We start from the raw sequence: 92,827 nt of genomic DNA, 5'->3' as shown, positions 1-92,827 counted from the left end.
AAGTCGCACCTCCGGTGCTCCTGCTCCGGCCGCTCGCTACGCTCCCGCCCATCGCAAGTCGCACCTCCGGTGCTCCTGCTCCGGCCGCTCGCTACGCTCCCGCCCATCGCACCCGGCAACGTGCGCCTTCGCATTACCGTGCACTCATTCCCCCCAATATGGAAAACACCGAACTGGTTTTTATATTATAGTATAACATAACTGCAAATTTTCGACACTACTATATACCGACAGCGTGATGATTACTCATTATACAACTACCCATACAGATGGAGATACACACATGAAGCGACTTACCGCAATTATTCTGGCCGTGGCCCTGGTCGCGGCGTTCACGTTTGTAAGCGGATGCACCGGCACCGACACCGGCGATGCAACGCATCTGCGGATCGGCTACCAGCCGAGCACCCACCAGACCGCCCACATGACCGCGATGGAGAAGGGATGGTGGCAGGAAGACCTCGCGCCCCTCGGTGTTGAGCAGATAACCGACTACAACTTCCCCACCGGCGCGCCCGAGATGCAGACGATGCTTGCCGGAGACCTGGACATCGCCTACGTCGGCTCCGCCCCGTTCATCGCGGCCGTCAGCACCGGACTCGACGCCAAGATCGTTGCCGCAGTGCAGACACAGGGCTCCGACCTGGTGATCAGGAACGGGGTCGCGTACTCGACCCCCGCTGACCTCGTGGGCAAGACGATCGCCACCTTCCCGCCGGGAACGATCCAGGACACCATTCTGCGGACCTGGCTTGAGGAGAACGGCGTCGATCCAGCGAGCGTCAACATCAAGGCTATGGACCCCGGTGCCGCCACCACCGCCCTCTCCGCAGGCCAGGTCGACGGCGTCTTCCTGCCCCACCCGTCCCCGTCCGTCATCGCAGCCGAGGGCACGGGGAGGACCGTCGTGCAGTCGGGCGAGATGATGAAAGACCACGCCTGCTGCGTCCTCGTCGCCAGCGGCTCGCTGATCCGCGAGCACCCCGAGATCGTCGAGCAGGTTGTCCGGACCCACATCAGGGCAACGGAGTACAACCTCGAAAACCCCGACGAAGCCGCATCCATCTACTCGAAGAAGACCGGGCAGAACGTCGAGACCGTGAAGGCCTCCTTCAGGGACTGGGACGGCACCTGGACCGCCGACCCGAACGTCATCACGGCCTCGGTGGTCGACTACACAAACCTCCAGTACGAACTCGGTTACATCGACAAACCCCTTACCCAGGACGACCTCTTCGACCTCTCGTTCTACGAGAAGGCCCGGGCATAACCCCGGGAACCTCATTTTCTTCCCAAAAGTATCTTTTAGATAAGTGCCGATGAAATAAGGAAGAGCCTTCCGGAGCGAACCCGGCAACTCTATCCCGGAAGAACCAGGCGAACAGAACCATGAACCAGCAGACACAGAAACGACTCCTCGGCATCGTAGCAGTCGCCGTCGTGGCGATTATCTGGCAGATCATCGCCGAGTACGTGGTGGGGCGACCCTTCATCCTCCCGAGCGTCACCGACGTCGCCAGCGCATTCATAACCCTCCTCGGGTCCGGCACACTCCTCGCCGACCTTCTGGTGAGCCTTGAGCATTTCGGGATCGGGATCATCGCGGCGTTCCTCCTCGGCGTCCCCATCGGGATCCTGATGGGGTGGTTCCGGGTTGCGGACTACCTCCTCGACCCCATCATCGAGACCCTCCGTCCCATCCCGCCGCTCGCCTGGATCCCGTTCGCCATCATCTGGTTCGGGCTCACCACCCAGGCAGCGGGCTTCGTCATCTTTGCAGGAGCGTTCTTCCCGATCCTGACCGCGACCTACGCAGCATTCCGCGACGTCCCGAAGGTCTTCGTCGAGGCGGGCAAGGTGCTCGGGTGCGACACCTCGTTTGAGCTGATCCGCTACGTCGCCCTGCCCGCCGCCATCCCGGCGATAGCCTCCGGCGTCAGGATCGCCATGGGCGTTGGCTGGATGTGTCTTGTCGCTGCCGAGATGTTCGGTGTCTCCACCTACGGCCTCGGCTACCAGCTCTGGCACAACTACTACCTCCACCAGATGCCCAACGTCGTCGTCTACATGCTGATCCTCGGCTTTACGGGGCTCATCATCGACCGCATCTTCAGGAACTACGTGGACAAACAACTCCTGCGGTGGCGGGCGGGCGAGGTGGCCTAGGATGGGCGGAGTTTCTATCAAGAACGTCGGCAAGGCCTTCCCGAAGGAGGACGGCACGGCGACAGAGGCACTCCGCGGCGTCAACCTGGAGATCGGCGACACGGAGTTCGTCTGCCTGGTCGGGCCGTCGGGGTGCGGGAAGACGACGCTTCTCCGGATCATCGCCGGGCTTGAGACCCCGACCACCGGAAGCGTGACCGTCGACGGCCACGCCGTCACCGGCCCGGACCCGAAGCGGGGGATGGTCTTCCAGGAGTACTCCCTCTTCCCCTGGCTGAAGGTGGTCGACAACGTCGCGTTCGGCCAGGAGATGAAAGGCATCGGAAAGGAAGAGCGCCGGAAGACGGCAGATCACTACCTGGAGATGGTCGGCCTCTCCCAGTTCCGGGACGCCTACCCCTACGAACTCTCCGGCGGGATGCGGCAGCGGGTGGCGATCGCCCGGGCGCTTGCAAACAACCCCGACGTCCTTCTCATGGACGAACCGTTCGGGGCGCTGGACGCCCAGACCCGGAACCACATGCAGAAAGAGCTGCTCTCCCTCTGGGAGCAGACACAGAAGACGATCGTCTTCGTCACCCACAGCGTCGACGAGGCGGTCTATCTCTCCGACCAGATCGTCGTCCTCACACCAAGGCCGGGATCGGTCCGGGAGGTCATCACCATCCCCTGGGACCGGCCGCGGGACCGGACCAGCGCCGAGTTCGCAGAGGTCCGGCGACGGGTGCTCCGGATGATCGACGAGAGCGAAAGCACCCAGTAAGGTTTATTAGAGAAAATCTCCATTTTATAACGGTCTCATTGATCGGCAGGAGTTTTTAGAGATGGTACGAAAACCAGCGAAGATGTATAGGAATCTCGCAAAGAAGGCATATACACGCAGAGAATACATGGGCGGCGTGCCGGGTAGCAAGATTGTGCAGTTTGATATGGGCAACCTCAGCCAGGACTTCCCGGTCGAGCTCTCCATCGTCGCCGAGGAGACATGCCAGATACGCCACACGGCCCTTGAGGCCGCCCGTATCGGCATCAACCGGCAGCTCCAGAAAGAGGTCGGGAGGGCGAACTTCCACCTGAAGATCCGGACCTTCCCGCACCATGTTCTCCGCGAGAACAAGCAGGCGACCGGCGCAGGAGCAGACCGTGTCTCGGAAGGCATGCGTCTCGCCTTCGGGAAGGCCGTCGGCACCGCGGCGCGGGTTTCAGAGGGTCAGAAGGTCTTCTCCGTCTGGACTACACCCCAGTACGCCGAGAAGGCAAAAGTCGCACTCAGGCGCGGAATCTACAAGATCCCGACCCCCGCACGGATCGTCGAAGAACAGGTACCGGTAGCGTAAACCCGCATCCCGCCCCACCCTTTTTCAGGAAATGCCCCGCGCACAGGAGAGCCGGTACCGGCGGGAATATAGATATTTATAGTCGCTTCCCACCAGTATAAATGATGGTTAATCCGGCAGATCCGACGCTTTCGGGTGCACTGGCAGACGCCACAGAGAGGGCGCTCGCCGAGGCCGAGATCCGGCTCCCTCCTGACGTGCTTGCTCTGCTCCAGGCGGCGGCGGCGGCCGAGAGGAACGGAATCGCACGGCAGGAACTCGAGAATATCCTTGAGAACATCGCGCTCGCCGGAGAGCGGCAGGTCCCGATCTGCCAGGACACCGGCGTGCCGGTGGTCTACCTCACCCTGCCCCCCGATATCGGGCTCTCGCCCGACCTCTTCTCCGGGGTGCGGGAAGGGGTGCGCCGGGCGACGGCGAGCATCCCCCTCCGACCGAACGTCGTCGACCCGATCACCCGTGAGAACACCGGCGACAACACCGGCGTCGGTATGCCGGCAGTCCACGTGATGCCCGGGGACCGGCTCACGGTGACGGTGCTCCCGAAGGGCGCAGGCTCCGAGAACGTCTCACGCATCGGGATGCTCCTCCCCTCGCAGGCAGCGGAGATCCCGAAGTTCGTCGCGGAGACGGTGCTTCTATCGGGTGGCAAACCCTGCCCGCCGGTGATCCTCGGCGTCGGGATCGGCGGGACCTTCGATATGGCCGCTACGCTTGCAAAGGAAGCCCTGCTCCTCCCGGTCGATACCATGGACGATTACGAGCAGGAGATCTGCGACGCGGTCAACACCCTTGGTATCGGGCCGATGGGGCTCGGCGGGGACACGACCGCCCTTGCGGTGAAGGTGAAGCGGGCGGACTGCCACACGGCGTCCCTCCCGGTGGCGGTGAACGTGCAGTGCTGGGCCTGCCGCCGGGCGACCGTGGAGGTAGAACGTTGACGGACCTTACCACGCCGCTCGGCGATGATATCCTCTCGCTCCGGGCCGGCGACCGGGTCACCCTCTCCGGGACGATCTACACCGCGCGGGACGAGGCCCATCTCCGCATGATGGAGGAGGGCATCCCCTTTGACCCGAAAGGCGCCGCGGTCTACCACTGCGGGCCGGTGGTGCAGGATGGCCGGCTCGTCGTCGCCGGACCCACCACATCCGCCCGGATGAACGCGCTCACGGGATTCCTCATCGATGCGGGCGTCCGCGCCCTCATCGGGAAAGGGGGGATGGGGCCTGAAGTGGTCGAGCAACTCCGGGGGCGGGCGGTCTATCTCGCGCTCACGGGCGGGTGCGCCGCGCTTGCCGCCGACCGTATGAGCCTCTCAGGCGTCTATTTCGAAGACCTGGGCATGGCCGAAGCGGTATGGGTCATCGAGGCCGATCGCCTGCCCCTCACGGTCGGAATCGACGCCCATGGCGGCGATCTCTTCCGCGCAGTCCGCGAGAAAGCGAAAGCACAATTTCACCAGCGATTCAACATAAGATAGGATACTGTCCCATGAAACTCGTCATCGATGAAAGCCGTTGCAAGGGGTGCAACCTCTGCGTGCTGGTCTGCCCCTACGGGATCTTTACCGAGGGGACGGAACTCAACACCCGCGGGATCGTCACCCCGGTCCTCGACCGCCCCGAACGGTGTACAAACTGCAGGCTGCAGGCCCTCTACGGCAGGACACTCTGCGGAGTCTGCCGGATGATCTGCCCCGACCAGGCGATAGCCTGGGTCGAAGAGAAGCCGTTTGAACCGCACCGGGTGGAGGTGGAGTTTTGAGCAGGGTTGAGTTCATGCAGGGAAATGCCGCCTGTGCGGAGGGCGCACTCGCGGCCGGGTGCCGGTTCTTCGGCGGCTACCCGATCACGCCGTCGACCGAGATTGCCGAGACGATGGCCCGGAGACTCCCGAAGGCCGGCGGGGTCTTCATCTCGATGGAGGACGAGATCGCAAGCATCGCCTCGGTCATCGGCGCCGCCTGGACCGGGGTCCGGGCCATGACCGCGACGAGCGGGCCGGGGTTCTCACTGATGATGGAGAACATCGGCTATGCAGCGATGACCGAGACGCCGTGCGTCATAGCGAACGTCCAGCGGGGCGGCCCGAGCACCGGCCAGCCGACGCGGGCGGCGCAGGGGGATATGCTCCAGTGCCGGTTCGGGTCGCACGGCGACTACAGCATCATCGCGCTCTCCCCGAACTCCGTCCAGGAGATGTTCGACCTGACCGCAAAAGCGTTCGACCTCGCCGACCGGTTCAGGGTCCCGACCTTCCTGATGGCCGACGAAACCATCGGGCACATGCGGGAGCGGGTGACCATCCCAGATTCGGTCGAGGCCACGCCTCCGCGCCCGCTCGCGGAAGGCTCGCTCCCCTTTGCGGCCGGCGACGACGGCATCCCGGGGTTCGCACCCTTCGGCTCGGGGAGGGCGGTCCACGTGACCGGCCTCACCCACGACGAACGGGGCTACCCGGACACCACCGACCCGGAGGCGCATGACCGGCTGGTGCGGCGCCTGGTCGAGAAGGTCGAGTCGGCCCGGCGCGCAATCGCCGACTACGAGGTCGTAAACCCCGACGCCGAGACGGTCTTCGTCACCTACGGTGCGCCGTCAAGGACGGTCGAGCAGGTGATCCACGACCGCCCCGGCGGCTCGATCGGGCACCTGCGCCTGCGGCTCGTCTGGCCGTTCCCGGAGTTTGCCCTCCAGGAGTTCCCGAACGCAAAGGTCTTCCTGATGCCGGAACTGAACCTGGGCCAGATGGTCCGGGAGGTCCAGCGCCACGTGGACCAGCCGGTCGTAGCGATCCCAAAGATCGGGGGAGAACTCCACACCCCTGCCGAACTCGTCCGGGCACTGGAGGCGCACCGATGAGCGCGTCCGAGTGGTTCCGGGAGGACCGCCTCCCGCACATCTACTGCACCGGGTGCGGCAACGGGACGGTCATCAACTGCACCCTCGCGGCCGTGGAGGAGATGGGCTGGAACCGGAACGAGACGGTCTTCGTCTCCGGGATCGGGTGCTCCTCCCGCGCTCCCGGCTACATCCTCACCGACTCGCTCCACACCACCCACGGGCGGGCGCTCGCGTTCGCCACGGGCGTGAAGATGGCGCGGCCGGAGTTCAAGGTCGTCGTCTTCACCGGCGACGGGGACCTTGCCGCCATCGGCGGGAACCACTTCATCCACGCCTGCCGCCGGAACGTGGACATGACCGTGGTCTGCATGAACAACCAGATCTACGGCATGACCGGCGGGCAGGGGAGCCCGACGACGCCGCCCGGAGCCATATCGTCGACGACGCCGTATGGAGCGACCGAACCGGCCTTCGACCTTGCCGAGATCGCCGTCGCCGCCGGTGCAAACTACGTCGCCCGCTGGACGTCCTACCACGTCAAAGAGCTCACGAAGGCCATCACCACCGGGATGCAGACGCCGGGGCTCGCCTTCATCGAGGTGCGGACCCAGTGCCCGACGAACTACGGCCGCCACAATAAGCTCCGGACTGTCCCGGCGATGATCGATTACCTTCGAGGCAACGCAATGCTTCTCGCGAAGTACAACCGCCTCGTCGCGGAAGGAAAGTCGATCCCTGACGGCACCTTCACCGTCGGGGAACTGGTCCGACGAAACCGGCCGGCGATGGGGGTGGTGAAGCGATGAGACACGAAGTCAGGTTCTCGGGATACGGCGGGCAGGGGATCATCCTCTCCGCGGTCATCCTCGGGCGGGCGGCGGCGCTCTACGACAACAAGTACGCCGTCCAGACGCAGGTCTACGGCCCGGAGGCCCGGGGCGGGGCCTCGATGGGGCAGGTGGTCATCGACGATGCGCCGATCCTCTACCCCGAGGTGGTCGACCCCGACATCTACGTCATCATGTCCCAGCAGGGGTTTGAGAAGTACGGGAGCCGTGCCGGGAAGGACGCGGTCATGCTCCTTGATACCGACCTGGTCCGGTCCCGGCCGATCTCGCGCTACTACGAGATCCCGGCGACGACGGAGGCGAAAGGCACCCTCGGTAAGGAGATCGTCGCAAACATCGTCATGATCGGCGCCCTCTCAGCCGCAACCGGGGTCGTGAGCAGGGAGGCGATCGAACGTGCGGTCCTCGACAGCGTCCCGAAAGGCACCGAAAACCTGAATCTCAAGGCACTGAAACGCGGATTTGAACTCGGAGAGCGAGCGTGTGAACCATGAAACTACTGGAGTACGAGGCAAAACGAATCTTTTCTGAGTATGGCATCCCGGTCCCGAAGGGAGCCCTCATTCGGGCGCCCGAAGAGGTCGCGACACACCTGCCGGAGATCGGCGATACGGTTGTGCTGAAGGCGCAGGTGGACGTCGGCGGGCGCGGAAAGGCCGGTGGCGTCCTGATGGCCGATGGTGCGACGGCGGAGAGCACCGCACAGGAACTCTTCTCCCGGGAGATCAAGGGGGTCCCGGTACGGGAGGTCCTCGTAGAGGAGCGCCTCGCGATCGAGCACGAATATTACGTCAGCATCGCCATCGACCGGTCGAGCAGGCAGCCGGTGGTCCTCTTTGCCGACGCCGGCGGGGTGGAGATCGAGAACGCAGCACAGGAGGACGAGTCCGCCGTGCGGAGGGTCATCGTATCCCCTCTCCTGTGTGACATTCCGCCGTTTCTGATGCGGGAACTCCTCGGCGGGGCACCGAAGGCACTCGCGCCCGTCATCAACGCCCTCTACCATGCGTTCCAGGAGAAGGACGCCATGCTCGCGGAGGTGAACCCGCTCGTGACGACGCCGCAGGGGGTCTACGCGGCGGACGCGAAACTGATCGTCGACGACAACGCCCTCGCCCGCCAGGGGATAACGGTCAACCGCGACCTCTCCGAGCGTGAGCGTGAGGCCGAGAAGCACGGGTTCTCCTACGTGGAACTGGACGGGACCATCGGCGTCATCGGGAACGGCGCCGGGCTCACGATGTCGACGCTCGATCTCATCGAGTACTATAACGGCCGGGCGGCAAACTTCCTCGACGTCGGGGGCGGCGCCGACCAGGAGCGCGTGACGCACGCCGTCCGGCTCGTCGCGAGCATGCCCGGCATCTCGGTGATCGTGGTCAACCTCCTCGGGGGGATCACCCGGTGCGACGAGGTGGCGAAGGGGATCATCGCCGCCGGCGTCGCACCGACGGTCATCGTCCGGATGGCCGGGACGAACGAGGAGGAGGGACGGCGGCTGCTCGCCGAATGCGGCTACCGGATGCTCGAGAGCATGGATGCAGCCGTGAAGGCAGCGATGGAGGTCGCAGAATGATCTACGGCGATAAGAATCTCGGCGTGATCGTCCAGAACATCACCGGCAGGCAGGGCACGTTCCACACGGAACTGATGAACGCCTACGCCCGCGAGGTAGGCGGGCGGGGCGTCGTCGCCGGGACCGCGCCCGGCAAGGGAGGACGGGAGGTCCACGGGGTCCCGGTCTACAACACCGTCAAGGAAGCACTCCGCGAGCATGACGCGACCGCAAGCGTCATCTTCGTGCCCGGAGGTGCTGCTGGCGACGCGATCATGGAGGCGGCGCACGCGGGGATCGACCTTGCCGTCGTCATCACCGAGCACATCCCGGTCCATGACGCTATGTCGGCGATCGCCTACGCGAAGCTGCACGACTGTACGGTCATCGGCCCGAACTGCCCGGGGCTCCTCTCCCCGGGGGAGTGCAAACTCGGGATCATGCCGGCCCATCTCGCCCGCCGCGGCAACGTCGGCGTCGTCTCCCGGAGCGGCACCCTCACCTACGAGGTGGTCGACGAGCTCACCCGTGCCGGCATCGGCCAGAGCACGGTGGTCGGGATCGGCGGCGACCCGGTGATCGGCCAGACGTTCGTCGACGTCCTCGCCCGGTTCGAAGAGGACCCGCAGACGAAGGCAGTCGTCGTCATCGGCGAGGTGGGGGGGAATCTCGAGGAGGAAGGGGTCCGGTCGACCAGCCTCCCGGTCGTCACCTACATCGCCGGCGTGAGCGCCCCCCCGGAGAAACGGATGGGCCACGCGGGAGCGATCATCGAGGGTGGCGAAGGCGACGCGCGCTCCAAAGTTCGAAGGCTCTCCGCCCTCAACGTTCCGGTCGCGTCCCGCCCCTCAGAGATACCGGGGTTGATCCGCGAGGTGTTATGAACGGCGACCTGATGCTTGCCACTGCCTGCGAAGTGGCAGTGAAGATCAACGCACGGGCGGTCGTCTCATTCGTCGACCAGACCCCGATCCCCCCGGGAGTACCCGAGGTCCCGATCATCTGGGTGCAGGAGCTGCAACTCGACGTCCTAAAAGACCTCACCATGCACGACATCCTGGAGGTGAGCGAACGGCACATGCTCGATGCTGCCGTCCACCTCTACCTCCGGCGGAACCTGGAGAGCGGCCTCGTCGTCGGTGTCTTTCCTTACGCCGTCATCATCTACGACATCGAGGAGGGGAAGAACTTCATCAACCTCAAGGACTTCTCCGACATCGTCCCCCGCGAGGTGCTTCACGCCGCTCTCTCGCTTGCCCTTGAGATCGCGGTCGAAGGCAGGGAAGGACGGTCTATCGGCACCGCGTTCATCATAGGAGACCCGGAAGAGATCTTCAAACATTCCCACCAGGCGATCCTCAACCCCTACCAGGGGCAGCCCGCAGCGCTACGGGACATCAAGAACAAGGATACCTGGGAGAGCGTCAAAGAGTTCGCCCAGCTCGACGGCGTCTTCGTCATCGACAAGACCGGGGAGGTGCGGGCGGCGGGGCGCTACCTCGACGTCACCGGGCGGGGTATCTCTCTTCCCGGCGGCCTTGGGGGGAGGCACCGCGCAACCGCGTCCATCACCTATGAGATCCCGGTCATCGGCATCACGGTCTCCGAGAGCGGAGGCATGGTGCGCATCTTCAGGGGCGGCAATTGTAAGATCGGCATCCGTGCAGACATCCGCGTCCGTAGTGATGGTTAGAAACGGTTATATGAATTGCAATCATTTCTTCTATTATACTTTAGAACCACGGTGGATTTAATGACCAGGAACATCAGCGTTGAAGGGCTTGACCAGATCCCGATCGAGAGGCAACGAATTGAACTGGTGGAGAGAAAGTGCCTGGGGCACCCGGACAGCCTTGCTGACGGCATCGCGGAGTCGATCAGCCGGGCACTCAGCAGGTCGTATCTTGAGGAGTGCGGCCACGTCCTGCACCACAACACCGACCAGGGCGAGGTCGTGGCGGGGGAGTCGCTTCCGAAGTTCGGCGGCGGCCGGATCACCCGGCCGATCTACTTCCTGATCTCAGGCCGGGCCACAAAGACCTTCAACGGTGTAAACATCCCCGCTGACGCGATCGCCGTCGAAGCGGCACGGGAGTATATCAAGACGATCCTTCCCATCATCAACATGGACCGCGACGTCATCGTCGACTGCCGGATGGGGAAGGGCTCGACCGACCTGCAGGACGTCTTCCGATCCTGCGAAGGAAGGCTCCCGCGGGCGAACGACACCTCGTTCGGTGTCGGGCACGCACCGTTCAGCGAGGCGGAGAGCATCGTCCGGGGCGTTGCCGCATACATCGACGACACGCTCCGCCCGAAGTACCCCGTCATCGGCCAGGACTGCAAGATCATGTGCCTGCGTGATGGCGACACCGTCACCCTGACGATCGCGATGGCGTTCGTGGACCGCTACTGCTCGGGTATCGCCGAGTACATCGAGCAGAAGAACTTCCTGACGGAGCAGATCGCTTTAGTCGCGAAGCAGTTCACGAGCAGGAAGGTCAACGTCGCCATCAACACCGCCGACGACCTCGATGCCGGCAGCGTCTTCCTGACGGTCTCGGGCACCTCGGCCGAGATGGGCGACGACGGGTCCGTCGGCCGCGGCAACCGCGCGAACGGGCTGATCACCCCGAACCGCCCCATGAGCATGGAGGCGACGAGCGGCAAGAACCCGATCAACCACATCGGTAAGATCTATAACCTCCTCGCAACGCAGATTGCACAGGACTGTGTCAGGGAGGTCGACGGCATCGAGGAGATGTACGTCCGCATCCTCTCCCAGATCGGCTACCCCATCGACCAGCCGCATGTAGCAAGCGCCCAGGTTCTCACGAAGCCGGGCGTGGCCATCGAGTCCGTCAAGCCCGATATCGAGGCGATCATCGACGGGTGGCTGGCGGAGATCACCACCGTCACCGAGAAGGTCATCAGGGGCGAACTCGCCACCTTCTGACCTCCCCGGTCTGGAGTTGTCGTAATTTATGAATAAACCAGCATCCCGAAGAACCGATCCCGGACTCGTCCGTCTCGCCATCCCGAACAAAGGGAGAATTGCCGGGCCCATCAACGACCTGATCGAGAAGAGCGGCCTGCACCTGGTCGACGGGGGCGAGCGGCGGCTCATCACCCGGACACGCGACCCGAACGTGGAGATCCTCTTCGCCCGCCCGATCGATATCCCGGAGTACGTGGCAAGCGGCGTCGCCGACCTTGGTATCACCGGGAGAGATATGGTGATGGAGCGGGGCTCCGCGGTCGAGCAGGTCCTCGACCTGCAGACCGGCAGGGCAACGCTCGTCGTCGCCGTGCCGGAGGAGTCTGAGATCGAGACCGTCGCCGACCTCGCGGGGGCGAAGGTGGCGACCGAGTTCCCGGCGATCACCCGTTCGTTCTTTGCGGAGCGCGGGGTCGCCGTGACGTTGGTGACCGTGGGCGGGGCATGCGAGGCGACGCCGCACCTCGGGATCGCCGACGCCATCGTCGACCTCTCCTCCTCGGGGACGACGCTCCGGACGAACCATCTCCGGGTCATCGAGGAGGTCCTCACCTCCACGACGGTCCTGGTGGCAAACCCCGCTGCTCTCACGGCGAAGCAGGAGAAGATCGACGAACTCGTCCTCGCCCTTGAGAGCGTCATCCGGGCAAAGGGACAGTGCTACCTGATGATGAACGTCCACCGGAGCGCTCTCGCGGACGTCAAGCAGGTGCTGCCCGGCCTCTCCGGTCCGACGGTGATGGATGTGGCATCCGACGAGAACCTGGTCGCCGTTCACGCCGTCGTCAAAGAGGAGCGGGTCTACCAGTTGATCAACCAGTTGAAGCGGGCCGGCGCAAAAGACATATTAGTCATGCCCATTGAACGGATCATACGCTGAATCACATGGAGATCTATCCTGCAGTCGATATCCTGGACGGGCGGTGCGTACAGCTCGTGCAGGGGCGGCCGGAGGCGGCGACGGTCTATGGCGAGCCGGCCGCCTGGGCACGCCGGTGGCTCGATCTCGGGGCGGACGGCCTGCACATCGTCAACCTGGATGGAGCGTTCGGCCGGGCGCAGAAGAACGCCGACCTGATCCGCGCCTTCATTGAAGAGACCAGCGCTTTTGTCGAACTCGGCGGCGGGATCCGGAGCGTGGAGGATGCCGCCGGGTGGCTTGATCTCGGTGTCGGCCGGGTGATCCTCTCGACGCTTGCCGTCCGGGAGCCGGAGACGATCCGGCTCCTCGCCGACGAGTTCGGGAGCGAGCGGGTCATGCCCGGGATCGATGCCCGGGGGGGCGAGGTGATGATCGAGGGGTGGGAGCGCCCGGCAGGGAGTTACCTCACCTGGGCGGAGCGGTTCGAAGACCTCGGCGCAGGATCGCTCCTCTACACGAACGTGGACGTGGAAGGGCTCCAGCAGGGGATCGCGCTCGGCCCCGTGACGGATCTCCTCGCGAGAGCGAGGGTCCCGGTCGTGGTCTCGGGGGGGATATCGAGCGTCCGCGACGTTTTCGCGCTCCGGGAAGCCGGAGCAGCCGGTGCGGTCCTCGGTTCGGCCCTCTATGCCGGGAAGGTGCAACTCCCCGAGGTCCTGGAGGCGGCGCATGCGAACAGGTGAGATCCACCGGAAGACGAAGGAGACCGATATCACCCTTTCCCTTGACCTCGACGGCACCGGGACCGGGACGATCGAGACCGGCATACCGTTCTTCGACCACATGCTGACGTCGTTTGCCCGCCACGGCCGGCTGGATCTCACTGTCCAGGCGACCGGCGACCTCGCGGTGGACGCTCACCACACCATCGAGGACATCGGGATCGTCCTCGGCACGGCCATTGCCGAAGCGGTCGGCGAGGGAAGGGGGATAACCCGGTTCGCCGACGCCGCCGTCCCGATGGACGAAGCGCTTGCCCGGGCGGCACTCGATATCGGCGGGCGGGGATACCTCGTCTTCGAGGCCCCCTTCTCGCCGGCGGGCCCGGGCGGGATCCCCGGCGACCTCATCGAGCATTTCTTCTCCAGCCTCTGCACCAGGGCCGGGATCACCGCCCACATCACGGTCACGGGCAGGAACGACCACCACATGTGTGAGGCGGCGTTCAAGGCGTTTGCACGGGCATTCCGGGTGGCCGTGGCAATCGACCCCGCGGTAGGTGGCGATGTCCCGAGCACCAAGGGAACACTCTGATCCGGAAAGGATCACGACAATTTTTCAGGCTCACCACGATAGCGGGCAGCAGGCATGCCACGAGAGCGACGTGGCCGTGTGCAGGGCCAATGTTGCGAAGGGATCGCCCCCCAACATCGACCCGCGACAGAGGCGGGTCAGAATCGCAGGGAGAGGCGTTATGCGAGCAACCAGTGTGGCGGCCGGGCGTCTGACGACCGGGGGACAGAAAAGATCCGGATCCTCATGCTCCCACGCTTGAGCGTGGCAATCCATATCCTGGTACAGAGAACTGCGCCAGACAGAGACCTGAGAAGGGGGTCCGAGAGACCCCCGGTAAAGAGAAGAGAGAACGACCGGGTTACGCGGACTTAACCGCGAGCTCGACGTCTTCTGCCTTGATCGTCTTGCGTCCTGCGTGCTGGGCAAGCCTGTTGGCTTCCTTGGTCAGCTCGGCGATATACGCCTCAGCCTTCGTTACCAGTGCAGCAGCGGCGTCGCTGCCGACTCTCTCAGCACCATTCTTCTTTGCGATGCGGACAACCGCAGCAATAGGTAGATCTGCCATAATCAAATTCACCTCTAAAAAGAAGTGTATCAGTTAATATTTAAACATTTCGGGATTATCTCGAAGATTTACGTTTCCCTCCTTCATCGGGGGTGCATATGAAGAGTGCATTCCGATACCGGGCAGAGAATTGGGGCGATTGAAAAGAGGCAGGAAATGAGCCCGCTTAGGGAATCGCCCCACGAGCTATGCTTTCCGAGATTTCACCAACGATTTCGCGAGCATTACTGCATTCGTATAATCTGCTGAGGCGCGCGATGTATCCACGAAAATTTTATCGATATTTACCACCGGAGCACCATGCCCGGCTCCGGCCCCGAGAAACGTGAGCGTACGGAAGATCAGGTTCCCGGAGATCCCATCGGGGGCGACGACCATCCCGTACCGCCTTACTGCATCTTCAATCAGGATCTCCGTGTGCTCCGCACCGGTCAGGCGCGCAACGAGTTCGGCGTCCGCCATCGTCCGGTCGACAGCCGGGTGCCGCCCGAGATCCCCGAGCCGCCCTCCCGAGAGGACCGCCACCTCCCCGGAAAGCCCGAAACCGCGGGCGATATCCCGGCCGCGTTCGACGAAGCGGACCTTCTCGGCGACCGTCCAGCCCTCGTCGACCCCGACCGGGGCAAGGAGGAAGAGACGCCCATAGGCGGTCTCAAGGAGGGCGATCCGTTCCAGGTGGTCGACACCTGTTGCCAGCTTGAGGGCCGCGAGCGTGGTGGACGCAGGCAGGGTGCCCCTGACGGCGGCATCGATCCTCCCGGTGACGAGGGCATCGATGAGAGCTGCCTCCGGCTCTTCCGCCTCGACGACCGTTACACCTTCCCCGAACGAACCGGCAGTCCCGGGGCGGGAAAAAAGAATAAGGTCAACCTCGCGACCGACTGCCCGGATGGTCGCGAGGATCTTCTCGTCCGGAGATGTTGCACCGAGCCCGACCGTTACCGGCATGCCTCTCCTTCAGCGAAGATCTGCATGATGCCGTTATGGTCCAGGTCGAAGACCTGTGTCTCCCGGCCCAGGTATCTGATGGTCAGCCTCCCGGTCCCGTCAACCTCACCGATTGGGGCTGCGGCAATACCGACATCGGTAAATCGGCGGCAGACCTCCTCCACGTTTTCCTCCTTCACGGTCAGGATGAACCCCATGCCGGGATACATACGCACCCACTGCTCGAAGGGAAGGCCGAACGCCGCGAGGTCCGGACGGGGTATCGCCTCAAGGTCGATCACCGCACCCTTCCCGCTCACCTCAAGGAGCATACCAAGGGTCCCGATGACCCCGGGGTTGCTGATGTCTTTGCCCGCTGTCACCAGGTGCTCTCTTCCCAGGTCCTCCATCACCCGGATCTGGGCCCGCACCTCCTCTGCCGACTTCATCGTGACCGAGTCCCAGTTGAAACTGCACGATGGGTGTACCCGGCCGTCGAGGTCTATTGCTGCGACCACCCGGTCGCCTTCCTCTGCAGTATCCGAGAAGATGAGCTGGTCCATACGGGCCGTCCCGAGGATCGCCACGTCCACAACGCTGTACGGCGTCTCCGGGTGCAGGTGCCCGCCCACGATCGGGACGCCGAACTGGGTGGATGCAGTGACCATGCCCCGGGTCACCTCGTCGCGGATCTCGTCGTTCGTGACGGAGAGGATATCAACCATCGCAACAGGTCTTCCACCCATGGCCGCGATATCATGGACGTTCACGAGCACAGCACAGTAGCCTGCCCAGAACGGGTCCGCCTCCATGAGCTTGCTCCAGATACCGTCTGCCGCAAGCAGTAGCGCGTCCTCCGCATTATGCCGGATGACCGCGGCATCCTCACCGAACGAGGCGACGACATCAGGGCTCTCGATCCGGAGCGACCGTACCATCTCCCCGATCACTCTCTTCCGGGTAACACCCTCGTATTCCCTGACGGCACGTGCTACCGTATCGGTGGAGCAATCCTTCACCACAAGAACACCAACACTCCACTTTTCTTAATGGTATTCTGCCTCATCAGAGATAATGTATTTGATTCACCGGTATTATGCACTCGGTTCTGAGGGCAGAACCGAGCGAGGGAGAGCCGGCCGGCTCCGCCCCGGGAGAGGGGGCGGAGCGCCCCGCCGGGGCGAGCGCGGCCCGGGTCCAGGGCGCCCCGGGACCCCGGGTCTCCTATCGGGGTGGTATTTTTGATGCACCGCGTCGAATAGATCGGTATGGACTGGGTGGAGAAGTACAGGCCGCAGCATCTCAAGGACGTTGTGGGAAACTCCGGCGCCGTCAGGCAGATGTACGAGTGGGCGCAGGACTGGTCGCGGCAGAAGAAACCGTTGATCCTGTACGGAAAACCCGGTATCGGCAAGACTTCGAGCGCCTACGCCCTTGCAAACGATATGAACTGGGAGGTGGTGGAGTTGAACGCCTCCGACCAGCGGACCAAATCAGCCCTTGAACGGGTGGCGGGCTCGGGCTCCACCACGGCCAGCCTCTCCGGCGCGAGCCGCAAACTGATCCTGCTCGACGAGGCCGACAACCTGCACGGGCAGGCGGACCGGGGCGGGGTGAAGGCGATCGTGGAGATCATCGCAGCGTCGCAGCAGCCGATCCTCCTGATCGCAAACGACTACTACTCCCTCTCACGGGAGCTCAAGGCAGTCACGGAGCCGGTGCAGTTCCGGGCGCTCCAGGCTCGCTCAATCGTCCCCCGTCTCCGCCAGATCTGTGTTGCAGAGGGGGTGACATGCGATCCCGCGGCGCTCGACGAGATTGCAACCCGCGCCGGCGGCGATATGCGGGCCGCAGTGAACATGCTCTATGCCGCGGCTATCGGGAAGGAGCATATCGTGGCAGGCGACGTCCACACCTCCGCAAAGGACGAGCGGTCCACCATCTTTGAGCTCGTCGGCGCGGCCTTTTCGGGGCGGCGGGACGCCGACCTGCTCCGCATGGCGGTGGAGGTCGAGGACACCCCCGATGCCGTCGAACAGTGGCTCGAAGGGAGTATCGACCAGATGCCCGATCATGCCTCCCGGACGAAGGGGTATGCCTGCCTCGCAAGGGCAGACGAGTACATCGGCCGGACCTACCGGCGGCAGTACTACACCCTCTGGCGCTACGCGAACGCGGTCATGCTCATCGGCGTCGCCGACGCCGCCGGGGGGCACGGCATCCATGGCCGCATCATGCCGCCGTCACGCTGGCAGAAGATGGGGGCGTCGAAGAAGCAGAAGGCAGTCAGGGCCGGGCTCTCCCGGAAGCTCAGCGAGATGACCCATATCCCCGAAGACGCACTGCGTGAAGACTTCTTTACCGCGATCAGCATCCTCGTCGAGCAGGACCCCGCGGGGTACGTCCGCGAGTTCCAGCTGGATGTAGACGAGCTCGCCCTCTTCATCCACGACAGAGCCCGGGCCACGAAGATCGTCAAGGACGTGGCAAAAGAGGAGAAGGCAAAGGAGAAGAAGGCTTCAAGCAAGGAGAAAGCGCCAAAGGGTAAGGCATCCGGCAAAGGCAAGAGATCCGGAGACGACGACCCTCCCGGCGAAGCCGGAGAGGGACGGCAGGATATCTCCCCGGGCCAGGCGACGCTCTTCTAAGGACGGCGGCGGTGGTAGCGGTGAAGGAGCACCGGGCCGCAGTCCAGAACCTCACCGCCGTCCCCGTAGATCTCGCAGCCCAGGTGGTAGACCAGGAGATCGCTGTTGATCCGGGCGGCAAGCGCGATCAGCGGCGGGACCATCTCCACACCGGGACGCACGGCGTAGATCAGGTCCGCACCCGCATACAGCCGGAGGTCGGGCTCGAAGACGTCGTCGGTCACCACGATGAGACCGTCGTGCCGGATGCCGGGCCGGATGTCGGTGCAGAGGGCAAGAGCGCCGGCAGCCGCGACCGGCCGTGCGGCGTCGGGGTTGTTGCCGATGCCCACTTCAACGGCCCGGCGGTATCGACCGGCGATATATTCACCGATACTCCGTTCAATACGTTTATAGTGACACATTACCCAGAGATTAGGTAATGGGCGTCAATATTCTTTGGGACCAGCAGGCACCGGAAGGTATCGAGCTCCCGGTCGCCCGGAGGATCGCGATGATCCTCGGGCGAGAGACCGGGCTCGTCGACTATCCGCTCCTCATCGACGGCTACGACCGGGACCGCAACCAGCACGATGCTCAAAAAATTCTGGACCGCCTGCAGGATACCCTCACCCGCAGATACGCGATCGACGGCCCCCTGCTGCTCGTCACCTCACGGGACCTGTATACCGGCGCGTGCGACTTCGTCTTCGGCCTTGCGAGGCCTGCGAGCGGTGTCGCCGTCGTTTCGACCGCCCGTTTCGGCAACAGCTACTACGGCAGGGTGCCGGACGATGCCGACCTGATCGACCGGACCGCAAAAGAGGGGGCGCACGAACTCGGGCACCTCCTCGGGCTCGGGCACTGCGAAGACCCTGAATGTGTCATGTTCCGGCCGCGGACGCTGGACGAACTGGACCGGAAGAGAAAGATGCTCTGTCCGGCCTGCCAGAAGGCGCTCGCGTCGCGGGAAGAGGGATAACAGCAAATTCCTGCCATCTCCTCCCATGAGCCCCCGGCGGTCACCCCCCATGAGGGCAGCGGATACCTTCCGCCTGAAGCATCTTCAGGCGCTCCGGGAGAAGGAGCGTGCGGAATCGCCGAAACAAAAGTATTAAACGAAACCTCCGGGAAACTTAGGAGTGATTTACCATGGGATACTCTTCTTCCTTGATCCAGCGAAAGTTCAAAGACATCGTTGGGAAACGCTATGAGTCGGTTCTCAAGGAGTATAGTGAGTTTCTGCTGACCGACGAGGAGATGCTCGTCCCGGAGGTCCGGTCAATCCTGGTGCCGCTCGACCCCTTCGTAGATGAGATCACCGATGAAGCCATCGACGTCCTCTCTGCCTATAACGCCACCATCTCGCTCGCCTACATCACCGATGCCGGGGTGCTCGGCCTCCTCGAACAGACGCTCGACCGGCAATCGGCAGAAGAGTTCCGGGCAAAAAAAGAAGCAGACGGCCGGGAACTCCTCGAGCGGATCACCGAGAGGCTCAAAGAACACGGCTTCCCAACGCAGACACGGATGTTTGTCGGGCAGACGGGGGACGATGTCGTCCGCATGGCAAAGAATTACGACATGATCGCGCTCAGCCGGTGGTATGCCGATGGAGAAGCGACCGATCTCTCGATCAGCCCGACTGTCCTGCGGATCTGCCAGCGGGTGGAGACCCCCGCGCTCATCTACTGAACGGTGACCGATGGAAACTGTCGCGCTGATCGCGGTAGCGGTCTTTCTCTTCACCTACGCGCTCATCATCGACGAGCGGATCCACCGGGCGGTTGCCGCCATGCTCGGGGCAGCGATCGTCGTCTTCATCGGGATCGTCCCCTGGGAGGCGCTCCTCGAGCATGTCGACTTCGGGACGATCTTCCTGCTCCTCGGAATGATGATCATCGTCAACACCGCCCGCGGCAGCGGTCTCTTTGAGTACATCGCGATACGAACGGCAAAACTCGCGAAAGGAAACCCTATCCGGGTCCTCGTCCTCTTTGCGATCGTGACCGCGGTGGTGAGCGCGTTCCTCGACAACGTCACCACGGTCCTCCTCCTCACCCCGATGCTCCTCTACGTCGCGAGGGTGATGAAACTCAACCCCATCCCGTTCCTGATCACGGAGATCTTCGCCTCCAACATCGGCGGAGCGGCGACGCTCATCGGCGACCCGCCAAACATCATGATCGGTTCGGCCGCCGGCCTCTCCTTCAACGAGTTCCTGATCCACCTCGGCCCCATCATGGCGATCAACATGGTGATCCTCATCGGGATGATGTATCTCATCTACGGCCGATCCTTGCGGGTGAGCCCCGGCGAGCAGAAGGAGATGGTCCGGACGCTCAACGGCCTCGACGAGCGGGCGGCGATCGTCGACCGGTCGCTCTTCAACAAATCGGTGGCGGTCATCCTCTTCGTGGTTCTCCTCTTCTTCGTCCACGACCAGGTGGGAGCAATCCTGCACACTGTCCTGCCGTTCGTCGACCCGGGCATGGGACTTGAGCCTGCAGAGGTGGCCCTCATCGGCGCGGCGATCCTCCTCTTCTGGAGCAGGCAGTCCCCGGAGGAGATCTTTGAGAAGATCGAGTGGCCGGCCCTCTTCTTCTTCGGGGGGCTCTTTGTCATCGTCGGTGCTCTCGTCGAGACCGGCGTCATTGCAGCCATCGCCTCGGTCATGATCGAGAACATCAACTCGACCGGGGAGGCGATGTTCATCGTGACCTGGTTTGCCGCCATCGCCTCGGCGATCGTGGACAACATCCCCCTGACCGCGGCGATGATACCGCTCATCCAGAACCTGGGAACGACGATGGACGTCTACCCGCTCTGGTGGGCGCTCGCCCTCGGAGCATGTCTCGGCGGGAACGGGACCGCCATCGGGGCGTCGGCAAACGTGGTTGTCATCGGTATTGCCGAACGCGAGGGGTTCGGCATCTCCTTCATCGACTTCCTGAAGGTGGGGATGCTCGTGCTCTTCGTGACGACCGCGGTAGGGTTTGGATTACTCTGGCTAAAATTTGTGGTGTAATCATGAAGATACTCGTGCTTATGGATGGTTCGAAGTGGAGCCAGAAAGCGGCTCTGCATGCGATTGAACTGGCAAAGCGGAAGAACGCCGAGGTAGTCCTCTTCTCGGTGCTGGATATTGCGGAGGCCAAAGCGATGGCGTTCAACTTCTGCACCCAGAGCGGCATCTGCGCCCAGCTGAAGGATTATGAAGGCCGGATCTGGGAGGATATGCACAAGAACATCCAGGATGAGCAGAGCAGCATTCTTGCCCGTGCATCGGGCGAGAAGCTCCGGTGCTCCTCAAAGATCGTGGAAGGCCGCGCCGGGGACGAGATCGTCAGGGAAGCGAACGCCGGCACATACAGTCTGGTCGTCATGGGCGCGTTCGGCAAGAGCGGGAAGGCCCGGATCAGCGCCCTGCTCGAAGAGATCGGTGGTGCGGTCAGACCGCCGCTGCTCGTCGTCCGGTGAATCACTTTTTTTCTGGTCCAATCACCTGGGGTAGCAGGGTCTTATATTGCTGGAGTAGTTCACCTGGCTGTTGCCTCTCGCGTTGTCGCGAAGGCCGGGCGGGGTGCGATGCCCGAAAGAGCGGAGCAGGAGCACCAAAGGTGCGAGGTGCGGCGGCCCGTAGGATGCGACTACCGGAACGGCAGGAGTTTGAGAAGCCATCAGGCTTCGAGTCCGGAGTATGAGAAGACTGGAGGTCTTCGAGTGGGGGCCACGGGTATCCCTATGCAATAGAGACAGGGGAGGGGGGATACTCCCCCCTCCCCGTCAGCCCCACTTCGCACCTCCGGTGCTCGAACTCCGCTCCTGCGGAGCGTCGTTCCCCCAATGGCGATACCCCCACGGTCCACTGCACGGGGAGATGCTGGAGATGGGGTGGAGCCCCGACTCGCTCTGGAGGATACGGCTTTCCATAGGGTATCGCCATGGCTGCCCTGCCCCTCAGGAAGGGTGCGATGCTCCGAAGGAACGGAGTTCGAGCACCGGAGGTGCGAATGAGGAGGCCGAAGGCCAGGTGGGGTGCGACCGGAGGGAGCATGAGAAAACTGGAGGTCTACGAGTGGGGATTCCAGATACCCCGGATTGGTAGGGACAGGAGAAGGGGTTTCCGCCTTCCACCAGGATGTATCAGACGGGCTTCGCCATCAATATCGCACGCGAGGCCGCGGAAGATAGCAAAAGCGCACCATAAAATAAGGGGTTCGTCCCGAACCTACTCGACCTCTTCAAGGTCTTCCGAGAGATCGCCGGAGAGGTCGACCGTCCAGAAGTCACCGCCGGACGGGAACGCCATGGTGAAGTTCGTCGTGGTGTCAACCTGCACCGTGCCCTCCGCCAGGGTCATATCAAGCACATGGCCGCCGGCGGCGCGGTCGCTGGTGATGAAGTGAAGGTGGTAGCCGGGGACGTTGACCCCTTCCGCCAGTGCCGGCGTCCAGAACCCGACGGCGGTTCCGGTGATGTTCTCGAACGTAAAGACCGTCTGGTTTGCCGTCACATCGACGAGCCGCGGATAAGGCTTCTCCTGGGCGGGCACACTCCGGGTCACCACGTGCGAGAAGGTGCCGTCCATCCTGATCCCGTAGAAGAGGTTCTCTGAAGGGAACTCCGATCTCACGCGGTTCTGGAGAGCGGTCAGGTTCATCGGCGCCTCAATCGTGGTCGTCAGGTCCGGATCGAAGAAGGTCGCGGCCGCAAACGGCGTCGTCGCGCTCCCGTCGACCGGGTAGGCCCGGCCGTCGACCCGGACCAGGTACCACTCGCCGTCGACACCGACGAGTTCCCCGTCGAGCCGGTCGCCGCACCCGATCCCGAAGTCCCCGTGCCTCGCGAGTTCATCGAACGTCATGCTGCCGTCGTAGGTGCCCTGCAGGAGCGCGTCGATCGTCGAGACCTGAAAGAGCGTATCCCTATCGGTGCTCTCCCCGTATGGGGGAATTGTCAGGAGAGACGCGACTGCAAGACCGATGCCGGCTCCGATGAGGAGGCAGGCGACGGCAACAATGCCGTAACGGAGCAATCTGTTCTCAGCCATGAACCGCCTCACAACTCCCCGATGTCCTCGTACCAGAGGTCGGGGTGCTCCTCGATGAACCTGCTCATCATCTCCTTGCAGACGTCGAGATCGAGATCGAGCACTTCAATCCCGTGCGACTCAAGAAACTCCCGCGCTCCGGGGAAGTTTGCCGACTCCCCGACCACGACCTTCCCGATCCCGAACTGAACGGCTGCTCCCGCACAGAGATAACAGGGCATCAGCGTAGAGTAGAGCGTGCACTCCGCATAGTTCTGGATCCTCCCGGCGTTCCTCAAACAGTCGATCTCGGCATGGAGCACGGGATCGTTATCCTGGACACGGCGGTTCCTCCCCCGGCCGACGATCCTGCCATCACGGACCAGCACCGACCCTATGGGTATTCCACCCTCCTGCAGGCCTGCTTCGGCCTCTTCTATGGCGCATTTCATGAACAGATCCATCTGACCTCCTCCCGGAGCGCTCAGTCTGGCATATAAACTGATCGCAACTCCCAATCAGATAAGAGAAGTCGTTACTCTATAATAAACCCCTACGAGAGAGCGACGGCAACGTCGGACTCAGACAGAAACCCGTTCCGGGCCCTGAGGTGATTTCCGGGAAGAACGACCAGATTCGTAGCAGCCCCGAGGCTCCGTCAGACGCTCGGGATCTCCCGCTCGGTCCCGATCTCGTCGAGCGCCTGCCGGGCAGCAAGCCTGACGTCGCGGTCGGCATCGCCGAGGAGGCGCACCAGAGGTTCCCTGGCCCGCATGTTCCCTATCCGGCCGAGCGCACGTGCCGCCGTCCTCCGAACCCGGGGTTTTGCGTCGTCGAGCACCCGGATCAGGGGCTCGACAGCCCGGGGGTCGCCGATGTTTCCGAGCGCCCACGCCGCCCCCGACCGGACCCAGGAACTCTCGTCCTCCAGGCTCCGTATCAGCGGAAGCACAGGTTCGCGGTCGTCGAGGATCCCGAGCGCTCTCGCCGCTTTCCACCGGACATCGACATGCTCGTCCTCCAGCGCCCGGATCAGGGGCTGCACCGCGCGGCGGTCCCCGAGCTCCCCGAGAGCATCCGCGGCCCGCCACCGGGCATTGAGGTCTCCGGACTCCAGCATCGAGAGGTATCGGTGGAGTCTCTCCTCCCTGCTGAGGACGCTGATCTCTCCTTCGGGCAGCAGCGAATCCTTCCCTGCCATCGGCCACCTCGCGGTCATATCGAACCGCCGGAGTATAAGGTTTTGCCCCGATAGAGGAGGTGCTCCCGTGAGGTGCATTTTTCTACTATCCCCACCCTTACCATACCATGGAGAGTCCGACCGGTGCACCGGAGGGTACGGCGTTCCCGCCGGACCTGGAACGCCTCGGTATCGTCACGGGAGCAAAGATCGATATCAGAGAACTCGACAGGCTGGGAAAGCGCAACAACTTCCAGGTCTTCCTCTACTTTGAAGAGGCCCTCGCCAGATCGTCCACGCTTCCAGAGGACCTGCAGGAGTACGGCGACGTCCCGGACCTTGAGCGCCCGTTCATCAGGCTGGATGCGTTCCTCCGGTTCGCCGCCGAGTCGGACCCGCTCTTCACCCGGCGCCTGGACGAACTCCCGCTGGTCATCGAGGTCGTCGCCTATGGGCAGATCAAGATACAGGGAAGACCTGTCCCCTACGTCAAAGGGGTGATGCCGTTCCTCGACGAGCTCACGATGGAGGAGACCCCCGGGGTCTCCTGAGATCCACTCTTCTCCCCGGGGTTGCCCGCGCCGGTCAGGGGAGCCTGACCGTGCCCGCTCCCGCCAGGATGTCCAGGCTCACATCGAAGTTCCTGACGGTATGGGTGAGTGCACCCATGCTGATGATCTCGATCCCGGTCGCGGCATACCCGACGAGGTTCTCAGCGTCAACACCACCCGAGACCTCGAGGGTCACGCGCTCGCGGAGACCCCGCCCGGTGAGCGCCCGGACCGTCCCGGCGACCGCGTCCGGGGTCATGTTGTCAAGCAGAATAAGGTCAGCACCGGCCTCTGCGGCCGTGATGGCGTCCTCGATGGTCTCGACCTCCACCTCGACCATCCGGTAGCGGCTCTGCTGCTTCGCCCTCCGAACAGCCTCGGGGAGCGGCACCAGCGCGAGGTGGTTATCCTTGATCAGGACCATATCCGAGAGCGTATAGCGGTGCGGGTCGCCCCCGCCGAGCACCACCGCTTTCTTGTCCAGCATCCGCAGCCCCGGGGCGGTCTTCCGGGTCGCGGCAACCCGCACGTCCGGTGAGGCGGCCCGAACGGCATCGACCGCCTCCCGGGTCCGGGTCGCAATCCCGCTCATGCGCCCGATGATGTTGAGCGCCGTCCGCTCCACGAGGAGGATCGCCCTCGCCGGTCCGTCGAGCTCGAGGAGGGTCGCTCCGGGAGCGACCGGTTTGCCGTCGAGAGAACGCGCGCGAACCGTGACCCCGAAGTGCTCAAAGAGCGCCTGCGCCTCCGCAAGGCCCGCGACGGTCCCGGAGTCCTTTGCCCGGACCACCGCCCGGCAGGCAACGTCGGGGACGACCGCTTCAGAGGTGACGTCACCCCACGGCGCATCCTCCCGGACGAACCGGAGCAGGTCCTCGATAGGGATCATGCGCACTCACGCCCCGACGGCGATCATCCGCTCGATCGCCTGCCGTGCCCGTTCCATGACCCCCGGGGAGAGGACGATCTCATATTCCTCGCGCTCGAGCGCCCGCCGGAGGTCGGCGAGGGACGTCATCTTCATATCCGCACAGACTGCCTCCGGTTTCTCGTAAAAGACCCTGCCCGGATAGAGCACCCGGAGGCGGGAGACCATCTCCCGCTCGGTGAAGACCGACCAGGGCCCTTCCCCCGCGGCAGCCTCCCGGACCATGCCCCCCGTGGAGGCGATCCGGTCGGCCTGCTCCTGGATCTCCGGGGGGCACTCGGGGTGACAGACTATCGTGGCACCCCTCTTCCGGGCCGCTTCGATGTCGGCAAGGGTAAACCCGGCGTGGACGTAGCAGTGGCCGCCGGGCGGCACCGGGATGATCGTCTTCTCGGGGAGGTGCCGCTGGACATATGCTGCAAGGTTTGCATCCGGTCCGAAGAGGATCGTATCGTTCGGAAGCGACGCCACGACACGAACGGCGTTTGCAGAGGTGCAGGTGATATCCGCGAGCGCCTTGACCTCTGCCGTGCTGTTGACGTAGACCACGACAGCCGCATCCGGGTAGCGCTCTTTCGCCTCCCGGATCAGGTCCGGGGTCAGGAAGTCGGCAAGGGGGCATCCCGCATCCTTCACCGGGAGGATCACCTTTCGCTCGGGATTGAGGATCTTGGCCGTCTCAGCCATAAACCGGACACCACAGATGACGATCAGGTCTGCCCGGGCTTCCTTTGCCTTCACCGCGATCTCAAGGCTGTCACCCACGACGTCGGCGAGTCTCTGGATCTCCAGGGGCTGATAGTTATGCGCCATGACGACTGCGTTCTTCCTGGCTTTGAGCGCGCGAATCTCCTCTTCCATCGTTACGTCCCCACCACCAGAGGATTCTCGAGGTTCTTCAAGAGCGTCAGGATGGAGAGAGCCGCCATATAACTCGTGGCGGGATTGCCAGGGCTCGGAACGTTCCTGACCCGGATATAGATGTCTCCGAAATCACCCTCGACAAACAACTCGTGGATGTTCCTCTCCGTTGCGGGATCGGCCCAGAGCTCCACATCAGCGTCCCTGCCGGCAGCGAGTTCCAGCGCTATCGCGACGTTGATGTTCTTCGGGTATTGCTTGATGCAGTCGTTCGCCAGTCCCTTGAATATCTCCGTCCGGCCCGTGAGGGAGAGCCCGAGCGATGCGGGGGGTTTTGTCGTCCGCAGGAGCAGTTTGCTCGGCGGCGAGATCTGACCGATCTTGAGGTTATCGAGCCCGACGATGGCACCGCTTGGAATGCGGATCTTCTTCCCTGATTCGCGTGCAATATTGATGAGGTGCTCGCGAAACTTCTCGTCCGCGAGAGCCCCCCCGGAGAGGATGACGATGTCCTTCCCCGACTGGAGGACTGCCTCCGCGTAGCACCTGACAGCGCCGACCGAGGCAGCTTCCACGACGAGCGAGAAGTCTTCCTGTATGAAAGCGTCGAAGTCCGTGTATGGCCGGGCATGGCAGAGCGCTGCCAGTTCCTCAGCGCGCCCGGGGATGATATCGAAGACAGCGACGATCTGGATGCTCTCGGCGTGCGTGGCAATGATGCGCCCGACGTTGCCGCATCCCAGCAACCCTATTTTTATCATCGAATACAGAAATTGTAATGCCAGCGGATAAGCATTGTGCTGCGCGCAAAACCGGCCGGAACCGGATAGAGCATCCTCCAGACGGCGGGAAGATCCACCGCGAGAGGTTGAACCGGTTACCGGCTGCGCGAAGGGGGTCAAAAACCATCACTCTGGAAGACCTGCGAGGAAGACGGATCTACATCGAGAGTTACGGGTGCACCTACAACCACGCCGACACCCGGAGACTGGAAGCGATCCTGGAAGATCTCGGCTGCACGTTGACCGGGCCGGATGAGGCGGAGACCGTGATCGTCAACACCTGCACGGTGATCGAGGCGACCGAACGGAAGATGCTCCGGCGCCTGGCAGCCTTCGCCGACCGCGACCTCTACGTGACCGGGTGCATGCCGCTCGTCCAGATGGAAAAGATCAGGACGGTCTGCACGCCGCAGGTCATCCACCCGGACGAGATTCACAAGCGATCCGACGGTGTCGGCACCCCGGGAGCAGGAGCAATCGGCGTGGTGCAGATCGCAAGCGGGTGCGTCGGCCGGTGCAGTTACTGCATCACCCGGCTCGCACGGGGGCGGCTTGCGAGCGCGCCTAAAGAGGCAATCCTCGATGCCGTCCGGCGCCTTGTCGCGTCGGGGGCATACGAGATCCAGTTGACCGGGCAGGACGTGGCTGCCTGGGGGCTCGACCGGGGGGAGTCGCTTCCCGATCTCCTGCAGGCTATCGGGGAGATTCCCGGGCAGTTTGCGGTCAGGCCGGGGATGATGCACCCCGCCTCGGTCCTTGCGATCCTCGAGGACCTCGTCGAGGCCTACGCGAGCGATAAGGTCTTCCGGTTCCTCCACCTCCCCGTCCAGTCGGGCTCCGATACCGTCCTCGAGCGGATGCAGCGCGGCTACCACGCGGCCGACGTTCTCCGGATCGTCGATGCGTTCCGTGAGCGCTATCCGGATATGATGATCTCGTCCGACTTCATCACCGGTTTCCCCGGGGAGACGGACGAGGAGTTCGGCGAGACGCTCGAACTTCTCAAACGAGCGGCGTTCGTGAAGGTGAACATCACCCGCTACTCCCGGCGGCCGGGCACGCCCGCCGCCGCCTTAAAGGACCTCCCCGAGCGGATACGAAAAGATCGGTCCCGGGCGCTGCTCGCTGAAGCGAACCGGATCTACGACCGCTACAACGAGCGCTGGATCGGGAGGGAGACACCGATTGTTGCGACCGAGAAGAACACACCCGGGTCGACCGTCTGCCGTAACCCCTGCTATCTCAACGTCATCATAGAAGAGGACCTGCCGCTCGCATTCTCCGGGAGGGCGGTGATCAGGGAGAACCGGCGGCATTACGTCACCGGCGAACGGATCCCGGGCGGGGCCTGCCACAAGGTTTAGCCCCACCGAAACTTTTTCTCCAGGAAGAACGTATCCTCCTCCCATGCGGGGGATCACCGGATACGAGCTCTCCTCAAAGAAGGCCGAGTACCTCAAATACATCTATATGCAGGGCGACGTCGTGAAGACGAACGAGATCGCCGCACAGTTCTCGGTCGCGCCCTCGACGGTGACAAAGGCGCTCACCGAGATTGCCAGAGCAGGATACATCGAGCATTCGCCTTATCGCGGGGTGAGACTCACCAGTCTCGGATCTAAATACGCCCGGTTCCTGATCCGGCGCCACCGGATCGTTGCCCTGGTCCTCAGCCGCTACGGCCTTGAGCCCGAGGAAGCCTGCAGTGAAGCAAAGAAGGTCGAGCAGTGCTTCTCAAAAGACCTCATCAACAGGATGTGCACATCGCTCGGACACCCGATAATGAGCGGCTGCGGGGAGATCGAGCACGATCGCTGCTGCTGTTGCCCCTCCGGCGAGCACCAGGAGTGACGGCAGAGTGATCACTTCTCTCACAGTGCATAATTTAGGTAAGTACCAAATTCAGGATGGAAGAGCATGAGATCGCAGAAGAGAGGGAATAACAGGCCGACCTCGGTCGTTGCAGCCGCATTCATCCTCCTCCTGCTGGCCGCGGCCACGGCAGGATGCACCGGGACCGAGCGGCAGCAGGACGGACGGGTCGTCGTCGCGGTCACCATACCGCCGGAGCAGGAGTTCGTCGAACGGGTGGGGGGCGATCACGTCCTGGTGGTCCTCCTGGTGCCGCAGGGGGCTGACCCGCATACCTACGAACCGCCGCCGGGTGTCCTCGCCGATGTTGCGGAGGCGGAGATGTATGCCGCGGTGGGGTCGGGGATAGAGTTCGAACTCGCCTGGAAGGATAAGATCGCCGCCCTGAACCCCGGGATGCTGGTCGTCAACTGTTCGCGCGGCATCGACCCGATAGCGACCGGGGAGAACGGCCGCACGGGGACCGACCCGCACACCTGGACCTCTCCGCGAAATGCGAAGGTCATGGTCGAGGAGATCTGCGAGGGGCTCATCGAGGTCGACCCGGAGAACGCCGGCGACTACCGCCGGAACGCCGATGCCTACCTGGAGGCACTTGACACCCTGGACGCGGAGACGGGCGTTCTGCTCGCCGGGTCAGGGGTGACGACCGTCATGGTCGACCACTCGGCATGGGCCTATCTTGCCCGGGACTATGGCCTTACCGAGATCGCGATCGAGGATGAGGGGAAGGAGCCCTCCCCGCAGAGGCTGGAGCACCTCATCATGCAGGCAAAGGAGGAGAGAATCCGGGTGATATTCGCCTCGCCCGAACACTCCACCCGGAGCGCCGAGGTCATCGCAGACGAGATCGGCGGTAGCGTGGTGACGATAAGCCCGCTTGAGAAGGATTACCTCGCGAACACGCGGTACGTGGCTTCGGCATTTGCAGGGAGCGGCAGTCCATGAACAGCCCGGTGATCGAGGTCGACGACGTCTGGGTCCGGCTGCGTGGTCAGACCGTGCTCGAGGGGGTGAGCCTCACCGTCCGCCAGGACGACGTCTACGCGATCATCGGGCCGAACGGCGGCGGGAAGACGACACTCCTCCGGGTGATCCTCGGCCTCCTCGCCCCCGCCGCGGGCGAGGTCCGGATCCTCGGCGGCACGGGGATGGAGATGCGCAAACACCTCGGTTACGTCCCCCAGTTCCGGACGTTTGACTTTGAATACCCCATCACCGTGCGGGAGATGGTCCTCTCCGGCCGCCTCGGCCACATCACCCGCCGCCCACGGCGCTATGGCGAAGAAGACCATGCCCGCGCTGAGGAGGCGCTCGATACCCTGCAGATCGGCCATCTTGGTGACCGGCAGATCCGTGACCTCTCGGGCGGGGAGCAGCAGCGGGTGATCATCGCCCGGGCGCTCGTCGGCGACCCGAAGGTGCTCCTCCTCGATGAGCCGACAGTCTACGTGGACGCCCCCACGGAGGCGCAGTTTTACGGGATCCTTGACCGGCTCCGCGACCGGATGGCGATCGTCCTCGTGACCCACGACATCGGGGTGCTCCCGGAGCACGTGACCCGGGTCGCCTGCCTGAATCGGCGCCTCTACACGCACGACACGAACGAGATCACGCCGGATATGCTCGAGGCTGCCTACCACTGCCCGGTGGACCTGATCGCCCACGGCGTCCCGCACCGGGTCCTTTCGGAACACTCGCGGGAGGATTAAGCATGTTCGAGGTGCTCGGGTTTGAGTTCTTCAGGAACGCCCTGCTCGCCGGGGTGCTTGCGAGCATCGCCTGCGGCATCATCGGCACCTACGTTGTGGTGCGGCGAATGGTCTCGGTCAGCGGCGGCATCTCCCACGCGGCCTTCGGCGGGATCGGGCTCGGGTACTTCCTCGGGATAGACCCGCTCCTCGGCGCCGCCGGGTTCACCGTGGCGACGGCGCTCGGGATGGGCGCTCTCGAGATCCGCGCCAGGCAGCAGATGGACACGCTCATCGGTGCGGTCTGGGCGTTCGGGATGGCCATCGGGATCCTCTTCGTCTACCTGACACCGGGATTCGCTCCCGACCTCTTCTCCTACCTCTTCGGGAACATCCTCCTCGTGCCGCGGGGGGATATCCTGCTGATGGCTGCCCTCGTGGTCATCATCATCGCCGTCGTAGCCTGCCTCTACCGGGAGCTCCAGGCGGTCACGTTCGACCCGGACTACGCGACAGTCATGAACCTGCCGGTCGAGCGGCTTTCCCTCCTCCTTCTCGTGCTGATCGCGCTCACGGTGGTGATGCTGATCCGGGTGGTGGGGATCATCCTGGTGATCGCGCTCCTCACCCTCCCGGCGGCGATCAGCCGCCTCTATACCACCCGGATCTGGAGCATGATGCTCCTCGCCGTCGTCCTCGGCATCGTCTTCACGCTGACGGGGATAGGGCTATCTTACCTCCTGAACGTCCCGTCGGGGGCGACGATCATCCTGGTGAGCACCTTCGCGTATGCAGGCGCCCTCGGGGTCAAACGCCTCCGGCAGGGCAAGTAGCGGGACGAACCGGTGCGCTTATGCCGGCGCACGCGAGAGTTAGGTGAGCAATGGATCCGATCATCGAAGAGGGATATACCCGGCTCCTCGAGACCCTCGGGGACCTGCAGGCGAAGAAGGAGACTTCGGCATCCGAACTCCGGGAGAGCGGAGAAGCACTCCTTGCGAAGATGGCCGCCGATACGGCACCGGTCGTCAGCAAAGTCGGCCTTGAGATGCTCCGGCGCGCAAAGCGGGAGGCGTCCGGAGAGCTCTACGACCAGGAGTTCCACGAGAAGAAGATGATCGTTCTCGGGAAGACCGACCCGCTGCCGTACCGCCCCGACGACCCGAACATGCCTGTCGACGCCCAGATATGTGTTCTCGGTGAGGACGGGGCCTTTTATGAGGTGATGTACACCAACACCGAGATCAGGATCGACTCCTACCTCGCCCCGCTCACGCCGGAGGAGGCGTTCGACGTCTACGGCTACGACCTCGTCTTCATGCTCTACCGGGCGATGTTTGAATATGCACAGAAAGAAGAGGAACTGACGGCCGCGCTTGCACGGACACTCGAGTACCTCGCCGAATAAGATTCGTCGAGACTCCCGGGTGCCGGCGGGGAGACGGCCCGCCCCCCCGGAGGCGCTGTATCCGGGCCTTTCAGAGACCCCTCAAAAAAGGCCCTTATGGGAGGGGACTCCGCCCGCCGTCTCCGTTCACCGGCTCCCGAAGATCGGGAAGAGCGGTTCGGTGGGGTCGCGCCCGGCCCTGAGCGCCGAGAGTGGGTAGGAACGCTTAAACGCCTCTCCGCGGGGGTTTTCGTAGGTGACGACCGCTTTTGCTTCAGAGATCATGGTGTCCAGAGCGAACCGGGAGATCTCGTCCGGGTCGAGCGAGGCGATATCGAACTCGATGTTGAGCGGGACGAGGTCGACGTGAATCTTCTGCGCCCTCGTGGTTCCCGTATTGGTGACGACGACCTCCCGGGCATTCTCCGAGAGGTCTGCAGTGACGAGCGGGTAGTCGGTGGTATCCCCCATGATCCGGAGACTCATCAGGAGGACCAACACGCAGACCAGCGCGATGAGGGCAAAGAAGGGCTCGACGAAGAAGAGCGCGAGCGTGATGAGACCGCCCCCAACCAGGACAATTCTCTGGTTCTTATCCATACTAATGGGTTGGTTCGCCGGAAATGATAAGAGTAGGTGTCAGGTGCGAGCGGCATGATCGAGCCCGCTCAATCTGTCCCGGAGTCCCCCGGCACCCATCATGCCGGGAGGGCAACATGAATCATATACCGTCATCGCGAAAGTATGAGAGAGGCAGCATGCTTGATCTGAAGTTCGTTCGTGCGCACCCCGATGTCATCAGGGCAGATCTCACCAAGAGGGGAGATACCGAGAAACTGGCCTGGGTCGACGAGGTGCTGGAGATGGACCGGAGGGTACGGGAACTCACCGTGGCGATCGGGGACCTGCGGAACCGGAAAAACGTCATATCCCGCGAGATCAGCCAGGCGAGGAAGGCAGGGAGAGATATCGCGGACCTCCTCGCCGAGACGGCGGGCCTGCCCGAACGGGTCAAGGCTGCGGAAGCGGAGCGCGATACGCTCAGTGAGGCGGTGCGATACCGCCTGATGCGGCTCCCGAACATCCTCCATGAGAGCGTCCCCATCGGCAAGGACGACACCGAGAACGTCGAGGTCCGGCGGTGGGGCGAACCGCTGGTCCCTGCGTTCGACCTGAAGAACCACGGCGCGCTCGCCGTCGAGCACGACTGGGCAGACTTCGAACGCGCGGCAAAGATCTCCGGGGCCGGGTTCTACTTCCTGAAAGGGAGGCTCGCTCTGCTCGATATGGCGCTCCAGCGGTTTACGATGGACCTCCTTGTCGAGCGCGGCTACACCCCGATCATCCCCCCCTACATGATGAACCGGGCCGCATACGAGGGTGTGACCGACCTCGCCGACTTCGAGAACGTCATGTACAAGATCGAGAGCGAGGACGAGTACCTGATCGCGACGAGCGAGCACCCGATGGCCGCGATGTACAGCGACGAGATCTTCGAGGAGAAGGACCTGCCGCTCCGGCTTGCGGGACTGAGCCCGTGCTTCCGGCGGGAGATCGGGGCGCACGGACTCGATACGAAAGGGCTCTTCCGCGTCCACCAGTTCCACAAGGTGGAGCAGTTCATCTACGCGACGCCGGAGCAGTCCTGGCCTCTCCACGAGGAGCTGCTCGCAAACGCCGAGGCGGTCTTCCAGAAACTCGGACTCCCCTACCGGATAGTCCTGATCTGCACGGGGGATATCGGGACGGTCGCTGCGAAGAAGTATGACCTCGAGGTCTGGATGCCGCGCGAGGGCTGCTATCGCGAAGCGGTCTCCTGTTCGAACTGCACCGCCTACCAGTCGGTCAGGCTGAACATCAAGGTGCGCGATCCAACCGAGTTCACCGAGAAGCGCTACCTGCACACCTTAAACAGCACCGCGATCGCGACGTCGCGCGCAATCAGGGCGATCCTCGAGAACTACCAGAACGAGGACGGTTCGGTCACGATCCCCGAGGTCCTCAGGCCCTACCTCTACGGCAGCGAGACGCTGTAGACACTGGATCTCTGAGAGAACGACAACACCTTTTTTTCACTGGACCCGGGCATCCACCGGCCTCTCCTCCGCTCACACGATCAGGCGGTACCCGGTGAGAAGAGGCTTCAGGCACTCTTTCGGAAGAATGAGATGATATATAAGCGGAAAATTTCATAGGGGAGATTATGGCCCCCTCTTTGCATACGAAGTTTCACATACTCCTTCTCATCAGTATCGTCATAACGGCGGCCGCCCTCTCCTCCGGGTGCATGCAGAGCGCCGGACCCGTACAGGAAGCGGGCGACCTCAGCCAGAGCGCCCCGCCCACGGCGGTAGCCTCCGATCTTGAGTCGATTGTCTCGACCGGGGTTTTGAGCGCCGGCGTTCCCGGTACCCTGATCGAGATCTCGACGCCGGAATGGACCTGGAACTATGCGGCCGGCAACGCCTCGCTCTCCCCCGTGGTCCCGGCGAGACCGGAGATGCGGTTCATCATCGCGAGCGTGACGAAGACGTTCACCAGCGTCGCAGTCCTGCAGCTCGCCGAGGACGGAAGACTCGCGCTCGACGATCCGATCGACCGCCGGCTCCCGGCGGACGTGGTGAAGGCGATCCCGGAGAGCAGCACGATCACCGTCCGCCAACTCCTCGACCACACGAGCGGGATCGCGGACTACGATGAGGACGCGATCGTCCTCGAAGAGTACATGAACCCCGATACCCCGGTCCCCTACCAGGAGGGGATGCGGCAGGGCCTCGATGCAGGCCCCCTCTACCCGCCGGGAACGAACTACACCTACTCGAACGTGAACTACATCCTCCTGACATTGATCATCGACGAGACGGCCGGCGTCCCCTACGAGGACTACGTCACCCGCAAGATCCTCGTCCCGGCGGGGATGAACGATACGTTCGTCCACCGGACCAACCACATCCCCGGTCCGCACATGCGGGCCCAGGAGAGCGATGAAGACGGGACCGTCATGGACTTCAGCGACCTGTATCTCCAGTTCGACCGGGGCGCCGGGGATATCGTGAGCACGACGGCCGACCTCAACAGGTTCCACTGCGCACTCCGTTCAGGGGCGCTGATCAGCCCGGCGTCGCTTGCGGCGATGGAGAACGTCTCCCCGCAGTCCAGAAAGACCGGAGAGGTGGCCGGTCTTGGGGAGATGAACGTCGGATGCGGTTATGGATACTTTACGCAACAGAACGCAACGGAGGGCCTGACCCTCTATGGCCATACCGGCGGGTACTACGGCTCGTACACAACACTCTACTACTGGGCCGAGAAAGATACCTACATCGCCATGAACAGCAACTCGGCGGCAAAAGCGGGTGCGGTAAACGAGGAGATCCTCGCCCCGGTCCTCAGGTACCTCAAGGGAGGAACGGCGGCCGGGCAGTAAGCTCCCTTCCTGCCCGGTCTGCTCTGGAACCGGGCTCTGCAATCTCACCCGTTTTTCCAGGGCATCTTCACCACGAGAGTAACAGCAAAACCGGGAAATACTCAGGAATATCCTGGCGATCCCTCATGGCAAACCGGGCCGCATGCAGCGATCTGATCGATCCTCCCGGCACCCTACTTCCGCCGCAACCCCGCTATCTCACCCACCAGCATCCTGTAGACCCGGCGTTCTCCGGTGACGTCCTCGCAGGTGACATACTGCGTCCCATCGGAGAGTTCGACCGGCCGAAAGAGGATCACCTTCTCAGCTCCGTCCCTGCACCGGACGGGAAACGTCCGCGGGCGTGGCCGACCGGGGCCGCCCTGCTCACGGTCAGATTTCCAGGCGGCAATCGCTTCACGGCGACGGACGGGATCGGGGAACGCCAGCCGGAACCAGTCCTTCCCGGTTGGGATATCCGCAAGGGTATACCCGAAGAGGTCGGTGAACGCCCGGTTAACGTAGGTGTAGCGGCCGTCGCTCTCGATGACCGCGGCCGCGACGGGCGAGGAGTCGACCAGGTCCCGGAACCGGGACTCGCTCCGGCGGAGCCGCTCCTCGGTCTGGCGCCGGGCGATGGCGATCGAAGCCTGGCGGATGAAGGACTCGATCGCTCGCCTATTTTCCAGTTCTCTCTCCAGGGGAAGATAAATACCGAGATTGCCGTAGAGGTGCTCCCCCCAGACGAGGAAGAGGAGATAGACCTTTCCGAGGTTCAGAGCCTGGAGGATCTCCTCACAGCACTCTTCCGGGATCTGCCCGAAGCAGACGTCGTAGAGGGACATCCCAACCTGCCCATCCTCCGGCTTGAAGTATAACTCCTGGATCCCCCCATGCAGCAGGCTTGCAGGGTCCCCTCCACGGGGATGCGATGTGATATAGTCCAGCGGGAATACCATCCCGACCGGGGCCCGCCCGAGGATCTGTATTAGTGCGCTTTGAGCAGCCTGATCGCGAATGGCACGCATGAAGAACTGCCGGTTGCTTTCGTCGTAGGACAGAACATGGATGAGCGTTCCCGGCACCAGCTCGGAGATGCGATCCGCGACGTACTCGTAGATATCCGCCTCCGGCGGCAGGTCGACGAGTTCCATCGCCGTCCGGGCAAGAAACTCCATGTTCCGGGTATACCGCTTCCGCTCGGTGATCTCCTCGAGGACGAGGGTGCACCCCTTCTCCCCGTCCTCAAACGTCGTCGGGATCGCCTGCATCTGGTAGAAGAGGTCTCCCCCCTCGTCCCGCTGATACCGGAGATCGGTCATCACCTGCTCGCGTTCCAGGCCTTCGATGACGGCAATCGCCTCCGGAGAGGAGACGACGGGGAGCGCAGCCTCCGCGAGCGTCAGACCGATCAGCTCGTCCTTCGAGCGTTTAAGGGCTCTCTGGCACTGGTCGTTGACCTGGACGATCCGCTGGTCGGCATCGAGGATGATGATCAGGTTCTTCGTGAAGCAGAGGAAGGCGGAGATCGGGACGCGCTGGGCGAGGGAGAAGAGTTTCGCGTTCCCGATCTGCCTGACGTCGACTTTGCCGGCGATCTGGAGGATCTCGAGGTGTTTTGAGACCGAATTCCGGGTGACGCCGAGCTGTTTCGCCACCTCGGTGATGGTCATGCCCTTCGGCCGGAACCGGAGAGCACGAAGGATACGGTTTTGGAGATCGTGCTCCTCCTGTGTCATGGGTGCATCCTTGCTGCACCGGTATATCTTACTTATGTCAGGGCGAGGGCGGGAAGATGCGTCCTCAGGGGTATCCTCCGCTCCTCACCTCACGGTATCGTCCGGACGATCCGCTCCTTCGTCACCTTCCCGGCGATGAAGCGGGCGAGGGCAAGCAGCGCCAGGCCCACAACCGCGAGGACCGCCTCCGCTGTCGCCGAGATTCCCGACCCGCCGGATATGACGGCCTGGAGCCCGCCGATCAGGAAGATGAACCCGAATATGAAGGCGAACCCGAGGATCTGGTTCTCCCGCATCCCGAGCGCGAGCTGGGCCGCACCGATGAGCCCGGCCGCGGCCGCGATCCAGACCGGAACGACGGCCGCGAGGTGGAGGAGGAGCAGGGGTTCGGCGGCGATGGGAGCGTCCGCCAGAGCAGAGGCTGCCCCCATGCTCACCGCGGCCGCGAGGAGGGTCGTCAGGTACGCCGGGACGACGACCCCTAGGGCTTTCCCCTCCCAGAGACGCTGGAGGGAGACCGGGGCGCAGAGGAGGGTCTCGATGGTGCCGTCCCGCTTCTCGCGGAGGAAGGCGTCGGAGCAGAAGATATAGCCCATGAAGACACCGACCGGGAGGGTGATCGCGGCGATGCCGCCCGCAACAGCCGCGGCGTCCCCCCCGGCTGCCGCGGCGATGCCGACGGCGGTCATGACCGGGAACCAGATAGCGAAGATGAACGCGGTGATGAGGACGCCCCGGTTCCGGAGGGCGAGCCTTATCTCCCGGCGGGCGATGACGGAGAGCGTGCTCATGGACCGCCCTCCGTCCGGCCGACGTGTTCGAGGTAGATCTCCTCAAGCGACCGCGACGACCGGCGGACCTCCTCGATACGGAACCCTGCCCCGACAAGGGCCGCGACGAGGTCCGGGGTCGCGCCGGGATCGGTGAGGGTGCATCGGAGGCGGCCGCCGTCCACGCCGCACTCCGTGACGTACGGCAGGTTCCCGACTGTCTCGCACGCGCGGTCGCCGGCACCGGCGAGGGCGATCGTCACGGCCGGACGGCTGGATGCCGCGGTGAGGTTTGCCACCGTATCAAAGGCCCGGATCCTGCCCCCGGCGAGGATCGCGACCGTGGAGCAGATGCGCTCGACCTCGTCGAGGTGGTGGGAGTTCAAGAAGACGGTCATCTCCTCCCGCCGGGAGAGTTCGACGATGAGGTCGCGGACCATCCTCTGCGCGCCGGGGTCGAGGCCGGAGGAGGGTTCGTCGAGGAAGACGACCTCGGGGCGGTGGAGGATGGCCCGGGCGATCCCGAGTTTCCGCTTCATGCCGGTCGAGAACGTCCCGACGGGATCGTCGCGCCGGTCGGTGAGGTCGACGAGGGCGAGGAGTTCATCGATCCTCCCCGCGGGATCGTCGGCGCCGTAGAGTCCTGCGTAGTAGGCCAGGTTGTCCGCGGCGCTCATCCGGTCGGCAAGGCCGTTGTTCTCGAAGAGCACCCCGACTCGCACCCGCGCCTCGTCGTCGACGGCGAGGTCGCGGCCGAGGACCCGGACCTCGCCCGTGCCTGGCGCGAGGAGGCCGAGCAGGATCCGGATGGTCGTGGTCTTCCCGGCGCCGTTCGGGCCGAGATAGCCGAAGACCTCACCGTGACCGACGGTGAACGAGACGTCGCGAAGGATCTCCCGGCCGTCGAAGGACCGCGAGAGGCCCCGGACCTCGATTGCGTTCATACCCACGGCCTCCTCCGGCACCGCGCGGAGTAGGCACCGGGGGTTCTCCGGATCTCCCCGGCTGCATGACCGGTAGAATACATAAGGAGAGATCTCCTCCTAAAGACGTAAAGGGGCCGGATTCATGTGCAGGACGGGGTGGGATGGTCGTGTCCCGGGCTCAATGGGAAACGCTATCCCGCTGCAAAGAGATCCTCCATTATCACGCTGGAAGCCTCGCTACCCTTCCGACACCCCAACCAGGAGCCTTTACGATGGAGTTCACCTACGGTATCGACGACAGGCCGGGATCGGCATCCCTCCTCATCTTCGGCCTGCAGTGGCTCGCGGTGAGTGTCCCCCTCGTCCTCATCATCGGCAAGGTGGTGGCCGGCCTCTATGGCGGACCGGCCATCCCCTATCTTCAGAAACTCTTCCTCCTCGTCAGCCTGGTGCTGCTCGCGCAGATCTATCTCGGCCACACACTCCCCCTGGTGCTCGGCCCGGCGACGGTGCTCCTGGTCGGCATCCTTGCAAGCCTTGAAAACGGTTTTGCGGCGATCAACGCATCAATCCTGATCTGCGGGCTCCTCCTTGCAGGGATAGCGGCAGCCGGCCTCTTTGAGCATCTCAAACGCCTCTTCACGCCCCGGGTGATCGCGGTCGTCCTCATGCTGATCGCGTTCACCCTCGCACCCACCATCCTCAACCTGATCACGGATGGGGGCGGCACGGTTCCGGCGACGCAGACCTTCCTCTTTGCCCTCGCATTCGCCCTCATTCTCTTCGCTTTAAACGGGCGCCTGAAGGGAATATGGAGGTCGACCCTGGCGCTCTGGGCGATCATCTTCGGGACGCTCTCCTACATCGTCCTCTTTGGTCCGGTTCCCCTGCCGCCAGAAGGCACGGCGCTGCTTGCGCTCCCTCCCAACCTGCTCGCGCCGCTCGCCCTGCCCGATGCAGGAGTCCTTGCAGCGTTCCTGATCTGCTACCTCGCGCTCGCCGTAAACGATCTCGGATCCATCCAGTCGGTGGGCGGCCTTCTCGGGGCAGATACGATGGGCGAGCGCACAAACCGCGGGGTGACCATCACCGGCCTCGGCAACGCCGCAGCAGGCCTCATCGGGGTGATTGGCCCGGTGAACTTCTCGCTCTCCCCCGGCGTCATCGCCGCCACCGGCTGCGCGTCCCGGTTCGCTCTGGTCCCGGCAGGCATCGCGCTCGCGCTGATGGCTCTCTCCCCCCTCGCCATCGGCGGCCTTGCGAGCATCCCCGGGCCGGTCATCGGCGTCGTCCTCGCCTACGTCATGGCCTCCCAGATAGCGGCAGGGCTGATGCTCGGGCAGGAGAGCGGGGCGACCAGGACGTTCGATGAGGGATTGATCATCGGTATCCCCCTCATCCTCGGGACCGTGGTGGCGTTCCTGCCTGCAGAGGTCGCCGCGGGGTTCCCGGAACTCATCCGCCCGCTGATCACGAACGGCTTCGTTGTGGGTATCGTAGCGGTCCTGATGCTTGAGCATCTTGTCTACCGCCGGACAAGGAGATAGGGGTGCTTTCCTGAATCCAGAAGGAGTGGGTTACAAAACGAAGGTTCAGGACGTGTAGAAGAACAGAAGCAGAAAGGAATGGGCCCGGTGCGATTCGAACGCACGACCTCCCGGTTATCAGCCGGGTGCACCACCGGCTATGCTACGGGCCCGGATACACTCATAGTAGTGCCTATAAATGTTGTATAATCTTCGATTTAAAGGTTGTGCAAGGACCTCGTTTCGCCCGTTTCCCTGCGCGAGGCGATCCACCACGGAGGCGCCGTTTCCGTGACCGCCAATGCCGGGGTCTGCCCGGGTAGCCTGCGGGAGAGGACGGGGAGGAGAGGCCCGGCGGTGCTGAACCGCGGGACTACCCTCTACCATCGTTTTAGCACCAGATCGTTCTGGATTCGCATCCAAAGCGCTATGTTCGAAACCGACAATAGATGTACAGTTGAGTGGAACAATGGCAGTACGATACCTACTCGGGAATGAGGGCATTGCACACGCATGCCTGGAGGCAAACATCGATTTTGCCAGCGGCTACCCCGGGACACCGTCTTCGGAAGTGATCGACGTCCTCCGGGTGCAGGAGGAACGCCCCTTCACCGTGGAATGGTCCACGAACGAGAAGGTCGCCTTTGAGAACGCGCTCGCCGCCGCCTGGTGCGGGCAGCGCGCACTCTGCACCATGAAGCACGTCGGGCTGAACGTGGCGGCCGACCCCCTGATGACGAGCGCATACACCGGGGTGACCGGCGGGTTCGTCATCCTCTCCGCAGACGACCCCTTCGCGCACAGCTCCCAGAACGAGCAGGATACCCGGCGATACGCGCACTTTGCCCGGCTCCCCTGCCTGGACCCCTCGTCGGTCCAGGAGGCGCACGACATGCTGCGAGACGCCTTCGCTCTCTCCGAGGAGTTCGGTCTCCCCGTGATCTTCCGCCCCACCACCCGGATCTGCCACTCAAAGAGCGACGTCGACCTCGGCCCTATCGGCACCGAGCACCGGGCCGCCGTCTTTTGCCGCGACCCGAAGCAGTACGTGGTCATCCCCGCGCACACGCGGATATTACATAAGAAGCTGAACGAGAAGCAGCCGGCCTTGAAGGAGCGGCTGGTCGAACTCGGCTACAACCGCCACACCGTCAGAGGCTCGACCGCCGTCGTCGCGAGTGGGGACGCCGCCGCCTACGTCCAGGAGGTGCTCCCTGACGATGTCTCGCTCGCGATCGTCGGCGCCCACCCGATCGACGAGGAGTGGCTCCGGGCCTTCGTCGACCGGCATGAGAAGGTCCTCGTCGTCGAGGAACTCGACCCGGTCGTCGAAGAGGCCGTCCGCCGGGTGGCGACGAAGACCGAGGTCTTTGGCAAGATGACCGGCACGGTTCCGTACGAGGGTGAGTTCACCCCGGCAACCGTCGCTGCCGCCCTCGATAAAGCAGGAATTACCCCCACGGTGAGATTCCCGGCGGCCGCTCCGGTCCAGGGAGTCCCGCCCCGTCCGCCGATCCTCTGCGCCGGGTGCATGCACCGGCCGACGTTCTACGCGATGAAGAAGGTCTTCCGCGACGGCATCTTCCCGAGCGACATCGGGTGCTACACCCTCGGCCTCCAGCTCGGTGCGGTGGACACTACCATCTGTATGGGCGCCTCGATAACCATCGGGAGCGGCATCGCCCGGTCGGGGGAGGAGCACCCCGTGGTCGCGACCATCGGCGACTCAACGTTCCTGCACACGGGAATACCGGGACTCTTAAACGCCGTTTACAATGGCGCCGACATGGTCGTCGTCATCCTTGACAACCGGATCACCGCCATGACCGGCCACCAGCCAAACCCCAACACGGGAGTGACGGCCACGGGCGTCGAGAGCACCCCGATATCGCTCGATGCAATCTGCCGGGCATGCGGGGTCTCCTGGGTCGAGACGGTCGACCCCTACGACCTCCCGGTGCTCCTCGACACCTTCCGCCGGGCAAAGGAGAGGAGGGGTGTCCGGGTCATCATATCAAAGCAGCCCTGCGTCATCACCGCACGACGGAACGGGATCCGGCGCAAGGTCTACGAGGTTGACCTTGACCGGTGCACCAGATGCGGCGTCTGTCGGTCGTTCGGCTGCCCGGCGATCGCGTTTTCCGGAGAGAATGCAACGATCACCGACCTCTGTGCCGGATGCGGCGTCTGCGCATACATCTGTCCATCGGGAGCCATCGGTATGGAGGGACGGCGATGAAACCCTCGTTTGATATCCTGATCGTCGGAATCGGCGGCCAGGGAACGGTGCTCGCCTCGAACGTCCTGGGCGAGGCGTGCATCATCGAGAACCGGACCGTCCGGAGCGCCGAGACCCATGGAATGGCGCAGCGTGGCGGGTCGGTGGAGAGCCATGTCCGCATCGGCGGAGAGTTCGGCTCCCTGATCGTGCCGGGGACGGCCGACCTCCTGATCGCCTTCGACCTCCTCGAGGCGCTCCGCTACCGCCACTACCTCCCGACCGGGGGAAGGCTCGTGGTGAACCGGCACCTGGTCGTCCCGACATCGGTCTACCAGCAGACACTCGACGTGCCCGAGACCGAGAGCATCCTTGCCGCGCTCGGCGATCTCGACGTCACCTGTATCGATGCCGCGGCCCTCGCGGAAGAAGCGGGGAACGTCCTCTCGCAGAACATCGTTATGCTCGGGGCCGCGTCGGGTGACATCCCGCTCGGGCCCGATGCCCTCGAAGAGGCGGTGCGGCGGTGCGTCCCCAAAAAGACCGTCGAGGTCAACACCCGGGCCTTCCACCTTGGACGCGAGGCGAGAGAGAAGGGCGCTGGCAGACCCTGAGCGGGGCTGCCGGGGCTCCCCCGGCCCGCAACCAATTTTCTGCCCGGAACCTGTATTACCCATCCTGCCGACCTGATACGCCATGAGCGAGCGGGATATCGTTGCGGCACTCAGACGCCGTGCAGGGGAAAAACCGGAGTTCCGGCTCTCGGAACTACAGAATGACCTGGAGGCCGGGCCGTCGCTCGAACGCCTCGCCGATGCGATCCGGCCGCACCTCGCCAGCCTCGACCTCGCCATCAGGTCGACCGGCGACGACTACGTTGTCGGCCGACGCACGGAGGGGGTGCTCACGGTCGACGATGCCGGGCGCGAGCGCCAGATCGCATTCTTTCAAAACCCCGAGGTGCCGGAGTACCTCCAGCGCCTGGTCGAGGGGTATATCGAGAGAAAGACCGGGAAATCGTGGGACGATCCGGTCGTGCTCGACCGGATGGCGAACGCCATCCTCGCCCAGAAGAACCAGTACTGGAAAGAACGGCAGGTGAGTTACCGGAAGGCCTACCCGGTCCTCGGCTACCTGGCCTACCATGCGCCGGTCTACCTGGTGCAGTTCGAGCACATCTTCTGGCAGCTCATTACCCGGGGGCTCGCAAAACCGCACATGCGCATCCTCGATCTCGGCACCGGGCCGGGGGTTGTGCCGCTCGCCGTCATCGACCTTCTCGGGAGGATAGGAAGCGGAACAGCTGAGGTTTACGCCGTCGAGCGGTCGGAAGAGAACTTTGAGGCTTACAACGCCCTCGTCCCGGCTGCTGCAAGAGCACTGGGAGACAGGGTGCGGGTGGAGAAACCCATCCGCGGCGATATCGGGGCCCTCAAGGCCGGGGATCTGCCCGACCGGATAGACCTCATGGTCTTCTCAAACGTCTTAAACGAACTGCGCCACCTGGAGATCGAGGGCCGTGCCGACCTTGTCGCCGCTCTCGCCGAGCGGCTTTCGCCCGACGGGACGATCGTCGTCGTGGAGCCTGCCGACCTCGCCAACGCGACCACGATGCGCCAGACCGTGCGCGCCATCGCGGACCGGGGCCTTGCCGTCCACAGCCCCTGCTCGTTCATCTGGGGCACCGCCTGCAACCCCGCCCGGTGCTGGACCTTTGAGCAGAAGGGAAACATCCGGCCCACCCGGCTGATGGAGCGCCTCGCAGAGGGGAAAGGCGGCTACCGGTTCGTCAACGTCGACATCAAGTACTCCTCCGCGCTCCTGCGTAAGGATGCAAAGACAGGGCAAACTTACCGGGTCCCGCCGGGAGCGAAGTTCGCCCGCCTCTCCCACCTCCACCGGCACCGTGACAAGAAGATCAACGTTGTGGCCGCGCTGATGTCAGGGAACCTCGGGGATAACCGGACGAAGGTCTACAAGGTCTGCGATGGAACACCCGCAGATCCAGCCTACACCGTGGTGCCGGTGACCCTCCGCGGCGCGAACCGCGACGTGCTCGAGGGTGTCCCCTACGGGGCTATCGTTCAGCTCTACGGGGTCCTCGTCCGCTTCAACAAGGACCACAACGCCTACAACCTGGTCGTCCTGCCGGGGACCCGGGTCGAGAGGATCGGGTGCCCCGCGGGAGAGGAGAGCGGGGCAGGGACAACGGAGGTCCCTCGCCCCCAAAATCCTCCTAAGAAAGAGGTCAGGTCGCCCCGGGACCCGCGCCGGGCGCGCGGGCGCCCCTGAGTGCGTAGAGGATCCCGCCGAAACCGAGGCTGACTGCGATGACCTGGACGAGCGCCCCGAGCAGCGGGATGAGGAAGAGGATCTCCAGGATCACGAACCCGAGAATGAAGATCCCCAGGGGTCCCGGTTTCCACCCCGCCCGGGAGACGATGACGTCTCCGAGGGCGTAGGCGATAAAAAGCGACGAGAGCATCAGGGCAACGATGAAGAGCAGCCCGCCGACGAGCGCTATCGGGAGCCCGATGATGGTGATCGCAACGATGAGGAGGATGATCGCTATCGCAATGATCGCAACGAATCCGATGACCGTGAGAAGGATCGGGCTCTCCTCGACCTCTCTGACGACTGCCTTGAACGGGCCGGGGAGGAACCGCACAAGGATGAGGCCGAGGATCAGGAACCCGATCGCGGTAAGAATCGTAAAGAGGCCGGGCAGCGCTGACTCCGGCTCCTCCTGCTCGAAAGTCACATTCCCGGCCGTACCGGTATTGGTGAAGGTCTCGCCCGATACCGTCAGGTTGCGCAGGACCGATCCTTCGTTCGTGACCTCGCCCGCACTGATCACCGCGTCCCGTTCTATGACGGCATCTCTCCCGATCCGGACCGCGCCGCCCGTGACAAGAGCGTTCGTCGCGTTCCCGTTCAACTCAATCTCGCCGCCGGCGGCGAGCACCTTCCCGCCGACGTCGCCGTTGACGATCAGGCTGCCTCCCGCGGCGATGATATCGCCGGCGACCGGCCCGTCCACCCTCACCGTTCCTCCGGCGACCGTCAGGCTGTCAACAGGAGCGCTGACGGTCACGGTCCCGCCGGATACGACCACATCATCGGGGATAGGGGTATCAATCAGGGTCTCGTCCCCGCCAAGAAAGGTGAGGGCCTCTGCTCCGGACGGGATGAGCAGCAGAGCAAGGATGACGACTGCCAGATATTTCATGGGCGAGGATGATTTTATCCCCTCAAAAAGGTTAGGGTCGGGAGAGGCAACGAAGAGACGCCGCTCTACAGACACTACAAGCGCCTGCAAGAAGGGGGATCGCCCCAGGAATGCTCCCCGGTCCACGAACCTGAAAACCCGTATCGGATTGAGCGCTGAGCAGGCCTCCGGCTCTACATCACAACCTCAAGGCGGCGCTTGAGTTCGGCGATCGCGTCGTCCTTCCCGGCAACGTCTGAGTCCTGGACAGAACGGATATTCTCCTCGATCGATGTCGCGAGCCACTCGTTCGGGACGCCGGATGCAGGGAAGAGTTCCTGCCACTCATCGGAGCCGAATGGGATGACCTTGACCAGTTTCCCGAGGATGTTCCAGTCGACGACCGTATAGTCCTCGCCGGTGCTGGTATCGGCAACCCGGATCGAACGGTCATCGTTGCACTGGATGACCCGTCCATGGATGACGTAGACGCTTACTTCATCCTTATCGGTGAAGGAGATCTGGACCACGTCGCCCGGTTGAGGGCTCTCGGGCACCATGTAGAGGACGATGTCGCCCGGATACATCAGGTCGGGTTCATACCGGTCTGCGATGCCGATGTACCCGGTATCGGAGACGTAGAGCCGGAGGTACTCCTGGTAGAACTTCCGGACGATCCAGTAGACTGCTCCCGGATGGGTCTCCGCCAGTTTCAGGAGGAGATTGTGGATAGCGCTCGGGATGCTCTCCGGCCGCTCCAGCACCTCGCGCGCAAGTCTCTCATACGCTTCTACAACCCCGGCATCCGTCTGCGTTGCTTCTGCCATACTAACAAACCCCGCCGGATAGTAACGGTGGTAGCATAAAAGTGTTCCTTCGGATCTTCCGATGCTGCACCTATGTCGACCACCGCTTTCGCTCCGCAAACGGCGCGGGAGAAAAGAGATCAATGACGAGAGATAACGGGGTTTGAGGGAGGCAAGCCCCGAGATTGGGCCTGGGGAGAGTGCCAACCCCACCGGTTATCTGCTACGACATAGGGAAGGTAGAAACTATAATGCTTATATTCGACCGTGACCATACAGTTAAACAGAGGATATTGATATGGGTGGCATAAAGGATTCTACACACCTGGACGTCAAGAAGACCCTTTCCCGGCGGTTCTCTTCCCGGGAGGGGTGGCAGTACGCAGGGTCTCCCGCCGGCAGTGTGCAGCCGGAATACGTGCTCTCCCGCCGGGTCGCCGGCAGGACGGAGCGGGTGCTCGTGAACGTGAATATGGCCCCTGTGGTTCAGGCCGGCGCCGTCGAGGCGCTTCAGGCCGCCGCAAGCGCCGGGAAAGTCGATAAGGCAGTTCTGGTCGTACCCGGCGGTGCGAACGTCGCCGGGATCCCGGCAGGGATCGACGTCCTCGAGATGGACACCTGGCAGGTCGTCGACGGCCGCATCGCCTGGTCGAAGAATATCGAGCGCAGCGCGGTCCTCGAAGAAGAGCGCGCAAAAAGGGGCATCGCGTAACGCGCCCCTCAACACTTTTCTTATAATCCGAAGTCAAAGAGCGTCGTCCGCGATGGGTCGACGTCGTGCCAGTCCCATCCGAGCGGCTCGATGATCCGTGAGATGGGGCCTTTGAGCGTCTTCTCAAGCATCGTCTCCCAGTCGACGACGAACTCCGGCGGCACCTGGTCGGCGTACTCGAAGCAGACCACGTCCGTCCTGGGGTACTTTGCCGTGACGGCCTTGATGTAGACTCGCTTGGGTTTGCTGCCTCGCTTGAAGTCGGTCCCGAGGTATTCGTTCGAGTACTTGGCGCCCCGGATATGGGCATCGTCGTTCTCGTAACTGTCCAGGTTCTTCCCGATCCCGCCGGGGATGCCAGCCTCATCGAGGGAGTACTCCCCGCGGCGATACTTCCTGATGACGTCGCGGAGATACGGCTGCACATCGCTGAATGCGTCCCCGCGGAGGATCATCTCGATGACGGTGCGCTGGACCTCCCGGGTGATCTGCGGCGAGTCGCTCCGCCGGATCTCGAACCCGACGACATCGATCTCATCGACATCCTTGCCCTCTTTCCAGACCAGGTGCCCGGCGTAGCGCTTCTTCTTGCCCGCCTGGAAGAAACGGCGGTAGACCTTCTCGAACTTGATGGAGAAGAAGTGGGTGTCGGCGTTCAGTTCGGCCTTCGCGAAATCGCTGTAACTCGCGTTCAACCGGGCCTCGATCGCCCTCGCCCGTGCGATGGTCTCCTCAAGGCCTCCCGGCGGGACCTGCACCATACAGGAGTCGGTGTCCCCGTAGAGGACCGTGTAGCCGAGGTCGGTGATGATATCGCGGGTGTGCCTGATGATCGCCCGGCCGACCGACGTGACGGCCGACCCGATCTCACGGTCATAGAGTCTGAACCGGGTGTAGCCCGAGACCCCGTAGTAGGAGTTCATGATCACCTTCAGGACGTTCTGCTGAAGATCGTAGAGGACGTACTCCGGCGACCCGAAGGGGTAGAGGTTTCGCAGGCGCTTGCGCTCGTCCCGCTCCCCGAGGAGCTCCGAGATGATGCTCCTGGTTAGCCCGTCCGGCTCGCGAGAGAACCGGACGCCGTTTGGCGCCCGCAGTTCGCCGTCGGGATTTTTTGTCTCGGGAGACGCGTTTATCGTCATCATCGCCATCGGGTAGAGCGATTTCAGGTCGAGGACCACCACGTTCTCCCGGAGGCCGGTGGCGGGCTCAAAGACGGTCGCCCCCTCAAACTCGTCCCCGGCGGCGAGCCCCTTCGAGGGGAGGACGAACGTGCCCGATGCCTTCCGGAGGACATAGATATCGATGACGTTCGACGAGTTCAGCGTCCGGTCGAGCGGGCACCCGACGTACCGGGAGATCTCCCGGTAAAACTCGACGATGTTGTTCTTCTTATCGATCCCGACGCAGAGCTCGACGTCGCGGCAGTTGTACGCCACGAGCCGTGCGGGGTCGGACTGCCAGAGCGCCGTGACCGTCCCGCTGTAGCGGATCTTCGTCACCCCGAGCTCATCCTCGGCGATCGCATCGAGCCGATAGGACTCCTTCTGGGCCTGGTGCATCTTCCGGTAGGCGGCAAGGAGGTCGAAGATCGCCCGTCCCCGGACGGCGTCTCGCTCGGTCTGCCCGGGAAGGCGCGCGAGGTCCTCGGTCCGGAGGCCGAGCACTGCCATCCTTTTGAGAATATAAGGGATGTCGAACTCCACAAAGTTCCAGCCCGAGAGGATGTCCGGGTCGCGCTCCCTGATGTAGGCGACAAGCCCGCGGAGCATCGAGACCTCGTCGGGGTAACGGACGACCCGGTGCTGCTCGTTGACACGAAGGTCGGGCGCGTCGCCCGCCGCCGCCCCGGACTGCCAGAGGAGGGTCGTGTAGTCCTCGTCAAAGGAGTCCCAGCAGGTGACGCAGATGATCGGGTCCCGTTCGGGTTCGGGGAACCCCTGCTCGTCCACGCACTCGATATCCATGATGCAGGTGCGCGCAGGAACTGCGACATCGGACGGCGCGAGTTCCCGGTAGTCGACCGGAGAGGTGTCTTGCGGGAGTTCCACGCCGGCGGAGAGGCCACAGTCTATCATGAACCGGGTGGCAAACGGAATGTCGGCCTCGTAATGCTCGCCAAACTGGTTGCGGGCGTCACGGACATCGCCGGGCCGCCGGGTGTAGAGGCGCCGGAGCGGCTCGCCGCGGATGGAGCGGTAGGTCGTGCCGGGCTCCAGTTCGACCTCGCGCGGGAGAGGGGCAGCGTCCGCCAGGCTCGCCGGCACGTAGAAGTAAGGCCGAAAACCGGTCACATCGACCCGGAAAGCTTGACCGGAGGCGTCACGGCCGAATATGTGGATGATCGGGATCTCGGGCCCGACGCTGTACTCCACCTGGTGGATACCGATCCGGACCTTCCCGAAGTCATCCAGGGTAGCCGGGACGCTCATGCACGACTCCTGCACGCGATCAGTCATCAAATCTCCTGCAGAGGCCCTGCACGAACGCCCCGGCCTCTGCCATCTTCGTATCCTCCCACGGATCGAGGTCCCACTCCTCGATGCCGAGGATCCCCTCCCGACCGATCCGGGCAGGGACACCGAGCGAGCAGCCGGAGAGGCCGTACTCGCCGTCAAGCACGCACGAGCAGGGGAGCACTTCCCGCCGGTCTCCGAGGACCGCGCGTATCAGCATGGTTATGTGGTATGCGGGGCCGAAGATCGTGCCGCCCTTCCCGCGGATCACCTCCATGCTCGCCCCCCGCATCCGGGAGAGGAACGCTTCCCGGTCCTCAATGTCGACAGATGCGCCGGTCCTGGAGAAGAGCGGCACCTGGCGCTCGCCGTGCTCGCCGAGCACCCAGGCAGGCCCCGGAATTCCCGCGTCCCTGAGGAAACAGGCAAAGCGAGTGCTGTCGAGCTGGCTCCCAAACCCGATGCACCGCCGCCGGTCGAGACCCATCATCTTCCAGAGGCCGTAGTTGTTTGCGTCCATGGGGTTCGTGACGGTGATGACGATCCCGTCAAACCCCCGCAGAGATTCGCTGCAGCGCTTCACCACCGGGACGTTGGCCTCGAGGAGGTCGGCCCGGGTCTTGATATCGGGCGTCCTCGGCGTGCCTGCCGCAAAGACGAAGATATCGGCCTCCCGCATCGCCGTCGTATCGGTGGAGAACGCGACGTCGATACCTGTATGCTGCAGGTCGAGCACCTGTGCCCGGAGGATGGGTTCGTATACATCATGGATGATGATCTCATCGGCGAGGCCGAGCGCGGCGGAGAGAAACGCCGTCTCGCCCCCCACCTTTCCGGCACCAAGGATTGCAAGCGAGGTCATGGTAAATCGCTCCTTATTGAATAACAGCAAGATTGTGCGCACGAAGGGGCCTCACCTGCGCGGAGAATAATAATCCTGCAGGGAAAACGACCGCCTTACCGCCTCCCGCACCGGCATCCGGGCTCCAGAGAGCGGAGCACATAGTTCTTCCTGAATATACTTGGCGCGAGAGTATAATAATACCCTGCTCCCACCTTTTTTCAATGGTTGCGCTTTATCCTGGCCCTATCGAGGTCGGCGGCATCCGGTTGAAGAATCATCTTCTGCTGGCGGCCGGCATCCTCGGAACTACCGGGGCGTCTCTCGCCCGTCTCCTCGCGAACGGTGCAGGCGGAGTGGTCACGAAATCCATCGGCCCGAGCCCGAAAGAGGGCCACCCCGGACCCTGTCTGATCGTCGTCGACGGCGGTATCATCAACGCCATGGGCCTGCCGAACCCCTCGGCCGCATTCGCAGAAGAACTCGCCGTCCTGCAGGGCGAGCCGGTGATCGTCAGCATCTTCGGGGGAACTCCTGAAGAGTTCCGGACAGTCGCCGGGTGGTTTGCCGGGAAGGCGTCCGGGCTCGAGCTGAACCTCTCCTGCCCTCACGCGGAGGGGTATGGAGCGGCTATCGGGAGCGACCCCGCTCTCGTGGAGGAGTGCACGAGGGCGGCAGCCTCCCTCGGGGTCCCGACCTGGGTGAAGCTCACCCCGAACGTCGCCGATATCGGGGAGATCGGGGCGGCCGCGGAGCGCGGTGGGGCGGATGCGATCGTCGCGGTCAACACGGTGAAGGCGATGCGGATCTCGACGGCTCTCCGCCGGCCGGTACTCGGGAACCGCTTCGGCGGGCTCTCCGGGAGAGCCATCTTCCCCGTCGCCGTCCGGTGTGTCTACGACCTCTATGAGGCGTGCTCCATCCCGATCATCGGGTGCGGCGGGGTCGCCACCGCCGACAACGTCGTCGAGATGATGATGGCAGGCGCAAGCGCCGTGGAGATCGGAAGCGCGGTCATCGACGACATCGGCATCTTTGCTGCGATCGCAGAAGACCTCTACAGCCCGGACGGCGTCGACGCACGCGAGATCGTGGGGTGTGCTCATGCGTGAGCAGATGCCCGTCGGGGTGACGATCCAGGAGATCGTGGAGGAGACGCCGTCGATCAGGACGTTCGTCTTCGACCGGGAGATCGCCGCCCGTCCGGGCCAGTTCGTGATGGTCTGGGTGCCGGGCGTGGACGAGATCCCGATGGCCCTCTCCTCCCCGTCCTCGATCACCGTACAGGAGGTAGGGGACGCAACCGCTGCCCTCTTTGCGATGCACGCGGGCGACCGGATCGGGATCCGCGGCCCCTACGGGAACGGGTTTACCGTCTCCGGGAGGACGCTTGCCATCGGCGGAGGCGTCGGCGCCTCCCCGCTGCTGCCGCTTGTCACGGCCGGGCAGGTGGACACCTTCCTCCTCGGCGCACGGACGGCCACCGAGCTCCTCTTCGCCGACCGGATACGTGAATCTGCGACACTGATGGTCGCGACCGACGACGGCACCGCCGGTCACCACGGGTTCGTGACAGGGCTCATGCCAAGAGTGGACCTCGCCGACTACAACCACATCTGCGTCTGCGGGCCCGAGGTCATGATGGCGGCGGTGCTCGCCGTCCTCGACCGGGAAGGGTGCGCGGAGCGGGGGCAGTTCTCCCTGCACCGTTACATGAAGTGCGGGGTCGGCCTCTGCGGGTCGTGCTGCACAGACCCGCACGGCCTGCGGGTCTGCAAGGACGGCCCTGTCTTTACCGGGGACACCCTGATCGAGAGCAGTGAGTTCGGGCATTACATGCGCGACGCGAGCGGGAGCAGGCACAGGGTCTAGTGTCCAAAAAAAAGGTCAGGCAAGGAAGCCGTCCTGAGGTTTGAAGAGGAGATTCAAGACGTTCTCCACCCACCCGAGCACGAGCGCGGGGAGTGAGGTTTCCTCGTTCTGCGTGTCCGGTTCCGCCGCTGCACCCGTCCGGTCATCTGCAGGGGGTGGGGTCACGTCGGCCGGTAGCAGGTCCAGGGGTTCAGTCTCGTTCACCGCGGCCCCCGTCAGGTCCTCGCTCTCGATAAGGGTCGCATCGTCGGTGAAGAGACGAAGGGACCGGTCACCGTCACCTGCCCCGACGACAAGGAACGAACCGTCGGGGGTCACGGCAACGGACTCAGCGCGGCCGCCGAGGGTGATCTCCTGGAGCACGACCCCCGCCCGGTCGAGAACGAGGACGGTCCTGCCGGATGCAGCGAAGATCTCTTCTGCCTCGTCTGTCATGGCCATTGAACGGATGGCATCTTCCGTTGGGTACTTCCAGAGGTGCTCCCCCTCCCCCGTCGAGAGGTAGACGCACCGATCAAGCGACCCGGCCGCCACGAATCGTGCATCGGGGGTGAGGGCAATGCCCTCCACACGCTTGCCGGTGCCGTAACTCCAGGACTCCCCATCCCTGCTGTTGAGAGAGTAGACCCCGCCGTTCTCGCAGCCAATCGCAATCTTACGGCCGTTCTTCGATATCGCGATCGCGTAACTGTCGGTTCCCATATCATAGTCCCAGAGCTGCTTATGGTTCCGATCGAAGAGATAGATCGCACCGTTGTCGCATGCGGCAGCGATATATCGGCCGTCCGACGAGAGTGCCACATCGCGGTAAACAAAGGTCGTCTTCTCGGTCCAGAGCAGTTCCCCGTCCCGGTCAAAGAGGTAGAGTTTGTCCGCAGCGACACCGATGTACGACCCTTCTGGCGATATTCCGACGCCGTTCACACTGGAACCGGCAACGGTCTGCCAGAGGACGTTGCCCTCCCGGTCCAGGACGTATACCAACGAGCCTGCACCGGCGACGATCGTGGAGCCGTCCTGCGCAATCGCCACAGAACTGACGACGTCGCTTGCTCCCACCTCCCAGACGGCGAGGTACTCCCCCTCGGCAGCAGAAGCAGGCCCACACATGAGTGCGATGAGACAGCAGAGCAGAAGAAGCGATGGCATGAACCGGCCGGCCCGAGAGCGGCGGCGCCTGCACCAGGAAGGCGGTGCTTGCACGCTCCCGCGCTCGCCCGGGCCTGCGGTGATAGAGCTGGTAGAAGACATTTCCCCCGACGACATCAGGCCCTGAGTTCTCAGAGAGGATATATAACGTTTGCGGGGATCGTACCGCCCCTGTCCTCCAGGAAGGCTCGCCGGCTCCCGGCCGATCCCTCTCCGGGGCGGCACGGGACTGCCGGGCCACGGATACCCGTTGTGTGACTTTCGGGGAAGCCAGGGTTCTTCTTCCGGACTAGGACGACTCCTGACCGGGCCTATGCGTACCATCCTGGCCGAGGTCTGCCTGCGGGTCGATCGATTCGAGGTCCTGTAAGTTGTTGATATTCGTGAACGTCAGAAGGCCCGGATCGATCTCCCGGATCCTCTCGACGCAGACGTAGTGGGTGTTGAAACTCCTCACCATCGGGCGGAGCGAGAGCGACTCGTGCTCCTTCAGGTAGTCGAGCAGCGCCCCCCGCCGGTAGACCGCGTGGAGCGGCTCGAGCATATCAGCGTTCCAGCAGGGGATGGCGGCATCGTACCCGGCTGCGGCGTCAAAGAGCAGCCGGACCACCCCGGGGTGAATGCAAGGCATATCGCAGGCAGCAACGAAGAGGTAGTCGCCATGCACCTCGAGGGCTCCCGCGTGCAGGCCGCCGATGGGCCCAAGGTCCCTCCTGATATCCGATATGCACCGGATCTCCCCGAGGTGGCCGAACCGCTCGCACTGGCCCGGATCTCGGGCGACCACCACGATCTCGTCTGTCACCTCCTGGAGGGTATCGATGAGACGGTCGATGAACGTCTTTCCCTGGAAGGTGAAGAAGTACTTCTCTCGCCCGCCGGCACGCCGCGCCGCGCCGCCCACAAGGATAACCGCCGACCGCATACCTCTCTTTCGGCTGTCAGAGCCGCTCCCGGAAATGGATCAGTTCAGTGATGCAGGCGTTGTACGGCGCGTCGATACCGTGCTTCCTGGCGAGCGCCGCGACAGCACCGTTCATGAAGTCGATCTCGGTCTTTCTTCCTGCAGTGAGGTCCTGGAGCATCGACGAGTGGTGGGCGGCCGTTGCCGGAAGCTGGGCGGTGCGGAGATACTCCAGGTATGCCTCCGGCGTCTCCCGGGGGAGGATGATGCCCTCGGCCTCCACCACCCGGTAAGCCTCCCGGACGATCGTGGTGACGACCGCCCAGGCATGCGGGTCGGTGAGGGCACCGTAGGGGACGTTCATGAGGGCGCCGAGCGGGTTTAACGCACAGTTGTAGAGGGTCTTTCCCCAGAGATAGGTCTGGATCGCATCGGTCATCTCCGCCCGGATACCGGCAGTCTCGAGAAGATTCACGAGAACTTTGACTGCATCGTCAGCACCGGATGGAAACCGCCCCACTCTCATGGGCGACGCCTCCACCGAGACGTTGACCGACGCATCGCCCCGCCACTCGAACCCGGTGATGATCATAGCGCCGATGACGCGGTCGGTGAACCGCCCGATGATCTCCTCGTTGCCGATGCCGTTCTGGAGACTTATCACCTCGTGACCCCGGATATGGTCGGCGAACTGGCGGCAGACGGCCTCCGTGTCGGTGGATTTTGCAGCGATGATGTAGTAGTCGGCGTCCCACCATTCGTGGGGGATCCCTTCGGAGCAGCTGAAACGGTACGCTCCTTCACCCCATATACCGGTCATAAGGAAACCCCGTTCCCGCACGGCGTCCACATGCCGCGTCCTCGCAACGGCATGAACATCCGCGACGCGGGACAACTTTGCGGCGATGGTCAGGCCGACCGCTCCCGCACCCAGGACCACGATCTTCATTAAACTCAGGTATAATGTATGACAGAGTTACCTGTTAACTTCTCCCATCTCTGGGCAGGGCCCGGGCGTCCGGCCTTCCATGGCGAGGAGGTCCTTCTTGATCGCCAGGTCCGGGGTGAACCCGCCCATACCGGTCTTTGCGACGACCCGGTGGCAGGGTACCACGATCGGGGTCGGGTTCCGCGCCATCGCCGAGCCGACTACCCGGGGTGCGGTCCCGACCCCGAGAGCGATCTCGCCGTAGGTGACGGTCTCCCCGCAGGGAATTGCCCGGACCGCGCGGTAGATCCGGGCAGAGACCGAGTCCCCCTCGGTTGCGATACTCTGTAGGGTTGAGAGGTCGGCCGGCCGGCCGGCACAGTAGCGCAGGATCTCATCCGGGACCGGACCGTTGAGGCCCTCCCGGGCGAACCGCACCCGGTAGACGAGGTCGTCCTGCCATGCCACGTGGACGTGCCAGAGGCCGAACCGGCACGACCCGTTCACAATCGCCATCGTCCGGCCTCCTTCCGGAACTCATCAATGGTAGAGGCGGTCATCTCCTTTCGCATCCACGGCGGCAGCCCGGCATGGACCCGGGACTCGAGGAACCGCTTATCCCCGAGAATGAGCATCCCCCGGTCTTCAGGTGTCCGGAGTACCCTCCCTAACGCCTGCAGGGCGCGGTTGATCGCCGGGAGAGTGTAACTGATGAACTCCCCCTCCTCGCCGAACTTCATCCGGAAGTAGTCGATGACCATCTTCCTGACGCGGTTGAACGGCGCGAGCGGGAGACCGATGACCAGCGCTCCCGAGAGCATCTCGCCCCGGTAGTCGAGGCCCTCGCTCCACTTGCCGCCACAGACTGCAAAGAGGATGCCGGAGCGGCCCGTCCCGGGGAGGGCCATGAACTCCCGGAGCATCGCGGCCGAGGCTGAGGTGTCCTTGGACTCGATGTAGATCTGCTTCTTCCGGATACGGGGGCTACATCGCTCAGCGAAGGTGTTCAAGAGGTCGTAGGAGGGGAAGTAGATAGCAAGGTTCCCGGGGAGGGCGGCAAACGTGGTGATGTAGTCCTCCGTTCGCGCAAGGTTCCGGGGGTCCCGGCGCATCGAGTAGGCGGTGGTGATGTCGTTTGCACAGAAGAGTCGACGGTTCTCCGGCGGGAAGGAGTTCGGGAGCGATACCGTGGTGACGTCAAGATCGCCGAAGTAGTAGCGGCGGTAACTCTCGATGGGGGAGAGTGTCCCGGAGATCAAGACGCAGCAGGCGTGCGCCCGGGCGATATCCTGGAGTTTAGTGCTCGGGTCGATGTTCCTCACCTCGAGCGCCACCGTGCCGTCGTCTCCCTTCCGGTAGACGGTCAGGAACGCCGGGTCGGCCGCAGACCGGAAGATCCGGTAGAAGAACTCAGTCAACCGCTCGATCGCGCTCTCCCGGAACTCACCCGCCTGCATGTTCTTCTCGCGGATCCCCTCGCTTATCTTGAGGAGATCGTCCACGACCCCTTCCAGGTTCTGGTAGAGCGTGCCGGCAAGGATCATCCGCTGGAAGATACCGGGGTCGAACCAGTCCTCAACCTCGTGCGAGGCCTTGAGCGCCTCCATGAACCGGGTGATCTGCGGCAGGATCTGGGTGATGGCGTCCGCCTGCTGCTGCGACCGCCGACGCCCGGCTAGTTCGTGCCCGGCCTGCACGATGTCGCGCTCCTCGATCGTCACGCTCTCGATGCTCTGGACGACGTCGCCGCAGTTGTGAGCCTCGTCGATGAGCAGCAGGGCGTCGTGCCCCTCGATCCCGAGAGACTGGTAAAGCTGCTCCCGGATGATATCGTCGAAGAGATGGTAGAAGTTCACGAGGATCACGTCGGCGTCCCGCGCAGCGTGCATCATCGTGTCGTAGGGGCAGATGTCGCCGCAGAACCCGGCAAGCTGGTCGGGCCAGATCATCTCGGTGCTCACCCGTTCCGCCCTGACGCGCAGGGCCGCCGACGGGATCATCTTCAGCCCCGCATCCTCGGGCTCCACAAAAGACTTGCCGTGGATGAAGTAGGGGCAGATGAGCGGGTGGTCCGGGTCCATCTTCCGGATCTGTTGCTTGATCTGGCGGTCGTTTGCCGGGACGAGCGACCCTTTCTGCGCCCGCTCCCGCATCAGCGCCGTCGAGAAGGCCTTGACGCCTTCACACCGCCGGTAGACGTCCCCCTCGCCGCCAAGCGGACACATGCTGGACTTGCCGATGAGGTAGGCGAACTTCAGCCTGCCGCGCTTCTTCCGGACAAGCTCGAGTTCCCGCATGAATGTGGCAAGCTGGCTGATGGTGCGGACGGCGACGAGCACTTTGCGTCCCCGGCTCTCCGCGAGGAGCGCGGAGACCACGCTCGACTTGCCGCTCCCGGTCGGCGCATCGATCATGGCGATACCGCCGTCGCGTGCGACGGATGCGGCCAGTTCAAGCATCTCACGCTGGTGAGGCCGGTACTCCCGGTAAGGGAACCAGTCGTCGAGGGTATCCATTGTATACAGGTTGACGGCTGACGTCAATGTAGTTTGGGTGCCCGGGGCGAAAGTGGAGGGGGCTTCTGCCTCCATCTATGGCCATCAAATCGCCTGATTCTGCCCCATACGGGATGACACTCACCCATATACCTTCCTCTCTCGTAATGACGATCCTCAGACACCCTCTTCGTATTCAGCGCCCCCCGGGAGTGTCCTTGCGCAAAAGAGAGCACCAGAATGAATTTCAGAAACCTTTATAAGTTGCCCGACATACCGCTCAACGGTGAGATCGGTATGTCACTCAAGACTGAGGTCATTGAGAAGATAGCGGCCCTTGTCACGGCCGCATTTGGCCTGGTCGCCGCTCTTGCGTGGAACGGCGCTATTCAGGAGATTTTCGCACTCGTCTTCGGAGAGCAGAGCACACTCCTCGCAATGCTGGCATATGCCATTATCGTGACGATCATCGCGGTGATCGCGGTCATCCTGATCGGCCGCGCGGCAGCGAAGGCGAAAGGTGAGGACGAGGCGGCAAAGCAGTGAACTCAACAAATCTCCCCCGTTTTTGGCTCATTCATCCAGACCAGAATCAATCTGATCTCCAATGAACCGACATGACAGCCGGGCAGAGGATCTCATCTACACCGATACTGCCCGCGCACGGTCGGTCACCGTCACGGTCATCGACTACGATAGAGACCGTCTCGACGAGCGGATCTGCACCCGGGCAGGAGACCTCCGGAACCTCATCACCCGCCCGACGGTCACCTGGATCAATGTCGACGGCGTCCACGACGCCGGGGTTATCCGGGATGTCGGGGAAGCCGCCGGAATTCACCCGCTGACCCTGGAGGACATCGCGAACATTCGCCAGCGGCCGAAGATCGAGGACTATGGCGACTACCTCTACGTGGCGATCAGGATGCTCTCCCCCGACGGCGACGGTGAGTTCCAGACCGAGCAGGTCAGCCTCGTGCTCGGGAACGGCTACGTCGTCTCGTTCCAGGAGCAGCCGGTAGATCTCTTCGAGCGCATCCGGGAACGGCTGCGTGCAGGAGCGGGAAGGATCCGGAGCGAGGGGGCGGACTACCTCTTTTACTCCCTGCTGGACGCGATCGTCGACGGCTACTTCGCCGTGATCGAGGAGTTCGGGGAGCGTATCGAGGCGGTTGAAGAGGAGGTTGTGGCAGAACCCGATCGTGAGACCCTGCAGGCGATCTACGCCCTGAAGCGGTCCCTGGTTGCGCTCCGGCGGTCGGTCTGGCCGCTCCGTGACGTGGTGGCGGAACTCGAGCGGGGCGAATCCCCCCTGATTCGTGAGCCGACATTCGTCTATCTCCGTGACGTCTACGATCACACCATAGAGGTCGCCGAGACCGTGGAGACCTACCGGGACATGATGACCGGGACCCTCGACGTCTACCTCTCGAGCCAGAGCAGCAAGATGAACGAGATCATGAAGGTCCTCACGATCATCGCTACCATCTTCATCCCGCTCACCTTCATCGCCGGGCTCTACGGCATGAACTTCGCACACATGCCCGAACTCAGGCATCCCTGGGGGTATCCCGCGGCCCTTGCCTCGATGGCGGTCGTCGCGGGGGTGATGCTCCTCTACTTCAGGAAGAAGGGGTGGATATGACCAACGGGAGCGGCAGGCCGGGAAAGTTGCCATAGCCCCGGGACAGTGATGTTTTATACCCGGTTGAGGCACCCCGGAGAGGGCACCCATGGATCTCACCGAGCGGGGCCTTATACGCGGGGGCACCGGTCTTTGCACGAATGTAAAGACCCCTTCCAGGCGGCGTCCCGGTAAGATGCTTCCATCCCGTCGCGGGGGGCGGCAACCAGGAGGCGGAGATGCAACAGGAGAAGACCTGTCCACAACTCTCGATCCGGGTCATCGACTACACGAAAGATCGCCTTGAGGAGCGCGAATGCATCGAACTCACTGAGGCCTGGTCCTGGATCGGCCGGGAGACGGTCACCTGGATCGACGTCGTCGGGGTGCCGGAGCGCGACGAACTCGTGGTGCTCGGAAGACAGGCGGGCATCCATCCGCTCACGATGGAGGATATAACAGCCCCGGACCAGCGGCCGAAGGTGGAGGAGTTCGGGAGTTACATCGCCGTCATGGTGAGGATGCTCTCGGTCAAGCATGGCAGGGTTGCAAGCGAGCAGGTCAGCCTGGTTCTCGGGGAGAATTACGTCATAACGTTCCGGGAGCAGCCGTTCCACGTCTTCGATCGTGTCAGGGAGTTGCTCAAGAACGAGCAGAGCACCCTCAGGAATACTGGGCCGGATTACCTGGCCTACACGCTCCTCGACGCCATCGTGGGCATATATCTTTCCATCCTCGATTCGGTCGACGACCGGGTGAAAGACCTTCAGGGCAGAGTTCTGGCCTCCACGGACCCGCTCGCCCTGAAGCAGATCTACGAACTCAAAGAAGATCTCCTGACCATCCGGAGAGCGGCCATGCCGGCACGTGAGGTGCTCGGATCGCTCGCAAGCCGTGAGTTGAGCCTTGTCCGGAAGGAGACGATCCCGTACTTCCGGGATGTATACGACCGGTGCATCCAGGCGGCCGAGGTTGCGGAATACACCAGGGATACCCTCTCCGGCGTGATGGATCTCCATACCTCGAACCAGAACAACAGGCTCGCCGAGATCACAACCATTCTCACCATCGTTGCAAGCATCTTCATCCCGTTAAGTTTCATCACGGGGTTTTACGGGATGGATCTCATGAACATACCGCTCGAAGACTCGCCCTGGGGATATCTTTTCGTCCTTCTTCTCATGATAGGCGTCGCGCTCGTGATGCTCCTCTACTTTCGGAAAAAAGAGTGGATATGACGGCGAGCCCCGCGGCGCGGGGAGAGGGGCGGCAACCCTTTTTTGTAGCGAGAATACCAACACTTCTCTACTATGGCAATCCATCCCATCGACTACCGCTACGGCACCCCCGAGATGCGTGCCGTCTGGAATGAGGAGAACCGGTTCCGGGCGATCGTCACGACCGAAGTGGCTCTGGCCCGCGCGGAGGCGGCGCACGGGATGATCCCCCGCGAGGATGCGGAGACGATCGCGGCCCGCGCGCCGGAGGCCCGCCTTGAGCGGGCGAAGGAGATCGAGGCCGAGATCAACCACGATATGATGGCGGTCGTCAAGGCCGTCACCGAGGTCTGCGGGGACGCGGGCAGATGGATCCACTACGGCGCGACCTCAAACGACATCCTGGATACGGCGACGGCCCTCCAGCTCCGTGAGAGCCTGGCGCTCATCGAGGAAAAACTGGGGAGACTCCTCAGTATTCTCCTCTTCCGGAGCGCCGAGACGAAGACCCTCGTCTGCGCCGGCCGCACCCACGGGCAGATCGGTGTTCCCACCACCTACGGCCTCCGGTTCGCGATCTGGGCAAGCGAGGTTGGACGCCATATCGAGCGGCTCCGCCAGATGCGCCCCCGCGTCGTCGTCGGGCAGCTCACCGGTGCCGTAGGCACCCAGGCAGCCCTTGGAGATCCTGGTATTGAGATCCAGGAGACGATGATGGAGTTCCTCGGGATCCAGTCAGTCGATGTCTCTAACCAGATCATAGCGCGGGACCGCTACGCGGAGTACTTCATGCTCCTCGCCAACGTCGCGACCACGCTCGACAAGATCGGGCTTGAGGTCCGCCTGATGCAACGCTCCGAGATCGGGGAACTCGCGGAGGCGTTCGGGAAGAAACAGGTGGGTTCAAGCACCATGCCCCACAAGCGAAACCCGATCAAGAGCGAGCAGGTCTGCGGCCTTTCCCGGATCGTCCGGTCCGCGGTCGAGCCGGCGCTGCAAAACAACGTCCTCTGGGACGAGCGCGACCTCACAAACTCCTCTCCCGAGCGGGTGCTCTTCCCGGAGGCCTCGGTGCTTGCCGACCACATCCTCAAAGTGATGATCGACGTGATGGAGGGGCTTGAGTTCAACCGGAAGAACATCCGGAAGAACCTGATGCTGCTCCGGGGCGTGAACCTCGCTGAATCGGTGATGATCGACCTCACCAGGCGGGGCATGAACCGGCAGGAGGCCCACGAGGTGATGCGGACCGCGAGTATGCAGGCCCTCGCTGAAGACCGGGACCTCAGCCAGGTGCTCAGCGAACGGCCCGAGGTCACGGCGTTCGTCTCCCGTGCCGAACTCGATGCGCTCCTCGACCCGGACGCCTACATCGGGACGGCGGTCCGGCAGGTGGACCGCCTGGTCGAGAAGCTCCGGCCGCTCTGCCCGTGAAGCGGCGACCGGGACAACGCGCCTCACTGTTGGAGCACCGGGCCCGGGTGCGCACCCCCCTGAGGGAGTGCGCGCCCCATTCTGTTCGCCAGAGAGACAAATCTGCTAGATATCTCCAAAAAATGCGTATTGTGAGCCCGGGCGTTGTACATATATTTATGATTCACCAGTGCAAACACTGAAGCGGATCCGTTTTTTGAGGCGAGCGTGTATCGTGCTCACCTCATGGCAACAACCTGCCGGATTACAGAATATGCCGACTATGAACCTGAAGGGCTGGATAGAACATGACGGTGTGCGGCTTTCACCGACTGACGTGGAGCGGATGCTCCGCGAGGAGCCGCAGTCTCTTGCCCGGTGCGGCGGCGAGTTCCTGCTCGCCCGGGGCGACTGCACCGCCCGGGACGCCTTCGGGATCATGCCCGGCCCGGTCCCGCCGGGGACTGTCTCCTCTAGCGGCCGGGAGGTGGCCCGGGTGGCCCCCGACCCTCTGCCCTGCACCCTCGAGGAGGCGATCGTCACCGCGATCGGTCTCCGGAGCGACGAGGGCGTGGTAGCGTTCTCCGGCGGCGTCGACTCAGGCCTCATCGCCGGGCTCGCCCGCCTCCCCTGCGTGACGGTGGGGCTCCGCGGCTCGCACGACGTCGCGTGGGCGGAGAAGGCCGCAAGGATGATGGAACTTGACCTCGCGATCGTCAACCCGACTGAGGAAGAGGTCGAAGAGGCGCTTGCCCGGGTCGTCCGGGTCATCCCCGACCCGACGAACCCGGTCGATGCCGCGATAGGAACGACCCTCTTCTTTGTCGCCGCATGGGCAGGCGAGCACGGGCATACCCGCATCCTCGCCGGGCAGGGGGCCGACGAGCTCTTCGGTGGCTACGCGCGCTACCTCTCCTCCCCGGACCTCGCAGCGGAACTCGAACGAGATTTCGGGGACCATGAGCGCCAGAGGGCGCGAGACCAGGCGGTGGCGGCGCTGCACGGGGTATACTTCTCGATGCCCTACCTCGACGTCCGGGTGGTGCGCGCTGCGAGGTCGATCCCGGCTGCCGAGAGGGTGCGCGGCGGGGTGAGAAAGTACCCCCTCCGGGAGGTTGCAGAACGGCACATCCCGACCGAGATTGCGCGAGCCGAGAAGAAAGCGATGCAATACGGGAGCGGGATCTGGCTGACGATACAGCGACTCGCACGTACAAACGGTTATAAAAAGTCGGTACAAGGGTACTTAACGGAGATCAGTAGGGCGGAACATGGTATCTGAAAGAGATATTGAACATATAGCAGAACTCGCGGATATCGGTATATCAAAAGATGAGGTGCCGGAGTTCACCACCCAGTTCAACGCAATCATCGACTACTTTGAGGTTCTTGACACCGTCGAGGGGGAAAGCGCTCCGGCAACCGTGATCACGAACGTCTTCCGGGAAGACGAGCCCCGGCCCTGCCTCTCCCAGGAAGAGGCTCTTGTTAACGCGGGTTCGACCGAGAACGGGTTTATACGAGCGCCAAGGGTGATGTGAGTGGCAGGGACCCTGGACTTCTCGCCGGACGACCGGTATAACGCATTCATCACCACCTGCAGTACAGCGCCGTTCGGTGATGGCACGCTCGCCGGCACCGCCGTCGCGGTCAAGGATAACATATCCACAGCAGGGATACAGACCACCTGCGGGTCGAGGATCCTCGAGGGCTACGTCCCGCCGTATGACGCCCACGTCGTGGGGCTCCTCAGGCAAGCAGGGGCCGCCATCGTCGGCAAGACCAACATGGATGAGTTCGGCATGGGCTCAACCACCGAGACGAGCGCGTTCGGCCCCACCAGGAACCCGGTGGACCCATCACGGGTGCCCGGCGGGTCGTCCGGCGGGAGCGCGGCCGCAGTTGCCGCAGGCCTCGTCCCGATGGCGCTCGGCACCGACACCGGCGGCTCGATCCGGTGCCCTGCAGCATTCTGCGGGATCGTGGGGCTCAAACCCACCTACGGCCGGGTCTCTCGCTACGGCCTCATCGCCTATGCAAACTCTCTCGAGCAGATCGGGCCGATGGCGCAGACGGTGGAGGGGGTATCAAGGCTGATGTCGGTGATCGCCCGGTACGACCCCCACGACTCGACGATGTTCGATCGGCCCTACAACCACCAGCCGGCGGCTGAGATCAAGGGCCTCCGCATCGGCGTACCGGAGGAGTACTTCAGCGAGGGCGTGGACCCCCGCATCGCGGAGACGGTCCGGGATGCTATCGGCGCCCTTGAGGGGCTCGGGGCCATCACCGTCCCGGTGAGCATCCCCGGGATGCGGCACGCGCTTGCCGCTTACTACGTCATCTGCACGAGCGAAGCCTCCTCGAACCTCGCCCGGTTCGACGGCGTCCGCTACGGTCCGGCGGTCGACACCAGGAAGACCTGGCACGAGGCCTACCAGGACCTCCGGCAGGAGTTGTTCGGGACCGAGGTCAGGCGCCGGGTCATGCTCGGTACCTTCGCCCTCTCGGCGGGCTACGCCGGCAGGTACTACGCGAAGGCGCAGGTGGCACGCCGGAACATACAGCAGGACTTCGAACGAGCGTTCTGTGACGTAGACATCATCGCCGGCCCGACGATGCCGACCGTGGCCTTCCGCATCGGCGAGAAGACCGACCCGCTCTCGATGTACCTCTCCGACATCCTCACGGTGCCGGCGAATCTCGCCGGAATCCCGGCGATATCGGTCCCGTGCGGCAGGGTGGACGGCCTCCCCGTGGGCCTCCAGCTGATGGGAAGACAGTTCGAGGACGAGCGCGTCGTCGACGCTGCCTTTGCCTATGAGCAGGAGGTGAAGAAATGAAGACGATCGTCGGCCTTGAGATCCACGTCCAGCTCGCGACGGCGACGAAGCTCTTCTGCGGGTGCTCGACGGACTACCGCGACGACGAGCCGAACACCCACTGCTGTCCGGTCTGCCTCGGCCTGCCCGGGGCGCTCCCGCGCCTGAACCGAAAGGCGGTCGAGTACGGCCTCCGGGTTGCAAAAGCCCTCGATATGAAAGTCCCGGAGGAGTCCGAGTTCGCCCGGAAGAACTACTTCTACCCCGACCTCCCGAAGGCCTACCAGATCACCCAGTACGACAAACCGCTCGCGATCGAGGGGACCGTCGAGATCGAGGACGACGAAGGGCACGAGAAGATCGTCCGGATCACCCGGGTGCACCTCGAAGAGGACCCGGGAAGGCTCATCCACATCGCCGGCGGGTCGAAGTACTCGCTCGTCGACTATAACCGATCCGGCATACCGCTTCTCGAGATCGTCACCGAACCGGACATGCGCTCCCCCCAGGAGGCCCGCCGGTTCCTCAACAAACTCAGGACGATCCTCGAGTACCTCGGGGTCTTCGACGGCGACCGGGAGGGCTCCCTCCGTGTGGATGCAAACATATCGCTTGAGGGCTCGGAGCGCGTCGAGGTCAAGAACATCTCCTCCTACAAGGGCGTCGAGAAGGCTCTCACCTTCGAGGTGACCCGGCAGAAGAACCTGCTCCGGCGCGGGCAGAAGGTGACAAGGGAGACCCGGCACTTCATGGAAGGGCGGGGGATCACCACCTCCGCGCGCAGCAAGGAGGAGGAGCATGACTACCGCTACTTCCCTGAGCCCGACCTCCGGCCGCTCCGTGTCGCGGGATGGGTTGCGGGGATCGATCTCCCCGAACTGCCGGTCGCCCGGAAGAACCGGTTCACGACACAGTACGGCATATCGCTCAACCACGCCCGGACCCTGACCGGCGACCCGAAGCTTGCCGACTTCTATGAAGAGGTCGCTCATGTCGACCCGGCCCTCGCCGCGACCTGGGTGGCCGATACCCTGCTCGGGGAGCTCAACTACCGCGACATGAGCATCGCCGCTGTCCCGCCCGACCGTATCGCAGAACTCCTCGCGCTCCTCCGGTCGGAGACTGTCACTGATAAGGCCGGGGTCCAGGTACTCAGGGAGATGCTTGATACCTGTGCCGCGGGCCGGCCCTGCGAGACACCTGCCGCGATCGTAGAACGTGCAGGGCTCGGCAAGGCTGCCGGTGACGAGTTCACCCCGATCGTTCAGGCCGTGATCACCGCAAACCCACAGGCGGTCGAGGATTACCGGGCCGGCAAGAAGGGTGCCTTAAACTTCCTCGTTGGGCAGGTGATGAAGGAGACCCGGGGCAGAGCGGACCCGCGTGAACTCGGACGAATCGTATCCGAATGTATCGAGAGTAACGGGGTGTAATCCGCAGTGCATCTGATCATCGCAGAGAAGAACATATCGGCAAACCGCATCGCACAGATCCTCGCGGGCAACGAGAAGGTGAAGGCAACAAAGGATGGGAACGTATCCACCTACTCCTTTAACACGAAGACGGTGGTGGGCCTCAAAGGGCACGTGGTGGAGGTGGACTTCGAGCCCGGCTACACGAACTGGAGGAGCGAGGTCCACACCCCGCGGAGCCTCATCGATGCGGGGACCGTCAAGAAGCCGACCGAGAAGAAGATCGTCAATATCATACAGAAACTCTCGAAGAAGGCCGACCTCGTCACGATTGCCACTGACTACGACACCGAAGGAGAACTGATCGGGAAGGAGGCCTACGAGCTCGTCCGCGCGGTGAACCCTACGGTCAGGATCAACCGGGCCCGGTTCTCCGCGATAACGCCGGCGGAGATACGGTCGGCCTTTGAGAACCTGACCGACCTCGACTTCGCACTTGCGGCTGCCGGCGAGGCCCGCCAGCTGGTCGACCTGATGTGGGGCGCGTCGCTGACCCGGTTCATCAGCCTCGCCGCTCGCCGGGGCGGCACGAACATCCTCTCCGTCGGCCGGGTCCAGAGCCCGACGCTCGCCATGATCGTTGAGCGGGAGCGCGAGATCGAGAACTTCGTCCCCCAGACCTACTGGATGCTCTCGCTTGCGACCGAGAAGGACGGCGTGCCAGTGGAGGCCCGGCATACCGCCGGGCGGTTCACCGATCATGAGGCAGCCCTCGCCGCCGAGGCGGGGACGAAGGAGCCGCTCGTGGTCACGGACGTGAAAGAGGGGCAGAAGACCGACCGGGCGCCGACGCCGTTCGACACAACAACCTTCATCGTCGCGGCGAGCCGCCTGGGCCTCTCGGCGGCGAACGCGATGCGGATCGCTGAAGACCTCTACATGAACGGGTACATCTCCTACCCAAGGACCGACAACACGGTCTACCCGAAGTCCCTGAACCTGAACGGGATCCTCGATACGCTCAAGGGAGGGGTGTTCGACGCGGACGTCGCCTGGGTGCAACAAAACCGGCGACCGGTCCCGACCCGGGGCAAGAAGGAGAGCACCGATCACCCGCCGATCCACCCTGCGGGGGCAGCGACCCGCGAGGCCCTTGGCCAGGACCGGTGGAAGGTCTACGAACTCGTCGTCCGGCGGTTCCTTGCAACCCTCTCCCCCGACGCAACATGGGCGACCACCAAGTGCCTCTTCGACGCTTCGGGAGAGCCTTACACAGCCACGGGTGGCAGGCTCCTCTATGCGGGATGGCGCCGTGTCTACCCCTACTCGGAGGCGAAGGAGAACCTCCTCCCGGTCTTTGCCCCGGGTGAACGGCTGCCGATCAAGGCGGTGAACCTCGAAGAGAAGCAGACGCAACCGCCGGCGCGATTCTCCCAGAGCCGTCTCATCCAGGTGATGGAGGAACTCGGTCTCGGCACGAAGAGCACCCGGCACGAGGTGATCGGTAAACTCGTCTCCCGCCGCTACGTGGAGGGGAACCCGCTCCGCCCGACGCTCGTCGGGAGAGCCGTCATAGATGCGCTCGACAACCATGCGGAGACGATCACGGAGCCCGAGATGACCCGGACGCTTGAAGAGCATATGCAGCTCATCAAGGAGAGCCAGCGCTCCCGCGAAGATGTCGTCACCGAGTCGCGGGAGATGCTGCATAGGGTCTTTGACAAACTCGAGGAGAACGAGAAGGAGATCGGCACCGAGATCATGGAACAGACCGCGGAGGAGCACACCGTCGGGCCCTGCCCCGCCTGCGGCCACGACCTCCGGATCCGGCATATCGGCGTCTCCCAGTTCATCGGATGCACCGGCTACCCGGAGTGCCGGTTCAACATCAGCCTGCCCGGCAGCACCTGGGGCAAGGCGATCCGGATCGATGAGGTCTGCGAGAAGCATGGACTCAGCCATGTCCGCCTGATCAGGAAGGGGGCTCGCCCGTGGGACATAGGCTGTCCACTCTGCAGCCATATCGCCTCGAACGTCGAGGCGCTCCAGATGATGCCCTCGATGAACGACGACCTCATGCACCGCCTGCATGCGCACCACATCTACACGGTCTCCGAGATCGCAGGCATGCAGCCTGAAGATCTCGCGAACGCCATCGGTGCCGGGACAGACGAGGCCACAGAGCTCGCAAGAGAGGCAGAGGATGCCCTCGAGGTCCTCCGGCGCCGCTCGGAGCTCAGGAAGTTCATTAGAAAGATCGTTCCCCCGAGGAAAGGCCGGAGCCACGCAAAGATCATCAAGAGCCTCCTTGAGCAGGGGATCGGGGATATCCACGCCCTTTCGCTGGCCGAACCTGCGGCCGTGAAGAAAGCCGGGATCCCGGAGGCTACCGGGACCGAGCTCCTGGAAGCGGCTCGCGGCCTCTGCAACGAGCGCGCCCTCCGGGAGGCCGGGGTTCCCGCGGTCAGCCTGAAGAAGTACCAGGCAGGCGGCGTCGCGAGCCCCGACGACTTCTGTTACCTTCCCATCCCTTACCTCGCAAGCAAAACCGGCATTAATCCCGAGACCGTATATAAACATGTGGATATGGTCTGCGGGCACCTCGGGCGCCCCGCCCCGGCGAAGATCTCGAAGGCGAGCTTTGAACGCGGACGAAAAGAACTCCTGGAGGTCCCCGGCATCGGGGAGGCGACCGTGGACAGGCTCTACCTCGCGGGCATCTATGACGCTCGGACGCTTCGTACGGCCGACCCGGAAGAGGTCTCCTCGATCACCGGCATCCCGAAGACCAGGCTCCACGACTACATCACCCACCTGAAGTGACACCATGCACGCGAACTGGAAGACCTGGGCACACGTGACGAAACTGGACCCCGACAAACGTCTCCCGCCGGAACTCGTCGAAGATATCGTGACAAGCGGAACCGATGCCCTGATGCTCTCGGGCACGCTGAACGTGACGCAGGAGAACCTCCATGAACTCCTGGATATGGTCTCCTCCTACGGGTTACCGCTGGTCGTGGAGCCGGCAAGTCCCGACTGCGCCATATTCGACGAGATGATCGATCACCTCTTCGTGCCGAGCGTGATGAACGCAAACGACGTTCGCTGGATCGTCGGGAAGCACTACACGTGGCTCCGCCACGCGAGAAGCATCGACTGGGAGATGGTGGTGCCCGAGGCCTACATCGTCCTCAATCCGAACTCCGCCGTCGGGCGGGTGACGGGGGCGAACTGCGCGCTCTCCGGCGAGGATGTGGCCGCGTTCGTGGAAGTGGCGGACCGCTACTTCCGGTTCCCGATCGTCTACATCGAGTACAGCGGAACCTATGGCAATCCCGCGATCGTGCAGGCAGCGTCCGATGCGGTCGAGAACGCCACCCTCTACTACGGCGGCGGGATCCGCTCGGCGGAACAGGCGATGGAGATGGGCCGCATCGCCGATACAATCGTCGTGGGCAATGCGGTTTACGAGGAAGGGATCGACGTGCTCCGGGCGACGGTCCGGGCGGTACAGTGAGGCATGCCTGATGTCTCAATCGTCCTGGTAGAACCTCTCTACGATGGGAATATCGGGTTTACCGCCCGGGTGATGAAGAACTTCGGGTTCACCCAACTGGTGCTGGTCAACCCCTGCGCGCTCGGCGACGACGCTACCATGCGCGCCTCCCATGCCCGGGACGTCCTTGAGGGCGCCCGCCGGATGACGATCGAGGAGGTCTACCGGGAGTTTGACTTTATTATCGCGACGACCGGCGAGGTGAGCAAGTCGGTCTGTACCCCGATGCGAATGCCCTACTACGCGCCGGCGGAGGTCCGCGAGATCGTCGCCGATATCGACGGGACGGTCGCGGTCCTCTTCGGGCGGGAGAACTGGGGGCTTGCAAACACCGAACTCGCGCGGGCAAACCTCATCTGCACCATCCCGACCTCGGAGGTCTATCCCATCCTGAACCTCTCCCACGCGGTCGGCATCCTCTGCTACGAGCTTGCGAACCTGCCCCGCGGGACCTATCCGCTTGCGAACCCCGTCGAGATGGATTCGCTCTACCGGCACATCAGTGCCTTCCTCGACCGGATCGACCACCCGGACTTCAAGCGGGAGAACACGATGACCCTCATCCGCCGGGTGCTCGGGAGGACGAAACTGACCATCCGCGAGGCAAGCACACTTCACGGGCTGATGCGCCGGACGGAGTGGCACCTCGAAAACAAAGAATAAACTGGCTTAAAGGAGAGATCTAAGAGAATGATTCTTGTCGACTGGCAGATAGAAGATCGCATCAGGCACGGGTATATCAAGGTAGACCCCTTTGAGCCCGGCCTTATCCAGCCCAACTCCCTGGATATCAGGCTCGGTTCCCACTTTGTCTGGTACGTTCCGGGAGATACCGTGATCGACCCCTACGAAAGGGGGAGCGTCTGTTCGGAAGTTGAGGAGACGGTGGCCGACTCGATCGTTCTTGCTCCGGGGCAGTTCATCCTTGCCGAGACCCTGGAGTCGATCGCGCTTCCCGACGACGTCGTGGCAAGCATCGAGGGGAAGAGCAGCATCGCACGCCTGGGGGTCGAACTCCACCAGACGGGCGGCTGGATCGACGCAGGGTTCCGGGGGACGATAACGCTTGAGATGTGCAACGTGAACTCCCGGCCGGTCCGGGTCTATGCGGGGATGCCGATCGGGCAGCTGGTCTTCTACCGGACGGATCGTGCCGCGCGCCCCTACAACATGAAGCAGGACGCGAAGTACATGGACCAGCGGCAGGCGACCCTCTCCCGTTACCATGAGAACGCGCGCCGCGCGTGACCTCGGCCGCCGGCGGTCGGGCAAAACCACACTTCCCGCCGCCTCTCCAGAAGAGCATTATGCACTATATAGCAGGAAAACAGATATTGAACGATTCAACTGGGGATACCAATGCGACTTCTTCTAATCCACTCTGATCATATCGAATACGAAGCCCGGAAGAAGACAAAGGTCGCCGAAGAGGACGCCGTCCAGAAAGACGCCCTCGATGAGGCGCTCGCCGTCTTCTGCGCGGTCGAGTCTGTCGACGAGGAGAACATCGAGGATGCCGTCAGGCAGGCGGCAGAGGAGATCGTCACCACGGCGCGGCAGCTCGGCACTACCAATATCATGATCTACCCCTATGCCCACCTCTCCTCCGACCTTGCATCGCCGGAGTCGGCAGTGATCGCTCTGAAGGGCATCGAAGAGACCCTCACCGGGGAGGGTGGCTTTGTGGTGAAACGGGCGCCGTTCGGCTGGTACAAGGCCTTCTCGCTCTCCTGCAAGGGCCACCCCCTCTCGGAACTCTCCCGGACGATCGTGCCGGGCGATGGAGCAGCAGCCACACCGAAGAAGGAGATCCAGCACGAGTTCTTCGTCTTCACCCCTGAAGGGGAGCGTAAAGACGCGGCCGACTACGTGAAGGAGAATACGCCCTTCGCCTCCCTGATCAAGAAAGAGCTCGGGTATCCGGGGCAGGAAGGAGTCGAGCCGATCCACGTGGACCTGATGCGCGCAAAGGAACTCGTGGAATACGAGCCGCGCTCGGACGTCGGGAACCTCCGCTGGATGCCCCGGGGCAAACTCATCCGGGACCTCCTCGGGGATTATGTCCTTGCACGGGTGCTCGACTACGGCGGGATGCCGGTGGAGACCCCGGTGATGTACGACCTCGCCGATGCGTCGATCTCGGAACACGCCGCCAAGTTCGGGGAACGGCAGTACCGGTTCAAGAGCGGCAACCGCGATATGATGCTCCGGTTCGCGGCGTGTTTCGGCATGTTCTGCACCATGCATGATATGCACATCTCGCCGAACACCCTCCCGCTGAAACTCTACGAGCTCTCGACCTACTCGTTCCGGCACGAGCAGAAGGGCGAGGTGATCGGGTTGAAGCGCCTCCGCGCCTTCACGATGCCCGATATGCACACCCTCTGCCGTGACGTTGACGATGCGCTTGCGTCGTTCGAGGAGCAACTTGCGATGGGCTGGAAGAGCGGCGAGGACCTCGAGACCCCGCTCGTAGGGGTCTTCCGGTGCACCCGGGACTTCTTTGACCAGTACGAACCCTGGGTGAAGCAGCTTGTTGCGAAGTCGGGCGTCCCGATGCTGATCGAGATCCTCTCGGAGCGGACGCACTACTGGATAGCAAAGGCCGACCTCGCGGCGATCGATGCACAGGGAAGACCGATCGAGAACCCGACGGTCCAGATCGACGTCGAGAGCGCGGACCGGTTCGACATCAAGTATTACACCCCGGAGGGGACGGAGATCCACCCCCCGATCCTCCATTGCTCGCCAACGGGCTCGATCGAGCGGGTGATCTGTGCGATGCTCGAGGGGACCGCGGCAATGGAGGTCCCCTCGTTCCCGACCTGGCTCGCCCCGACCCAGGTCAGGCTTGTGCCGGTGGCAGAGCGACACGTCTGCTTCGGCGAGGAGATCGGTGCTCGCCTGAAGGCAGCCGGGATCCGGGTGGATCTCGATGACCGGGACGAGAGCGTGAACAAGAAGGTCCGCGAGGCCGGGATGGACTGGGTGCCCTACGTCGCGGTGATCGGCGACCAGGAGGCCGAGACCGGCCGGCTCACGGTCACCGTCAGGAGACTCTCGGAGAAGAAGAAGCCGTACAAGGAGACGATGAGCGAGAGCGAACTCATCCAGGCAGTGAAGATCGAGACCGCCGGGAAACCCTTCCGCCCGCTCTACACCCCGAGGCTCCTCTCGAAGAAGCCACGGTTCATCTAATCTTTTTTTCATGCGGCGGCTCCGGACCCTCGAACCCGGCAAAGTCCCCGCCGGTTATGTGATCTCCCGATCCTTTGCCTTGAGCAAGAAGAAGTGCGGGATCCAGCCGGCGCAATACCCGGGTCCGGCCCAGCAAGGTTTAAGAGCACCGGGTGCTACTCCCCATCGGTGCATGAAGCCATGGACATCGAAGAGTACCGCTCTATCATATTAAACGCCATCGAGAAGGAGATCGAATCCTACACCTTCTACCGCACGGTCAGGGAGAAGGTCAAGGATGAGAACTTAAAGAGCCTCTTCAACGAACTTGCCGGGGAAGAGAGCAACCACAGAAGGACCCTGGAGGGCTTTCTTACAAAAGAGCCCGGGAAACTCGGGTTCGACACGAAGCGCGACTACAAGGTCACCGATACCCTGGAGGTCCCACCGCTCTCGGCCGACTTAAAGCCGCTCGACGGCCTTGTTATCGCGATCAGGAATGAACTCGACGCGATGCAGATGTATACCCAGCTTGCGGGCCTGAGCGTTGACCCGGAGCAGATAGAACTGTTCGAGAGCCTCGCCTCGATGGAGCGCGGCCACAAGGCGCGCCTCGAGGACATCTATACCAACATGGCGTTTCCGGAAGCCTGGTGAGGACCAGGTGCGCCGGGAGGCGAGAAGACTATTTTAAAAGGGTGCGGGGGATCTTCCCCCGCATCACTCCGGGGTGCAGTATGCGCCCTTGAAGAACCAGTTCCGGTAGACGATCGGGGTGATGAGGGTGGTCAGCAGACTCATCAGGATACAGGCCACAAAGATGCCCTGGTCGATGAATCCGGCATTCAGCCCGATCAGCGCGATGATCATCGTCACCTCTCCCCGCGCCGCCATCCCGAACCCGACGATGAGGGAGTCCTCTCGGCACATCCCCATCAACCGGGCAGGGAGACCGCATCCGACGATCTTGGTGACGAGAGCGACCACAGTCAGCGCCGCAACGAAGAGAGCGATCTCAGCGGTGAGTGCGCGGATGTCGACCAGGACACCAAGCGATATGAAGAAGATCGAGGCGAAGACGACCTCGAAGTATTCGGCGCCCAGTTTGACGCTCCTGCTCTGCCGAAGTTCGACATCGCTGAAGGCAATTCCAGCAAGGAACGCCCCGATGATCCCCGATAGACCGATGAGATCGGCGACCAATGCGTAGAGGAACGCCAGCATCAGGGCAAAGATGAAGACAAACCCGGGGTACTGCCGCGCCAGGGGAGACGCATCCATCCGCTGGATGAGCTTTCGTACGAAGAGGACCCCGACCGTACCGGCCACGGCGACAAAGGCCAGAGCTATGGCGACCGTCTGGGCGGCCCCTCCTATCGAGACATCTCCGGCCACCAGATCCAGGGTGAGGGAGAGTGCGAGTAAGGAGAGGATATCGTCGATGACCGCTGCGCCGATGATCGCCTTCGCTGCCTCGGTCTGGAGCATGCCGATCTCCTTGAGGACATTCGCGGTGATGGCGGTGCTCGTCGCGGTCAGCGCCGTGCCGACGAAGACTGCGGTGGCAAAGTCGAACCCGAAGAGGATGGTGACGGCGTAACCGCCTACCCACGGAACGACCACGCCAAAGAACGATATGACGCCGTTACGAAGTGTGAGGATATCCTTGAGATTAAACTCGAACCCGATGGCAAAGAGGAGGATGATCGCCCCCATGTGGGCCAGAGCTGCGACAAAGTCCGTGTAGGTGATCAGACCGAGCACGCTCGGTCCGACCAGAATCCCCACAAGGATGGCCCCGACCGTCGCCGACTGGTTGATCCTGGATGCCAGGAGGTAGCCGGCGAGCGCCAGGAAGAGGAGGAGGCTCACCTGGAGTTCGATAGATAGTGCACTTTCCATTGTTACCTATGATCTGGAGAGAAGGCTTTAAGAAATGTGTGCAACGCGCGGGAGTTGCAGGGCGGCAGCGGGAGAACAACGGCAGCATCCCGCCGGGGTTGTTCACCCTCACCGCTTCAGGAATGCACTCCATACTGCAAAAATAACCTGCTTTCAAGAGCCATCATGAATACGCCACCTTCAAGACCTCTCACCGCAAACCTCCACCACAGATGGAACAGCAGGTACAGGTGACCATCCAGAGCGATCCGGCTTTCATCGGTGTTGTTCGGTTGGCAGTCTCCCGAATGGCATCCCTTGCCGGTCTTCCCGCCGGCACGATCGAGCAACTCACCCTCGGCGTCGAGGAGGCGGTGCTCTGGATCATCGACCACGCCTTTCCGCCGGATATGGAGGGCGAGATCACGCTCACCTGCTCGATCGCCGCCGACCGGTTCGAGGCACGGATCGTCGAACACGGGATCCCCTTCGACCCGGAGATATCTCCAGTGGTACTGCCCCGGTGTCGTGCGGTCATGGATGAGATCGTCTTTACCAACAGGGGCTGGGCCGGGAAGGAGACCCTGCTGGCGAAGGATTGTAGAGCGCTCCCGCATTCCTCCCGCTCCCCGGTGCCGCCCGCATCCCCTGGATCCGTGCTGATCCGCCCGACCCTGCCCGATGAGGCGGTTGAGATCTCACGGTGCGCTTACTTCAGCTACGGCTACTCCTACGGCTACGAGCAGGTCTACCATCCGGACGTGCTCAAAGCCCTGATCCGATCGGGTGACCTCATCTCGTTCGTCGCGGTCGACGGGAATACCGTGGTCGGCCATGCCGGGCTCCTCTTCTACGATGACCCCGGCGTAGCCGAGATCGCGCTCGGGTTCGTGAACCCGCCCTATCGGAGCCGGCGGGTCTTCTCGGACCTGATGGCAACCGTCGTTACCGAGGCCAAACGCCGGCACCAGACAGCACTCTCCGGACAGGCGGTCTGTACTCACCTTTACTCGCAGCGGTCGGCCCGGGCCTTTGGGATGGGCGAGTGCGCCCTCCTCCTCTCGCGTTACACCCCGCTCCGGTTCACCGGGATAGCGGGCGAAAACCAGGTCAGGGAGAGCATCCTTGGGGTCTTCCGCTACCTCTCACCGCCGGAGCATCCGGTTCTCTACCCACCAGAGCAGCATGCCGGCATAATACAAGAGATCTACGATGACCTGGGCGTGCACCCGCCCTTCGGCATCGGCGATGCGCCGGCCAACCAGCCGGAGAAGAGCGAATACTCTATCACCATCGAAGAGGTCTACCGGACGGCTCAGATTCGTATCCGGTTTATCGGCACCGATCTCATCCCCCGGCTCAGGCGCGAACTCGGCCGCCTCCGTGCCGGACGTCTCGAGGCCGTCTACATCCACCTCCCGCTCACCGCTCCGGCAACCGCTGCTGTAGTGGGCGCGATCGAGACCCTCGGCTTCTTCTTTGCCGGACTGCACCTCACCTCCACCGGCGAGGATCTCCTCACCCTCCAGTACCTGAACAACCAGATCCTGGACTACGACACAATCATGGTGGCATCCCCCAACGCCGACCGGCTGAAGGGGTATATCAGGGAGCGGGACCCCTGGCAGGAGTGAAGGATGCCTCCCGGCACACCCCCTGCCACCGGCAAGAGCGGCAGCAGAGGACGGTCTCAGTACGAAGACTCCTCTTCCCGAAGGGGGTGATTCGCGCGTAGCGGGTCAGTTCCGCCCCGTGAGCCACGGAGCCATACGTCCCCCCGGTTTACGATCCGACCGACGCCATCCTACCGGACAAACCCGCTCCTCCCGGCATACCGGGCCGTATCTCCGGCCGCCTCCTCGATCCTGATGAGTTGATTGTACTTCTCCACCCGCTCCCCCCGGGCCGGGGCCCCGGTCTTGAGGTGGCCCGTCTGCATGGCGACAGTGAAATCGGCGATGAACGTATCGACGGTCTCGCCGCTCCGGTGGGAGACCATCGCACCCCAGTTTTGCTGCTGTGCCAGGCGCACCGCGGCGATCGTCTCGGTCACCGTCCCGATCTGGTTGGGCTTGATCAGGACGGCGTTGGCAACTCCCTTCCGGATACCCTGATCGATTCGATCGACGTTCGTGACGAAGAGGTCGTCGCCGACGAGTTCCACCTTATCACCAAGCGCCCCGGTCAACAGGCGCCAGCCGTCCCAGTCGTCCTCGGCAAGGCCATCCTCGATGACGATGATCGGGTATGCCATGGCAAGGTCGCGGTACCGGTCCACCATCTCGGCAGCGGTCAGGGTCAGCCCCTCGGTCCGGAGGTTGTAGACGCCGCCCGAGTAAAACGCGCTCGATGCCGGGTCGAGGGCGATCCCGATCTCTCTCTCGGGCGCATACCCGGCACGCTCGATCGCCTCCACGATCAGGTCGAGCGGCTCGGTGTTCGTGGAGACTGCGGGGGCAAACCCGCCTTCGTCGCCGACACCGGTCGTGTAACCCTGCGCTTTGAGAATATCTTTGAGCGCATGGTAGGTCTCGCTCCCCCATCGGACCGCTTCCGCAATGCTCGGAGCGCCGTAGGGAGCGATCATGTACTCCTGGAAATCCGGCCCCTGCCAGCCGGCATGAACTCCACCGTTGAGGATGTTCATCATCGGTACGGGAAGGAGCGGCTTTAACGGGTCTCCCAGGTACTCCCAGAGCCAGAGACCCTCCGCGGCGGCGGCCGCACGAGCGACGGCCATAGAGACCGCAAGCGTGGCGTTGGCGCCGAGGTTGCGCTTGTTCGGGGTTCCGTCCAGCAGGGAGAGAGACTCGTCCACCGCCGCCTGATCGCGGGCGTCCATGCCCTGCAGGGTAACAGCGATCTCGCCGTTGATTCGGGCGACGGGTCGCTGCACCCCTTTTCCGCCGTAACGGTCCTTTACGCCGTCCCGGAGCTCGATGGCTTCGTGCTTCCCGGTCGATGCGCCGGAGGGAGTCGCGGCACGCCCGGACGCCCCGCAGGCGAGCGTGACATCCGCTTCGATGGTCGGGTTCCCCCTTGAATCCAGTATCTCGCGGGCATGGATGGATTGTATCCTCGTATCGGTCATGTTCGGTGGCACCGGAGGGCGGATGATATCGAGCGCAAAAAAGGTATCGATGGCACCGGGCTCATCCGGGCAGCGGTGCGGGTGATGCTCCCTCATCACCATGTCAGACCACAATACAGGCAGCGATCCCTGTGCATGCTGAGGATATGTCCGCACTGCGGGCACGTCCAGCGGACCTTCTCCTGTTCGACGAACTCCACGGCTCCCCGATCCCGTATCCTGCACAGGTTGTCGAGCACGCTCGTTCGGTATTTTGCGTAGCGCCTGTCCAGGCGTTTCAGCCGCGTGCAGGGATACCCGGCACAGTCGTAGCAGTACTCACCCTTACGATCTTCGCACTGCCGGATCCTGCACCGGGCGCAATACGCGTTCAGGCTGCCGGCATCATCCGTCCGGCAGCCCGGGCATCTGTTCCTCTCCCGGAGGTAGCCGATGCAGAGCCCGCAGTTTATGCCGCAGGGGGCGATCAGGAGAGGAGAGAGAGGGGTCATTCTCGTATGCTCGCCGTGGGCCGAAAAGTCCTTTCCGGTTTCGCCGCCGAACAAGATGAGGGCGACTGCGAGGTACTCATGTGTATCATCTTATGTGAATGGACAACAATCCCGGGTAGAACATAGCGAAGTGGCGTGGGTATCGAACTCCACGTCCTGATACCCCCGGGCGGATTCGAACCGCCGTCGCCGGATCCAAAGTCCTGCATGATTGACCACTACACTACGGGGGTACGAGAAACAAGTCTAAACCACCGATGCCTCCGGTATCGGCTCCTATATTCTATGTATCGCGGGATTATATCGGTTTGGTCGCGGGCAGACGGGGGGAAGGAGGGGCCTCCGGCCGCTCACGCCCGCTCGAAGTCGTCCTCGAACCGGACGATGTCGTCCTCGCCGGTATACTCCCCGATCTGCACCTCGATCAGTTCGAGGGGGAGGAGGCCGGGATTCGCGAGCCGGTGGACCGTTCCTGCCGGCACAAACGTGGACTCACCGTTCCGGAGGAGGGAGGTTGCGTCGCCGATCGTCACCTCGGCGCACCCGGTGACGACCACCCAGTGCTCGGAGCGGTGGTGGTGCATCTGCAGCGAGAGGCGGCGCTTCGGGGGGACGGTGACCCGCTTGATCTTGTAGGCCCGTCCCTCCTCGAGGTTCGTGTAGGAGCCCCAGGGCCGGTGGACCTGCGTGTGGAAGAGCGCACGGGAGTCCCCTTTCTCACGGAGAAGTTTGGCTATATCACCGACCCGCTGGGCCCCGTCCCGTGCGGCGACGAGGATCGCGTCCTTCGTCTCGACGATGGCAAGATCGTGAACGCCGACGGTGGCGACCAATCGGTCGGCGATGATCAGGTTCTCGGAGGAGTCAATCCCGATATGCTCGCCCTTGACCGCGTTGCCGTTTTCGTTCTTTGGCAGGGCGGCATAGAGAGCATCGAAGTTCCCCACATCGTTCCAGTCAGCCTCAAGCGGCACGACCGCCGCCCTCCTGGTCCTCTCCATGATCCCGTAGTCGATGGAGAGGGCAGGGACTGCCCCATAGGCCTCCCCGAGGGGGTGCTCGAACGCCCGGGCTACCTCAGGTGCGCACGTCTCGCATTCGGAGAGAAAGAGGCCTGCATCAAAGCAGAACATCCCGGAGTTCCAGAGGTAGCCTTCGGCGACATACTTTTCGGCGGTTGCAAGGTCAGGCTTCTCCACGAAGGCGTCAACGAGCGAACCATCCGGCAGGGGCTCGCCCGGGCAGATGTAGCCGTAGCCGGTATGGGGCGAGGTCGGCCGCACCCCGAAGACCACCAGGTAGTCCTTTGCCAGCTGCTCCGCCCGGCGGAAGGCCTCATGGAACGCCCCGGTCGCGGCGATCAGGTGATCCGAGGGCAGCACCGCGATCGTGTCGGACCCGTCTTCCCGGGTGACCTCCCGGACACCGTAGTAGATCGCTGGCAGGGTGTTCCTGCCCACCGGCTCCACGAGAACCCGGCAGTCGCACCCGATGGCGGCGAGCTGGTCCCGGACCAGGAACTTGTGGTCCTCGTTGGTGACGATGGCGATCTCCTGTGGCGAGGAGAAGAGAAGTGACCGCTTCACGGTCTTCTGGAAGAGAGACTCCTCGTCGACCAGCGGGATGAACTGTTTTGGGTAGTGTTCCCGTGAGAGCGGGAAGAGACGGGTGCCGCTCCCGCCTGCAAGTATGAGCGTCTTCATGGATCGACTCCGTGCCCGGAGAAGGGCAAGATGTATACTCTATTGCGAGAAGGGGGATAAAAACGTAAGGTCTTGAGGAGACCGACCGGGCCGAAACCCCTCGGGCGCTCTCACACAGCCCACCCATATCGCACCCGGCAGTGTATCGGCGGAGACCCGGGTTCACGGATGCCTGCCGGCCTGCCCCGGCAGAGCCCGAAGACTGGGCACCCCGGCTCAGGCCCGGGTCATCGTTGAATTTCCGGGATAGAGTGCTCGCGCCTGCGGGTCGAGGTCTTCTGCGACCGCAAGGACCCGTTCAGCGTCCAGGTACTTCCCGAGCCTGCCGAGCACCATGCCGTAGGTGACCCAGGCGAAGATGCACGACCGGTCTATCGCGAGCGCCTTCTTGCAGGCAAGCACCGCCTCCTGGGGCCGATTGAGCCGGGTGAGGATCACGGCCCGGTTGTTCCAGGCGTAGACGTCCTCGTTATCATAGAGGATCGCCGCACTGAATGCAGCGAGCGCCTCTTCATAGCGTCCCTGCCGTTCGAGTGCCACGCCCCTGTTGTTCAGGACCGTCGGTTCGTGCGGGCGCTTCACAACTGCATCGTTGTACGCCCTTGACGCATCGTTGTCGCCGTCGCCCTTACGGGGGATCTCCGGTGTAATCAGTTGGGGCATACATATCACCTCGCCCCCCTACTGGCGAAGTGAAGATATATATGTTCCTGCCGTTGCTGCATCCGGACCGGAGGCAATTCGAGATCGGCCCGCAGGTGTTCCGGCGACCCTCGATGCACCGGGCGAGGAAGGTATGGACCTCTTCACCGGTGTATCGAGGATCTGCCGCCCCGGAACCACGCCGAGGTCTCGCGAAGTCCCTCATCAAGGGAATAGATGGGGGAGAAGTCGAAGGTTTCCCGGGCCCGGGATATGTCGGCAAGCGAGTCACGCACATCCCCGGTTCTCGGGGGTTCGTATATCGGCCGGTGGTGTATGCCGGTGATCGCCGATAGATTCCCAGCGAGTTCGTTGAGACTGATCCGACGGCCTCCGGCAATGTTGTAGACGCCGGAGGCACCGCTCTCCATCGCTTTGATGTTTGCCTGCACCACGTCGGCGACGAAGATGAAGTCCCGGGTCTGCTCTCCGTCGCCGTAGATGATCGGCGGCTTTCCGTCGAGGAGACGGGTGATGAACTTCGGGATCACCGCTGCATACTCGGAGTTCGGGTCCTGCCGGGGGCCAAAGACGTTGAAGTAGCGCAAGAATATTGTCCGAATGCCGTAGAGGTCCGAGAAGACCTTTCCGTAGTACTCGCCCGCGAGCTTTGAGGCCGCGTAAGGAGAGAGCGGGGTCGGTGCCATCGTCTCGAGTTTGGGGAACACCGGGTCGTCACCATAGATCGCCGAGGTGGAGGCCGCCACAACCGCCGGGACGCCGCACTCTTTTGCGGCCCAGAGGACGTTCACGCTCCCGCCCACGTTCACGGCGTTGGTCTCGAGGGGGTCTTTTACGGAGCGAGGAACCGAGGCGATGGCGGCCTGGTGAAAGATGCCGTCCGCCCCGGCACAGGCATCGATGAGCAGGCTAAGGTCGGTGACGCTCCCTTCGATGAACGTCACCCGGGGGAGGCTTGCGAGATACTCAACGTTCTCGTGCCGCCCGGTGGAGAGGTCGTCGATGATCACGACGTCGTGGTCGTCGCGTGCCAGTCGCGCTGCAAGGTTGGACCCGATGAACCCTGCCCCGCCTGTGACGATGTAACGCATACCCGTACCGTTGGCCCTCCAGTGACTTGAGCATTCTGGAGGAGGTCCCGGGCAGGCAGGAACGAGAGTTAAGAGAAAAGACCGTTAACCGGGTCCAGAGCAAAGCACCCGGGTTAGAGTTCGGGTTGAGGAGTCCTGCAGGCGGCTGGCAGGGAGGCTGTGCCCCGGGGAACCCCGTAACCAATATAGCACCATATGGTTTATCGAGGCCGTCCGATCAGGGGGATTCACTCACCCTTCTTCCCGTTCGAGAGCGGGAAATACTGCTGATAGACGCTTCTACGCTCATCAAGGTCCGTATGCAGGTAGATCTCGGTCGTCTTGATGGAGGAGTGCCCCAGGTTCTCCTGTACGACGCGAAGGTTCTTCGACCGCCGGTAGAGCTCGCTCGCGTAAGAATGCCGAATTTTATGCGGCGTAATTCCCGCAGGGGCGTATTGCTTGAAGAGATGCTGGACGGTTCGCGGAGAGATATGGTTGCCCTGCTGGCCGAGAAAGAGCGGCCCCTGAATGGCATTCCCAATGAACCCGTTGATATCATCGAGCGTCTCTTCATCGACAAAGACGGTCCGGATCTTGTCGCCTTTCCCCTTCACCCGGATTGTCTGCTCCTCGAAATCAATATCCTCGACATTTATCGCGCAAAGTTCAGAAACACGGACACCCGTGGCGTAAATGAGGCGAACGATCAACCGGTCACGCTCACTTTCGATAGTGTTGATCAGGCGGATCACCTGACTGTGTTTGAGATATTTCAGTTCCTGATTCTTGATCCGGGGCCGTTCCACCCCGAGCATGGGGTTCGCGACCACGGCCCCCTGCGCATAGAGGTAACGATAGAACGAGGAGAGCGTCGAGATCATTCGATGGAGAGTCTTTGGCTTGTAGTCCCGCGCCTCCGAGAGGAACGAGAAGTAATCAGTGACCAGAGCAGCGGAAACATTGACATCCGCATCCAGAGGAGCGTTTTCGAATGCGGCATCATCGATCGAAACCCCCTCCGGGCCCGGGTGTTCCCGAAGCCAGGCATACCGGGCGAACCGCTGGATGGCCTGTTCGTATTTTTTGATCGTCCGGGGCGAGTAATTCCGCATCCGGAGGTAGCCGTTGAAGCGATCCAGCCACTCTGAAAAAGACGTTTTCTCCATCGTATAATCAATAGAATACCTGAGTATATCACAATTGCGGTAAATGCCTATTCCCCGCAATAATTTGAACACCCCGGATCCCCCGCAAGACCCCTCCACCAGACCGCCAGCCACGATCGCACAGGCCTGCGCCGGCAGACATGCTTCACGGGGCCTGACCGCAAGAGCCAGGTCAGGAGGACTACCGGAGCCAGGTAATGCGGCCGGCGTGACCACCACCCCCAGGAGAACGGCTCCAATCAAAGCCGTGCCGCAACTGCCCGGGTAAACCGGGATTTCCGGCGAATCGAGTCCGAACCCGCCCATCAAGAAAATACCATTCCCAAAAAAGCATCAGGAACCCAGGAGGGGAGACAACTCGTATTTTAGCCCTAAAAAAGGATATTTCCGGTGATGCAGGAGGTACTGCGGTTAGGAGGTATAATGGGCTGCTCTCCCCGGGTGGACGGGGAGAGCAGACCCTATTGAATACGTCCCCCGCTGAGCATATGAACCCCCCACCGCGCGGGGCGAAAGTGGACGATCCAGGAGCATCATCTTACCGACAGACTCTCCAGGATCGGCCCATATATAAATGACCCTCACAGAGCGCCGTAGGCCCCAGATCAAACACACAGCCACATCTAACTATCATGAAGATGGCAATCAGGGCTTATAGAGGCAATATGAGGGTTCAAAAAACCCGAATGGCCGACCAGAGGGGGGACCCGACGAACTGGCCCAGCACCCCAATACAGGCCACCCATCCGAAGAATAGGACAGAGTTATTGGGGATCGGACCCACGCCGCCTCTTGAGCGCCCCCCCGTAAGGGCTTAGGCCCAATTGAGCATCGCAGAGCTGAAAGCCGGACAACGAAACCGCTTCCACACCCATACACACCAGGCTTGCCCCCCCCGCGTCTTCCCACGAGAGGCAGACGTATCAGAGGTCTTCAGCCCCCCACCCGCCGATTTGAACGAATCGGCGCACTGCGGAGCCGATTGCGGTCGCACCGCCAGTATTCATGCTCCAGCTCTCGAAACCCCACGGTTTCCTGAACTCCGTTCGCTCCTGGCGGGGCTCGTGCCCTGGTTCGGAGCGCGACGGGCCGAAGGGCAAGAGCGTGAGCACGAAGATGCGAAGAACCACCGCGTTCCCCCGGAACGTCATTCTGCAAACCGCCGCACGTTCCGGCAGTCGCAAATCGCACCCCGCACCTCCGGTGTTCGAACTCCGTTCCCGATGGAGCGTCGCACCCGTCGACCCATTGCACTTATCCAGCCTGCTCCACCACGCCAGACCCCCGAAGGCCAGATCCTGGATGAGAAGTCCGCAACAAACGCCCCAATTGGGCCAGGGCCCGAACGGAAAGGACCTCGATCCCAACCCGACATCGTGATCAAAAGGGCAGACATAAACCACAGGATGCTATACATAATAGAGGCAGGGTAACCATGACGCCTGCCGGAGCACACAGCCGCCCGGGCATCTCGCGTCACACCTCCATCCCGCTCAATTGCCAGAACGGCTGGATTACCGTCGAGTTGCCCGACCAACACTATTGAAATACCAAAACAGACAAGAGGGTATGCAAAATGGAAGATCCTGCTGACCTGAAAGACCCAAACAAGTATCAGAAATTCAAGAAAGTAGACGGTGCCACCTACCTGCGGGTCAACCAGTTTCTGCGCAAACACACCCACATCACCGCCCGCGAGTGGGCGATTGCACGCCTCTGCGCAGACTTCAAGACCACCAGCGGCTCAGAGATGACGTTCATCGGCGAGAACCTCCCCGAACTCTGCCCCTTCATGGTCGACACCTACACTCCACAGGCAGTCAACCAGGCAAGGAGCTCGTTCAAGAAGAAGGTGAAGAAAGCAGGAGCCACATTCTTCTACGGGGCCATGTGCGGTTTTTTTACTGCAGAAGAACTCGACGAGATCCTCTTTGAGGCGAGCGAGGTCGCCCGGTTCCTGCTCGAGGTGGAAGGAACGAGCCTGAACCTCGACGACGAGATCGACGTTGAGGACCGGATCACCGAGGTGATGCGAGGCGTGGCTGAGGCGGCGTCGGTCGTCTTGAAGTCCAGGCCCGGCCAGGAAGGGAGCGAAGAGGGCCCGGTAGAAGAGAAGGAGGATGAGGATATATGAAGATCATTCAGATCGTCGGCCGCTCGAACGCCGGGAAGACCACGTTCATAAAGGGCCTGATCGGGGCGCTCTCCGCACACGGGACCGTGGGGGCGGTCAAGCACCTGGGACACCACGGCTTTTTGCTCGAACCCGGAAAGGACACCACCGTATACTATGAATCACATGCTGCTATATCCGGAGGTGTCGATGAAGAGAAGTCGGTCCTCGCCAGGCGCGAGAACGACCTCGACTCCACCCTGGAGACCCTCTGCAACGCCGGGATCGAGTACGCCATACTCGAGGGGTTCAAGTCCCGGCTGTTCCCGCGGGTCGTGATAGGCGACCTCGATAGCGAGAACATCGTGCTCCGGAACCCTTCGGTCGATGAAGTGATCGCTGCACTTCCAAAGTTCGAGGACTACTACACCGTCGAGGGGCTGGTCCGGGAGTTGCGGCGCGAGTGCGGCGTCTCACGTGCCGGAGCCGTCCTCACGTTCAGAGAACCGACCGATCCCGGGCGGACCGGATCTCCGGATCGTGACGAGACCACTGACGCCCTGGCGGCGAGCATCCAGAGAGAACTGGAAAAAACCTCCGGGATCATCGGCGCACGGGTCTACCACCGGAGAGGACGGCTCTATCCCGGTGAAGGTATAACCTATATTGCTATACTTGCAGAACACGGCGAGGGAGCGTTCGCCGCCGCCAGCAGCGCTATCGCCCGGCTGAAACGGGAATTACTCAAAGAGGAGATGTGATGGAGATGCAGAAAGGAAAACGGATGTTTGGAACGAATGGCGTGCGGGGCGTGGTCGGGGAGGAGATGACACCGGCCCTCGTCCTCAAGATCGGCGCCGCACTCGGATCGATGAGGAAGGGCACCATAGCGGTCGGCAGGGATACCCGGACGTCCGGCGAAGCCCTGGCCCACGCCCTCAAGGCCGGGCTCCTGATGACCGGGTGCGACGTGGTGGACATGGGCATCCTCCCCACGCCGGCCCTGCAATATATCATAAAGGCCAACCGGTTCGACGGCGGCGCGATGATCACCGCATCCCATAATCCCCCTGAGTACAACGGCGTGAAGATCATCGAGGCCGACGGCACCGAGATGTCCGATGACGAGACCATCCGGCTCGAGGACAGGTTCTTCGCCGGTGAATTCAACGCGGCATCCTGGGACAGGGTCGGTGCGGAGACAGTCGCACCCGACCGGATCGAGGAGTACATTCAGGCCGTCGTCGGGCACTTCCCGCCGGGCATCGGCGAGGGCATGACCGTCGTCGTCGACCCCGGCTCCGGCCCCGCGGCGCTCACCACCCCGATCATCCTCTCGAGAATGGGCTGCCGGGTCCACACCATCAACGCCCGGCTCGACGGCACCTTCCCGGGCCGGATGCCCGAGCCGACCCCGGAAGGGCTGCAGCCCCTCTCGGAGATGGTCGTCGCCACGGGTGCCGCGTTCGGGGTCGCACATGACGGCGACGCCGACCGGGCGGTCTTTGTTGATAACAAAGGATGCTATATAGAAGAGAACTACGAGTTCGGTCTCGTCGAGGACTACGTCTGCAGCAGAAACCCCGGCGGACTCGTTGTCACCCCGGTTGCCACTTCCCGGTTGATCCGGGAGATCGCAGAGCGGCACGGGTGCACCGTCGATTATACTCCTGTAGGGAGCATCTATGTCGCGAGAAGGATGATCGAGTTGATGGGCGAGGGGAAGAAGGTCTCCTTCGGGGGCGAAGGGAACGGGGGCCTGATCTACGCCGACCACCAGTTCTGCCGGGACGGAGGCATGACCGCCGCCATGATGGTGGCGGTTCTCGCGAGCCACAACGGCAGAAAACTCTCGGAGATCCGTGACGGGCTCCCTGCATACCACCTGGTCAAAGAGAAGCGCCATGTCCGGGACCCGGCCACATTGGTCCACGCCGTCGAAGAGGCATTCTCGGGAGAGACCGTCGAGAAGATCGACGGCATCAAGATCGTCAGGGATAATGTCTGGGCCCTGGTGCGGGCGTCGGGCACGGAACCGATGGTCAGGATCATGATCGAGTCAAAGGATCCGGCCGTCGCGGAGGCCATGTACCAGGAGATCATGCAGGTTGTGACCGGTTAAATGGGCGCTCCGGGCCGAAGGTGCGACTGCCGGAACGTGCGACGGTTCGGAGCGCGACGGGCCGAAGGGCCGGAGCTTGAGAAGACCGGAGGTCTTCGAGCGGCGATGGCCCGGAGGGTGCGAAGGGCCGGAGTTTGAGCACCCACCGAAGGTGCGAGTTGCGACGGGATGAAGGGGCGAGCGACCAGGCAGGTATAATAACCCCCTACCTCCTTCTGACCCCTCACAGATGGGATCAAACCCTCTAAGCGACTTCATTTTCGGGGTTGTAAGAGACCCCTGACGCCCACCATATCCCCATGGTTTTGAGGAATATCCCCAATATTATTGAGGAACTCCATGATACTCATAGAAATAGATTCCAGGAGGGTTGGGCAATCTATATATATGATAATGGATATCCATGATGCAGGACCCACTGAAGAGCGCTGATAAAAATGGATGGAAAGCCACAGATAAAACAGAAGATCACCTCCGCAATCTCTTCAGGCGATCTGCGTGAGGTTGAAAAGGTTGTACTGGACATATCAGAGACCCAGACGAGAAAAGAGAAGAAATCGCTCTATGAGCAGATGAACGCCGCCCTGATAAAGACGGCATTCGACGAGAATCAACCGGAACTCCTGAGCCAGCTCGCCCTCCCAACAAAAGAAGAAGTATTCACTCTTGCCCGGCGTGCTGCAGACTTTTACAGCCAGAATAAGGATGAACGATGGTTCCGCGCAATATTCACTCTGGTGGACAAACTTGACCGCAAAAGCCACCAGTCCGATCTCCTCGCCGGAATCTCCCGCGACCTCGTCGAGATCGGGGTAGATACCGGGGACATCCACTATATCGAGAAAGGTGGGGAAGCCTTCGATAAGATCAGCATCCGCAAATACCGCTCAGCGATCCTCTCCGAGATCGTCCCGCTCTTCATCCAGTACGGGCAGAAACACCGAAATATCGATATCATGCAGAATGCCCTCCAGGTCCTCACCGAGATCGGTGATATATCACGACAGTCACAGCTCCATGCCGACGTGGCCAGAGCGATCGCCGGCTCCGGCATCGAGTCCGGCAACATCAACCTGGTGATCAGCGGTCTTTTGAGCGCCACCGAGATCAACCAGAAGATCCGGCGCACCAACTCGATCGCCGAGATCGTGGACGCCACGTGGAAGTCGTCGTTGAAGAAAGAGATCTCCGACATAGAACAGATCATCGACTCACTCTCGGGCATCCCGGAGGAACGGCTCACCGAAGTCCTCGCAATCCTGACCGAACAGCTCCTCGACCGCCAGCGTGACAAGAAACAGGTCTACGCCAAACTGCTCAGGCTCGACGATGAGAAACCATGGGCAGGCCAGACCCTCGTCCTCGAACTCCTGAAAAAGGCAGAACGGAGCGGCGATCGATGGTTCCTCGAAAAAGCGTTCGAGTTCAATGCCCGGGGCGTCATGGAGACACAGCTCCCGATCGAGGAGATCGTCCTCTCCGGGATCGCAGTCGTTGAGAAGACCGGCAACCCGACCATCCTCCTTGACATCGCACCGATGATAGATGAGTCCTGCGACGCGGCAAAGGCAACGCACCTCTACCGGCAGATCACTGACGCACTCTCCCGGATGGGCGATTTCTACCACGCGATCGAGGTCATGAAGAAGGTCACCAGCAGCACCCAGAGGATCAATGCCCAATTTTTCGATACCAGTGTCCGCCTGATCAAGGAGGGTGTCCGGCGTGACGAGATCGATCTCGTCCGCGCGAACATCCTCACCGCACTGGATATCGATATCGTCGACTCGCTGGTACACCAGGCGGTGACCGACTTCTGCAAGGAGTACGACTTTGACGAGGTCGTCAGGCACATACCAGCAATAAAGGAGATTGCCAGAACACACCGCGCACAGGACACCCTGCTCCTCGAGTGCAACACCATCCTGATCGGGCGTGGGTTCGTCCACCAGAATGACTCGTCGGCCCTCGTCGACCTGGTGAGCCAGATCGGAGAACAGGCCCTGCGCGAGCAGGCAGTCTCAACCATCGCCGTCGAGATGGCGCGGATCGGCGTCGTCAGGAAGGATCGGGATCTCCTCCGGCATGCAACCGCGCTGACCTGCGAGATCATGGACCAGCAGGCACGGGCCGAGGCACTGGGCGGTATCGTGGACCAGGCAGCGGTACTCGCTGTCGAGGACGGCGACCTTGACCTTCTCCACGGGATGCGGGTCCTCTCCACATCCCTGCTGGACCGGGACCACTCGCTCTTTGCGATGGGCAAGGTCCTCCACGGCCTGATCATGTACGGGATCGAACAACTCTCGCTTCAGGCCCTGGATGAAGCGGCTCAGATCCTCTCGCAGATCACCGACCCGTCCCTGCACCGGCAGCTGGTCGATCCTCTCATCGAGGGGTACGTCCGGGTCGGGAGCCTGCAGGCAGCCGACCAGCTCTCCCGGGGAAAGGTCAGGATCTTCGACGGCATGATGGAGCCGTTCGAGATCGCGCTCAACCTCCTCCAGACCAGCACACCGCGCGAGGAGATCTCGATCAAGATAGCAAGTTACGTCGACATCATGCTCGAGTACACACAGGTCAACGCAAGCCCGATCTTTGCCGTCCCGATGAGTCTCTTCACCCTGGAGATCGAGGGGGAGTATGAACGAACCGCCATGATCCAGCGGATCCTCACCTTCTTCACCAGTTACACGAAGGAGTTCGACTCAGCCGATCCCTACGAGGTGATGGCGTACCTGCTCGAGAGCATCGAGGGAGCGCCCGCGTCACCCCCGGTCCTCGAGTTGATGTACCGTCTCTTCGAGCATACCGGCGACGTCTACGCACGCTACTCCGGGATGTACCGGATCGTGAGCGCTTACTCGGTCCTCGGCAACGAGAAGCGGGCCGAGGAGATCATCAGACAACTCCACGAGACCATCGGCACCATCTCCGAGCCGTCGATCCGCGTGATCATGCTCTCCGACCTTGCCGGGCTCATGGGCGGGATCGACCACAGTGCAGCAAGGAATTACCTTACCGAGGCGCAGGAGATGCTTGATTACGTCGGATCGGAGCGGGAGGCGTTCTCCAGAAAGAACCTGATCTACGCCGCAAAAAGCCTCAACGCTATTAACCGGCAGGAGGAGGATGTCGACTGGGCTATCGGGCAGGTCGGCAAGATCCAGGATCCGGTCGAGTACGTAGACGCACTCGCTGCAGTCTTTGATATGGTCGCCGAGCCTGCACAGAGGAAAGAGATCCTCTCGGCCATGTGCCATACCGTGGTGAGCATTCCCTCGCCTTACATCCGGCTCTCGATGCTCTTCGATGTAGCCCAGTTCGCCGAGACCTACGGTGACGAAAGGGAGATCGACGAACTGCTCGACGGCATGGAGAGCACGGCCGGGAACATCCAGATCCCGTTCATCACCTCCATGACACGGCAGCGGATGGCCCAGATGCTCTTCTCGTTGTACCGGAAGAGCGGGAAACCGGCTGTCCGGCAGCGGGCTATCGATGCCGTCTCTACGATCGACGACGATCGGATCCGGTACGGCCTGATGGTCCAGCTCGAGCAGGCGATGCCCCAATCCTGGAAAAGCACGGTCTATGGCAAGATCCTTGATTGTCGCGACAAAATCCGGAGCGGCGATTACACCACAAAGGACATGGTGACGCTCGACCGGGCGATACGGGCAGCACCCGATCGGGCAAAACGGGCAACCTACTACACCGAGTTCTACCTCATCGCGAGGAACGCGGGACAGCATGAACTTTCGGATCGGATGCTCCTTTGCGCCCTCGAAGAGGCCCGGATCATCCGGCCGCTCTCACGGCGGGCCTTTGCGCTCGGTGACATGGCATGCCGGATCTACGCGGAGCGCTACGAAGATCGGTCGAGGGAGGTCCTCGACATGGCCGTGAGCGAGGCGCTTAACATCCGCGACTCGACGGTCCGGGACGAGGTCTACGACGAGCTGGATATGTCCATGCGGCTTGTCCAGGAGCACTGGCTGTGAAGACGATCGAGATCGGGATCTCGGGAAGGGTCCAGGGTGTCGGGTTTCGGGCATGTATCAAAAGAATTGCCACGAACCTCGGTGTCGGCGGTGAGGCGATGAACCTTCCCGACGGGAGGGTGATCATCACTGCAACCGGCGAGCCGGTCATCCTTGATAAATTCATCTCCATGCTGTATGGGTGCCCCCGGGTCGTCATCCGGGACCTCTCCCAGAAGGAGGTCCCCTTTGTCGCCTACCCGGAGTTCACCATCCAGCGGGCACTCACCAGTACAGCACGTGGAACTCGGCGTTCGTGAGGAGGGCGTCCCGCAGGATATGCACCTGCTCGTTGATGCGGGACTGGTCGATGGAGTCGCGGAGCGCCGCGACCAGACGGGCAGAGAAGTTCCCGTCAAGGTAGCATCTCTTTTCACCGCGTTCATAATCCCCCTCCGAGACCTCGTCCCTGGCAAACCGGAGGACCGTGCGGTCCACCATCGTCGCTTTCTGCGATTCGATGAGGTCGTAGACAAGGCTCCCGGCCCCCTCGTGGAGCATGCCGAGGTCGGGGTCGAGATGGGCGCCGATCAGGGAGACGCAACAGTTGCCGTAGAGCATCGCATACCCGAGTGAGAACATGGCATTGACGGGATCGAGGTAAGGGCGGCTCGTTCTGCGCCGGAATCCAAGTTCCGGCGGGAGCGTGCGGGAGACAATCTCGTAGTACATATCGGTGGTCAGGCGGGAGAGTCTCCGCAGCTCCTCCATGGTGACCGAGACGGCCAGCTCCTCACGGGCCTGGTGGAGAAAGTCGAGCTCTCCCGTGTAGAAGATATCCCGTCCGGTATGGCCGTAGCATTCCTCGAGGAGGAGGAGCCTCGACTGGAGGCCGGCCGTTGCAATCGGCTGTGCAAACCGGTGGGGAGCGGCCCGTTCCTGGGCAAGGCGGACCGCCTCGTCCGGCCGGTAGCCATAGGGGGTGAGGCGCCCGATGGGTGTCCCGTCGATATCGAAGAAGGTGATGACAGCGCCGGCTTTGAGAAGGTT

89 protein-coding genes and 2 tRNA genes are annotated in these 92,827 nt (G+C 62.9%); 58 read left to right on the top strand and 33 right to left on the bottom strand.

The window, feature by feature from the left end:
• Positions 1 to 283 precede the first annotated feature (283 nt).
• The 17 genes from V6K60_RS06550 to hisB all read left to right on the top strand — a co-directional run bounded on the left by V6K60_RS06550 (position 284) and on the right by hisB (position 13,926).
• Complete coding sequence (locus V6K60_RS06550; protein ID WP_332449708.1) at positions 284 to 1,270, top strand: ABC transporter substrate-binding protein; 987 nt, start codon at positions 284 to 286, stop codon at positions 1,268 to 1,270.
• Positions 1,271 to 1,389: 119 nt separating this feature from the next.
• Positions 1,390 to 2,166, top strand: coding sequence for an ABC transporter permease (locus V6K60_RS06545; RefSeq protein WP_332449707.1), 777 nt, complete (start codon positions 1,390 to 1,392; stop codon positions 2,164 to 2,166).
• Between the two features lies 1 nt (position 2,167).
• Positions 2,168 to 2,929: an ABC transporter ATP-binding protein gene (locus tag V6K60_RS06540; RefSeq protein ID WP_332449706.1), complete on the top strand. Its 762-nt coding sequence runs from the start codon at positions 2,168 to 2,170 to the stop codon at positions 2,927 to 2,929.
• Between the two features lie 61 nt (positions 2,930 to 2,990).
• Entirely contained in the window at positions 2,991 to 3,503 is a 513-nt protein-coding gene (locus tag V6K60_RS06535) for a 50S ribosomal protein L16 (RefSeq protein ID WP_332449705.1), read from the top strand.
• A gap of 101 nt (positions 3,504 to 3,604) precedes the next feature.
• The gene (locus V6K60_RS06530; protein ID WP_332449704.1) at positions 3,605 to 4,444 is read left to right on the top strand and encodes a fumarate hydratase; all 840 of its coding nucleotides are present in this window, start codon (positions 3,605 to 3,607) and stop codon (positions 4,442 to 4,444) included.
• Positions 4,441 to 4,986: a FumA C-terminus/TtdB family hydratase beta subunit gene (locus V6K60_RS06525; protein ID WP_332449703.1), complete on the top strand. Its 546-nt coding sequence runs from the start codon at positions 4,441 to 4,443 to the stop codon at positions 4,984 to 4,986. The genes V6K60_RS06530 and V6K60_RS06525 overlap by 4 nt, the downstream gene beginning before the upstream one ends.
• 11 nt (positions 4,987 to 4,997) lie before the next feature.
• Positions 4,998 to 5,270: a 4Fe-4S dicluster domain-containing protein gene (locus V6K60_RS06520; RefSeq protein WP_332449702.1), complete on the top strand. Its 273-nt coding sequence runs from the start codon at positions 4,998 to 5,000 to the stop codon at positions 5,268 to 5,270.
• Positions 5,267 to 6,367 carry a 2-oxoacid:acceptor oxidoreductase subunit alpha gene (locus V6K60_RS06515; RefSeq protein WP_332449701.1) on the top strand — a complete coding sequence of 367 codons (1,101 nt, stop codon included), beginning with the start codon at positions 5,267 to 5,269 and terminating at the stop codon, positions 6,365 to 6,367. Before V6K60_RS06520 ends, V6K60_RS06515 begins: the two co-directional genes overlap by 4 nt.
• Positions 6,364 to 7,155 carry a thiamine pyrophosphate-dependent enzyme gene (locus V6K60_RS06510; RefSeq protein WP_332449700.1) on the top strand — a complete coding sequence of 264 codons (792 nt, stop codon included), beginning with the start codon at positions 6,364 to 6,366 and terminating at the stop codon, positions 7,153 to 7,155. Before V6K60_RS06515 ends, V6K60_RS06510 begins: the two co-directional genes overlap by 4 nt.
• Positions 7,152 to 7,691, top strand: a complete 540-nt coding sequence (locus tag V6K60_RS06505; protein ID WP_332449699.1) for a 2-oxoacid:ferredoxin oxidoreductase subunit gamma — start codon at positions 7,152 to 7,154, stop codon at positions 7,689 to 7,691. The genes V6K60_RS06510 and V6K60_RS06505 overlap by 4 nt, the downstream gene beginning before the upstream one ends.
• Positions 7,688 to 8,773: a succinate--CoA ligase subunit beta gene (locus V6K60_RS06500; RefSeq protein WP_332449698.1), complete on the top strand. Its 1,086-nt coding sequence runs from the start codon at positions 7,688 to 7,690 to the stop codon at positions 8,771 to 8,773. Before V6K60_RS06505 ends, V6K60_RS06500 begins: the two co-directional genes overlap by 4 nt.
• Positions 8,770 to 9,636: a succinate--CoA ligase subunit alpha gene (sucD, locus tag V6K60_RS06495; protein WP_332449697.1), complete on the top strand. Its 867-nt coding sequence runs from the start codon at positions 8,770 to 8,772 to the stop codon at positions 9,634 to 9,636. Before V6K60_RS06500 ends, sucD begins: the two co-directional genes overlap by 4 nt.
• Positions 9,633 to 10,445, top strand: coding sequence for a DNA integrity scanning protein DisA nucleotide-binding domain protein (locus tag V6K60_RS06490; protein ID WP_332449696.1), 813 nt, complete (start codon positions 9,633 to 9,635; stop codon positions 10,443 to 10,445). The genes sucD and V6K60_RS06490 overlap by 4 nt, the downstream gene beginning before the upstream one ends.
• A 60-nt stretch (positions 10,446 to 10,505) precedes the next feature.
• A complete protein-coding gene (locus V6K60_RS06485; RefSeq protein WP_332449695.1) occupies positions 10,506 to 11,708 on the top strand; it encodes a methionine adenosyltransferase in 1,203 nt (400 codons plus the stop codon).
• 28 nt (positions 11,709 to 11,736) lie between these two features.
• Entirely contained in the window at positions 11,737 to 12,630 is an 894-nt protein-coding gene (hisG, locus tag V6K60_RS06480; RefSeq protein WP_332449694.1) for an ATP phosphoribosyltransferase, read from the top strand.
• 5 nt (positions 12,631 to 12,635) lie between these two features.
• Positions 12,636 to 13,355, top strand: a complete 720-nt coding sequence (gene hisA, locus V6K60_RS06475; RefSeq protein WP_332449693.1) for a 1-(5-phosphoribosyl)-5-[(5-phosphoribosylamino)methylideneamino]imidazole-4-carboxamide isomerase — start codon at positions 12,636 to 12,638, stop codon at positions 13,353 to 13,355.
• Entirely contained in the window at positions 13,342 to 13,926 is a 585-nt protein-coding gene (gene hisB / locus V6K60_RS06470; protein ID WP_332449692.1) for an imidazoleglycerol-phosphate dehydratase HisB, read from the top strand. Before hisA ends, hisB begins: the two co-directional genes overlap by 14 nt.
• Before the next feature lie 340 nt (positions 13,927 to 14,266).
• Here the strand turns inward: hisB and V6K60_RS06465 are convergent, their stop codons facing one another.
• From V6K60_RS06465 to V6K60_RS06455, 3 genes are all read right to left on the bottom strand, one after another.
• Positions 14,267 to 14,473 (bottom strand): histone family protein, encoded by a 207-nt coding sequence (locus V6K60_RS06465; protein WP_066955067.1) that lies wholly within the window; start codon positions 14,471 to 14,473, stop codon positions 14,267 to 14,269.
• A gap of 186 nt (positions 14,474 to 14,659) precedes the next feature.
• Entirely contained in the window at positions 14,660 to 15,421 is a 762-nt protein-coding gene (mtxX, locus tag V6K60_RS06460) for a methanogenesis marker protein Mmp4/MtxX (RefSeq protein ID WP_332449691.1), read from the bottom strand.
• Positions 15,412 to 16,422, bottom strand: a complete 1,011-nt coding sequence (locus V6K60_RS06455; RefSeq protein WP_332449690.1) for a methanogenesis marker 2 protein — start codon at positions 16,420 to 16,422, stop codon at positions 15,412 to 15,414. Before V6K60_RS06455 ends, mtxX begins: the two co-directional genes overlap by 10 nt.
• Positions 16,423 to 16,668: 246 nt before the next feature.
• On the opposite strand from V6K60_RS06455, the gene V6K60_RS06450 reads away from it, so the two are divergent.
• Positions 16,669 to 18,048, top strand: a complete 1,380-nt coding sequence (locus V6K60_RS06450) for a replication factor C large subunit (protein WP_332449689.1) — start codon at positions 16,669 to 16,671, stop codon at positions 18,046 to 18,048.
• Here the strand turns inward: V6K60_RS06450 and V6K60_RS06445 are convergent.
• Positions 18,045 to 18,452, bottom strand: coding sequence for a UPF0146 family protein (locus V6K60_RS06445; protein WP_332449688.1), 408 nt, complete (start codon positions 18,450 to 18,452; stop codon positions 18,045 to 18,047). The genes V6K60_RS06450 and V6K60_RS06445 overlap by 4 nt on opposite strands.
• A 17-nt stretch (positions 18,453 to 18,469) precedes the next feature.
• Here V6K60_RS06445 and V6K60_RS06440 point away from each other — a divergent pair, with 17 nt between their 5' ends.
• The 4 genes from V6K60_RS06440 to V6K60_RS06425 all read left to right on the top strand — a co-directional run bounded on the left by V6K60_RS06440 (position 18,470) and on the right by V6K60_RS06425 (position 21,507).
• Positions 18,470 to 19,009: an archaemetzincin family Zn-dependent metalloprotease gene (locus V6K60_RS06440; RefSeq protein WP_332449687.1), complete on the top strand. Its 540-nt coding sequence runs from the start codon at positions 18,470 to 18,472 to the stop codon at positions 19,007 to 19,009.
• A gap of 170 nt (positions 19,010 to 19,179) precedes the next feature.
• Entirely contained in the window at positions 19,180 to 19,722 is a 543-nt protein-coding gene (locus V6K60_RS06435; RefSeq protein ID WP_332449686.1) for a universal stress protein, read from the top strand.
• Positions 19,723 to 19,732: 10 nt separating this feature from the next.
• Positions 19,733 to 21,055, top strand: coding sequence for an ArsB/NhaD family transporter (locus tag V6K60_RS06430; protein WP_332449685.1), 1,323 nt, complete (start codon positions 19,733 to 19,735; stop codon positions 21,053 to 21,055).
• Positions 21,056 to 21,057: 2 nt separating this feature from the next.
• Positions 21,058 to 21,507, top strand: a complete 450-nt coding sequence (locus V6K60_RS06425) for a universal stress protein (protein ID WP_332449684.1) — start codon at positions 21,058 to 21,060, stop codon at positions 21,505 to 21,507.
• A 751-nt stretch (positions 21,508 to 22,258) separates the two neighbouring features.
• On the opposite strand, the gene budA is transcribed toward V6K60_RS06425, so the two are convergent.
• The 3 genes from budA to V6K60_RS06410 all read right to left on the bottom strand — a co-directional run bounded on the left by budA (position 22,259) and on the right by V6K60_RS06410 (position 24,278).
• Positions 22,259 to 23,080 (bottom strand): acetolactate decarboxylase, encoded by an 822-nt coding sequence (budA, locus tag V6K60_RS06420; protein WP_332449683.1) that lies wholly within the window; start codon positions 23,078 to 23,080, stop codon positions 22,259 to 22,261.
• 8 nt (positions 23,081 to 23,088) lie between these two features.
• Positions 23,089 to 23,523 carry a nucleoside deaminase gene (locus V6K60_RS06415; RefSeq protein WP_332449682.1) on the bottom strand — a complete coding sequence of 145 codons (435 nt, stop codon included), beginning with the start codon at positions 23,521 to 23,523 and terminating at the stop codon, positions 23,089 to 23,091.
• A 194-nt stretch (positions 23,524 to 23,717) separates the two neighbouring features.
• The gene (locus V6K60_RS06410) at positions 23,718 to 24,278 is read right to left on the bottom strand and encodes a HEAT repeat domain-containing protein (RefSeq protein ID WP_332449681.1); all 561 of its coding nucleotides are present in this window, start codon (positions 24,276 to 24,278) and stop codon (positions 23,718 to 23,720) included.
• An 89-nt stretch (positions 24,279 to 24,367) separates the two neighbouring features.
• Here V6K60_RS06410 and V6K60_RS06405 point away from each other — a divergent pair, with 89 nt between their 5' ends.
• Positions 24,368 to 24,790 (top strand): hypothetical protein, encoded by a 423-nt coding sequence (locus V6K60_RS06405; protein WP_332449680.1) that lies wholly within the window; start codon positions 24,368 to 24,370, stop codon positions 24,788 to 24,790.
• 34 nt (positions 24,791 to 24,824) lie between these two features.
• On the opposite strand, the gene nadC is transcribed toward V6K60_RS06405, so the two are convergent.
• The 3 genes from nadC to nadX are packed head-to-tail and all read right to left on the bottom strand — an operon-like array spanning position 24,825 to position 27,340.
• Positions 24,825 to 25,679 (bottom strand): carboxylating nicotinate-nucleotide diphosphorylase, encoded by an 855-nt coding sequence (gene nadC, locus V6K60_RS06400; protein WP_332449679.1) that lies wholly within the window; start codon positions 25,677 to 25,679, stop codon positions 24,825 to 24,827.
• A 6-nt stretch (positions 25,680 to 25,685) separates the two neighbouring features.
• Positions 25,686 to 26,579 (bottom strand): quinolinate synthase NadA, encoded by an 894-nt coding sequence (gene nadA, locus V6K60_RS06395; RefSeq protein ID WP_332449678.1) that lies wholly within the window; start codon positions 26,577 to 26,579, stop codon positions 25,686 to 25,688.
• Between the two features lie 2 nt (positions 26,580 to 26,581).
• Positions 26,582 to 27,340: an aspartate dehydrogenase gene (nadX, locus tag V6K60_RS06390; protein WP_332449677.1), complete on the bottom strand. Its 759-nt coding sequence runs from the start codon at positions 27,338 to 27,340 to the stop codon at positions 26,582 to 26,584.
• A gap of 17 nt (positions 27,341 to 27,357) precedes the next feature.
• On the opposite strand from nadX, the gene V6K60_RS06385 reads away from it, so the two are divergent.
• The 6 genes from V6K60_RS06385 (at position 27,358) to V6K60_RS06360 (ending at position 32,332) form a co-directional block, all read left to right on the top strand.
• A complete protein-coding gene (locus tag V6K60_RS06385; RefSeq protein WP_332449676.1) occupies positions 27,358 to 28,725 on the top strand; it encodes a MiaB/RimO family radical SAM methylthiotransferase in 1,368 nt (455 codons plus the stop codon).
• 43 nt (positions 28,726 to 28,768) lie between these two features.
• Positions 28,769 to 29,212, top strand: coding sequence for a metal-dependent transcriptional regulator (locus V6K60_RS06380; RefSeq protein ID WP_332449675.1), 444 nt, complete (start codon positions 28,769 to 28,771; stop codon positions 29,210 to 29,212).
• Positions 29,213 to 29,278: 66 nt separating this feature from the next.
• Complete coding sequence (locus V6K60_RS06375; RefSeq protein WP_332449674.1) at positions 29,279 to 30,181, top strand: metal ABC transporter solute-binding protein, Zn/Mn family; 903 nt, start codon at positions 29,279 to 29,281, stop codon at positions 30,179 to 30,181.
• Positions 30,178 to 30,945, top strand: coding sequence for a metal ABC transporter ATP-binding protein (locus tag V6K60_RS06370; RefSeq protein WP_332449673.1), 768 nt, complete (start codon positions 30,178 to 30,180; stop codon positions 30,943 to 30,945). Before V6K60_RS06375 ends, V6K60_RS06370 begins: the two co-directional genes overlap by 4 nt.
• A gap of 2 nt (positions 30,946 to 30,947) precedes the next feature.
• Positions 30,948 to 31,757 (top strand): metal ABC transporter permease, encoded by an 810-nt coding sequence (locus tag V6K60_RS06365; RefSeq protein WP_332449672.1) that lies wholly within the window; start codon positions 30,948 to 30,950, stop codon positions 31,755 to 31,757.
• Positions 31,758 to 31,807: 50 nt separating this feature from the next.
• Entirely contained in the window at positions 31,808 to 32,332 is a 525-nt protein-coding gene (locus V6K60_RS06360) for a hypothetical protein (RefSeq protein ID WP_332449671.1), read from the top strand.
• A gap of 126 nt (positions 32,333 to 32,458) precedes the next feature.
• On the opposite strand, the gene V6K60_RS06355 is transcribed toward V6K60_RS06360, so the two are convergent.
• Positions 32,459 to 32,911, bottom strand: coding sequence for a hypothetical protein (locus tag V6K60_RS06355; RefSeq protein ID WP_332449670.1), 453 nt, complete (start codon positions 32,909 to 32,911; stop codon positions 32,459 to 32,461).
• A gap of 158 nt (positions 32,912 to 33,069) precedes the next feature.
• Between V6K60_RS06355 and serS the strand changes: the two genes are divergently transcribed.
• On the top strand, positions 33,070 to 34,347 hold the full coding sequence (serS, locus tag V6K60_RS06350; RefSeq protein WP_332449669.1) for a serine--tRNA ligase: 1,278 nt from the start codon (positions 33,070 to 33,072) through the stop codon (positions 34,345 to 34,347).
• Between the two features lie 167 nt (positions 34,348 to 34,514).
• On the top strand, positions 34,515 to 35,738 hold the full coding sequence (locus V6K60_RS06345) for a serine hydrolase domain-containing protein (protein ID WP_332449668.1): 1,224 nt from the start codon (positions 34,515 to 34,517) through the stop codon (positions 35,736 to 35,738).
• A 173-nt stretch (positions 35,739 to 35,911) separates the two neighbouring features.
• Here the strand turns inward: V6K60_RS06345 and V6K60_RS06340 are convergent, their stop codons facing one another.
• The 3 genes from V6K60_RS06340 to V6K60_RS06330 form a co-directional block, all read right to left on the bottom strand.
• Positions 35,912 to 37,456 (bottom strand): PAS domain-containing protein, encoded by a 1,545-nt coding sequence (locus V6K60_RS06340; protein ID WP_332449667.1) that lies wholly within the window; start codon positions 37,454 to 37,456, stop codon positions 35,912 to 35,914.
• A gap of 89 nt (positions 37,457 to 37,545) precedes the next feature.
• The gene (locus V6K60_RS06335; protein WP_332449666.1) at positions 37,546 to 38,247 is read right to left on the bottom strand and encodes an ABC transporter permease subunit; all 702 of its coding nucleotides are present in this window, start codon (positions 38,245 to 38,247) and stop codon (positions 37,546 to 37,548) included.
• Entirely contained in the window at positions 38,244 to 39,170 is a 927-nt protein-coding gene (locus V6K60_RS06330) for an ABC transporter ATP-binding protein (RefSeq protein WP_332449665.1), read from the bottom strand. Before V6K60_RS06330 ends, V6K60_RS06335 begins: the two co-directional genes overlap by 4 nt.
• 254 nt (positions 39,171 to 39,424) lie before the next feature.
• On the opposite strand from V6K60_RS06330, the gene V6K60_RS06325 reads away from it, so the two are divergent.
• Entirely contained in the window at positions 39,425 to 40,699 is a 1,275-nt protein-coding gene (locus V6K60_RS06325) for a uracil-xanthine permease family protein (RefSeq protein WP_332449664.1), read from the top strand.
• A gap of 79 nt (positions 40,700 to 40,778) precedes the next feature.
• Here the strand turns inward: V6K60_RS06325 and V6K60_RS06320 are convergent.
• Positions 40,779 to 40,851: transfer RNA gene (locus V6K60_RS06320), tRNA-Ile, on the bottom strand.
• Positions 40,852 to 41,147: 296 nt separating this feature from the next.
• Here V6K60_RS06320 and iorA point away from each other — a divergent pair.
• From iorA to V6K60_RS06305, 3 genes are all read left to right on the top strand, one after another.
• Positions 41,148 to 42,917, top strand: a complete 1,770-nt coding sequence (gene iorA / locus V6K60_RS06315) for an indolepyruvate ferredoxin oxidoreductase subunit alpha (RefSeq protein ID WP_332449663.1) — start codon at positions 41,148 to 41,150, stop codon at positions 42,915 to 42,917.
• The gene (locus tag V6K60_RS06310) at positions 42,914 to 43,510 is read left to right on the top strand and encodes an indolepyruvate oxidoreductase subunit beta (RefSeq protein WP_332449662.1); all 597 of its coding nucleotides are present in this window, start codon (positions 42,914 to 42,916) and stop codon (positions 43,508 to 43,510) included. The genes iorA and V6K60_RS06310 overlap by 4 nt, the downstream gene beginning before the upstream one ends.
• Positions 43,511 to 43,592: 82 nt before the next feature.
• Positions 43,593 to 45,188: a methyltransferase domain-containing protein gene (locus tag V6K60_RS06305; RefSeq protein WP_332449661.1), complete on the top strand. Its 1,596-nt coding sequence runs from the start codon at positions 43,593 to 43,595 to the stop codon at positions 45,186 to 45,188.
• Here V6K60_RS06305 and V6K60_RS06300 read toward each other — a convergent pair.
• Both V6K60_RS06300 and V6K60_RS06295 read right to left on the bottom strand, forming a co-directional pair.
• The gene (locus tag V6K60_RS06300) at positions 45,145 to 46,125 is read right to left on the bottom strand and encodes a hypothetical protein (RefSeq protein WP_332449660.1); all 981 of its coding nucleotides are present in this window, start codon (positions 46,123 to 46,125) and stop codon (positions 45,145 to 45,147) included. The genes V6K60_RS06305 and V6K60_RS06300 overlap by 44 nt on opposite strands.
• A gap of 173 nt (positions 46,126 to 46,298) precedes the next feature.
• Positions 46,299 to 46,931 (bottom strand): hypothetical protein, encoded by a 633-nt coding sequence (locus V6K60_RS06295; protein WP_332449659.1) that lies wholly within the window; start codon positions 46,929 to 46,931, stop codon positions 46,299 to 46,301.
• A gap of 277 nt (positions 46,932 to 47,208) precedes the next feature.
• Here V6K60_RS06295 and V6K60_RS06290 point away from each other — a divergent pair, with 277 nt between their 5' ends.
• Entirely contained in the window at positions 47,209 to 47,622 is a 414-nt protein-coding gene (locus tag V6K60_RS06290; protein ID WP_332449658.1) for a hypothetical protein, read from the top strand.
• A 20-nt stretch (positions 47,623 to 47,642) separates the two neighbouring features.
• Here V6K60_RS06290 and V6K60_RS06285 read toward each other — a convergent pair whose 3' ends face one another.
• Complete coding sequence (locus V6K60_RS06285) at positions 47,643 to 50,054, bottom strand: DNA-directed DNA polymerase (protein ID WP_332449712.1); 2,412 nt, start codon at positions 50,052 to 50,054, stop codon at positions 47,643 to 47,645.
• A 19-nt stretch (positions 50,055 to 50,073) separates the two neighbouring features.
• On the bottom strand, positions 50,074 to 50,940 hold the full coding sequence (locus V6K60_RS06280) for a malate dehydrogenase (RefSeq protein ID WP_332449657.1): 867 nt from the start codon (positions 50,938 to 50,940) through the stop codon (positions 50,074 to 50,076).
• A gap of 203 nt (positions 50,941 to 51,143) precedes the next feature.
• On the opposite strand from V6K60_RS06280, the gene V6K60_RS06275 reads away from it, so the two are divergent.
• Together V6K60_RS06275 and V6K60_RS06270 are read left to right on the top strand one after the other, a co-directional pair.
• Entirely contained in the window at positions 51,144 to 52,031 is an 888-nt protein-coding gene (locus tag V6K60_RS06275) for a dihydroorotate dehydrogenase (protein ID WP_332449656.1), read from the top strand.
• Positions 52,024 to 52,791: a dihydroorotate dehydrogenase electron transfer subunit gene (locus tag V6K60_RS06270; protein WP_332449655.1), complete on the top strand. Its 768-nt coding sequence runs from the start codon at positions 52,024 to 52,026 to the stop codon at positions 52,789 to 52,791. Before V6K60_RS06275 ends, V6K60_RS06270 begins: the two co-directional genes overlap by 8 nt.
• A 15-nt stretch (positions 52,792 to 52,806) precedes the next feature.
• Here the strand turns inward: V6K60_RS06270 and V6K60_RS06265 are convergent, their stop codons facing one another.
• The 5 genes from V6K60_RS06265 to V6K60_RS06245 form a co-directional block, all read right to left on the bottom strand.
• Positions 52,807 to 53,940 carry a WD40 repeat domain-containing protein gene (locus tag V6K60_RS06265; protein ID WP_332449654.1) on the bottom strand — a complete coding sequence of 378 codons (1,134 nt, stop codon included), beginning with the start codon at positions 53,938 to 53,940 and terminating at the stop codon, positions 52,807 to 52,809.
• 289 nt (positions 53,941 to 54,229) lie between these two features.
• Entirely contained in the window at positions 54,230 to 54,865 is a 636-nt protein-coding gene (gene mobA / locus V6K60_RS06260) for a molybdenum cofactor guanylyltransferase (protein ID WP_332449653.1), read from the bottom strand.
• Between the two features lie 16 nt (positions 54,866 to 54,881).
• Positions 54,882 to 55,793, bottom strand: coding sequence for a ketopantoate reductase family protein (locus V6K60_RS06255; protein ID WP_332449652.1), 912 nt, complete (start codon positions 55,791 to 55,793; stop codon positions 54,882 to 54,884).
• A 27-nt stretch (positions 55,794 to 55,820) separates the two neighbouring features.
• Positions 55,821 to 56,288 carry a methylated-DNA--[protein]-cysteine S-methyltransferase gene (locus tag V6K60_RS06250; RefSeq protein ID WP_332449651.1) on the bottom strand — a complete coding sequence of 156 codons (468 nt, stop codon included), beginning with the start codon at positions 56,286 to 56,288 and terminating at the stop codon, positions 55,821 to 55,823.
• Positions 56,276 to 58,288, bottom strand: coding sequence for an ATP-dependent DNA helicase (locus tag V6K60_RS06245; protein WP_332449650.1), 2,013 nt, complete (start codon positions 58,286 to 58,288; stop codon positions 56,276 to 56,278). Before V6K60_RS06245 ends, V6K60_RS06250 begins: the two co-directional genes overlap by 13 nt.
• A gap of 276 nt (positions 58,289 to 58,564) precedes the next feature.
• Between V6K60_RS06245 and V6K60_RS06240 the strand changes: the two genes are divergently transcribed.
• The 14 genes from V6K60_RS06240 to V6K60_RS06175 all read left to right on the top strand — a co-directional run bounded on the left by V6K60_RS06240 (position 58,565) and on the right by V6K60_RS06175 (position 74,148).
• The gene (locus tag V6K60_RS06240; RefSeq protein ID WP_332449649.1) at positions 58,565 to 58,813 is read left to right on the top strand and encodes a DUF5654 family protein; all 249 of its coding nucleotides are present in this window, start codon (positions 58,565 to 58,567) and stop codon (positions 58,811 to 58,813) included.
• Positions 58,814 to 58,874: 61 nt separating this feature from the next.
• Positions 58,875 to 59,912, top strand: coding sequence for a magnesium/cobalt transporter CorA (corA, locus tag V6K60_RS06235; protein ID WP_332449648.1), 1,038 nt, complete (start codon positions 58,875 to 58,877; stop codon positions 59,910 to 59,912).
• A 218-nt stretch (positions 59,913 to 60,130) separates the two neighbouring features.
• Entirely contained in the window at positions 60,131 to 61,129 is a 999-nt protein-coding gene (corA, locus tag V6K60_RS06230) for a magnesium/cobalt transporter CorA (protein ID WP_332449647.1), read from the top strand.
• Between the two features lie 72 nt (positions 61,130 to 61,201).
• On the top strand, positions 61,202 to 62,542 hold the full coding sequence (purB, locus tag V6K60_RS06225; protein WP_332449646.1) for an adenylosuccinate lyase: 1,341 nt from the start codon (positions 61,202 to 61,204) through the stop codon (positions 62,540 to 62,542).
• Positions 62,543 to 62,795: 253 nt separating this feature from the next.
• A complete protein-coding gene (locus V6K60_RS06220; RefSeq protein WP_332449645.1) occupies positions 62,796 to 63,803 on the top strand; it encodes an asparagine synthase C-terminal domain-containing protein in 1,008 nt (335 codons plus the stop codon).
• A complete protein-coding gene (gatC, locus tag V6K60_RS06215) occupies positions 63,793 to 64,062 on the top strand; it encodes an Asp-tRNA(Asn)/Glu-tRNA(Gln) amidotransferase subunit GatC (RefSeq protein ID WP_332449644.1) in 270 nt (89 codons plus the stop codon). Before V6K60_RS06220 ends, gatC begins: the two co-directional genes overlap by 11 nt.
• Complete coding sequence (gatA, locus tag V6K60_RS06210) at positions 64,063 to 65,364, top strand: Asp-tRNA(Asn)/Glu-tRNA(Gln) amidotransferase subunit GatA (RefSeq protein WP_332449643.1); 1,302 nt, start codon at positions 64,063 to 64,065, stop codon at positions 65,362 to 65,364. It begins immediately after the preceding gene.
• Positions 65,361 to 66,776: an Asp-tRNA(Asn)/Glu-tRNA(Gln) amidotransferase subunit GatB gene (gene gatB, locus V6K60_RS06205; RefSeq protein WP_332449642.1), complete on the top strand. Its 1,416-nt coding sequence runs from the start codon at positions 65,361 to 65,363 to the stop codon at positions 66,774 to 66,776. The genes gatA and gatB overlap by 4 nt, the downstream gene beginning before the upstream one ends.
• A 6-nt stretch (positions 66,777 to 66,782) precedes the next feature.
• Positions 66,783 to 69,578, top strand: coding sequence for a DNA topoisomerase I (locus tag V6K60_RS06200; protein ID WP_332449641.1), 2,796 nt, complete (start codon positions 66,783 to 66,785; stop codon positions 69,576 to 69,578).
• 4 nt (positions 69,579 to 69,582) lie between these two features.
• Positions 69,583 to 70,275 (top strand): phosphoglycerol geranylgeranyltransferase, encoded by a 693-nt coding sequence (locus V6K60_RS06195; RefSeq protein WP_332449640.1) that lies wholly within the window; start codon positions 69,583 to 69,585, stop codon positions 70,273 to 70,275.
• Positions 70,276 to 70,278: 3 nt separating this feature from the next.
• Positions 70,279 to 70,977, top strand: coding sequence for an RNA methyltransferase (locus V6K60_RS06190; RefSeq protein ID WP_332449639.1), 699 nt, complete (start codon positions 70,279 to 70,281; stop codon positions 70,975 to 70,977).
• A 27-nt stretch (positions 70,978 to 71,004) separates the two neighbouring features.
• The gene (gene dcd, locus V6K60_RS06185) at positions 71,005 to 71,562 is read left to right on the top strand and encodes a dCTP deaminase (RefSeq protein WP_332449638.1); all 558 of its coding nucleotides are present in this window, start codon (positions 71,005 to 71,007) and stop codon (positions 71,560 to 71,562) included.
• Between the two features lie 111 nt (positions 71,563 to 71,673).
• Positions 71,674 to 73,512: a threonine--tRNA ligase gene (locus tag V6K60_RS06180; protein ID WP_332449637.1), complete on the top strand. Its 1,839-nt coding sequence runs from the start codon at positions 71,674 to 71,676 to the stop codon at positions 73,510 to 73,512.
• Positions 73,513 to 73,692: 180 nt separating this feature from the next.
• On the top strand, positions 73,693 to 74,148 hold the full coding sequence (locus V6K60_RS06175) for a ferritin-like domain-containing protein (RefSeq protein WP_332449711.1): 456 nt from the start codon (positions 73,693 to 73,695) through the stop codon (positions 74,146 to 74,148).
• Positions 74,149 to 74,211: 63 nt separating this feature from the next.
• On the opposite strand, the gene V6K60_RS06170 is transcribed toward V6K60_RS06175, so the two are convergent.
• Complete coding sequence (locus V6K60_RS06170; protein ID WP_332449636.1) at positions 74,212 to 75,393, bottom strand: cation:proton antiporter; 1,182 nt, start codon at positions 75,391 to 75,393, stop codon at positions 74,212 to 74,214.
• A 212-nt stretch (positions 75,394 to 75,605) separates the two neighbouring features.
• On the opposite strand from V6K60_RS06170, the gene V6K60_RS06165 reads away from it, so the two are divergent.
• Entirely contained in the window at positions 75,606 to 77,006 is a 1,401-nt protein-coding gene (locus V6K60_RS06165; protein ID WP_332449635.1) for a GNAT family N-acetyltransferase, read from the top strand.
• Positions 77,007 to 77,176: 170 nt separating this feature from the next.
• On the opposite strand, the gene eno is transcribed toward V6K60_RS06165, so the two are convergent.
• The 7 genes from eno to xerA all read right to left on the bottom strand — a co-directional run bounded on the left by eno (position 77,177) and on the right by xerA (position 83,559).
• Entirely contained in the window at positions 77,177 to 78,463 is a 1,287-nt protein-coding gene (eno, locus tag V6K60_RS06160; protein WP_332449710.1) for a phosphopyruvate hydratase, read from the bottom strand.
• A gap of 95 nt (positions 78,464 to 78,558) precedes the next feature.
• Positions 78,559 to 78,954, bottom strand: coding sequence for a DUF3795 domain-containing protein (locus V6K60_RS06155; RefSeq protein ID WP_332449634.1), 396 nt, complete (start codon positions 78,952 to 78,954; stop codon positions 78,559 to 78,561).
• Positions 78,955 to 79,114: 160 nt separating this feature from the next.
• Positions 79,115 to 79,187 (bottom strand) — tRNA-Gln (locus V6K60_RS06150).
• A 117-nt stretch (positions 79,188 to 79,304) separates the two neighbouring features.
• Positions 79,305 to 80,657 (bottom strand): mannose-1-phosphate guanylyltransferase/mannose-6-phosphate isomerase, encoded by a 1,353-nt coding sequence (locus V6K60_RS06145; RefSeq protein WP_332449633.1) that lies wholly within the window; start codon positions 80,655 to 80,657, stop codon positions 79,305 to 79,307.
• Positions 80,658 to 80,873: 216 nt separating this feature from the next.
• The gene (locus V6K60_RS06140; RefSeq protein ID WP_332449632.1) at positions 80,874 to 81,320 is read right to left on the bottom strand and encodes a tetratricopeptide repeat protein; all 447 of its coding nucleotides are present in this window, start codon (positions 81,318 to 81,320) and stop codon (positions 80,874 to 80,876) included.
• A gap of 143 nt (positions 81,321 to 81,463) precedes the next feature.
• Positions 81,464 to 82,411, bottom strand: a complete 948-nt coding sequence (locus tag V6K60_RS06135; protein ID WP_332449631.1) for an SDR family oxidoreductase — start codon at positions 82,409 to 82,411, stop codon at positions 81,464 to 81,466.
• Between the two features lie 227 nt (positions 82,412 to 82,638).
• Positions 82,639 to 83,559 carry a site-specific tyrosine recombinase/integron integrase gene (gene xerA, locus V6K60_RS06130; protein ID WP_332449630.1) on the bottom strand — a complete coding sequence of 307 codons (921 nt, stop codon included), beginning with the start codon at positions 83,557 to 83,559 and terminating at the stop codon, positions 82,639 to 82,641.
• A gap of 1,576 nt (positions 83,560 to 85,135) precedes the next feature.
• Here xerA and V6K60_RS06125 point away from each other — a divergent pair.
• From V6K60_RS06125 to V6K60_RS06105, 5 genes are all read left to right on the top strand, one after another.
• Positions 85,136 to 85,693 (top strand): DUF5806 family protein, encoded by a 558-nt coding sequence (locus V6K60_RS06125; protein ID WP_332449629.1) that lies wholly within the window; start codon positions 85,136 to 85,138, stop codon positions 85,691 to 85,693.
• Positions 85,690 to 86,433 (top strand): molybdopterin-guanine dinucleotide biosynthesis protein B, encoded by a 744-nt coding sequence (gene mobB / locus V6K60_RS06120; protein ID WP_332449628.1) that lies wholly within the window; start codon positions 85,690 to 85,692, stop codon positions 86,431 to 86,433. Before V6K60_RS06125 ends, mobB begins: the two co-directional genes overlap by 4 nt.
• A gap of 5 nt (positions 86,434 to 86,438) precedes the next feature.
• Positions 86,439 to 87,794 carry a phosphoglucosamine mutase gene (glmM, locus tag V6K60_RS06115; protein WP_332449709.1) on the top strand — a complete coding sequence of 452 codons (1,356 nt, stop codon included), beginning with the start codon at positions 86,439 to 86,441 and terminating at the stop codon, positions 87,792 to 87,794.
• Between the two features lie 437 nt (positions 87,795 to 88,231).
• The gene (locus tag V6K60_RS06110) at positions 88,232 to 91,798 is read left to right on the top strand and encodes a hypothetical protein (protein ID WP_332449627.1); all 3,567 of its coding nucleotides are present in this window, start codon (positions 88,232 to 88,234) and stop codon (positions 91,796 to 91,798) included.
• On the top strand, positions 91,795 to 92,097 hold the full coding sequence (locus V6K60_RS06105; protein ID WP_332449626.1) for an acylphosphatase: 303 nt from the start codon (positions 91,795 to 91,797) through the stop codon (positions 92,095 to 92,097). Before V6K60_RS06110 ends, V6K60_RS06105 begins: the two co-directional genes overlap by 4 nt.
• On the opposite strand, the gene cas1 is transcribed toward V6K60_RS06105, so the two are convergent.
• Positions 92,063 to 92,827: CRISPR-associated endonuclease Cas1 (gene cas1, locus V6K60_RS06100; protein WP_332449625.1), on the bottom strand; the 765-nt coding region annotated here is incomplete at its 5' end. The two genes, V6K60_RS06105 and cas1, sit on opposite strands and share 35 nt — an antisense overlap.

The sequence above is a fragment of the Methanoculleus sp. genome, assembly GCF_036677455.1.
Taxonomy (GTDB): domain Archaea; phylum Halobacteriota; class Methanomicrobia; order Methanomicrobiales; family Methanoculleaceae; genus Methanoculleus.
This window is presented reverse-complemented; position numbering and strand designations above follow the sequence as displayed.

Coding starts and splice junctions, on each gene's coding strand:
- V6K60_RS06380 (WP_332449675.1), top strand. CDS start 28,769: ATGCGGGGGATCACCGGATACGAGCTCTCCTCAAAGAAGGCCGAGTAC.
- V6K60_RS06300 (WP_332449660.1), bottom strand. CDS start 46,125: ATGAAATATCTGGCAGTCGTCATCCTTGCTCTGCTGCTCATCCCGTCC.
- dcd (WP_332449638.1), top strand. CDS start 71,005: ATGATTCTTGTCGACTGGCAGATAGAAGATCGCATCAGGCACGGGTAT.
- iorA (WP_332449663.1), top strand. CDS start 41,148: ATGGCAGTACGATACCTACTCGGGAATGAGGGCATTGCACACGCATGC.
- V6K60_RS06510 (WP_332449700.1), top strand. CDS start 6,364: ATGAGCGCGTCCGAGTGGTTCCGGGAGGACCGCCTCCCGCACATCTAC.
- gatC (WP_332449644.1), top strand. CDS start 63,793: ATGGTATCTGAAAGAGATATTGAACATATAGCAGAACTCGCGGATATC.
- V6K60_RS06435 (WP_332449686.1), top strand. CDS start 19,180: ATGGGATACTCTTCTTCCTTGATCCAGCGAAAGTTCAAAGACATCGTT.
- V6K60_RS06135 (WP_332449631.1), bottom strand. CDS start 82,411: ATGCGTTACATCGTCACAGGCGGGGCAGGGTTCATCGGGTCCAACCTT.
- V6K60_RS06440 (WP_332449687.1), top strand. CDS start 18,470: ATGGGCGTCAATATTCTTTGGGACCAGCAGGCACCGGAAGGTATCGAG.
- eno (WP_332449710.1), bottom strand. CDS start 78,463: ATGACCGATACGAGGATACAATCCATCCATGCCCGCGAGATACTGGAT.
- V6K60_RS06145 (WP_332449633.1), bottom strand. CDS start 80,657: ATGAAGACGCTCATACTTGCAGGCGGGAGCGGCACCCGTCTCTTCCCG.
- corA (WP_332449648.1), top strand. CDS start 58,875: ATGAACCGACATGACAGCCGGGCAGAGGATCTCATCTACACCGATACT.
- V6K60_RS06545 (WP_332449707.1), top strand. CDS start 1,390: ATGAACCAGCAGACACAGAAACGACTCCTCGGCATCGTAGCAGTCGCC.
- V6K60_RS06540 (WP_332449706.1), top strand. CDS start 2,168: ATGGGCGGAGTTTCTATCAAGAACGTCGGCAAGGCCTTCCCGAAGGAG.
- V6K60_RS06270 (WP_332449655.1), top strand. CDS start 52,024: ATGCGTGAGCAGATGCCCGTCGGGGTGACGATCCAGGAGATCGTGGAG.
- V6K60_RS06305 (WP_332449661.1), top strand. CDS start 43,593: ATGAGCGAGCGGGATATCGTTGCGGCACTCAGACGCCGTGCAGGGGAA.
- V6K60_RS06165 (WP_332449635.1), top strand. CDS start 75,606: ATGGAACAGCAGGTACAGGTGACCATCCAGAGCGATCCGGCTTTCATC.
- V6K60_RS06375 (WP_332449674.1), top strand. CDS start 29,279: ATGAGATCGCAGAAGAGAGGGAATAACAGGCCGACCTCGGTCGTTGCA.
- V6K60_RS06425 (WP_332449684.1), top strand. CDS start 21,058: ATGAAGATACTCGTGCTTATGGATGGTTCGAAGTGGAGCCAGAAAGCG.
- V6K60_RS06310 (WP_332449662.1), top strand. CDS start 42,914: ATGAAACCCTCGTTTGATATCCTGATCGTCGGAATCGGCGGCCAGGGA.
- V6K60_RS06430 (WP_332449685.1), top strand. CDS start 19,733: ATGGAAACTGTCGCGCTGATCGCGGTAGCGGTCTTTCTCTTCACCTAC.
- V6K60_RS06290 (WP_332449658.1), top strand. CDS start 47,209: ATGGGTGGCATAAAGGATTCTACACACCTGGACGTCAAGAAGACCCTT.
- V6K60_RS06520 (WP_332449702.1), top strand. CDS start 4,998: ATGAAACTCGTCATCGATGAAAGCCGTTGCAAGGGGTGCAACCTCTGC.
- V6K60_RS06125 (WP_332449629.1), top strand. CDS start 85,136: ATGGAAGATCCTGCTGACCTGAAAGACCCAAACAAGTATCAGAAATTC.
- hisA (WP_332449693.1), top strand. CDS start 12,636: ATGGAGATCTATCCTGCAGTCGATATCCTGGACGGGCGGTGCGTACAG.
- V6K60_RS06415 (WP_332449682.1), bottom strand. CDS start 23,523: ATGGATCTGTTCATGAAATGCGCCATAGAAGAGGCCGAAGCAGGCCTG.
- V6K60_RS06110 (WP_332449627.1), top strand. CDS start 88,232: ATGGATGGAAAGCCACAGATAAAACAGAAGATCACCTCCGCAATCTCT.
- V6K60_RS06175 (WP_332449711.1), top strand. CDS start 73,693: ATGGACATCGAAGAGTACCGCTCTATCATATTAAACGCCATCGAGAAG.
- V6K60_RS06360 (WP_332449671.1), top strand. CDS start 31,808: ATGGATCCGATCATCGAAGAGGGATATACCCGGCTCCTCGAGACCCTC.
- V6K60_RS06535 (WP_332449705.1), top strand. CDS start 2,991: ATGGTACGAAAACCAGCGAAGATGTATAGGAATCTCGCAAAGAAGGCA.
- V6K60_RS06490 (WP_332449696.1), top strand. CDS start 9,633: ATGAACGGCGACCTGATGCTTGCCACTGCCTGCGAAGTGGCAGTGAAG.
- hisG (WP_332449694.1), top strand. CDS start 11,737: ATGAATAAACCAGCATCCCGAAGAACCGATCCCGGACTCGTCCGTCTC.
- serS (WP_332449669.1), top strand. CDS start 33,070: ATGCTTGATCTGAAGTTCGTTCGTGCGCACCCCGATGTCATCAGGGCA.
- V6K60_RS06385 (WP_332449676.1), top strand. CDS start 27,358: ATGCCAGCGGATAAGCATTGTGCTGCGCGCAAAACCGGCCGGAACCGG.
- V6K60_RS06410 (WP_332449681.1), bottom strand. CDS start 24,278: ATGACCGCGAGGTGGCCGATGGCAGGGAAGGATTCGCTGCTGCCCGAA.
- sucD (WP_332449697.1), top strand. CDS start 8,770: ATGATCTACGGCGATAAGAATCTCGGCGTGATCGTCCAGAACATCACC.
- V6K60_RS06285 (WP_332449712.1), bottom strand. CDS start 50,054: ATGAGCGTCCCGGCTACCCTGGATGACTTCGGGAAGGTCCGGATCGGT.
- nadA (WP_332449678.1), bottom strand. CDS start 26,579: ATGGAAGAGGAGATTCGCGCGCTCAAAGCCAGGAAGAACGCAGTCGTC.
- V6K60_RS06550 (WP_332449708.1), top strand. CDS start 284: ATGAAGCGACTTACCGCAATTATTCTGGCCGTGGCCCTGGTCGCGGCG.
- V6K60_RS06345 (WP_332449668.1), top strand. CDS start 34,515: ATGGCCCCCTCTTTGCATACGAAGTTTCACATACTCCTTCTCATCAGT.
- V6K60_RS06370 (WP_332449673.1), top strand. CDS start 30,178: ATGAACAGCCCGGTGATCGAGGTCGACGACGTCTGGGTCCGGCTGCGT.
- gatB (WP_332449642.1), top strand. CDS start 65,361: ATGAAGACGATCGTCGGCCTTGAGATCCACGTCCAGCTCGCGACGGCG.
- V6K60_RS06220 (WP_332449645.1), top strand. CDS start 62,796: ATGCCGACTATGAACCTGAAGGGCTGGATAGAACATGACGGTGTGCGG.
- V6K60_RS06325 (WP_332449664.1), top strand. CDS start 39,425: ATGGAGTTCACCTACGGTATCGACGACAGGCCGGGATCGGCATCCCTC.
- V6K60_RS06465 (WP_066955067.1), bottom strand. CDS start 14,473: ATGGCAGATCTACCTATTGCTGCGGTTGTCCGCATCGCAAAGAAGAAT.
- V6K60_RS06485 (WP_332449695.1), top strand. CDS start 10,506: ATGACCAGGAACATCAGCGTTGAAGGGCTTGACCAGATCCCGATCGAG.
- V6K60_RS06530 (WP_332449704.1), top strand. CDS start 3,605: ATGATGGTTAATCCGGCAGATCCGACGCTTTCGGGTGCACTGGCAGAC.
- mobB (WP_332449628.1), top strand. CDS start 85,690: ATGAAGATCATTCAGATCGTCGGCCGCTCGAACGCCGGGAAGACCACG.
- V6K60_RS06280 (WP_332449657.1), bottom strand. CDS start 50,940: ATGACCTCGCTTGCAATCCTTGGTGCCGGAAAGGTGGGGGGCGAGACG.
- xerA (WP_332449630.1), bottom strand. CDS start 83,559: ATGGAGAAAACGTCTTTTTCAGAGTGGCTGGATCGCTTCAACGGCTAC.
- V6K60_RS06245 (WP_332449650.1), bottom strand. CDS start 58,288: ATGGATACCCTCGACGACTGGTTCCCTTACCGGGAGTACCGGCCTCAC.
- V6K60_RS06140 (WP_332449632.1), bottom strand. CDS start 81,320: ATGCCCCAACTGATTACACCGGAGATCCCCCGTAAGGGCGACGGCGAC.
- V6K60_RS06250 (WP_332449651.1), bottom strand. CDS start 56,288: ATGGCGATTGTGAACGGGTCGTGCCGGTTCGGCCTCTGGCACGTCCAC.
- V6K60_RS06295 (WP_332449659.1), bottom strand. CDS start 46,931: ATGGCAGAAGCAACGCAGACGGATGCCGGGGTTGTAGAAGCGTATGAG.
- V6K60_RS06340 (WP_332449667.1), bottom strand. CDS start 37,456: ATGACACAGGAGGAGCACGATCTCCAAAACCGTATCCTTCGTGCTCTC.
- hisB (WP_332449692.1), top strand. CDS start 13,342: ATGCGAACAGGTGAGATCCACCGGAAGACGAAGGAGACCGATATCACC.
- glmM (WP_332449709.1), top strand. CDS start 86,439: ATGCAGAAAGGAAAACGGATGTTTGGAACGAATGGCGTGCGGGGCGTG.
- V6K60_RS06265 (WP_332449654.1), bottom strand. CDS start 53,940: ATGCCATCGCTTCTTCTGCTCTGCTGTCTCATCGCACTCATGTGTGGG.
- V6K60_RS06240 (WP_332449649.1), top strand. CDS start 58,565: ATGTCACTCAAGACTGAGGTCATTGAGAAGATAGCGGCCCTTGTCACG.
- budA (WP_332449683.1), bottom strand. CDS start 23,080: ATGGCTGAGAACAGATTGCTCCGTTACGGCATTGTTGCCGTCGCCTGC.
- V6K60_RS06450 (WP_332449689.1), top strand. CDS start 16,669: ATGGACTGGGTGGAGAAGTACAGGCCGCAGCATCTCAAGGACGTTGTG.
- V6K60_RS06155 (WP_332449634.1), bottom strand. CDS start 78,954: ATGACCCCTCTCTCTCCTCTCCTGATCGCCCCCTGCGGCATAAACTGC.
- mtxX (WP_332449691.1), bottom strand. CDS start 15,421: ATGCCGGTAACGGTCGGGCTCGGTGCAACATCTCCGGACGAGAAGATC.
- corA (WP_332449647.1), top strand. CDS start 60,131: ATGCAACAGGAGAAGACCTGTCCACAACTCTCGATCCGGGTCATCGAC.
- V6K60_RS06505 (WP_332449699.1), top strand. CDS start 7,152: ATGAGACACGAAGTCAGGTTCTCGGGATACGGCGGGCAGGGGATCATC.
- mobA (WP_332449653.1), bottom strand. CDS start 54,865: ATGCGGTCGGCGGTTATCCTTGTGGGCGGCGCGGCGCGGCGTGCCGGC.
- V6K60_RS06190 (WP_332449639.1), top strand. CDS start 70,279: ATGCCTGATGTCTCAATCGTCCTGGTAGAACCTCTCTACGATGGGAAT.
- V6K60_RS06405 (WP_332449680.1), top strand. CDS start 24,368: ATGGAGAGTCCGACCGGTGCACCGGAGGGTACGGCGTTCCCGCCGGAC.
- V6K60_RS06445 (WP_332449688.1), bottom strand. CDS start 18,452: ATGTGTCACTATAAACGTATTGAACGGAGTATCGGTGAATATATCGCC.
- V6K60_RS06500 (WP_332449698.1), top strand. CDS start 7,688: ATGAAACTACTGGAGTACGAGGCAAAACGAATCTTTTCTGAGTATGGC.
- V6K60_RS06365 (WP_332449672.1), top strand. CDS start 30,948: ATGTTCGAGGTGCTCGGGTTTGAGTTCTTCAGGAACGCCCTGCTCGCC.
- V6K60_RS06195 (WP_332449640.1), top strand. CDS start 69,583: ATGCACGCGAACTGGAAGACCTGGGCACACGTGACGAAACTGGACCCC.
- V6K60_RS06170 (WP_332449636.1), bottom strand. CDS start 75,393: ATGGAAAGTGCACTATCTATCGAACTCCAGGTGAGCCTCCTCCTCTTC.
- nadX (WP_332449677.1), bottom strand. CDS start 27,340: ATGATAAAAATAGGGTTGCTGGGATGCGGCAACGTCGGGCGCATCATT.
- purB (WP_332449646.1), top strand. CDS start 61,202: ATGGCAATCCATCCCATCGACTACCGCTACGGCACCCCCGAGATGCGT.
- V6K60_RS06335 (WP_332449666.1), bottom strand. CDS start 38,247: ATGAGCACGCTCTCCGTCATCGCCCGCCGGGAGATAAGGCTCGCCCTC.
- V6K60_RS06180 (WP_332449637.1), top strand. CDS start 71,674: ATGCGACTTCTTCTAATCCACTCTGATCATATCGAATACGAAGCCCGG.
- V6K60_RS06275 (WP_332449656.1), top strand. CDS start 51,144: ATGGTTGCGCTTTATCCTGGCCCTATCGAGGTCGGCGGCATCCGGTTG.
- V6K60_RS06355 (WP_332449670.1), bottom strand. CDS start 32,911: ATGGATAAGAACCAGAGAATTGTCCTGGTTGGGGGCGGTCTCATCACG.
- V6K60_RS06255 (WP_332449652.1), bottom strand. CDS start 55,793: ATGAAGATCGTGGTCCTGGGTGCGGGAGCGGTCGGCCTGACCATCGCC.
- nadC (WP_332449679.1), bottom strand. CDS start 25,679: ATGATCCCTATCGAGGACCTGCTCCGGTTCGTCCGGGAGGATGCGCCG.
- V6K60_RS06330 (WP_332449665.1), bottom strand. CDS start 39,170: ATGAACGCAATCGAGGTCCGGGGCCTCTCGCGGTCCTTCGACGGCCGG.